Source organism: Planococcus donghaensis MPA1U2 (genome assembly GCF_000189395.1).
In the GTDB taxonomy this organism is placed as follows: Bacteria; Bacillota; Bacilli; order Bacillales_A; family Planococcaceae; genus Planococcus; species Planococcus donghaensis_B.
Map to the genome: position 1 here is coordinate 1 of NZ_AEPB01000032.1, position 115,343 is coordinate 115,343.

At 40.2% G+C, this 115,343-nt stretch carries 117 protein-coding genes and 1 other annotated feature (1 of these 118 running past the window's edge); of the genes, 107 read left to right on the forward strand and 10 right to left on the reverse strand.

The window, feature by feature from the left end:
- Positions 1–5: 5 nt before the first annotated feature.
- Both ytvI and GPDM_RS08780 read right to left on the reverse strand, forming a co-directional pair.
- Positions 6–1,061 carry a sporulation integral membrane protein YtvI gene (ytvI, locus tag GPDM_RS08775; protein WP_008430701.1) on the reverse strand — a complete coding sequence of 352 codons (1,056 nt, stop codon included), beginning with the start codon at positions 1,059–1,061 and terminating at the stop codon, positions 6–8.
- An 82-nt stretch (positions 1,062–1,143) separates the two neighbouring features.
- Positions 1,144–1,509: a YugN family protein gene (locus tag GPDM_RS08780; RefSeq protein WP_008430703.1), complete on the reverse strand. Its 366-nt coding sequence runs from the start codon at positions 1,507–1,509 to the stop codon at positions 1,144–1,146.
- A 144-nt stretch (positions 1,510–1,653) separates the two neighbouring features.
- On the opposite strand from GPDM_RS08780, the gene GPDM_RS08785 reads away from it, so the two are divergent.
- Complete coding sequence (locus tag GPDM_RS08785; RefSeq protein ID WP_008430706.1) at positions 1,654–2,718, forward strand: CAP domain-containing protein; 1,065 nt, start codon at positions 1,654–1,656, stop codon at positions 2,716–2,718.
- 4 nt (positions 2,719–2,722) lie between these two features.
- Here GPDM_RS08785 and GPDM_RS08790 read toward each other — a convergent pair whose 3' ends face one another.
- The gene (locus tag GPDM_RS08790) at positions 2,723–3,205 is read right to left on the reverse strand and encodes a PaaI family thioesterase (protein ID WP_008430707.1); all 483 of its coding nucleotides are present in this window, start codon (positions 3,203–3,205) and stop codon (positions 2,723–2,725) included.
- Positions 3,206–3,279: 74 nt separating this feature from the next.
- Here GPDM_RS08790 and GPDM_RS08795 point away from each other — a divergent pair, with 74 nt between their 5' ends.
- On the forward strand, positions 3,280–3,726 hold the full coding sequence (locus GPDM_RS08795; protein WP_008430709.1) for a YlbF/YmcA family competence regulator: 447 nt from the start codon (positions 3,280–3,282) through the stop codon (positions 3,724–3,726).
- Between the two features lie 56 nt (positions 3,727–3,782).
- On the opposite strand, the gene GPDM_RS08800 is transcribed toward GPDM_RS08795, so the two are convergent.
- Positions 3,783–4,691, reverse strand: coding sequence for a glycerophosphodiester phosphodiesterase family protein (locus GPDM_RS08800; RefSeq protein ID WP_008430711.1), 909 nt, complete (start codon positions 4,689–4,691; stop codon positions 3,783–3,785).
- A 131-nt stretch (positions 4,692–4,822) separates the two neighbouring features.
- Between GPDM_RS08800 and GPDM_RS08805 the strand changes: the two genes are divergently transcribed.
- On the forward strand, positions 4,823–5,095 hold the full coding sequence (locus GPDM_RS08805; RefSeq protein WP_008430713.1) for a YlbG family protein: 273 nt from the start codon (positions 4,823–4,825) through the stop codon (positions 5,093–5,095).
- Here GPDM_RS08805 and GPDM_RS08810 read toward each other — a convergent pair whose 3' ends face one another.
- Positions 5,096–5,476 (reverse strand): DUF7147 family protein, encoded by a 381-nt coding sequence (locus GPDM_RS08810; protein ID WP_008430714.1) that lies wholly within the window; start codon positions 5,474–5,476, stop codon positions 5,096–5,098.
- Positions 5,477–5,559: 83 nt separating this feature from the next.
- On the opposite strand from GPDM_RS08810, the gene rsmD reads away from it, so the two are divergent.
- From rsmD to GPDM_RS08825, 3 genes are all read left to right on the forward strand, one after another.
- Complete coding sequence (gene rsmD / locus GPDM_RS08815) at positions 5,560–6,135, forward strand: 16S rRNA (guanine(966)-N(2))-methyltransferase RsmD (protein ID WP_008430715.1); 576 nt, start codon at positions 5,560–5,562, stop codon at positions 6,133–6,135.
- The gene (gene coaD / locus GPDM_RS08820; RefSeq protein WP_008430716.1) at positions 6,128–6,607 is read left to right on the forward strand and encodes a pantetheine-phosphate adenylyltransferase; all 480 of its coding nucleotides are present in this window, start codon (positions 6,128–6,130) and stop codon (positions 6,605–6,607) included. Before rsmD ends, coaD begins: the two co-directional genes overlap by 8 nt.
- Before the next feature lie 73 nt (positions 6,608–6,680).
- Positions 6,681–7,706, forward strand: coding sequence for a SepM family pheromone-processing serine protease (locus GPDM_RS08825; protein ID WP_008430717.1), 1,026 nt, complete (start codon positions 6,681–6,683; stop codon positions 7,704–7,706).
- Here GPDM_RS08825 and GPDM_RS08830 read toward each other — a convergent pair.
- Positions 7,694–8,893, reverse strand: coding sequence for a nucleotidyltransferase (locus GPDM_RS08830; protein ID WP_008430718.1), 1,200 nt, complete (start codon positions 8,891–8,893; stop codon positions 7,694–7,696). The two genes, GPDM_RS08825 and GPDM_RS08830, sit on opposite strands and share 13 nt — an antisense overlap.
- Positions 8,894–9,019: 126 nt before the next feature.
- Between GPDM_RS08830 and GPDM_RS08835 the strand changes: the two genes are divergently transcribed.
- From GPDM_RS08835 to GPDM_RS09055, 45 genes are all read left to right on the forward strand, one after another.
- Positions 9,020–9,553, forward strand: a complete 534-nt coding sequence (locus GPDM_RS08835) for a YceD family protein (protein ID WP_008430719.1) — start codon at positions 9,020–9,022, stop codon at positions 9,551–9,553.
- Between the two features lie 24 nt (positions 9,554–9,577).
- On the forward strand, positions 9,578–9,754 hold the full coding sequence (rpmF, locus tag GPDM_RS08840) for a 50S ribosomal protein L32 (protein WP_006828847.1): 177 nt from the start codon (positions 9,578–9,580) through the stop codon (positions 9,752–9,754).
- 111 nt (positions 9,755–9,865) lie between these two features.
- Positions 9,866–10,618 (forward strand): enoyl-CoA hydratase/isomerase family protein, encoded by a 753-nt coding sequence (locus GPDM_RS08845; RefSeq protein WP_008430720.1) that lies wholly within the window; start codon positions 9,866–9,868, stop codon positions 10,616–10,618.
- A 188-nt stretch (positions 10,619–10,806) separates the two neighbouring features.
- Complete coding sequence (locus tag GPDM_RS08850; protein WP_008430722.1) at positions 10,807–12,156, forward strand: acetyl-CoA carboxylase biotin carboxylase subunit; 1,350 nt, start codon at positions 10,807–10,809, stop codon at positions 12,154–12,156.
- Entirely contained in the window at positions 12,153–12,368 is a 216-nt protein-coding gene (locus GPDM_RS08855) for an acyl-CoA carboxylase biotin carboxyl carrier protein subunit (protein ID WP_008430723.1), read from the forward strand. Before GPDM_RS08850 ends, GPDM_RS08855 begins: the two co-directional genes overlap by 4 nt.
- 26 nt (positions 12,369–12,394) lie before the next feature.
- Positions 12,395–13,945, forward strand: coding sequence for an acyl-CoA carboxylase subunit beta (locus tag GPDM_RS08860; protein WP_008430725.1), 1,551 nt, complete (start codon positions 12,395–12,397; stop codon positions 13,943–13,945).
- Between the two features lie 80 nt (positions 13,946–14,025).
- Positions 14,026–14,889: a ketopantoate reductase family protein gene (locus tag GPDM_RS08865; protein WP_008430727.1), complete on the forward strand. Its 864-nt coding sequence runs from the start codon at positions 14,026–14,028 to the stop codon at positions 14,887–14,889.
- A complete protein-coding gene (locus GPDM_RS08870; protein WP_008430728.1) occupies positions 14,886–15,263 on the forward strand; it encodes a DUF3397 domain-containing protein in 378 nt (125 codons plus the stop codon). The genes GPDM_RS08865 and GPDM_RS08870 overlap by 4 nt, the downstream gene beginning before the upstream one ends.
- Before the next feature lie 77 nt (positions 15,264–15,340).
- Positions 15,341–16,960 (forward strand): bacillithiol biosynthesis cysteine-adding enzyme BshC, encoded by a 1,620-nt coding sequence (gene bshC / locus GPDM_RS08875; protein WP_008430729.1) that lies wholly within the window; start codon positions 15,341–15,343, stop codon positions 16,958–16,960.
- Positions 16,961–17,106: 146 nt separating this feature from the next.
- The gene (mraZ, locus tag GPDM_RS08880; protein WP_008430731.1) at positions 17,107–17,538 is read left to right on the forward strand and encodes a division/cell wall cluster transcriptional repressor MraZ; all 432 of its coding nucleotides are present in this window, start codon (positions 17,107–17,109) and stop codon (positions 17,536–17,538) included.
- A gap of 20 nt (positions 17,539–17,558) precedes the next feature.
- Entirely contained in the window at positions 17,559–18,497 is a 939-nt protein-coding gene (gene rsmH, locus GPDM_RS08885) for a 16S rRNA (cytosine(1402)-N(4))-methyltransferase RsmH (RefSeq protein WP_008430733.1), read from the forward strand.
- 12 nt (positions 18,498–18,509) lie between these two features.
- Positions 18,510–18,872, forward strand: coding sequence for a cell division protein FtsL (ftsL, locus tag GPDM_RS08890; protein ID WP_008430734.1), 363 nt, complete (start codon positions 18,510–18,512; stop codon positions 18,870–18,872).
- Positions 18,869–21,220, forward strand: coding sequence for a penicillin-binding protein (locus tag GPDM_RS08895; RefSeq protein ID WP_008430736.1), 2,352 nt, complete (start codon positions 18,869–18,871; stop codon positions 21,218–21,220). Before ftsL ends, GPDM_RS08895 begins: the two co-directional genes overlap by 4 nt.
- Before the next feature lie 25 nt (positions 21,221–21,245).
- On the forward strand, positions 21,246–22,214 hold the full coding sequence (gene mraY / locus GPDM_RS08900) for a phospho-N-acetylmuramoyl-pentapeptide-transferase (protein ID WP_008430738.1): 969 nt from the start codon (positions 21,246–21,248) through the stop codon (positions 22,212–22,214).
- Positions 22,215–23,579 carry a UDP-N-acetylmuramoyl-L-alanine--D-glutamate ligase gene (gene murD, locus GPDM_RS08905; RefSeq protein WP_008430740.1) on the forward strand — a complete coding sequence of 455 codons (1,365 nt, stop codon included), beginning with the start codon at positions 22,215–22,217 and terminating at the stop codon, positions 23,577–23,579.
- A 19-nt stretch (positions 23,580–23,598) separates the two neighbouring features.
- Positions 23,599–24,384, forward strand: coding sequence for a cell division protein FtsQ/DivIB (locus GPDM_RS08910; protein ID WP_008430741.1), 786 nt, complete (start codon positions 23,599–23,601; stop codon positions 24,382–24,384).
- Complete coding sequence (locus tag GPDM_RS08915) at positions 24,362–25,087, forward strand: DUF881 domain-containing protein (RefSeq protein ID WP_008430743.1); 726 nt, start codon at positions 24,362–24,364, stop codon at positions 25,085–25,087. The genes GPDM_RS08910 and GPDM_RS08915 overlap by 23 nt, the downstream gene beginning before the upstream one ends.
- A gap of 16 nt (positions 25,088–25,103) precedes the next feature.
- Entirely contained in the window at positions 25,104–25,820 is a 717-nt protein-coding gene (locus GPDM_RS08920) for a DUF881 domain-containing protein (RefSeq protein ID WP_008430745.1), read from the forward strand.
- 2 nt (positions 25,821–25,822) lie between these two features.
- Positions 25,823–26,185, forward strand: a complete 363-nt coding sequence (locus GPDM_RS08925; RefSeq protein WP_008430746.1) for a small basic family protein — start codon at positions 25,823–25,825, stop codon at positions 26,183–26,185.
- Between the two features lie 102 nt (positions 26,186–26,287).
- Positions 26,288–27,571, forward strand: a complete 1,284-nt coding sequence (gene ftsA, locus GPDM_RS08930; RefSeq protein WP_008430748.1) for a cell division protein FtsA — start codon at positions 26,288–26,290, stop codon at positions 27,569–27,571.
- Between the two features lie 59 nt (positions 27,572–27,630).
- Positions 27,631–28,824: a cell division protein FtsZ gene (gene ftsZ / locus GPDM_RS08935; RefSeq protein WP_008430749.1), complete on the forward strand. Its 1,194-nt coding sequence runs from the start codon at positions 27,631–27,633 to the stop codon at positions 28,822–28,824.
- A gap of 112 nt (positions 28,825–28,936) precedes the next feature.
- Positions 28,937–29,608 (forward strand): YggS family pyridoxal phosphate-dependent enzyme, encoded by a 672-nt coding sequence (locus GPDM_RS08940; RefSeq protein ID WP_008430750.1) that lies wholly within the window; start codon positions 28,937–28,939, stop codon positions 29,606–29,608.
- Positions 29,605–30,087 carry a cell division protein SepF gene (locus GPDM_RS08945; protein WP_008430751.1) on the forward strand — a complete coding sequence of 161 codons (483 nt, stop codon included), beginning with the start codon at positions 29,605–29,607 and terminating at the stop codon, positions 30,085–30,087. The genes GPDM_RS08940 and GPDM_RS08945 overlap by 4 nt, the downstream gene beginning before the upstream one ends.
- A 20-nt stretch (positions 30,088–30,107) precedes the next feature.
- Complete coding sequence (locus tag GPDM_RS08950; RefSeq protein WP_008430752.1) at positions 30,108–30,371, forward strand: YggT family protein; 264 nt, start codon at positions 30,108–30,110, stop codon at positions 30,369–30,371.
- 61 nt (positions 30,372–30,432) lie between these two features.
- Positions 30,433–31,218, forward strand: coding sequence for a YlmH family RNA-binding protein (locus tag GPDM_RS08955; RefSeq protein ID WP_008430753.1), 786 nt, complete (start codon positions 30,433–30,435; stop codon positions 31,216–31,218).
- Positions 31,219–31,312: 94 nt separating this feature from the next.
- Positions 31,313–31,834, forward strand: coding sequence for a DivIVA domain-containing protein (locus GPDM_RS08960; RefSeq protein ID WP_008430754.1), 522 nt, complete (start codon positions 31,313–31,315; stop codon positions 31,832–31,834).
- A 37-nt stretch (positions 31,835–31,871) separates the two neighbouring features.
- Positions 31,872–32,087, forward strand: a binding site (T-box leader).
- A 43-nt stretch (positions 32,088–32,130) separates the two neighbouring features.
- Positions 32,131–34,893, forward strand: a complete 2,763-nt coding sequence (ileS, locus tag GPDM_RS08965) for an isoleucine--tRNA ligase (RefSeq protein ID WP_008430755.1) — start codon at positions 32,131–32,133, stop codon at positions 34,891–34,893.
- Positions 34,894–35,016: 123 nt separating this feature from the next.
- Complete coding sequence (lspA, locus tag GPDM_RS08970; protein ID WP_008430756.1) at positions 35,017–35,493, forward strand: signal peptidase II; 477 nt, start codon at positions 35,017–35,019, stop codon at positions 35,491–35,493.
- Complete coding sequence (locus tag GPDM_RS08975) at positions 35,493–36,404, forward strand: RluA family pseudouridine synthase (RefSeq protein ID WP_008430757.1); 912 nt, start codon at positions 35,493–35,495, stop codon at positions 36,402–36,404. The genes lspA and GPDM_RS08975 overlap by 1 nt, the downstream gene beginning before the upstream one ends.
- Positions 36,405–36,598: 194 nt before the next feature.
- Entirely contained in the window at positions 36,599–37,135 is a 537-nt protein-coding gene (gene pyrR, locus GPDM_RS08980; protein WP_272941520.1) for a bifunctional pyr operon transcriptional regulator/uracil phosphoribosyltransferase PyrR, read from the forward strand.
- Between the two features lie 27 nt (positions 37,136–37,162).
- Complete coding sequence (locus GPDM_RS08985; protein WP_008430761.1) at positions 37,163–38,449, forward strand: solute carrier family 23 protein; 1,287 nt, start codon at positions 37,163–37,165, stop codon at positions 38,447–38,449.
- Between the two features lie 132 nt (positions 38,450–38,581).
- Positions 38,582–39,451, forward strand: coding sequence for an aspartate carbamoyltransferase catalytic subunit (locus GPDM_RS08990; protein ID WP_008430762.1), 870 nt, complete (start codon positions 38,582–38,584; stop codon positions 39,449–39,451).
- Between the two features lies 1 nt (position 39,452).
- Positions 39,453–40,730 (forward strand): dihydroorotase, encoded by a 1,278-nt coding sequence (locus tag GPDM_RS08995; protein WP_008430763.1) that lies wholly within the window; start codon positions 39,453–39,455, stop codon positions 40,728–40,730.
- The gene (locus GPDM_RS09000) at positions 40,727–41,824 is read left to right on the forward strand and encodes a carbamoyl phosphate synthase small subunit (RefSeq protein WP_008430764.1); all 1,098 of its coding nucleotides are present in this window, start codon (positions 40,727–40,729) and stop codon (positions 41,822–41,824) included. Before GPDM_RS08995 ends, GPDM_RS09000 begins: the two co-directional genes overlap by 4 nt.
- Positions 41,817–45,005, forward strand: coding sequence for a carbamoyl-phosphate synthase large subunit (gene carB, locus GPDM_RS09005; protein WP_008430765.1), 3,189 nt, complete (start codon positions 41,817–41,819; stop codon positions 45,003–45,005). The genes GPDM_RS09000 and carB overlap by 8 nt, the downstream gene beginning before the upstream one ends.
- Complete coding sequence (locus GPDM_RS09010) at positions 45,002–45,769, forward strand: dihydroorotate dehydrogenase electron transfer subunit (protein WP_008430767.1); 768 nt, start codon at positions 45,002–45,004, stop codon at positions 45,767–45,769. Before carB ends, GPDM_RS09010 begins: the two co-directional genes overlap by 4 nt.
- Positions 45,766–46,680: a dihydroorotate dehydrogenase gene (locus GPDM_RS09015; RefSeq protein ID WP_008430769.1), complete on the forward strand. Its 915-nt coding sequence runs from the start codon at positions 45,766–45,768 to the stop codon at positions 46,678–46,680. Before GPDM_RS09010 ends, GPDM_RS09015 begins: the two co-directional genes overlap by 4 nt.
- The gene (gene pyrF, locus GPDM_RS09020; RefSeq protein ID WP_008430771.1) at positions 46,677–47,366 is read left to right on the forward strand and encodes an orotidine-5'-phosphate decarboxylase; all 690 of its coding nucleotides are present in this window, start codon (positions 46,677–46,679) and stop codon (positions 47,364–47,366) included. The genes GPDM_RS09015 and pyrF overlap by 4 nt, the downstream gene beginning before the upstream one ends.
- Positions 47,363–47,986: an orotate phosphoribosyltransferase gene (pyrE, locus tag GPDM_RS09025; RefSeq protein ID WP_008430772.1), complete on the forward strand. Its 624-nt coding sequence runs from the start codon at positions 47,363–47,365 to the stop codon at positions 47,984–47,986. Before pyrF ends, pyrE begins: the two co-directional genes overlap by 4 nt.
- A 156-nt stretch (positions 47,987–48,142) precedes the next feature.
- A complete protein-coding gene (locus GPDM_RS09030) occupies positions 48,143–48,496 on the forward strand; it encodes a PadR family transcriptional regulator (RefSeq protein ID WP_008430774.1) in 354 nt (117 codons plus the stop codon).
- Entirely contained in the window at positions 48,471–49,148 is a 678-nt protein-coding gene (locus GPDM_RS09035; RefSeq protein WP_008430776.1) for a DUF1129 family protein, read from the forward strand. The genes GPDM_RS09030 and GPDM_RS09035 overlap by 26 nt, the downstream gene beginning before the upstream one ends.
- Positions 49,149–49,230: 82 nt before the next feature.
- A complete protein-coding gene (locus GPDM_RS09040) occupies positions 49,231–50,565 on the forward strand; it encodes a D-serine ammonia-lyase (RefSeq protein WP_008430777.1) in 1,335 nt (444 codons plus the stop codon).
- Between the two features lie 3 nt (positions 50,566–50,568).
- Positions 50,569–50,865, forward strand: a complete 297-nt coding sequence (locus GPDM_RS09045; RefSeq protein ID WP_008430779.1) for a hypothetical protein — start codon at positions 50,569–50,571, stop codon at positions 50,863–50,865.
- Positions 50,865–51,146: a TIGR04104 family putative zinc finger protein gene (locus GPDM_RS09050; RefSeq protein ID WP_008430781.1), complete on the forward strand. Its 282-nt coding sequence runs from the start codon at positions 50,865–50,867 to the stop codon at positions 51,144–51,146. Before GPDM_RS09045 ends, GPDM_RS09050 begins: the two co-directional genes overlap by 1 nt.
- A gap of 94 nt (positions 51,147–51,240) precedes the next feature.
- Positions 51,241–51,642, forward strand: a complete 402-nt coding sequence (locus GPDM_RS09055) for a VOC family protein (RefSeq protein ID WP_008430783.1) — start codon at positions 51,241–51,243, stop codon at positions 51,640–51,642.
- A gap of 47 nt (positions 51,643–51,689) precedes the next feature.
- On the opposite strand, the gene GPDM_RS09060 is transcribed toward GPDM_RS09055, so the two are convergent.
- From GPDM_RS09060 to GPDM_RS09070, 3 genes are all read right to left on the reverse strand, one after another.
- On the reverse strand, positions 51,690–52,367 hold the full coding sequence (locus tag GPDM_RS09060; RefSeq protein WP_008430785.1) for an amino acid ABC transporter permease: 678 nt from the start codon (positions 52,365–52,367) through the stop codon (positions 51,690–51,692).
- A gap of 15 nt (positions 52,368–52,382) precedes the next feature.
- Positions 52,383–53,231 (reverse strand): transporter substrate-binding domain-containing protein, encoded by an 849-nt coding sequence (locus tag GPDM_RS09065; RefSeq protein ID WP_008430787.1) that lies wholly within the window; start codon positions 53,229–53,231, stop codon positions 52,383–52,385.
- Between the two features lie 286 nt (positions 53,232–53,517).
- Positions 53,518–55,182, reverse strand: a complete 1,665-nt coding sequence (locus GPDM_RS09070) for an Rqc2 family fibronectin-binding protein (protein WP_008430788.1) — start codon at positions 55,180–55,182, stop codon at positions 53,518–53,520.
- Between the two features lie 292 nt (positions 55,183–55,474).
- Here GPDM_RS09070 and gmk point away from each other — a divergent pair, with 292 nt between their 5' ends.
- The 12 genes from gmk (at position 55,475) to GPDM_RS09130 (ending at position 67,755) form a co-directional block, all read left to right on the forward strand.
- Positions 55,475–56,095, forward strand: coding sequence for a guanylate kinase (gmk, locus tag GPDM_RS09075; protein ID WP_008430789.1), 621 nt, complete (start codon positions 55,475–55,477; stop codon positions 56,093–56,095).
- On the forward strand, positions 56,095–56,319 hold the full coding sequence (rpoZ, locus tag GPDM_RS09080) for a DNA-directed RNA polymerase subunit omega (protein WP_008430790.1): 225 nt from the start codon (positions 56,095–56,097) through the stop codon (positions 56,317–56,319). The genes gmk and rpoZ overlap by 1 nt, the downstream gene beginning before the upstream one ends.
- 74 nt (positions 56,320–56,393) lie before the next feature.
- Positions 56,394–57,599, forward strand: a complete 1,206-nt coding sequence (gene coaBC / locus GPDM_RS09085) for a bifunctional phosphopantothenoylcysteine decarboxylase/phosphopantothenate--cysteine ligase CoaBC (RefSeq protein ID WP_039863222.1) — start codon at positions 56,394–56,396, stop codon at positions 57,597–57,599.
- Positions 57,589–59,985, forward strand: coding sequence for a primosomal protein N' (gene priA, locus GPDM_RS09090; protein WP_008430792.1), 2,397 nt, complete (start codon positions 57,589–57,591; stop codon positions 59,983–59,985). Before coaBC ends, priA begins: the two co-directional genes overlap by 11 nt.
- 19 nt (positions 59,986–60,004) lie before the next feature.
- Positions 60,005–60,517 carry a peptide deformylase gene (gene def, locus GPDM_RS09095; RefSeq protein ID WP_008430794.1) on the forward strand — a complete coding sequence of 171 codons (513 nt, stop codon included), beginning with the start codon at positions 60,005–60,007 and terminating at the stop codon, positions 60,515–60,517.
- Positions 60,514–61,446, forward strand: coding sequence for a methionyl-tRNA formyltransferase (fmt, locus tag GPDM_RS09100; protein ID WP_008430795.1), 933 nt, complete (start codon positions 60,514–60,516; stop codon positions 61,444–61,446). Before def ends, fmt begins: the two co-directional genes overlap by 4 nt.
- Positions 61,443–62,795 (forward strand): 16S rRNA (cytosine(967)-C(5))-methyltransferase RsmB, encoded by a 1,353-nt coding sequence (gene rsmB, locus GPDM_RS09105; RefSeq protein ID WP_008430797.1) that lies wholly within the window; start codon positions 61,443–61,445, stop codon positions 62,793–62,795. Before fmt ends, rsmB begins: the two co-directional genes overlap by 4 nt.
- 21 nt (positions 62,796–62,816) lie before the next feature.
- Complete coding sequence (locus GPDM_RS09110; protein ID WP_008430798.1) at positions 62,817–63,566, forward strand: Stp1/IreP family PP2C-type Ser/Thr phosphatase; 750 nt, start codon at positions 62,817–62,819, stop codon at positions 63,564–63,566.
- Positions 63,567–63,568: 2 nt separating this feature from the next.
- Positions 63,569–65,542, forward strand: a complete 1,974-nt coding sequence (gene pknB, locus GPDM_RS09115; RefSeq protein WP_008430800.1) for a Stk1 family PASTA domain-containing Ser/Thr kinase — start codon at positions 63,569–63,571, stop codon at positions 65,540–65,542.
- Positions 65,543–65,562: 20 nt separating this feature from the next.
- Positions 65,563–66,459 (forward strand): ribosome small subunit-dependent GTPase A, encoded by an 897-nt coding sequence (gene rsgA, locus GPDM_RS09120; protein ID WP_008430801.1) that lies wholly within the window; start codon positions 65,563–65,565, stop codon positions 66,457–66,459.
- Positions 66,452–67,117 carry a ribulose-phosphate 3-epimerase gene (rpe, locus tag GPDM_RS09125; RefSeq protein WP_008430802.1) on the forward strand — a complete coding sequence of 222 codons (666 nt, stop codon included), beginning with the start codon at positions 66,452–66,454 and terminating at the stop codon, positions 67,115–67,117. Before rsgA ends, rpe begins: the two co-directional genes overlap by 8 nt.
- Positions 67,114–67,755 carry a thiamine diphosphokinase gene (locus tag GPDM_RS09130; protein WP_008430804.1) on the forward strand — a complete coding sequence of 214 codons (642 nt, stop codon included), beginning with the start codon at positions 67,114–67,116 and terminating at the stop codon, positions 67,753–67,755. Before rpe ends, GPDM_RS09130 begins: the two co-directional genes overlap by 4 nt.
- A 151-nt stretch (positions 67,756–67,906) precedes the next feature.
- Here GPDM_RS09130 and rpmB read toward each other — a convergent pair whose 3' ends face one another.
- Positions 67,907–68,095, reverse strand: a complete 189-nt coding sequence (gene rpmB / locus GPDM_RS09135) for a 50S ribosomal protein L28 (protein WP_006828787.1) — start codon at positions 68,093–68,095, stop codon at positions 67,907–67,909.
- A gap of 220 nt (positions 68,096–68,315) precedes the next feature.
- Between rpmB and GPDM_RS09140 the strand changes: the two genes are divergently transcribed.
- From GPDM_RS09140 to nusA, 44 genes are all read left to right on the forward strand, one after another.
- Positions 68,316–68,678, forward strand: coding sequence for an Asp23/Gls24 family envelope stress response protein (locus GPDM_RS09140; protein ID WP_008430809.1), 363 nt, complete (start codon positions 68,316–68,318; stop codon positions 68,676–68,678).
- A gap of 18 nt (positions 68,679–68,696) precedes the next feature.
- Positions 68,697–70,349 carry a DAK2 domain-containing protein gene (locus tag GPDM_RS09145; protein ID WP_008430810.1) on the forward strand — a complete coding sequence of 551 codons (1,653 nt, stop codon included), beginning with the start codon at positions 68,697–68,699 and terminating at the stop codon, positions 70,347–70,349.
- A gap of 132 nt (positions 70,350–70,481) precedes the next feature.
- Positions 70,482–71,144, forward strand: a complete 663-nt coding sequence (sdaAB, locus tag GPDM_RS09150) for an L-serine ammonia-lyase, iron-sulfur-dependent subunit beta (RefSeq protein WP_008430811.1) — start codon at positions 70,482–70,484, stop codon at positions 71,142–71,144.
- Positions 71,145–71,160: 16 nt separating this feature from the next.
- The gene (gene sdaAA / locus GPDM_RS09155) at positions 71,161–72,060 is read left to right on the forward strand and encodes an L-serine ammonia-lyase, iron-sulfur-dependent, subunit alpha (RefSeq protein WP_008430813.1); all 900 of its coding nucleotides are present in this window, start codon (positions 71,161–71,163) and stop codon (positions 72,058–72,060) included.
- Complete coding sequence (gene recG, locus GPDM_RS09160; protein WP_039863253.1) at positions 72,050–74,092, forward strand: ATP-dependent DNA helicase RecG; 2,043 nt, start codon at positions 72,050–72,052, stop codon at positions 74,090–74,092. The genes sdaAA and recG overlap by 11 nt, the downstream gene beginning before the upstream one ends.
- Before the next feature lie 89 nt (positions 74,093–74,181).
- Positions 74,182–74,766 (forward strand): transcription factor FapR, encoded by a 585-nt coding sequence (gene fapR / locus GPDM_RS09165; protein WP_008430816.1) that lies wholly within the window; start codon positions 74,182–74,184, stop codon positions 74,764–74,766.
- Positions 74,763–75,761: a phosphate acyltransferase PlsX gene (gene plsX, locus GPDM_RS09170; RefSeq protein ID WP_008430818.1), complete on the forward strand. Its 999-nt coding sequence runs from the start codon at positions 74,763–74,765 to the stop codon at positions 75,759–75,761. Before fapR ends, plsX begins: the two co-directional genes overlap by 4 nt.
- Positions 75,751–76,689, forward strand: coding sequence for an ACP S-malonyltransferase (gene fabD, locus GPDM_RS09175; RefSeq protein WP_008430821.1), 939 nt, complete (start codon positions 75,751–75,753; stop codon positions 76,687–76,689). The genes plsX and fabD overlap by 11 nt, the downstream gene beginning before the upstream one ends.
- Positions 76,686–77,432, forward strand: a complete 747-nt coding sequence (gene fabG, locus GPDM_RS09180) for a 3-oxoacyl-[acyl-carrier-protein] reductase (protein ID WP_008430822.1) — start codon at positions 76,686–76,688, stop codon at positions 77,430–77,432. The genes fabD and fabG overlap by 4 nt, the downstream gene beginning before the upstream one ends.
- A gap of 39 nt (positions 77,433–77,471) precedes the next feature.
- On the forward strand, positions 77,472–77,705 hold the full coding sequence (locus tag GPDM_RS09185; RefSeq protein ID WP_008430824.1) for an acyl carrier protein: 234 nt from the start codon (positions 77,472–77,474) through the stop codon (positions 77,703–77,705).
- A gap of 121 nt (positions 77,706–77,826) precedes the next feature.
- The gene (rnc, locus tag GPDM_RS09190) at positions 77,827–78,582 is read left to right on the forward strand and encodes a ribonuclease III (protein ID WP_008430826.1); all 756 of its coding nucleotides are present in this window, start codon (positions 77,827–77,829) and stop codon (positions 78,580–78,582) included.
- A 2-nt stretch (positions 78,583–78,584) separates the two neighbouring features.
- Positions 78,585–82,133, forward strand: a complete 3,549-nt coding sequence (gene smc, locus GPDM_RS09195) for a chromosome segregation protein SMC (protein WP_008430828.1) — start codon at positions 78,585–78,587, stop codon at positions 82,131–82,133.
- A 17-nt stretch (positions 82,134–82,150) separates the two neighbouring features.
- A complete protein-coding gene (gene ftsY, locus GPDM_RS09200; protein WP_008430830.1) occupies positions 82,151–83,167 on the forward strand; it encodes a signal recognition particle-docking protein FtsY in 1,017 nt (338 codons plus the stop codon).
- Between the two features lie 67 nt (positions 83,168–83,234).
- Positions 83,235–83,558 carry a putative DNA-binding protein gene (locus GPDM_RS09205; RefSeq protein ID WP_039863254.1) on the forward strand — a complete coding sequence of 108 codons (324 nt, stop codon included), beginning with the start codon at positions 83,235–83,237 and terminating at the stop codon, positions 83,556–83,558.
- A gap of 12 nt (positions 83,559–83,570) precedes the next feature.
- Positions 83,571–84,929, forward strand: a complete 1,359-nt coding sequence (gene ffh, locus GPDM_RS09210; RefSeq protein ID WP_008430832.1) for a signal recognition particle protein — start codon at positions 83,571–83,573, stop codon at positions 84,927–84,929.
- A 93-nt stretch (positions 84,930–85,022) separates the two neighbouring features.
- Positions 85,023–85,295 carry a 30S ribosomal protein S16 gene (gene rpsP, locus GPDM_RS09215; protein WP_008430833.1) on the forward strand — a complete coding sequence of 91 codons (273 nt, stop codon included), beginning with the start codon at positions 85,023–85,025 and terminating at the stop codon, positions 85,293–85,295.
- Positions 85,296–85,308: 13 nt separating this feature from the next.
- Positions 85,309–85,542: a KH domain-containing protein gene (locus tag GPDM_RS09220; protein ID WP_008430834.1), complete on the forward strand. Its 234-nt coding sequence runs from the start codon at positions 85,309–85,311 to the stop codon at positions 85,540–85,542.
- A 66-nt stretch (positions 85,543–85,608) separates the two neighbouring features.
- Positions 85,609–86,124 carry a ribosome maturation factor RimM gene (rimM, locus tag GPDM_RS09225; protein WP_008430835.1) on the forward strand — a complete coding sequence of 172 codons (516 nt, stop codon included), beginning with the start codon at positions 85,609–85,611 and terminating at the stop codon, positions 86,122–86,124.
- A complete protein-coding gene (trmD, locus tag GPDM_RS09230; protein ID WP_008430836.1) occupies positions 86,124–86,849 on the forward strand; it encodes a tRNA (guanosine(37)-N1)-methyltransferase TrmD in 726 nt (241 codons plus the stop codon). The genes rimM and trmD overlap by 1 nt, the downstream gene beginning before the upstream one ends.
- A 136-nt stretch (positions 86,850–86,985) precedes the next feature.
- Complete coding sequence (gene rplS / locus GPDM_RS09235) at positions 86,986–87,330, forward strand: 50S ribosomal protein L19 (RefSeq protein ID WP_008430837.1); 345 nt, start codon at positions 86,986–86,988, stop codon at positions 87,328–87,330.
- A 99-nt stretch (positions 87,331–87,429) separates the two neighbouring features.
- Positions 87,430–87,987, forward strand: coding sequence for a signal peptidase I (gene lepB / locus GPDM_RS09240; protein ID WP_008430839.1), 558 nt, complete (start codon positions 87,430–87,432; stop codon positions 87,985–87,987).
- A gap of 11 nt (positions 87,988–87,998) precedes the next feature.
- Positions 87,999–88,865, forward strand: coding sequence for a ribosome biogenesis GTPase YlqF (gene ylqF / locus GPDM_RS09245; RefSeq protein ID WP_008430840.1), 867 nt, complete (start codon positions 87,999–88,001; stop codon positions 88,863–88,865).
- An 87-nt stretch (positions 88,866–88,952) separates the two neighbouring features.
- The gene (locus GPDM_RS09250) at positions 88,953–89,732 is read left to right on the forward strand and encodes a ribonuclease HII (RefSeq protein WP_008430841.1); all 780 of its coding nucleotides are present in this window, start codon (positions 88,953–88,955) and stop codon (positions 89,730–89,732) included.
- 112 nt (positions 89,733–89,844) lie between these two features.
- A complete protein-coding gene (gene sucC / locus GPDM_RS09255; protein ID WP_008430842.1) occupies positions 89,845–91,005 on the forward strand; it encodes an ADP-forming succinate--CoA ligase subunit beta in 1,161 nt (386 codons plus the stop codon).
- Between the two features lie 18 nt (positions 91,006–91,023).
- Positions 91,024–91,926 (forward strand): succinate--CoA ligase subunit alpha, encoded by a 903-nt coding sequence (gene sucD, locus GPDM_RS09260; RefSeq protein WP_008430844.1) that lies wholly within the window; start codon positions 91,024–91,026, stop codon positions 91,924–91,926.
- A 229-nt stretch (positions 91,927–92,155) separates the two neighbouring features.
- Positions 92,156–93,043 (forward strand): DNA-processing protein DprA, encoded by an 888-nt coding sequence (dprA, locus tag GPDM_RS09265; RefSeq protein WP_008430845.1) that lies wholly within the window; start codon positions 92,156–92,158, stop codon positions 93,041–93,043.
- A 111-nt stretch (positions 93,044–93,154) separates the two neighbouring features.
- Positions 93,155–95,224 (forward strand): type I DNA topoisomerase, encoded by a 2,070-nt coding sequence (gene topA, locus GPDM_RS09270; protein ID WP_008430847.1) that lies wholly within the window; start codon positions 93,155–93,157, stop codon positions 95,222–95,224.
- Positions 95,225–95,244: 20 nt separating this feature from the next.
- Positions 95,245–96,555, forward strand: coding sequence for an FADH(2)-oxidizing methylenetetrahydrofolate--tRNA-(uracil(54)-C(5))-methyltransferase TrmFO (trmFO, locus tag GPDM_RS09275; RefSeq protein WP_008430849.1), 1,311 nt, complete (start codon positions 95,245–95,247; stop codon positions 96,553–96,555).
- A gap of 67 nt (positions 96,556–96,622) precedes the next feature.
- Positions 96,623–97,516: a tyrosine recombinase XerC gene (gene xerC, locus GPDM_RS09280; RefSeq protein ID WP_008430850.1), complete on the forward strand. Its 894-nt coding sequence runs from the start codon at positions 96,623–96,625 to the stop codon at positions 97,514–97,516.
- A gap of 16 nt (positions 97,517–97,532) precedes the next feature.
- Positions 97,533–98,078, forward strand: a complete 546-nt coding sequence (gene hslV / locus GPDM_RS09285) for an ATP-dependent protease subunit HslV (RefSeq protein ID WP_008430852.1) — start codon at positions 97,533–97,535, stop codon at positions 98,076–98,078.
- Positions 98,078–99,475 carry an HslU--HslV peptidase ATPase subunit gene (gene hslU, locus GPDM_RS09290; protein ID WP_008430853.1) on the forward strand — a complete coding sequence of 466 codons (1,398 nt, stop codon included), beginning with the start codon at positions 98,078–98,080 and terminating at the stop codon, positions 99,473–99,475. The genes hslV and hslU overlap by 1 nt, the downstream gene beginning before the upstream one ends.
- Before the next feature lie 86 nt (positions 99,476–99,561).
- A complete protein-coding gene (codY, locus tag GPDM_RS09295; protein WP_008430854.1) occupies positions 99,562–100,341 on the forward strand; it encodes a GTP-sensing pleiotropic transcriptional regulator CodY in 780 nt (259 codons plus the stop codon).
- Positions 100,342–100,563: 222 nt separating this feature from the next.
- On the forward strand, positions 100,564–101,280 hold the full coding sequence (gene rpsB, locus GPDM_RS09300) for a 30S ribosomal protein S2 (RefSeq protein ID WP_008430856.1): 717 nt from the start codon (positions 100,564–100,566) through the stop codon (positions 101,278–101,280).
- A gap of 89 nt (positions 101,281–101,369) precedes the next feature.
- On the forward strand, positions 101,370–102,254 hold the full coding sequence (gene tsf / locus GPDM_RS09305) for a translation elongation factor Ts (RefSeq protein ID WP_008430858.1): 885 nt from the start codon (positions 101,370–101,372) through the stop codon (positions 102,252–102,254).
- 81 nt (positions 102,255–102,335) lie between these two features.
- On the forward strand, positions 102,336–103,061 hold the full coding sequence (gene pyrH / locus GPDM_RS09310; protein WP_008430861.1) for a UMP kinase: 726 nt from the start codon (positions 102,336–102,338) through the stop codon (positions 103,059–103,061).
- Positions 103,061–103,618, forward strand: coding sequence for a ribosome recycling factor (gene frr / locus GPDM_RS09315; RefSeq protein ID WP_008430863.1), 558 nt, complete (start codon positions 103,061–103,063; stop codon positions 103,616–103,618). The genes pyrH and frr overlap by 1 nt, the downstream gene beginning before the upstream one ends.
- A gap of 152 nt (positions 103,619–103,770) precedes the next feature.
- Positions 103,771–104,562 carry an isoprenyl transferase gene (locus GPDM_RS09320; RefSeq protein WP_008430865.1) on the forward strand — a complete coding sequence of 264 codons (792 nt, stop codon included), beginning with the start codon at positions 103,771–103,773 and terminating at the stop codon, positions 104,560–104,562.
- The gene (locus GPDM_RS09325) at positions 104,559–105,350 is read left to right on the forward strand and encodes a phosphatidate cytidylyltransferase (protein ID WP_008430867.1); all 792 of its coding nucleotides are present in this window, start codon (positions 104,559–104,561) and stop codon (positions 105,348–105,350) included. Before GPDM_RS09320 ends, GPDM_RS09325 begins: the two co-directional genes overlap by 4 nt.
- Before the next feature lie 16 nt (positions 105,351–105,366).
- Positions 105,367–106,512 (forward strand): 1-deoxy-D-xylulose-5-phosphate reductoisomerase, encoded by a 1,146-nt coding sequence (gene dxr / locus GPDM_RS09330; RefSeq protein ID WP_008430868.1) that lies wholly within the window; start codon positions 105,367–105,369, stop codon positions 106,510–106,512.
- A 42-nt stretch (positions 106,513–106,554) separates the two neighbouring features.
- A complete protein-coding gene (gene rseP, locus GPDM_RS09335; RefSeq protein ID WP_008430869.1) occupies positions 106,555–107,814 on the forward strand; it encodes an RIP metalloprotease RseP in 1,260 nt (419 codons plus the stop codon).
- Positions 107,815–107,913: 99 nt separating this feature from the next.
- Complete coding sequence (locus GPDM_RS09340) at positions 107,914–109,617, forward strand: proline--tRNA ligase (protein ID WP_008430870.1); 1,704 nt, start codon at positions 107,914–107,916, stop codon at positions 109,615–109,617.
- A gap of 129 nt (positions 109,618–109,746) precedes the next feature.
- Positions 109,747–114,054 (forward strand): PolC-type DNA polymerase III, encoded by a 4,308-nt coding sequence (locus GPDM_RS09345; RefSeq protein ID WP_008430871.1) that lies wholly within the window; start codon positions 109,747–109,749, stop codon positions 114,052–114,054.
- A gap of 126 nt (positions 114,055–114,180) precedes the next feature.
- Positions 114,181–114,666: a ribosome maturation factor RimP gene (gene rimP / locus GPDM_RS09350; protein ID WP_008430872.1), complete on the forward strand. Its 486-nt coding sequence runs from the start codon at positions 114,181–114,183 to the stop codon at positions 114,664–114,666.
- A gap of 20 nt (positions 114,667–114,686) precedes the next feature.
- Positions 114,687–115,343 carry the 5' portion of a transcription termination factor NusA gene (gene nusA, locus GPDM_RS09355; protein WP_008430873.1) on the forward strand. The gene runs 471 nt beyond the window's last position, so the window shows 657 of its 1,128 coding nt (coding positions 1–657); its start codon is at positions 114,687–114,689; its stop codon lies beyond the right edge, outside the window.

Sequence of the window (115,343 nt, forward strand, 5' to 3'; positions counted from 1 at the left end):
TTTTTTTATACTTTAAAATCTATTTTTATCATTCCTGCTTCGCGTGCTGATGTAAAGAGAATCACGATTAATGGACCGATAAAGAATCCAAGAAAGCCAAGAAGCTGAAGTCCAATGAACATAGCAATCAATGTCGCCAAAGGAGATAGTCCAATCTGCGTCCCCATCACTTTTGGTTCCACAGTTCTTCTAATCACTAACAGTACGAGTGCTAATACAGCTAATTGTGTTCCAAATACCACATCACCTGTGATAAATTCGTAAGCAAACCAAGGTGTTAACACAATGATCGATCCTAAAATAGGGATAAAATCGACAATCCAGATTACCAGTGACATAACAAGTGCATATTCTGGTACGATAAACGCCAATGTGATAAGTGATACGATGAATATGATACAACTTACAAGAAATTGAGCTTTTAAAAAACCGAAAATCACTTTATTTAATCGAGCGAACATAAAACGGACTTTTTCTGCAGTTGAATCTTTTAACCGTTTGAAAAGCAAGGTTTTTAACTCAGGTAAGTCGAGCATGAATAAAAATAAAGCAATTAAAAATACGATAAAGCTAACAAGAAATGATGGAATACCTGTCAATAAATTAGACACAGTATCGTAATTAATAATAGACAACACCCAATTGCGAATTCCTTCCATAAAACCGACTAGTTCAGTTTCAAAAGAAGAAACGACTTCAACAGGCATATCTTTTGTCGATCGAAAGAAAAATCGTTGAAATTCGTCCCACATTACAGATAAAGAGTTTGTATATTCAGGTACCATTTTCGTAAATTGTATAATTCTTCCTATTAATTGCGTGACAATCCAATAAAGTAAAGCCGATACAACCAATAAAAACAAAATAAATACAGATATAACAGCTGATTTTCTATGCCATTTGAATCTTTTATGTATAAAGTTCACAAAAGGTTCTAGAAATATTGCAGTAATCAACGCCACAATTAATGGGATTGAAACAGGTAATATGTATACGGATATTAAGATTAAGACAGCTATGATAATAGCCATCGTTACTGTTTTTTTCGTTAACCACTTCACTTATTAAAATCCTCCTTATGAAGTTGAAATAATGATAGATTGTTTAAAAAAACCGCAGTTCAATTGCTGAACTGCGGGCTTTTTATACGCTGATTTCGAAAGCTTTGACTTCTTTTTTAATAGAATCCAAAATTCCGATACAAGTTTTAACCAAGTGTTCTGGGAAATGTTCGTCTTCACCATACTCTACACCATGTGGATAATAGTGCTTGCCAAGTACTGGTTTCATAACGCGCATTGTCGCATCATTTGAATCGACATCTCCATCAATAGCATAAGCAAATACACGTAAATAATAAGTGCCTTCGCGTACAATGAATTTGCGGTCATAAGTAACACGCTCGTAATCCCATTGGCCTTCTTTCGTCAAGGCATGGTTGTTCATGATGCTTTCTAGTAAAGCGATATCTACGTGAATGTTTTCAAGTCCTGTATTTTCAAAATACATAGGATCTCTCCTCCTCTATAACAAAAAAGACTACATACTCCTTTAATAATAGATCATAATTTAAGTTGTTGCAATGGCTAGATTGTGTCAGTGTAGAGGCGACTGGTATAATGAAGAAGATACAATAGTAAAGGAGCTGCTCGATTGAAAGACTTGTTGCGTATTATGATATTTCTATCGATAGTTCTTATCGGTTTGTTTTACTTAGATCCCTCAATAAATGAAAATGATGTTCTTGAAGCTCCGCGCACTGCAGACCCTTTGCCAAGTAATCAAATTACAGATGACTCGTTAGATATTGATCGTCCTGCAAAAGGAATTTCAAGTTATATAGGCAAATCTAGTGATAAATGGGTTGAGCAATATGGACAACCTGAACGAATAGAGCCTTCAGCATACGGATATGATTGGTGGGTATACAATGCAAGTTATGCCCATTACACAATGGCTGGTATAAAAGACGGGCGAGTTGTTCAAGTTTATACAACAGGAGCGGCGATAGATGCGACTCCGTATAAAATAGGACAAAGCCTAGATGAACTATATCGCTTTACTATTCTAGAAAATGAAGTGACAGTGAAATTTGATACAAGTATTTATACATTCAATGTTACTGCTGAAGATATGGATAAACGTATTTTAGTGAAATTTGATGGAGTTTATGCACAATTATACATTGATTCCGTAGACCGTGAATTAGAAGCTGTTCGGTTCATGAATGCAGAAACTTTGATCCGCCATCTGCCATACGACATGATGTTCTCAGGTGACTTGATACCAATTGAAACGCCATCATCAACAAAGCAACAATTGATAGATGAAGCAAATGCTAGACAAATTATGGACTTAGTAAATGTATATCGACTTCAACACGGAACTAAGCCTTTAACTTTCAATCCACAAGTAAGTTTGGTCGCAGGAGCTCACAGTGAAGACATGGCCAAGCAAAATTTCACATCGGAAGAAACAGAGTTCAAAGACTTGCATGCTCGTTTGCAAGAAAGTGAGATTACGTTTAAACAGGCAGCTGTCAATACTGCAACACTTTATTACGATCCAGCTGAAACCGTTCATGGCTGGATTAATTCAGAAGCTCATCGAAAAACTTTACTCAGTGATCAATACGATCAAACCGGAGTCGGAGTGTTTGGTAAGTACTATACTCAAATTTTTCTTGAAGAAAAACCAGTTATTGCTTCTGAGCAATAGCTGGTTATTTTTTTGGAATGATAAAAAACGAACCAGTAGCTGTGGCTATATGTTTCCCATCTTCTTGCACAATATTTCCTTCAATAACCATCGTATGTCTGCCGCTACGAATCATACGCGCATGAGCGCTTATAGATGCCTCGTCTGCAACCGATAGGTAATGGATGGTCAAGTTGGTTGTTACAGCGCTAAATCCCTCAGGACACTTACTGTTTGCTAAAGTCCCCATGGCAGTATCAATTAATACAGCAAGAATGCCACCATGTGGTATAGCCATCGTATTATGGATAAAAGCTGTGTTCGGAATCGAAACAACAGATGATTGATCGTCTAAGGTACGCGTCATATTTAAACTTGCGCTTAAATAAGTAGAAAACTCACCTTGTTGCTTTTTTTCGAAATTTCTTAAGTAGTCCGACAAAATTGTAATGTCTTCTTCGCTGCTTTGTTCAATTATGTGAGCAAATTGCTCGATAAGTTCACTCATGTTGACAATCCTTTCAAGTCTGTAGTGAAAAGCAAAAATATCTGCTATGATTAAAACGTAAAGGAGGAAATGCTATGATTATGACCTACGAATGGGCTGAAATAACTGACTTTGCAGACGAGTTAAGCCAAATGATCCTACAATCAGAGCAAGCTGACCTTTATCGAGAAGCTCATGCCTCTGTCTATAACGATAAAAATCTGGCAAATGAAATTCTTGCTTTCGCCAGATTAAAAGACCAATACGAAGAAGTTCAACGTTTTGGTAAATACCACCCTGAATACTCTCGTGTAATGAAACAAATCCGTGTGGATAAACGTCGCTTAGATTTAAATGAAAAAGTGGCTAATCTACGTTTGATGGAAAATGAATTACAAGATTTAATCGATCAAGTGAGTTTTATTATTGGTAGATCTGTTTCCGAAGCAGTCAAAATCCCGTCCACAAACCCGTTTTTCTCATCAGATTCTTCTTGTGGTGGAAGCTGTGGTACTGGTGGCGGTTGTTCTTGTTCCGCTTAATCATGAATAGTTACATAAAAAAAGTGCAACGCTTGCGTTGCACTTTTTTTTACCAATTAAACTTCCAGTTCTGAAATAAGGGATAACGCTAAATCAGGTCGATCGGTAATGATGCCTTTCGCACCGGAAGCGATTAACGCTCTCATTTCTTCTGGTTCATCAATAACCCAATAATGGACTGGAATATTCAAGTTATCAAGAAAAGCAATAAACCGTGCAGAGTCTAAGCGGAAAACAGAAGACTTAGTAGGGATTTGGAATACATCTGCACGAGGCTGATAGAGATGCCCAAATTGGCTAGTAAATGCCGTATAGGCTTTTCTAATCTCGTTTTCACCTGCACCGACAGCTATGCGATTTTGGGCGTATAAATTAAAACGATCGATTTGTTCATCATAAAAAGAAGTCACCACCACTCGGTCGTGTACACCAAGTGCGTCGATCAAGCGCCAAAGTTTGGAAGGTACTAAACTACCTTCATACGTTTCAGGAGCATCTTTTATATCGATATTAATATACATTTGCGGAAATTTTTCAAACAGTTCACGCAGCAATACAACTTGTTCGTTTTTACCACGGAAGGAATGTTGACCTTCTGTATCAATAAAATGATACCCAAGATCAAACGCTCTTAACTGGTCGAGAGTCAAATCAGCGACTCTGCCAGCACCATCAGTTGTCCGGTCAATGTACTCATCGTGGAAAACAAGGATTTCTTCGTCATTTGTCATACGAATATCAACTTCAAAGCCATTAACGCCAAGCTCGGCTGAATAATTAAATGCAGCGAGTGTGTTTTCAGGTGCTAATTTAGAGCCGCCGCGATGCGCAAGAACAATTGGGCGTTCGTAATTCAAAACTTCTTTTGCGGGACGTTGATTAGGGTTAGCCAAAACTTTAGAGCCAGCCCAAGCTGCGGCACCAACTGCTGCAGCTGCTAAACCGATTTTTGTCTTTTTTCCCATACTGTAGATTCCCTCCCTGGATTTCTATCATAAAAACAGTATAGCGAATAGAGGGCTATACTGTCAGTTTATTCGGTTGCGGCTTTTTTCTTTCATATGGTATTCTAGAAGCTAAGAAAAGAGGGATAGTTATGCATGATCGCCAAGGCCTCATTGTCTATGTGCATCATTTAAAACAAGCTAAATCGTTAAGAAAGTTCGGGCATGTTCATTTTATCTCCCGAAAATTAAAATACGTAGTGCTTTATATGGACCAAGATGTTATCGAAGCGACTAAAACAAAATTAAATAAATTGCCTTACGTCAAACAAGTGCTAGAATCTTATCGTCCATTTTTGAAAACCGAATATGAAAACGCCAAGCCGGATAAAGCAAAAGAATACGATTACAAAATCGGTCTTTAATTATTGCATCGGCGGAATATAATGATTTAATCTTAAAACGGATATTAAATGATTATGGTAGAATTTTTTATCTGCATACACGGATGAGTGCTTAACTTCCATTTTGATCGGCGTATGTCCTAAGCTGGAAACGGCTTGTTCAAAAACTGCTAGGCGCTTTGAATCTACTGGAATGCCTTCACGACAAAGATAGATTGGCATGAAGTTTCCTTCTGAAGCGGGTTTGAATGCCGCAGCAATTGACAATACATCTTGACCTTGTGGATTGGTTGAAACAAATACAAACCCATGCATAAAGCGTTGTTGGTTACTTGTGATAAGTTCACGGAGTTCATAGATATCTCCGTACCCTTCTCCTAGTTCAATAAAACGTTGAATCATCATTTCACGTCCTTTCCAGTTTTCATTTTACCATTAGGCGATTAAAATGCATCAAGAAAATCAATAAAGTTAGAGGCGATAGTATGCGAGTTGTAGCAGGCTCTGTAAAAGGAATACCTTTGAAAGCGGTACCGGGTAATTCGACCAGACCGACGACTGATAAAGTAAAAGAGTCTATTTTTAATATGATTGGTCCTTTTTTTGATGGTGGATATGCAATAGATTTATTTGCTGGAAGTGGTGGACTTGGCATTGAAGCACTTAGTCGAGGAATTGACCACGTAATATTTACCGATAAAGACAAACGTGCTGTAGAAACGATTCAAGCCAATCTAGAAAAGGTTCGCTTGACAGATCGTGCTGAAGTGCACCGGGCAGACGCAGAGCGTGCAGTAAAAGCGATCAAGAAAAACGGTGTTCAAGCAAGGTTGTTATTTTTAGATCCTCCTTACCACATGAAAAAATCTTACGAACTGATGGACAAAGCGGGAGAATTGAACATTGTAACCCAAGATGCGATTGTTGTTTGTGAACATGACCGAGATGTCGAATTGCCGGATCGTACCAAGTATTTTGAACGTTATAAAAAAGAGCTTTACGGAAGTACAATTATTTCAATTTACCGTTACCATGGGGAAGAGGGAGAACGTATTGACTAAAATCGCTGTAGTTCCAGGAAGTTTTGATCCAATAACAATGGGTCACTTGGACATTATTAAAAGAGCGTCTACTATTTTCGATGAAGTAAAAGTGGTCGTGATGAACAATTCTTCTAAAAATCCATTATTTGATGTAAATGAACGAATAAATTTAATAGCTGAAGTGACGCAGTCTATTCCTAATGTCAAAGTAGATTCTTTTTCTGGTTTACTGATCGATTATTCGGTCGAAGTAAAAGCAAATGCCATTATTCGAGGATTGCGCGCAGTCAGTGATTTTGAATACGAAATGCAAATTACTTCCATGAACCGATTTTTAAATGAAAATATTGAAACGTTATTTATGATTTCAAACAACCAATACTCATTCCTTAGTTCGAGTATCGTAAAAGAAGTAGCAAAATACCAAGGCAATATTACAGGATTAGTGCCAGAAGCTGTTGAAAAAGCTCTTCATTTAAAATTTCAGTAAGTCACGAATTTCGTGGCTTTTTTCTTATTTCAAAAAATAATGTAGTGTATGGATCGCTGAAGGGAGGAATAATATGAAAAACAACCGATTATTCATTTTTGTCATTGTGATGGCGCTTGTCATTTACTTATCCTCTTATCAGCTAGACTCTTATGTAACAAGACCAGGCGGAGCTTACGAGTTGTCACCATTAGTTGAAGTGGTAGGTGGAGATGAAGACGACGAAGGAACGCTCAGTTTAATGACGGTATCGATGTTAACAGCAACCCCTGCTTTGTACATTTGGGCAAAAATTCGCGAAGGTTATAAAGTATTGCAACCTGAGCAAGTACGAAGTCCTCACGAAAGCGATGAAGAATACAACGTTCGGCAATTAAAACTAATGTCTGATTCACAAGTAAATGCATTGCAAGTTGCATTTGAACAAGCAGAATTACCGTATGAACTTAGCAATAATGGAGTTTTTGTTTTAAATGTCCTGGACGGTGGGGCTGCGGATGATGTATTAGCACCAGGAGACCGAGTGCTTGAAATTGACGGCACTAAATACACAGAGATGCAACAGCTCATCGATTACTTAAGTGATAAGGAAAGTGGAGAAACAATAAACGTGCTTTACGAAAGAGAAAAGCGAGAAATTAGCACGGATATCAAATTAGCACCCTTGCCAACTGACCCTGACCGAATCGGCTTAGGAATTTCGTTTGTAGAAGATAAAGCTATTCAAACAACTCCTGAAGTTGAAATTGATTCAGAGAAAATAGGCGGTCCGTCAGCTGGTCTAATGTTCACACTTGAAATTCTCAATCAATTGGTTGAGGAAGATATAACAAAAGGATATGACATTGCGGGCACAGGTACGATGGAAAGTGACGGCTCTGTTGGGAGAATCGGTGGCATCGATCAAAAAATCATGGCAGCCGATTCTGCAAGTATCGATATTTTCTTTGCACCCAGCGAACCGGTAGAAGGTGGCGGCGATAGCAATTATACAATAGCTGTCGAAACTGCAGAAAAAATCGGCACAGACATGAAAATCATTCCTGTCGAAACAATCGAAGATGCTTTAGAATTTTTGGATGAGCTTCAGCCTCGGTAAATCGGAGGCGTCGTAAATTCTTTTTTCAAATGAATAGATCCCATTCCTTGCAAGTACATTGTAGTCGCGTGAATATCTAGTTTTCCCATTGAGTCGTTCAGATCAGCTGCACGACTTATAAGGGGAAGCGAGATGTTCTTTTTTTTGTGATTTAAATAGCTTTTACCGATTTTCGACATGCCAAGAAGGCGGATATAACTTGGCAACTGATAGGAATGCAACATTTGCCATGTGAAACCGGTATAAATATGCGTTAGCATTCGTTGTATTCGCGTACGTGTATAGCGCTTTGACTTGACAAGTGACATAAAATTTTCAAAGTTGTCCGCTGTTTTTGCGGATTGGAAAATCAAATTTTCGATTCCTTCCGTAACTTCTGCGTATTGTTTCAAGTTTTCAGGACCTTCACGCAAAATCGTGAAACGAAGCAACGGATAAAAGTTCTCCCAGCTTCCAAACTTCCCATATTCTTTTTCTGCCATTTTTAAAGAGGAAATTGAACTTTCCGGCATATACGTAGACAGATTTTCGACTGAAGTACCTTTAAAAAAAGCTTCGCGGATGCCAGTAGCGCTAGCAATCGGCAGGCCAACTGTAATTGGATCATGGAAATTAGCGCCTATTCGTTGAATAGTCAGAGGTGTAATAGATGAACCTAGACGTTGAGCGGCCTCAAGATAGTGAAACCCTAAAATATTATTCGGTTGTGTTAAATCGGCAAAGTCAGTTTTTCCACCTGTTAGTGCAAGATAGGCATTATTCAATGATTTTGGATAGCTAATGCCGGTTTGGATTGCTTCATGGATAAACGCTTGATATTCAGCCGCGTGCTCAGTTAATAGCTGCAGTGAATTCAGGAAAGGGGTGATCTGACCTTGTTCGCTCCCAAAGCAAAAAGATTCACAACCTATTGCATCAAGTAGTGCGACACCGCCTTTAGCAAAATCAGAAGCTTGAGCTGTTGCATAAACATAGGGAAGTTCGATTACCAAATCGATGCCAGCGTCAAGAGCCATTTGAGTACGTGTCCATTTATCGACAAATGCTGGTTCACCTCGTTGCAAAAACTGACCGCTCATAACAGCTACGACCAGATCGGCACCAGCCTCAACACGGGCTTGTTGTGCGTGATGAAGATGACCGTTATGAAAAGGGTTGTATTCAACAATAATTCCTACAGCTTTCAATCTGCTCACCTCTTTGGTAGAATTAACTTTAGTATACCGATGTTTGAAATAGAGTGACAAGATTTTTTCTTGACATCTTTTTCTGTGCATTATATAATCAACTTTGTTGTCTTGAGGTGATTACTTATGAAAATAGCGATTCAACAGCTACAAAAGCATCGCAAAGACGGACTGCCAATTGACCAAATGGTTCATTTGGATGCAGTGAAATCACGGAATAGCGATATTCGGGAAATTTCACCTGTACATGTTACAGGCCATTGCACAATTGGTTCGCAACAATTAACGTGCCAACTCCATCTCGAAGGTATGCTCACGCTGCCTTGTGCTCGAACTTGGGAAGATGTTGAGTTTCCGATAAACGTTGATACGGTTGAAGTTTTCGATTGGTCTGGAAAAGGTCAAGAAGACAAGTTGAGTGATGTTCATTTTGTAGAAACTGAAGTTATAAATCTTCAGCCAATACTAGAAGAACTCATTTTGCTAGAGATTCCGATTCAAGTGTTTAAGGAAGACGCCGATCAAGCCGTTATAAGAGGCGGAAATGATTGGTCGTATTCAACAGACGAAGAGTACGAAGCTGAGAAAGAAGAGGCACCACCAAAACCGGATCCAAGACTTGCTGATTTAGCAAAGTATTTTGATCAGTCAGATGAATAGAATTAGTGTAAGGAGGTGTCACCAATGGCTGTACCAGCTAGAAGAACGTCCAAAACCGCTAAAAGAAAGCGCCGTACACATTTTAAATTGTCAGTGCCGGGCATGGTAATTTGCCCAAGCTGTGGCGAAAGTAAATTGGCTCACCACGTCTGCAAAGCATGTGGATCATACAAAGGGAAAGAAGTAGTAGCAAGCAAATAAAACAGTATTTGCTGCTGAAAGGCTATTGAGAGGCCATGGCTCTCGATAGCCTTTTTCTCTATACATAAATAAGTAGCGTTATAAGGAAACCGGCAGAAAAGAGGGATTCTATTGTCTTATACGATAAACCTAATGGACGGCATTATGACATTTACGATCGACCGACCTGAAATTCGCAACGCCATTAATAATGAAGTGACAGAAGGTCTTGAAAGCTTGGTTGAAAAAGCAAAACATCCTTCAGTTCGAATGGTCATCATTACTGCTACTGGGAAACAAGCTTTTTGTTCAGGTGGTGACTTATCTGTATTTCATACCCTTCGGACCGAATCGGAAGCGTATGGCATGCTAAAGCGAGTGAGCGACGTGCTGTATTCCATCAAAACGCTACCTGTGCCGGTTGTTGCCCTTGTGAATGGTGTAGCAGTCGGTGGAGGCTGTGAAATAGCTACAGCATGCGATTACAGGCTTGTGTGGGATCATGCGAAATGTGGCTTTATCCAAGGGACGCTCGCCATTACCAGTGGTTGGGGCGGCGGAACTTATCTATTAGAAACTTTGCAACATGATCAAGCATTAAAAATGCTCAGTGAGGCAAAAGTTTATACGGCAAGCGAATTAAAAGCCTTTGGGTGGGCAACAGACATTATTCATGAAGAACAGGACATAGAAGTGTTTTTTGAGCGGATGAAAAACATTCACCCGGACGTGCACCGGGCCTATAAAGAAATGGCTATTCGCAAATGGCAAAAAATGGATTTGCAAGAACGCGTTGAACAAGAAGTTCGAAGATGTGCCGTTCTATGGGAAAAAGACCCTCATCATGAAGCGGTTGATCGCTTTCTCAATAAACCGAAAAAATGAAACCTTTCTTTAGTAAAGGTTTCTTTTTTTATGAGAATGAGCGGTATTTCACTAGTTCACAGTGCGCGATTGAAAAACCAGCCCTGTGAAAATAACAAAATAAAAGAAATATTTCAGCGAATAGTTGAAATCGCTTACAAAATTCGTATATGCTATAGAAGGGAGAAAACATAGGGGGTATTTCAAATATGAAAAAAATCCTAATCGCGAACCGAGGAGAGATTGCACGTCGAATTATTCGTACATGTAATCGCCTTGGAATCGAAACGGTTGCTATTCACTCTGAGGCTGATGGGGATCTGCCTTACGTTAGTGAAGCAACTGAAGCTGTACTGATCGGTCCAAACCCGGTCGTACAGTCTTATTTACAAGTTGACAAAATCATTGAAGAAGCAAAGAAACATGGAGTTGATGGAATTCATCCTGGATATGGCTTATTGTCCGAAAACGCCGATTTTGCTCGTAAAGTCGCAGAAGCTGGTATGACGTTTATCGGGCCTTCAAGTGATATTATCGAAAAGATGGGTGATAAAATTGAGTCACGTAGAACGATGATTCAAGCGGGAGTACCCGTAGTTCCAGGTACAGAAGAAGGCGTGACGACGCTTCAAGAAGCTTTGCAAGAGGCCGAAGCAATCGGTTATCCGCTCATGTTAAAAGCGAGTGCAGGTGGCGGCGGAATTGGCATGGTTCGGTGTGAAAGTGAGCAAGCGCTCACTCAACAGTTTGAATCGGTTAAAAATCGTGCTAAAGCTTATTTTGGTGATGATGTTGTTTATCTTGAAAAATTTATTGCAGATGCACGTCATATCGAAGTTCAAATTTTTGGAGATCACCATGGCAACCTTGTTCATTTATATGAACGAAATTGTTCTGTTCAGCGTCGCAATCAAAAAGTGATTGAAGAATCACCTTCACCGAATTTGCCACAAGAAGTACGTGAGCGACTCTGTGAAGCAGCGTTGCAAGCTGGAAAAGCAGTGAACTATACAAATGCAGGCACTGTCGAATTTATCGTTGATGCTAATAATGAGTTTTATTTTTTAGAAATGAATACACGTCTGCAAGTTGAACACCCTGTGACAGAAGAAGTAACAGGACTCGATTTGGTTGAATGGCAATTAAATGTTGCTGACGGAGAAAAACTCCCAGCTCAAGAGACGATACAAACTCATGGCCATGCGATAGAATACCGCGTCTATGCAGAAGATCCAAAAACCTTTTTCCCGTCACCTGGCAAGCTAGAAAAGCTTCAATGGGGTGAAGGGGCACGTATTGAAACGGGTTATGAAGAAGGCAATTTAGTCACACCTTTTTATGATCCGATGATTTCGAAAGTTATTATTCACGGAGCAGATCGTGACGAAGCATTATCGAAGTCACAAGCATTTTTTAATGATGTTACAATTAATGGCGTAAAAACCAATATTTCGTTATTCAAGGAATTTATTGGATCAGAACAATTTATATCAGGTGACTATGCTACAGCGGTATTGTCGCAATGGATGGAAAAAAAGAAGGAGGAACATACATTATGAAAGAATTAAAAGCATCAATGGCAGGAACGGTATTAAACGTATTAGCAGCTGAAGGACAAGCGATTACACCGGGACAAGCTGTTTTAACAATCGAATCAATGAAAATGGAAATACCAGTAGAAGCTGAATTTGGTGGAACTGTAGAAAAAGTTCACGTTGAAGTTGGCGGATTCGTTAACGAAGGCGATTTGTTGATCACAATAGGCGAGTAATCGTTTTAAGCAAAGGGGACAGTGAAATGACAAAAACGACTGAAACAACAGGGTATAATGAACGTTTAGAACAAAAGCTTGCAAAAATTTTTGCTGGGGGGCAGCAAAAATATCACGACAAAATGAAAGAAAGCAATAAATTATTTGTTCGTGATCGTTTGAAATTATTATTCGATGATGAAAACTATGCAGAAGACGGACGTTTTGCCAATGTTGAAGCAGACGACCTTCCAGCGGATGGCGTAGTCACCGCTATTGGTAAAGTTAATGGCGAAACGGTTTGTGTAATGGCGAATGATTCTACTGTGAAAGCAGGATCATGGGGTTCGCGTACGGTTGAAAAGATTATTCGTATTCAAGAAACTGCAGAAAAAATGCAAGTGCCTATGCTGTACTTAGTAGATTCTGCTGGTGCGCGTATTACCGATCAACTAGATATGTTCCCGAATCGACGTGGTGCAGGTAAAATATTCCACAATCAAGTAAGAATGTCTGGAATGGTACCACAAGTATGTTTACTATTCGGTCCATCTGCTGCAGGTGGCGCATATATTCCTGCCTTTTGTGACATTGTTATTATGGTAGACGGCAACGCATCCATGTATCTTGGTTCACCACGTATGGCTGAAAAAGTTATTGGTGAGAAAGTGTCGCTTGAAGAAATGGGTGGAGCTCGCATGCATTGTACTGTGAGTGGTGTAGGTGATGTATTAGTCGCAACAGAAGAGGAAGCTATCTCAGAAGCTCGTCGTTACTTAACAAACTTCCCTGCTAACTTTGCGATGAAGCCTGAAAAGATTGAAGCAAAAGCAGCAAAAGCGGGACGCTCACTTGAAGCAATCATTCCAGAAAACCAAAATGCACCTTTTGATATGTACGAATTGATCGATCAATTGGTTGACGAGGGTAGTTTTTTCGACATTAAAAAACTGTTCGCTGGGGAATTGATTACTGGGATTGCACGTATTGATGGACAAGTTGTTGGGATCCTTGCAAACCAGCCGAAAGTTAAAGGCGGCGTATTGTTTGGTGATTCAGCTGATAAAGGCGCGAAGTTTATCAACCTTTGCGATGCTTTTTCAATTCCGTTATTGTTCCTAGCGGACGTTCCAGGATTTATGATCGGAACAAAAGTAGAGCGTGCTGGAATTATTCGTCATGGCGCGAAGTTTATCGCTGCAATGAGTTCTGCGACAGTACCCAAAATTTCGGTGATTGTTCGTAAAGCCTATGGTGCTGGATTATACGCCATGGCAGGCCCTGCGTTTGAGCCGGACGTCTGTATTGCTCTGCCGACAGCACAAATTGCAGTAATGGGTCCTGAGGCAGCTGTCAACGCTGTTTACTCTAACAAAATCGAAGCAATTGAAGATCCGAAAGAACGTCTTAAATATGTTCAAGAAAAACATCAAGAGTATAAAGAAGAAATCGATATTTATCGCTTGGCATCTGAACTGATTGTGGATGAAATAGTAGCGCCGCATCAATTGCGTTCAGTGCTATCTCAGCGCTTGTCATTTTACGAAACAAAAGATTTACCATTGCCATATCGAAAACATCCGATTTATCCTGTATAATAGATTATTATTAGAAGTCTGCCTAATATGGGCAGGCTTCTTTTTTAAGAAAAAATTGTGGCACTGTAAGGAGTGATTCCGTGAAATATGCAATTATCGGAGCTGGAGTCAGTGGATTGTTACCAGCTTATCTACTGAAAAAAGCGGGCCATGAAGTGCAAGTCATTACACAGCACGAAGAGCAAGCCGCGTTGATTAACAAGCAAGGAATTATAAATGATGGAAATTGTCAACAAGTAGATGCCTATACAGACTTTGAACAAATCGATGCTGAGGCTTTTGTTATAGTGACGGTGAACTATGATGAATTACAACCGATATTGAGGTTGTTGAAAATTCGTCGCCCAAGCAATAAAATCATTTTTTTACAACAAGGTATGCTTTTTTTAGAAAAAGCCACTGCATTATCTCATCGCCATATCGCTGCGGGTATAGTAGATACGGATTGCATCAAAGTAAAAGATACGGAAATTAGCTTTAGTAAATCGCCTCAATTTAGATTTGGGTTGATCAAAGGGCAGTCAGAAGAATTTCAACCGCTTCTTACAACCGATGCTTGGCAAAGTGAATGGGTTGAGGACATTGAACAATTGCTTTTTGAAACCGTATTACTTAGCAGTTTGATTGACCCTTTAACTGCAATAATGAAAATACGCAATGGTGAGCTAATTACAAATCCTCATGCTTATGAACTGTTCCGTAATTTATACAATGAACTGTATTTGGCATTTCCAGAAATAGAATGGCTGCAGCCGATTGAAAATGTAGCGACAATGTGTGCGGCAGAACCCGAAACAGTATCGAGAATGTTTGCTGACCGTTTAGCTAATGATCCAATGGAGGTTGACGGACTAATGGTGTATGTATTAAATCAATCGAAATTGGAGTTGCCTTTATTCAAGGCATTTTATCACCTTTTGAAAACGATCGAGGTAGCGAAATGACAATATTGTATTCAATTGCAACGGTATTCCTTTATATTCCTTTTTTACTTTTTGTTATTGTGTATCTGTTTTCACTTAAAAGAAAAAAACAAAAAGCATTGGTTTTAGCATCAGACGTCACGACATTTTTGTTATTCTTTTCTGTCCCAGCTAGTGTCGAGTTTCTATGGGATTTTTCGATTTCAGTTTATATTTATTTCGTTGCGCTTGTCTTAGCGATTATTTTGTTAGTGATTGAATGGAGAAACACGAAAGAACTCGAAATTATTCCGTTTTTCCGTAAATTATGGAGAACTTACTTTTTACTATTGGCTTCTCTATATGCTCTTGTTTGGATAGTTGGTCTTGTTTCCATCATTATTAAATCAATTTAGCAGGCGTATTTTTTTTCTTTAGGAGATGCGTTTGCTATAGTAGATTTTAAATGTATACGGAAAAGGGGACTTTTTTTATGAAAGTAGAGGAACAGTACGTAGAACTAGCCAGTAAATTGATGAGTGATTATATAAATGGCAAACCAGTACTTCGCCAGTATTTTTCATATGACCCACAACAAGCGTCATTTGATAAACGGTTGAAAAGCCTTCAAAATCATTCTGTTGATCGTGTAAGGCTAGCAGGCATTATACGCAATTATATGGGACAAGATAGATTATCTAACATGGCACAGCAGAATTTAGCTGATTTTGAAGCGGGTGCACCGGTAGTTGTCACAGGTCAACAAGCGGGTATTTTAACAGGACCATTATATACGGTACATAAAGCAATATCTGTCATCATTCTTGCAAAACAAGCTGCTAAGCAACTCCAAACACCGGTAGTGCCAGTTTTTTGGATTGCGGGAGAAGATCATGATTTAGCTGAAGTTAGCCATCTGTACCGAGAAATAAATGGACGGGTAGACAAACTGAATATCCCCTACGCTGAATACGGCAAAAACTCAGCTTCTACTGCAAATCTCAATAAACCTAAAACCGCTTCTTTTTTAGAAGAATACTTCCGCAGTCTTCCAGAAACAGAACACTCGAAAGAAGTACAAAAACTAGCCTTCGGTTTGTTGGAAAAGTCGAGGTCATTCACAGACTTTTTCGCAGCACTTATCCATTATTTCTTTCAAGAAGAAGGACTATTGTACATAGATGCTGCAGATGAAGCGTTTCGAAAATACGAATCTCCTTATTTTTTAGAAATGATTGATCGTTCAGCGGACATCGCAAAAGCAGTAACTGTTGCTGAAGAATCTCTTGTGAAGGATGGCTATAGCGCAGTAATCGGGGCAGAAGAAAATGCTGCAAATCTATTTGTTACGGTTAAAGGAGAACGGCTATTACTAGAGCGTGAAGGTCAAGAGTTTGTAGCAAACAACGGCTCAATTCGTTATACGAAACAGCAACTGCTAACTATTGCAGAAAAAACACCTGAATTATTGAGTAATAATGTAGTGACACGTCCGTTAATGCAGGAAATGGTTTTTCCTGTACTAGCTTTTGTTGGAGGTCCTGGAGAAATTGCTTATTGGGCAGCTTTAAAAGGAGCTTTTGAGTTGTTCGCTATGGAATTACCGGTTATCATGCCTCGCCTAAGTTTAACTTTGGTAAACCGTCAAACACAGCGTTTGTTAACCAAATACGAATTAGATTTTTCTTCTGTTGCAAATGACCGTCAAGTGTCGGCAATGAAAAACCAATTAATGGAGACGATTCGTGAGCAGGAAGCAGAAACGCTACTTACGAATTTAGAGTTAGAATTAGAAAAATCTTATGAGCAAATCAAACAACAATTTACATCCATTAGCAAAGGGTTAACGCCGATTGTCGAGAAGAACCTACAATTGCATGCCAAGCAATTAAAGTTCTTAAAAAACAAGTTACAAGATGAAGTAGTGCTTCAAAACAGCATTGAATTTGGACATTACGATGCCATCGAAAATGAACTATTGCCAAATGGCGGTTTCCAAGAAAGAATTTACAGTCCGTTTACTTATATGAATCAGTATGGAATTGACCTTGTAAAAGATCTTTTAGCACTTCCACTCTGTTATGACAAAAATCATAAAGTTATTTATTTTTAAGTTGAAAAGTCTGCATATGCAGGCTTTTTTTATGTCAAAATAACTTGTTGAGATATTTTGCTGTAACAATCATGAAATATTTCAAAAACAAGTGGTGACAAGTGGGGGATTGTGGTACATTTATTACAATAAGTGGGGTGAAGGATATGTTCATGGGCGAATATCAACATAGCGTTGATGCAAAAGGACGGTTAATTATACCGGCTAAATTCCGTGAACTCTTGGGAGATCATTTTGTAATCACTCGAGGTCTGGATCAGTGCTTATTTGGTTACACTATGGAAGAATGGCAGAAAATTGAAGAAAAGCTTAAAGAACTGCCGGTCACTAAAAAAGACGCACGTGCTTTTACACGCTTTTTTTTCTCAGGTGCCTCAGAAGTGGAACTTGATAAGCAAGGGCGCGTCAATATACCGACGACATTAATTTCTTACGCGAAACTTGAAAAAGAATGCATTATCTTAGGTGTGTCCAACCGTTTTGAAATATGGGCAAAAGATTCATGGGAAAGCTATTTTGCAGCATCCGAAGATTCCTTTAGTGAAATCGCGGAAAATTTAACTGATTTTGACTTTTAAAAGTGAACGGGGGGAATGGATTGTTCAATCACACCACGGTTTTACTGCATGAAACTGTCGATGGTCTGAACGTTCGTCCTGATGGCATATATGTTGATTGTACGCTGGGCGGAGCAGGACACAGCGAATATTTGGTTCAGCAATTATCTGACCAAGGTCATTTATATTGTTTCGATCAAGACGCAACGGCGATAGCTCATGCAAAAGAAAAACTACAAGAGTATTTACATAGAATTACATTTATCCATGCCAACTTTAAATTTTTAAAAGAAGAATTGGAAATGCATGGAGTAGAAAAAGTTGATGGTATTCTATATGACTTAGGCGTTTCTTCTCCACAATTGGATACACCAGAACGAGGATTTAGTTATCACAACGATGCACCTTTAGATATGCGAATGGACCAAAGTGCAGAACTAAGTGCTTATCACGTAGTAAATGAATGGTCTTTTGAAGATTTAGTAAGAATTTTTTATCGTTACGGCGAAGAGAAATTTTCAAAGCAAATTGCACGTAAAATCGAAGCGGCAAGAGAAAAGCAACCGATCGAAACTACGGGTCAGTTGGTGGAATGCATCAAAGATGGAATTCCTGCTTTTGCCCGTCGAAAAGGTGGTCATCCTGCCAAAAGAGTATTCCAAGCTATTCGTATCGCAGTAAATGATGAATTAGGCGCTGCCGAAACATCTTTACAAGACGCAGTTAGCCTACTAGCAATTGGCGGAAGAATTAGCGTGATTACTTTCCATTCGTTAGAAGATCGACTATGTAAAGCGATTTTCAAAGAAGCCTCTTCATTACCTGAATTACCACCAAATTTACCGGTAATTCCTGATGGAATGGAACCAATCTTAAAACTAATTACAAGAAAACCAATATTACCTTCTGAAGAAGAATTAGAGCATAATAATCGATCAAGGTCCGCTAAACTGCGGATTGCAGAAAAAATAAACGAGTAAGGACGTGTTCAGATGGCACTGAATGCAAGAACAGAAGATTACATCCAACAGCTGGCCGTACCTCAAAACCCGAGCCAGCAACAATCGATTAGAAAAAAAGGCTTAATCACAAAAGGTGAAAAAATTCTGTATACAACTTTTGTAGCAGTCTGTATTATGTGTGCATTACTGGTTTTGCAGAATCAGGCAACGATTCAAGCATCAACGCAGGAAATTCAAAAAATTGAACAATCAGTCAATGAAACAGCGAAGCAAAATACAGATTTGTCGGTACAGGTAAGTGAACTGTCTTCATATTCGCGCATTTGGGCTAAAGCAAAAGAACTTGGCCTTAAATTAAATGAGCAAAATGTAAAGGTAGTGCCTGGACAATGAAGAAAAAGTTTCGGTTTCAAGGAGGAGCCTTTCTGCTATTTTTGTTATTCGCAGGGCTCTTTTTCCTTTTATTGGCGAGAATTGTAACAATACAAGCCACGGGGAAAGTGGAAGGACAAGAATTGGCTGCTAAAGCTGCAGCGAAATACAGTCAAGAAGAAGTGTTGACGGCAGAACGCGGGCGCATTATCGATCGCAATGGCGAAATAATAGCTGAAGATACACTCACCTATAAGCTAGTCGCAGTGCTCGATGAATCGGTTACGCAAAAAGCAAGTGATCCGCAACATGTGGTAGATATTGAAGAAACCGCTAAGAAATTAGCGGGATATTTGGATACTTCTGAAGAAAAAATTCTGGAAATATTAAAGAATGGTGTCGAAAAAGATCGCTATCAAGTAGAATTTGGTTCTGCTGGTCGTGAAATTAGTCACACGCAGATGCTAGCCATGAAGGAAGAAGACATTCCAGGTCTTCTATTTGTTCGAGATTTAAAAAGATTATATCCTAACGGTGTTTTTGCTTCTCATTTAATTGGCTATGCAATGAAAGAAGAGCTAGAAAATGGTGAAACAAAAACAACCGGAAGAATGGGTCTTGAATCGATTCATAACGACGTGTTAACAGGGAAAAATGGCAAAATGGAATTTGATACGGACAAGTGGGGCTTTTTACTGCCAAACAATGAATCTGCGATCACTCCAGCCGTAAACGGAGCGGACGTTCAACTCACATTGGATAAAACGTTGCAAAATTTCTTAGAAGATGCAATGACTGGCGTGCAGGAAGAGTACGACCCAACACGAATGATTGCAGTAATCGCAGATCCTAAAACAGGTGAAATATTAGCGATGTCACAACGTCCAACATTTGATCCGAATACGCGAGAAGGTCTATCAGACAATTGGCTAAACGAAAGTATCGAATTAACAATTGAACCCGGTTCACCGATGAAAATGTTTACATTAGCCGCAGCTATTGAAGAAGGTAAATGGGATCCTAATGCGACTTATAAATCGGGTACATATACTTTACTTGATAGTAAAATCGGAGATCACAACAGTGGTCGAGGGTGGGGAACGATTTCATTCTTAGAAGGCTTCCAACGTTCATCTAACGTTTCAATGGCTTATTTGCTAGAACGTCTTGGAGCAGATACTTTCATGAACTATGTAGATGCTTTTGGTTTCGGAGAACAAACAGGCATCGATTTGCCTAAAGAAGCATCTGGTAAAATCTTGAACCAATGGCCGATAAATAAATTAACGACTGCATACGGGCAAGGTTCTACAGTTACGCCTATTCAAATGATTCAAGCGGCGTCTGCCATTGCTAACGACGGAGTCATGATGAAACCGTATGTAATCGATCAAATCAAAAATTCCGATACAGGAAAAGTAACAGTTAAAAGCGAACCACAAGAAGCAGGTCAGCCAATTTCAGCTGAAACCGCAAATCAAGTTAAAGAAGTATTAGCTTCGACTGTCACTTCTGATGTGGGCTCAGCGAGAGGGTTTGCATTAAAAGATTATACAGTTGCAGGAAAAACTGGGACAGCGCAAGTACCAAAAGAAGGTGGCGGATATTTAACAGGTAGAAATAATTACTTGTTCTCCTTTTTAGGTATGGCTCCTGCAGATGATCCGGAATTGCTTATCTATATCGGTGTTCAACAACCTAATGTGCCAGCTAACGAGTACGGTTCTGTACCAGTAGCGAAAATCTTTACTTCCGTAATGGAGAATAGTCTAAAGTATTTAAACATCGAACCAGAAAATATGGCTGAAGCAGCAACGGTTCCTGTGGAAGAATATACAGGTAAAACAGTGACACAAGCGACTGAAGCTTTACAGGAGTTGGGTATTGAAGTTGAAGTGATAGGGAATACCGAAGAGATTATCTCACAGTACCCAGAAGTCGGAAATGCTGTTTTAAAAGGTGGCCGAGTGGTCCTACAAACAGCTGGAGACACAACTTTACCTGATTTTACTGGATGGTCTAAAAGAGAATTGCTTGCTTATCAAGCTTTAAGCGGTTTAGCGCTAGAAATTGCTGGGCAAGGTTATGCGATGACGCAAAGCGTTGAAGCAGGACAGCTTGTCGTAGGGAGCGATCCCGTAATTATTGAACTTTATCCACCTGAGATTTTTTATCCTGCTCAAGCAAAAGAGCAAGAAGAAAATCTAGAAGAAGATCAAATTCCGCCTGAACAAGAAGTGATAGAAGACACGGGTTCTGAAACCATAGTAGAAGAAGCGGAAAATGAAGTCCCAATAGAACCAGAAACACAACCAAATACAGAAGCACAAGCAAATATAGAATCACAAACAGACGAATCTACTGAGTAGTCTTGTGTTTAAAGGAGTTATACAAATGAGTACTTTTACACTAATGAGCCTCGGAATTACTTTATTACTGACAGTTATCTTAATGCCGGTATTTATCCCGTTATTGAAACGAATGAAATTTGGACAAAGCATTCGAGAAGAAGGACCTGAATCACACATGAAGAAAACAGGCACTCCCACTATGGGAGGACTTGTTTTCTTAATCGCTATAATTATTACGGTGTTAGTAGTTGCTTTTATCGCTGGATTATTAACTGCTAAAGTATGGATTTTACTTTTGGTACTTTTCGGTTATGGATTGATCGGCTTTTTGGATGACTTTATCAAAGTAGTGTTAAAAAGAAATCTTGGGCTAACGTCTTTACAAAAATTAATCGCTCAAATCATTATCGCTGTCGTATCATTCTTTGTGTTAAGTGGTAGTGACTTCGAGACAGGGGTCAATATCCCCTTTACAAACATTTCCATTGAGTTATCATGGCTATATGTGTTCTTTATCATCTTTTGGTTGGTTGGGTTTTCTAATGCAGTTAACTTAACGGATGGACTGGATGGGTTAGTAGCAGGAACAGCATCAATCGCTTTTGCCGCTTTTGGTGTACTAGCGATCTATCAAGGTGAAATGGCGATTGCGATTTTCACTTTCTCTGTAACAGGTGGCTTGTTAGGATTCTTGATTTTTAATAAATACCCGGCAAAAGTTTTCATGGGAGATACAGGTTCGTTAGCTTTAGGTGGCGCATTGGCAATGGTTTCTATTTTGCTAAAACAGGAATTATTATTGCTAATAATCGGTCTTGTGTTTGTTCTAGAAACAGCTTCGGTTATTTTACAAGTTGGTAGTTTTAAATTGCGTCAAAAACGAATTTTTAAAATGAGTCCTATTCACCATCATTTTGAATTGAGCGGATGGTCGGAATGGAAAGTAGTTATTGTATTCTGGTCAGTCGGTCTTATTAGTGCGGCAATTGCCGTCTTTTTGGAGGTAATGTAAATGAAGGAAGCTCCACAACTCTATCAAAAGAAAGTTCTGGTTTTAGGATTAGCGAAAAGTGGATTTACAGCCGCCCGAATTTTAAATAAACTCGGTGCATTTGTAACTGTGAACGATTCTAAGCCTTTTGAAGAAAATCCTGAAGCGCAAGAATTATTAAATATGGGTGTCACCGTAATTTGTGGGAGACACCCAGAAGACCTTCTAGAAGAAGGTTTTGAATTGGTTGTTAAAAACCCAGGTATTCCTTATACAAACATCTTAATTCAATCCGCTATGCAAAAGAAAATTCCAGTATGGACGGAAATTGAATTGGCTTATTTGATTAGTGAAGCCCCATTTATAGGGATTACTGGTTCGAATGGTAAAACAACAACAACTACGTTATTGTTCCATATGTTAAACCAAGACAATAAAAATCCATTAATCGCTGGAAATATCGGCACAGTGGCAAGTGGAGTTGCAGAGAAAGCAAAACCCGAAAATGTTATTGTGACGGAACTGTCATCATTCCAACTAAAAGGGACGGAAGCTTTCCGCCCAACAATCGCCATAATTACGAATATTTATGAAGCGCATTTGGATTATCACGGATCAATCGAAGATTACCGTGCTTCTAAAATGAAGCTTACTTCAAACCAAACAGCGGAAGATTATTTTATTTATAATGCTGACCAACCGTTGCTAGTCGAGCACGCAAAAAACTGCAAAGCAAAATTGGTGCCTTTTACACTTAAAGGACGAACTGAAGAAAGCGTCAGTGCAGATGAAAACTATGTATATTGGCAAGGCGAAGAGCTAATTGAACGTTCGAAAATCATGTTAGCTGGCCAGCATAATTTAGAAAATATTTTAGCTGCGACAGCGGCAACGCTAATTCAAGGTGGAACAAAAGAAACCATCATTCGTGTTCTTACGTCATTTACAGGCGTAAAACATCGATCGCAGTTTATTAAAGAATGGCAAGGTCGTAAATTTTACAACGATTCAAAAGCCACCAATGCTTTGGCAACAAAAAGTGCATTAGAAGCTTTTCCAGAGAATATCATATTATTGGCTGGTGGCTTAGAGCGTAACCATTCATTGGATGAAATTCGACCATTTATGGACCGTGTCAAGGTATTGGTGACTTTTGGAGAAACGGCACAACGATTTACTACATTTGCAGAAGAAAGTGGTGTGAAGACCATTATTCAAGCAGGTAAAATGGATGATGCAGTCGAAAAAGCGATCCAAGCGTCAGCAGATGGCGATACCATCTTATTGTCACCTGCATGCGCAAGCTGGGATCAGTACGATAGTTTTGAAATTCGAGGAGATGCTTTCATTTCCGCAGTCCATCAAATGACGGAAGCGAACGAATAAAAGATAAGGGGCAGCAATTATGGACAAAGTGATTGACATCGAAGAACGCATCCCATCGCTCCGCGATCGACGGAAAAAAAGAACCAATCGCAAGTTCGTGGCGCTGTTGCTCATTTTTCTCACTTTGCTTGCCGTACTTTTATACAGCCAGTCGAAGTACAGTGAAATCCACACCATCACTATAGAAGGGGCTGTTCTTTTTAATCAGAAAAGCTATCAGGCAGCAAGTGGATTAGCAATCGGAGATTCAATGTGGTCATTCGATACGCGAGCTGTTGCGCAACAACTAGAAAAGTTGGAGTGGGTGGAAAAAGCATCGGTTAAAAAAAATTGGTTAACCGGTGTTGAAATTGATTTGAAAGAATATGTTCAAATGGGCTATTTAGATCGTGGGAATAGTTATCAAATTGTTTTATCAAACAATCTAGCACTCAAACAGCCAGTAACGGTTATTGATGGTCCGATTTATTCGAATTTTGATGACGAGAAAAAAAGAGAGAAATTGATTAACCAATTAGCGGAAATCAATCCAGAAGTTTTACAATTAATTTCTCAAATTATTTTAGATTCCAAAGAAAAAGATGCGGATTTTGTAACTTTGTATATGAATGATGGAAACGAAATTCACGGGATCTTGAGTACATTGGCTGAGAAGATAAATTATTATCCATCTGTCGTCTCGCAATTAGAAGAAGATCAAAAAGGCGTAATTGATATGGAAGTCGGAATCTATTTCCGCTCTTATGCAGATGCTTATGGTTTTGCAGAGGAGGTTCCAGAAGATGAAAACGCCGAAGAGGAGTAATCGCAAAAATTTCAGCAAATCGATTGTTTTTTCATTAGTATTTTTAGTTCTTGGATTTATCATGGCCTACTCCTATAGTCTTTCCAGTGCTAACAAAGAGACGGAAGGCTATACGGGTGGGGCCTTTTTTGAACAAGAAGAACGGTATCGAAAAGAGTTAATCAATCAACAAGAGCGCAATAAAGCTTTGCGAGATGAATTGCAAGAAAAGCAAAGCGAAGTTCAAGAGTTTGAAAAATCCTTTGCAGATGGTGAAAATCGCTATACAGAATATGCAAAAGAAGCAGAAGAGCTCAGAAGGTATCTCGGTCTAGTGCCAGTTCAAGGAAGCGGCTTAAAAGTAACGTTGCAAGACGGTGATTACAACCCTAACTCAGTTAACCCAAATGACTATATTGTTCATGAAAGTCATGTTTTTCAAGTGATTAATGAATTGTATATTTCAGGTGCAGAAGCGATTTCGATTAATGGTCAGCGTATTCATAGCAACTCCTATATTGTATGTACCGGACCGGTTATTACAGTAGACGGTGTACAATACCCAGCTCCATTTGTGATTGAAGCTATCGGTGAACCAAAAGTATTGTCTTCTTCAATGAAATTAACTGGCGGAATTATGGATCAATTAGTTAACGATAATGTTATCGTTACATTGGATGAGGGGTTAATCATTAAAATGCCTGCTTTACTTACGGAATCATGAGTAAGGAGGAAATTTTGTGAAGAAAAAGGTTTTCACTCGATTTACAGCGATACTATTTTTAATCGGTTTGATGACCGCCATACAATATAATACGATCAACGAACCCGACAGACGCGATACGCGAGATGTATGGGAAGTAAGACAAGAATTATCAAGAGAAAAAAAGTTGCATTCACAATTGCTATCAGAAATAGGGACGCTTGACGAAACATTAAACAAATACAATATAGCAGCTGATGAAAGTCCGGAACAAGCGTTACGTGAAACTGCTGGTGAACTAAGGGTTGCAGTTGGATTAGCAGAAACAACTGGTCCTGGCTTCGAGGTTTTGGTTGAACCGTCGATGGAAGCGGTTGCGTTAGGATTGGCAATCGAAGGAATTTCACCGGACTTGCTTATTCGACTTGTTAATGAAATCAATCGGTATGATGCTCTTTATGTATCGATAGATGGAAAGCGGATTATAAACACGACTTCAATAAGAGACATAAACGGTCAGACCTCTGTAAATGCGAAACCGGTTGAAACACCACCATTTTCAATAAAAATTATTTCTAAGTCGATGGATGACGCAGAAAAGCTGTATAATCATTTATTGGCATCCCGTATTCTAGATGATTTTTATATCGATAATATGTCACTAGCAGTTTCAGTGCCACAAAGCGATATGGTAATCGAAGCATATGATGGCATTATAGACACTAAATATTTACAGGCAATAGAGGGGGAATAGCGATGTGGCTATCCATTTTAGGTTTATTACTCGGTATTTCGCTTGGTCTTCTGACGGATATGCAAATCCCTCCAGAATATGCCAATTATTTGTCCATAGCCGTATTGGCGTCACTTGATACACTTTTTGGCGGAATACGTGCTCATTTACAGCAAGTGTATGATGATAAAGTTTTTGTTTCTGGATTCTTTTTTAACATCGCACTAGCAGCGGGCCTTGCTTTTCTTGGTGTTCATTTAGGAGTCGATTTGTATTTAGCTGCAATTTTCGCATTCGGTGTTCGGCTATTTCAAAATATAGCGGTTATTCGACGCATTATTTTAGCAAAATGGGCTGAAAAAAAAGAAGTTAGAGAAACAATTTGAATAATTCAAGGAAATTTATTTAAGTTTTGCGATTTTCTTAGACAAGGTGCACGATATGCAATAGAATATAAGTACAGCAGTTTAATAAGGAGGTGCCACGAATTGAGTCAATCAGAATTATATGTAAGTCTAGATATCGGTTCGTCATCCGTTAAAGTTTTAATCGGAGAAATGGCTAACAAGTCATTGAACGTAATCGGTGTCGGAAATGTAAAATCTAATGGAATTAAAAAAGGTGCGATTGTTGACATAGATGCAACGGTGCAGTCCATTAAAAAAGCTGTCGATCAGGCAGAGCGCATGATCGGCAAGTCGATTCACGAAGTGGTATTAGGAATTCCAGCAAATAAGGCAGTATTACAACCGGTAAAAGGGATTGTGGCTGTAAACAGTGAAAATCGTGAAATTACCGATGAAGATTTGGATCGTGTATTAGAAGCGGCACAAGTTATGTCGATTCCGCCAGAACGGGAATTGGTTAACATCATTCCTGAGCAATACATTGTTGACCATCTAGGTGAAATTAAAGATCCACGGGGCATGATTGGTATCCGCCTTGAAATGGATGGTACAATGGTGACAACTTCAAAAACTATTTTACACAACGTACTTCGCTGTGTAGAAAGAGCAGGACTTGAAATTCGTGATATTTATGTCCAGCCGCTTGCAGCAGGAAGCTATGCGTTAACTGAAGATGAGAAAAATCATGGCACAGCGTGTATCGATATCGGTGGAGGATCTACTTCTATTTCCATCTTCCAAGAAGGCCACTTGACTGCTTCTTCCGTAATTCCGGTTGGAGGAGACCACGTTACAAAAGATTTGTCCATCATTTTAAAGACACCGACAGATCAAGCTGAAAAAATCAAACTTGAACATGGTCATGCGTTTTTCGAAGATGCTTCAGAAGATGAAGTTTTTGAAGTCCCAGTTATTGGATCTGATTCAACAGAACAGTATAATCAAAAATACATATCTGAAATAATCGGAGTTCGCCTGGAAGAACTTTTCGAACTGATTTTAGATGAGTTTTACCGGTTGGGCGTTCAAGACTTGCCAGGAGGAGTCGTTTTAACAGGCGGCATGGCTAAATTGGATGGATTGCCAGAACTTGCACGTAACATCCTGCAAACTCGCGTTCGTCTATTTACACCAGAATTTATTGGCGTTCGTGAACCACAGTACACGACAGCAGTTGGCTTAATTCAATATGCTTACATGGAAGATGTCTTCTATGGCCGTATTGGAAATGGTGGAGCTGTTGCCGGCGCTGCGAAAGTTGAGCATCAAGAAGTGCAACAACCTAAAAAGCAAAAGCAGCCAAAGCAAAATTCTGAAGGTGTCGTAACGAAAGCCAAAAAGATGTTTGATCGATTCTTTGAATAAAATCAATGTTGCATCTAGCTTGCAACTATAAAAGCTAAGCAATTTTAGGAGGAAAAAGAATGTTGGAATTTGATACAAATATTGATGCACTGGCCGTAATTAAAGTTATTGGGGTAGGTGGCGGTGGTAACAACGCCGTAAACCGTATGATCGAACACGGAGTACAAGGTGTAGAATTTATAGCAGTTAACACAGATGCACAAGCTTTAAACTTATCTAAAGCAGAAGTGCGCCTTCAAATCGGTGGTAAATTAACACGCGGTCTTGGTGCCGGTGCTAACCCTGATGTTGGTAAAAAAGCAGCAGAAGAAAGCAAAGAACAAATCGAAGAAGCTTTGCGCGGAGCAGACATGGTATTCGTAACTGCAGGAATGGGTGGCGGTACAGGTACTGGTGCAGCACCTGTTATTGCTGGAATCGCTAAAGAACTTGGCGCATTGACTGTTGGTGTTGTAACGCGTCCATTTACTTTTGAAGGTCGTAAACGTTCAACACAAGCAATCGGTGGTATCGCTACTATGAAAGAATCAGTTGATACATTGATTGTTATTCCAAACGATCGTTTGCTTGAAATTGTTGACAAAAACACACCTATGCTTGAAGCATTCCGTGAAGCGGATAATGTTTTACGCCAAGGTGTATCAGGTATCTCTGATTTGATCGCCGTTCCTGGATTGATCAACTTGGATTTTGCCGATGTTAAAACGATTATGTCTAACAAAGGTTCTGCTTTAATGGGAATCGGTGTATCTTCAGGAGAAAACCGTGCGTCTGAAGCGGCTAAAAAAGCTGTTTCGAGTCCATTACTTGAAGTTTCTGTTGATGGTGCAAAAGGTGTCTTAATGAACATCACAGGTGGATCTAACCTTAGCCTTTATGAAGTTCAAGAAGCTGCTGACATTGTAGCATCTGCTTCTGACGAAGAAGTAAACATGATCTTCGGTTCTGTTATTAACGATAACTTGAAAGATGAAATTATCGTGACAGTTATCGCAACTGGTTTTAATGAAGAACAACTTCAACCAAGAACGCCAAGAGGATCTGGATTGAATTCAAGCCGCGTGCAGTCGATTCAACAACAGACTCCTGCGCCATCAATCCGTGATGCACGTCGTGAAGATCAACGTCGCGATGAGCAACGCCGTGAAGAACAGCCACCTTATTACAACCAAGAACCACAAAGACAAGAAAAACATAGCGACGATGCATTAGACATTCCGACCTTCTTACGCAATCGTCAAAAGAGACGTTAATCCAAACAGCTGCCGGTTGGGCAGCTGTTTTTTTTAGGGAAAGAGCTTAATTGATAAATTAACTCAAACTTGGTACAATATATTGGACTTCTATAAGAAAAGTTGTGACTAGATGAAACCGATTAAACCTATATTTGAAGAGATTACTAAGCAATTATCCGCTGTAAATGATACGATTCAAATTATTGCTGTGACAAAACAAGTTGGCATAGAACGCACAAAAGAAGCGATCCAAGCAGGAATTCATCATCTGGGTGAAAATCGTCCAGAAGGATTATCCAAAAAACTTGAAGCAATTGACGAAAATGTGTCTTGGCACTATATAGGCAATCTACAAACAAGAAAAGTAAAAGATGTTATTAATGAAATCGATTATTTACATTCATTAGACCGATTAAGTTTGGCCAAAGAAATTCAAAAACGTGCAACTCGACCAGTAAACTGTTTTGTTCAAGTAAATGTGTCGGGAGAAGAGTCAAAAAGTGGTATTGAACCTGAAGATACAATAAACTTTATCGAATCACTCGAAGCTTATGACAACATAAAAGTGGTCGGATTGATGACAATGGCACCAAATACGTCCGATGAAAGTGTAATCCGAGAAGCATTTAAAGGATTAAAATCACTCCAACTTCAAGTGTCTGAGAAAAATTGGGCACATGCACCATGCACAGAATGTTCGATGGGCATGTCTAACGACTACTTAATTGCTGCTCAAGAAGGAGCTAGTTTTGTCCGAATTGGCACAGCATTGGTTGGGGCAGAAAGTGAGGCAAAACGATGAGCGTGAAAGACAAATTTAAAAATTTCTTTTATTTAGATGAGTATGATGAAGAAGAGCAAGTGCGGGAGCAACCTGTAAAAAAGCAAAAACCAGCTCCCCGTTATGAAAAACCTGCTGTTATGCAAGAGCCGAAAAAAGCACCGAAAGAACGGCGCCAGAAAGTGGAGGAGACCAATGTGTCTAATTTAGTCAGTATGCAAGGAGCTTCAAAAGCTTCAAAAGTTAGCTTGGCAGAACCAAGAGTTTATGCCGAAGCACAAGATATCGCAGAAAGCTTAAAAAACAAGCAAGCAGTTGTTGTAAACCTTCAACGCATTGAAAAAGATCAAGGTTTACGAATTATCGACTTTCTAAGTGGAACTGTTTACGCTCTTGGTGGAGACATTCAACGCATTGGAACGGATATTTTCTTGTGCGTACCAGACACTGTAGAAGTGGATGGCGCCATTTCAGATTATTATTACGACGAGCAACAATAAGAGGGGTGCCATAAAAAAGTATGTCAGTTATATTAAATTTGATACTTTCAGCAATTAATATCTATTTCTATATTCTAATTGTTAGTGTATTCATGAGTTGGGTACCAAGCATTAAAGAATCTAGTTTTGGACAAATGATTTCAAAAATCACAGATCCTTATTTGGACATTTTCAGACGCTTTATCCCGCCAATCGGCATGATTGATATTTCACCGATTGTTGCAATCTTCACTTTGAATTTAGCAAGCCAAGGGATTATTGTATTATATAATTTCTTTGTTTAATCTAAAACCTCACATCACGTGAGGTTTTTTTCTTGAAAAATTGATCTGAAGGAGCATTAACATGGAAGAGATATTTCAGCATTTTAGAAAAGAAGAACAGCAATTTATCGAGCAAGTTTCGGGCTGGCTACGTGAAGTTGAAGATCGTTATTCACCAAAGTTAACAGACTTTTTGGATCCACGGCAGCGATTTATCGTAGAAGCAGTGATGGGATCGACGGATGTCCGCATGATGACTTCGGGAGTTTTTAAAGATGCAGAAAGACAACGTGTTCTGTTGTATCCTTCTTATTTTGAGCCCCAACAAGAAGACTTTAATATTACGGTTTTTGAACTAAAATATCCGTCTAAATTTGTTAATTTGCGTCATCCTGATATATTAGGATCCATAATGTCTCTTGGGCTTGACCGAAGCAAATTTGGTGATATTCGTATTGATAATGATCGTGTTCAACTTGCTGTAATGAATGAAATCGGTCCTTATTTACAAAGCAATTTTGTAAGTGCGGCAAAAGTGAAAGTACAGTTAAATGAAGTTACAGACCTAACAGAAATGATTGAGACTAGTGAAGAATGGACAGAAGAGTCTTATACAGTTAGTTCGATGCGGTTGGATACGGTTATGAGTTCTGTCTATAACATCTCAAGACAAAAAGCTGCTGCTCTTATTCATGGCGGGAAAGTGAAAGTTAACTGGACTTTACAAGACCAGCCTTCGTTTGAGCTGCATGAATCAGATATGATTTCTTCAAGAGGGTTTGGTCGAGTTCGCTTGATCATGATCGAAGGGCGCACGAAAAAAGACAAAGTTCGCTTGCAAATCGGCCGTCTAGAAACAAAAAACTAGACGGCTTTGAAAAATTACGAAATAGTACTGAAATTTAACGTCATCAACTGTATAATAGAAAGATAAGATAACAAGTTAAGGAGAGGTTTACTCAATGCCATTATCCCCGTTAGATATACATAACAAAGAATTCAGCCGTGCATTCCGTGGATATCAGGAAGATGAAGTAAATGAATTCCTGGAACAAATTATGAGAGATTACGAAATTTTGCTAAAAGACAAGGCAGCTCTAGAAGAACGGTTACGCACAACCGACGAGCGAGTTGGCCATTTTAATACAATTGAATCGACATTGCAAAAATCGATTTTTGTGGCTCAAGAAGCTTCAGAAGAAGTTCGTCGCAACTCACAAAAAGAAGCAGAGTTGATTATTAAAGAAGCTGAGAAAAATGCGGATCGCATTGTTAACGAGTCGTTGACAAAAGCACGTCGCATTGCAACAGAAATTGAAGAACTGAAAAAACAATCTCGTATTTTCAAAAATCGTTTCAAGATGCTTGTTGAAGCCCAATTAGATTTAATCGAAACAGATGATTGGGAAACCTTATTGGAATACGATATCGATACACAAAATTTAGAGAAGATTGAGAAGGATAAAGAAGAGACGAACTCTTGACTCTGAGACTTTCTAAATCTATAATTACGACATACAAAAAAACGCGCTGATAGAGACAGTAGTTTGTGTAGAACGCTAAAGCGAATCAGGGACAGTGAGAGCCTGATGTGTACACATAGATGAAAATCACTCTTGAGCAGAATTGGTGAATAATAAGTAACCTATTCCGTCTACGCCACGTTACGGCGATCGAGTGGCAGCTATCTAGCTGCAACAAGGGTGGTACCGCGAGTTTAAGCTTCTCGTCCCTTACCAGGGATGGGGGGCTTTTTATTATGTCTACAGGAGGAATAGAAATGGAATACAAAGATACGTTATTAATGCCGAAAACAGATTTTCCAATGCGTGGCAATTTGCCGAATCGCGAACCGGAAATGCAACAAAAATGGGAAGATATGAACATTTACAAACAAGTACAAGATCGTACTGCGGGTCGACCGTTTTTCGTTCTTCATGATGGACCACCATATGCAAATGGTGATTTGCATATGGGCCATGCACTTAACAAAGTATTAAAAGATATGATCGTTCGTTCGCGTTCGATGATGGGCTTCCACGCACCTTACGTTCCAGGTTGGGACACGCACGGTTTGCCGATTGAACAAGCTTTAACAAACAAAGGCGTAAACCGCAAAGAAATGTCTTTAGCGGAATTCCGCAAGCTTTGTGAAGAATATGCTTTCCAACAAATCGATAATCAACGCTCTCAGTTCAAGCGCATTGGTGTTCGTGGCGATTGGGAAAATCCTTATGTGACTTTAAAACCAGCATATGAAGCTCGTCAAATTGAAGTGTTTGGTAAAATGGCCAATAAAGGTTATATCTACAAAGGTTTGAAACCTGTTTACTGGTCACCTTCAAGTGAATCATCACTTGCTGAAGCTGAAATTGAGTATCACGATAAAAAATCTCCTTCTATTTACGTTTCTTTCCCTGTAACAGACGGTAAAGGTGTGTTAGCAGAAGGAACAAACTTCATCATCTGGACGACTACACCTTGGACAATTCCAGCGAACCTAGGAATTTCCGTGCACGCTAAATTGGATTACGCAGAAGTCTCTGTCAACGGTTCTCAATACATTGTTGCTCAAGAATTATTAAAAGAAGTATCTGAAGAACTAGGTTGGACAGATGCAGAAGTTGTTCGTGTCATCAAAGGTGAAGAACTAGAAAATATTCTTACAAAGCACCCGTTATATGACCGTACTTCTCTTGTCATGCTTGGCGAGCACGTAACAACTGACTCAGGTACTGGTTGTGTTCATACAGCACCTGGTCATGGTGAAGATGACTTCTTAATCGGTAAAAAATACGGATTGGACGTTTTATGTCCAGTTGACGAACGCGGAGTTATGACTGCTGAAGCACCTGGATTTGAGGGCGAGTTTTATGACAAAGCCAATAAATCGATAACAGAAGCGCTAGATAAAGTAGGCGCGCTTGAAAAACTTACATTTATCACACACTCGTATCCACATGACTGGCGGACGAAAAAGCCGGTAATTTACCGTGCAACAGCTCAATGGTTTGTATCAATCGAAGCATTCCGTGACCAAATCTTAAACGCAATTAAAGAAACATCATTCACTCCAGCATGGGGTGAAACACGTTTGTTTAATATGTTACGTGATCGTGGAGATTGGAATATTTCACGTCAACGCGTATGGGGCGTTCCTATTCCAGTGTTTTATGCAGAAAATGGCGATCCGGTGATCACTGAAGAAACAATTGCGCATATCGCAAAATTGTTCCGCGAAAATGGATCAAATGTATGGTTTGAGCGTTCTACAGATGAATTATTACCGCCAGGATTTACGCATCCAAGCAGCCCGAACGGCGTGTTCACGAAAGAAATGGATATTATGGATGTTTGGTTTGACTCAGGATCGTCTCACCAAGGAGTTCTTGATGAACGAGAAGACCTTCAATATCCAGCAGATCTTTACTTAGAAGGATCTGACCAATACCGTGGCTGGTTCAACTCGTCATTAACGACAAGTGTTGCGATTAATGGACATGCACCTTACAAAGGTATTTTGAGCCACGGCTTTACGCTTGATGGCAATGGTCGAAAAATGAGTAAATCGCTTGGTAACGTCATTGTTCCTTCAAAAGTCATGAACCAAATGGGCGCAGATATCCTTCGTCTATGGGTTGCTTCTGTAGACTATACAGCGGATGTTCGTGTATCTGACGAAAACTTTAAACAAGTATCTGAAGTTTACCGCAAAATCCGTAACACGCTAAAATTCCTTCACGGAAACTTAGCTGATTTTAATGAACAAGAGCACCGTGTTGCATTTGAAGACATGCGTGAAATGGATCAATACATGGCAATGAAGTTACAGAAGATGGTAGAAACTGTACGTAAAGGTTATGAAACCTATGAGTTTTCAACAATCTACCATGCGTTAAATAATTATTGCGCTAACGATTTAAGCTCATTCTATTTAGATGTAGCAAAAGACGTTGTGTACATTGAAAGTGCAGATCATCCACATCGTCGTGCGATGCAAACTGTAATGTTTGATTCGTTAATGGCAATCTTAAAATTAGCAGCACCAATCATCCCTCATACAGCGGATGAATTATGGTCTTACTTGAGCTTTGTAGAAGAAGAAAGTGTTCAATTGACTGATTTCCCAGAAGCTGTTTTAAACCCAGCGTTTGAAGGCTTAAACGACAAGTGGAGCCGATTTATGGATATTCGCGACGATGTGTTAAAAGCATTAGAAGAAGCGCGTGCAGCTAAAACTATTGGTAAATCGTTAGAAGCGAAAGTAACAGTCTTCGGCGACGAAGAACTTGCTACATTACTAGCTTCTACTGATGAAAATCTTGCTCAATTGTTCATCGTATCAAAATATGAATACGGTGGTACGCAAGATCAAGCACCAGAACATGCTGTAAAACTAAATGAAGTTTCAGTAACAGTTGAAAAAGCAACTGGTGAAAAATGTGAACGTTGCTGGACAATTTCTGAAGAAATTGGTCAAAGCGAAGAACATCCAACATTATGTCCTCGCTGTGCAAGTGTTGTAGAAACACAATTTGCTTAATCAATAACATTAGCAAATTTTAAAAGGGTTTGGAGAGCCAAAATTTGGTTACTCCAGGCCCTTTACTTTTTTTGCTGTCAGTGTGTTAAAATAGATTGACTGCTGAATTGACGGAGGATACAGATGTTTATTTATTATGGACTTGCATTATTCATAATCGCATTAGATCAATGGACAAAATGGCTAGTACTGAAAAATATGGAGTTGGGTGAACGGATTTCGGTCATTGACCCTTACCTTGGTTGGTTGTCGCACCGGAATCGGGGCGCTGCTTGGGGTATGCTAGAAGGACAGATGTGGCTGTTCGCTATAATTACTGTAGCGGTTATCATCGGAATACTTTACTATTTTCATAAACATGCAAAAGGGCAACCTTTATTTCAGTTAAGTTTAATGGTTCTCTTAGGAGGCGCAGTTGGTAATTTTATCGATCGGATGTTTCGCGGGGAAGTCGTTGATTTTGTTGACGTACTCATTCCGGTGATTGGTTATGATTTTCCGATATTTAATGTTGCAGATGCTGCGTTGACGATTGGTGTCGTATTGATGGTTATTTATATTATTTATGACGAAAAACAACAAAAGAAAAAGGTGTCTTAATGGAAGATTTAACGATTGAAATCACAAAAGAAATGGCCGGCGAACGAGTAGATAAAGCTGTGTCATCAATAGATGGAGACTGGTCACGTTCACAGATCAGCAACTGGGTCAAAGAAGGTGCAGTAAAAGTTAACGGAGAAACTGTAAAACCGAATTACAAAGTACGTTTGCAAGATATTATCATTGTTACGCCACCTGAATTGGAAGAATTAGATGTAGTTCCTGAAGATTTGAATTTGGAGATTGTTTACGAAGATGAAGATGTTTTAGTAGTTAACAAACCAAAAGGTATGGTCGTTCACCCAGCACCAGGTCATGCAAAAGGAACATTGGTGAATGGGTTAATGCATCATTGCACTGATCTTTCGGGCATTAATGGTGTCGTGCGTCCAGGAATTGTTCACCGCATTGATAAAGATACTTCAGGCTTATTAATGGTAGCGAAAAATGACGCTGCTCATACTTCTTTAGTTGACCAATTAGTGAAGAAGACAGTGACTCGTAAATACGTTGCATTGGTTCATGGACACATTCCACACGATAAAGGAACAATTCAAGCACCAATTGCACGCGATCCTAAAGAACGTCAAAATATGGCGATCGTTGATAAAGGCAAGCATGCTGTGACGCATTTCCGAGTTCTAGAACGTTTCGGTAATTTTACGCTTGTTGAATGTCGTTTAGAAACAGGAAGAACGCATCAAATCCGTGTTCACATGAAATATATTGGTTTCCCGCTTGTTGGCGATCCGAAATACGGACCGAAAAAAACAATGGACATTGGCGGTCAAGCTCTTCACGCTGAAGTGATTGGGTTTAATCATCCAAGAACGAACGAATACATGGAGTTTTCTGCAGAGCCACCAGCTGAATTTGCAGAACTTCTAGAATCTCTTCGCGATAAGGATTGACAAACCCGTTTCTCTTTCTTTATACTTAAAAAAACAAATCGAATAATAACACCTTTAATTACAGTCCAGAGAGGCTGAGAAGGTATTTACGCAAGCCGGAAGTCTGTCTTCTGTGCTGAGTTTTTCTGCGCATCTATCCTCTTGTCCCTCGGGCAAGAGGTTTTTTATTTGCAAAAAAAGGAGCGGATCTTATGGTGGAAAAAGCAGATATTTTGGATGAACAGGCAATAAGTCGAGCGATTACTCGCATTGCACACGAAATTATTGAACGCAATAAAGGCATAGATGATTGCATACTAGTCGGCATTAAAACGCGCGGTGCTTTTATCGCCAAGCGTTTAGCAGAGAAAATCGAAAAAATTGAAGGACGCCCTATTTTAAAAGGCGAACTCGATATTACGCTTTACCGAGATGACTTGAGTGTCAAAACAAAAAATCAAGAGCCGTTAGTTCAACAAGTCGATATTGAACACAGCATACTCGACAAAAAAGTGATTCTTGTAGACGATGTGCTTTACACAGGAAGAACAGTACGCGCAGCAATGGATGCAGTTATGGATCTTGGTCGACCAGCACAAATTCAACTGGCTGTGTTAATTGATAGAGGTCACCGTGAACTGCCAATTCGAGCAGACTTTGTTGGTAAAAACATTCCAACTTCTAGCGACGAACGAATTATCGTTCAAATGGTCGAAAGCGATCAAATGGACCGAGTAGCCATTCACGAATAGAGAGATAGAGACAGGGGAGAATGGAAATTGAGTGAAGCTATTTTAGATGTACAAGATAAACCAAAAGTAGGACAATGGATCTCGCTAAGCTTGCAGCATATGTTTGCCATGTTTGGTGCAACGATTTTAGTGCCACAACTAGTCGGGCTGAGCCCAGCCATCGCGTTGTTAACAAGTGGAATTGCCACAATCATTTTTATCATTATTACACAATTTAAAGTACCAGCATACTTAGGCTCATCATTCGCCTTTATCGTGCCAATCACGATTGCTACAGAAACAGGTGGAATTGGGTCAGCCATGATCGGGGCCATGTTTGTATCTCTCGTTTACGCCATAGTCGCCTTGATTATTTGGAAAACCGGTTATCATTGGTTGATGAAACTACTTCCACCAATTGTAGTAGGACCCGTCATCATCGTCATTGGACTTGCTTTATCAGGCACTGCGGTCAATATGGCCATGACGATTCCGGCAGAAGGCGGATCGGAATACAGTTTATTGCATTTCTCAGCTGCAATTGTCACATTGTTTACTGCAATCATTTGTAACATTTACTTTAAAAATATCATTTCGTTAATGCCGATCTTAATCGGAATTATTGTGGGGTATGGTTACTCTGCAGCCATCGGGATTATCGACTTTACAGCAATTGGCGAAGCAAGCTGGTTCGCGGTTCCAGAATTCTTGATCCCTGGAGTGGATTATTCGTTTCAAGTAACGCCAACCTTGCTGTTCGTCATGGTCCCAATCGCTATCGTCACCATTTCTGAACACATTGGGCATCAGCTCGTGTTAGGAAAAATTGTTGATAGAAATTACATAAAAGATCCTGGTTTGCACCGGTCGATACTAGGAGACGGCATTGGCACATTCATTTCTTCGCTAGTCGGTGGTCCACCAAAAACCACTTATGGTGAAAACATTGGAGTGCTTGCCATAACAAAAGTGTTTTCTGTGTATGTCATTCTTGGCGCAGCAGTGTTCGCCATCGCATTTTCTTTCTTTGGCAAATTGATGGCAGTTATTGAAACCATCCCAACGGCTGTTCTTGGCGGAATTTCCATCTTGCTGTTCGGAATTATCGCTTCATCGGGATTACGGATGCTAGTAGACAACAACATCGATTTCGGCAACAACCGCAACTTAGTCATCTCGTCAGTTATTTTAGTAATCGGGATTGGTGGAGCGAAGCTTGAGTTTAGTGAATCTTTCTCGATCGAAGGAATGGCACTTGCTGCGATTGTCGGTGTTATCTTGAACTTAGTATTACCTGGAATGAACAAAAAAGAACTAGACGACGGAACTGAATAATTACCTTTTAATGAATGTCCAGAGAGGCATGGAAAGGATCGAAGAATGGGTAAACTCTACCCTTTTTTCCTCACACCTTCCTGCCCCTGGGAAGGTGTTTTTTTGTCTGAAGAATGAGAGGATGAGTCAATTTTGCCAAACTTACTATCTATGAACAACTTAGAAAATGACACGATTATGAGTTTGCTTGAGCGCGCTGGAGAATTTCAGCGAGGCGAGAGAGCGCCAATTGATGGCACAGTCGTCAACTTGTTTTTTGAACCTAGCACAAGAACGAAAATGAGCTTTGAAATGGCGGAGCATCATATGGGACTCGCTGTACTGCCATTTGAAACAGCCTTTTCCAGCATTTTAAAAGGTGAAACGCTTTACGATACTGTTAAAACGATGGAAGCGATTGGTGTAGGAGCAGTCATTATCCGCCATGAAGAAGAAGAGTATTACCAACAACTTGAAGGATGCAACGTGGCTGTCATCAATGGGGGAGACGGCTCGGGACAGCATCCTACACAATCTCTTTTAGACTTAATGACCATTTATCAAGAGTTCGGACGGATCGAAGGCATTCACGTTACCATCGTCGGCGACATTGCTCATAGCCGAGTCGCAAAATCAAACGCAGCTGCGCTCAAGCAATTAGGAGCTAAAGTAAGCTTTATTTGTCCAGAAGAATGGAGCGGTGACTATGAATCCTCAGAGCACTTAGATAATTTTATTGAAACCACAGATGTAGTCATGATGCTACGCGTCCAACACGAACGTCATGCAGTCTCAGCGCTTTTTTCAAAAGAAAACTACCATGAACAATATGGATTGACTGTAGAACGAGAGCAGAAGATGAAAGACGGAGCCATTATTATGCACCCCGCTCCAATCAACCGTGGTGTGGAAATAGCCGATTGTCTCGTTGAGTGTGACCGATCAAGAATTTTTAAACAAATGGCTAACGGAGTTTTCATCCGGATGGCAGTACTTGAATACGCATTGAAAGGGAGAGATTGACTTGAATTTATTCATTAACAACGTAAACATGCTGCAAAATGGAGAACTAACACCTACAAATATTCGTATCAAAGAAGGCAAAATTGAAGAAATCGGTCAAGAGTTACAAGTAAATAATGAGACCCAAATTGACGGCAAGGGCCGGATGATTGCACCAGGATTTGTTGATGTCCACGTTCATTTACGTGAACCAGGTGGCGAACAGAAAGAAACAATCGAAAGCGGGACAAAATCTGCGGCAAAAGGTGGCTACACAACGATATGTGCAATGCCAAATACACGCCCAGTACCTGATACGAAAGAAAATCTGCAGCTAGTCAACGGATTGATCGAAAAAAATGCGCTTATCCGAGTTTTGCCGTATGCTTCGATCACGATAAGAGAAGCAGGGAAAGAACGAACGAATTTACAAGAGCTAAAAGAAAATGGTGCTTTTGCTTTCACTGATGACGGTGTTGGCATTCAAGAAGCAGGCATGATGTACGAAACAATGCAAGACGCAGCGAAAATTGAAATGGCAGTTGTTGCGCATTGTGAAGACAATAGCTTGATATATGATGGTGTCATGCACGAAGGCAAGCGGAGCAAAGAATTAGGGTTAAAAGGCATACCTGCAATTGCAGAATCCGTGCATATCGCTCGTGACATTTTACTTGCTGAAGCAGCAGGAGCACATTACCACGTATGCCACGTTAGCACGAAAGAATCGGTTCGCGTCATTCGAGACGCAAAACGTGCAGGAGTTCGCGTAACAGCTGAAGTTACACCTCACCACTTGTTGTTGACGGAAGATGATATTCCATCAGACGATGCAAACTACAAAATGAACCCACCGCTTCGTGCGAAAGAAGATTGGGAAGCGTTACACGAAGGATTACTTGACGGCACGCTAGACTTTATCGCGACAGACCATGCACCGCACACAGAAGCAGAAAAAACAAATGGCATGAACGGCTCGATGTTCGGGATTGTCGGGTTTGAAACGGCATTTCCACTGCTCCATAGCAAGTTTGTCAAAACCGGTAAATGGTCGTTACAACAACTAATCGACTGGTTAACAATCAAACCAAGCCAAACCTTCAATATGCCATATGGCACAATGGAAATTGGACAAACAGCGGATCTTGTACTATTAGATCTTGAAAAACAGCAACCAATTCAAGTAGAAGAATTTTTATCAAAAGGTAAAAATACACCGTTTAATGGGTGGAATTGTACAGGGTGGCCAGTAATGACCATCTTTGGTGGTGAAATTGTATGGCAGGAGGAGAAAAATTGATGAAACGATATTTAATCTTAGAAGACGGTACGGTATTTGAAGGAACAGCATTCGGCGGTGACGATGCCTCAGTAGGAGAAATCGTGTTTAATACCAGTATGACCGGTTATCAAGAAATTTTATCAGACCCTTCTTATTGCGGACAAATTGTTACAATGACTTATCCATTAATCGGCAACTACGGCATTAATAGCGACGATTTTGAATCGATTGAACCCGCAGTAAAAGGGATGGTCGTTCGTGAAATTGCTGAATTCCCATCCAATTTCAGAAACAATTCAACTCTAGATGAGTTGTTCAAAATTAAAGGCATTCCAGGAATTTCTGGGATCGATACGCGCAAATTAACACGCTTAATACGCTCAAAAGGGGCCATTAAAGGTGTGTTAACTGCAGCAGGCGAAGAAGTTCAAATTGATCAAGTTGTGAAGTCGCTTCAAGATACTGTATTACCTAGCGACCAAGTGGCGCAAGTTTCAACAGGGCGTCCTTACCCAAGTCCAGGTCGTGGCAAGCGCGTCGTCTTAATCGACTACGGCATGAAACACGGTATTTTGCGCGAACTTAACAACCGAGACTGTGATGTAATTGTTGTACCTTATAACACTTCTTCAAGAGAAATAATGGCTTGGGGCCCAGATGGTGTCATGCTCTCAAATGGACCAGGAGATCCAAAAGACGTAGAGGAATGTGTAGAAGTGGTACGCGAATTGCTTGGACAAGTTCCAATCTTCGGCATATGTCTTGGACACCAATTGTTTGCAAGAGCTTGTGGTGCAGACACGTTCAAATTGAAATTCGGACATCGCGGCGGCAATCATCCAGTGCGTGACTTAGTCACAGGCAAAATCGAAATCACATCACAAAATCATGGCTACGCAGTAGATGAAGATACGCTACAAGGAACACGCTTAAAAGTAACGCATAGCGCATTAAATGATGGCACAAACGAAGGTCTAGCTCACTTGGACTATCCGGCATTTACGGTTCAATACCATCCAGAATCATCACCAGGACCTGAAGACTCAAACTATTTATTCGATCGCTTTATCGATGTAATGAACGCAACTCGAAAGGAGCAACAACATGCCTAAAAGACAAGATATTCAAAGTATACTCGTAATCGGATCAGGACCAATCGTAATCGGACAAGCAGCAGAGTTTGACTATGCAGGAACACAAGCGTGTCTTGCATTAAAAGAAGAAGGTTACCGCGTAATCTTGATTAACTCAAATCCTGCAACCATTATGACGGACACAGAAGTCGCAGATAAAGTGTATATCGAACCGATTACACTCGAATTTGTTAGCCGCATCTTACGCAAAGAGCGTCCGGATGCGCTTCTCCCAACTCTAGGTGGTCAAACTGGGTTGAACATGGCGATTGAATTGGACGAATCGGGCATTTTAGACGAATTGAATATCGAAATTTTAGGCACTAAGCTCGAAGCAATTCATAAAGCAGAAGACCGTGATTTGTTTAGAACTTTAATGAACGAACTTGGCGAACCAGTTCCGGATTCGGACATTATTCACAATATGACAGAAGCTGAAAATTTCGTCGACCGTGTTGGCTACCCAGTTATTGTTCGTCCAGCCTTTACTTTAGGTGGAACGGGTGGCGGAATTTGTCATGACTACGAGCAGTTAAAAGAAATTGTCGCGAGTGGCTTAAAGTACAGTCCTGTAACTCAATGTTTGCTAGAAAAATCAATTGCAGGTTTTAAAGAAGTTGAATACGAAGTAATGCGTGATAAAAACGATACAGCAATCGTTGTTTGTAATATGGAAAACATTGATCCGGTCGGCATTCATACAGGAGATTCTATCGTTGTAGCACCAAGCCAAACCTTATCAGACCGTGAATACCAAATGCTGCGAAATGTTTCGCTGAAAATCATTCGTGCCTTGAAAATTGAAGGTGGCTGTAACGTTCAATTAGCATTAGACCCGTTTAGCTTTAACTACTACATCATTGAAGTAAATCCGCGGGTTAGCCGATCATCAGCATTAGCATCTAAAGCGACAGGTTATCCTATTGCGAAATTAGCTGCGAAAATTGCAGTCGGTTTAACGTTAGATGAAATGATGAATCCAGTAACTGGGCGTACTTATGCTGCTTTCGAGCCAGCATTAGACTATGTCGTAACGAAAATTCCACGCTGGCCTTTTGATAAATTTGAAGCCGCAAAACGTAATTTAGGAACGCAAATGAAAGCAACTGGCGAAGTTATGGCGATGGGACGTACATTTGAAGAGTCGATCTTAAAAGCTGTTCGTTCATTAGAAACAGGGCAATTCCACTTAAAGTTAAAAAATGCGGATAGCATGAGTGATGAATGGATTCAAAAACGTATTTGTCGAGCGGGAGATGAGCGTTTGTTCTTTATTGGCGAAGCACTTCGCCGCGGTGTAACCATCGAAACCATTAACGAATGGAGCCAAATCGATTTATTCTTCTTAAAGAAATTCGAAAACATCGTAAAATACGAAGAAGATTTGAAAAACGCCGCGTTTGATTACGACGTAGCCAAACGTGCCAAACGTTTAGGGTTTGCAGATCGGACGATCGCGAAACTTTGGAACACAACAGAACAACAAGTATACAATTGGCGCAAAGAACAAAAATTAATGCCGGTATACAAAATGGTGGATACATGTGCAGCTGAGTTTGAATCCGAAACGCCTTATTTTTACGGAACGTATGAAGATGAAAATGAATCAGTAAAGACCGATAAAGAATCCGTTATTGTTCTTGGTTCAGGTCCAATCCGCATTGGTCAAGGTGTCGAGTTTGATTACGCAACGGTGCATTCAGTATGGGCCATTAAAGAAGCAGGTTATGAAGCCATTATCGTCAACAACAATCCAGAAACGGTTTCAACTGACTTTTCTATCTCTGACAAATTGTATTTTGAGCCACTGACGATTGAAGACGTAATGCACATCGTTGACCTAGAGCAGCCAAAAGGAGTCGTCGTTCAATTTGGCGGCCAAACAGCGATCAACTTAGCTGAAAAACTCGAACAAAATGGCGTGAAGATTCTCGGCACATCATTAGAAGACACAGATCGTGCAGAAAACCGAAATAAATTCGAAGCAGCACTGCACGAAATCGGCATTCCACAGCCACTAGGTAAAACAGCGGTGAACACAGAAGAAGCCATTATTATCGCAGGAGATATCGGCTATCCGGTACTAGTTCGCCCTTCTTATGTATTAGGTGGACGCGCAATGGAAATCGTTTATAACGAAGAAGATTTAAAACATTATATGGAACACGCAGTAGAAGCGAGTCCAGAACATCCAGTCTTAGTTGATCGCTACTTAACCGGAATTGAAATCGAAGTAGATGCAATTTCAGATGGAGAAAACGTCTTGATCCCAGGAATTATGGAACACATTGAACGCGCAGGTGTCCATTCGGGCGACTCGATTGCAGTTTATCCAACACAAAACATCTCGAACGAGTTACTAGAAACCTTAGTAGACTATACGACGCGACTTGCAAAAGGATTAAACATTGTCGGCTTGCTAAATATCCAGTACGTGATATCAAAAGGTGAAGTATTTGTTATTGAAGTAAATCCGCGCTCAAGCCGGACAGTGCCATTTATGAGTAAAATCACATCGATTCCAATGGCGAACATCGCCACCAAAGCAATTCTTGGCCAAAGCATAGTCGACCAAGGCTTTACACCAGGTCTTGCGCCGATTTCAAAAGGGGTCTTTGTAAAAGTACCGGTCTTCTCTTTTGCGAAGTTACGCCGTGTAGACATTACGCTTGGCCCAGAAATGAAATCAACTGGAGAAGTAATGGGCAAAGACACAACACTCGAAAAAGCTCTTTATAAAGGGTTAGCGGCAGCTGGCATGGAAGTAAAAGATCATGGCACAGTGCTACTAACCGTCGCAGATAAAGACAAAGAAGAAGCGGTTGGATTAGCAAAACGCTTTAAAGCGATCGGTTATCAAATCATGGCTACTGGTGGAACTGCCAAAGCATTCGAGGAAGCTGGCATAGTAGTAGCACCAATCGGTAAAATTGGTTCAGAAGGCAAAACTTTGCTAGATGTTATTCAAAATGGCGATACGCAAATTGTCATCAACACCTTAACAAAGGGCAAACAGCCACAACGTGACGGATTCCGCATTCGCCGTGAATCGGTTGAAAACGGCATTCCTTGCTTAACTTCACTCGATACAGCAGAAGCGATGCTTCGCGTCATCGAATCTATGACGTTTTCAGCTGAAGCAATGGGGGCAGGTATATGATCAAACAAGAGCGTATGCAAGTCGTGAAGCAGCAACAAATTGCTCATCAAATTTTTGAACTAACTGTTCAAGGAGCGCTGGCCACTGAAATGGCAGAGCCCGGACAATTTGTTCATATCCGAGTCGCTGACAGCTTTGAACCATTGCTGCGTCGTCCCATATCTGTCGCATCTATTGATTTGGAAGCTTCGCAATTTACGATGATTTACCGAGCTGAAGGACGCGGTACGGGATTATTAGCTGAAAAAAAACCAGGTGACACAATAGATGTGCTAGGTCCACTTGGGCATGGGTTCCCTATCGAAGAAGCCGAGAAAAAAGCCTACTTAATTGGTGGTGGAATTGGGGTGCCGCCTTTGTATGAACTGGCAAAACAATTAAACTCGCGCGGCATCCAAACAGTTCATATTTTAGGATTTGAAAGTAAACAAGCCGTTTTCTATGAAGAAAAGTTTCGTGAACTTGGCGAAACGCATATTGCCACCGTTGATGGATCTCATGGTACGCAAGGGTTTGTCACCCATATCTTAAATGAACTGCCAACAGATTTTGATACGTATTATAGCTGTGGCCCAACACCAATGCTTGAAGCGGTGCAATGGGCGTATCCGCAGAAAAAAGGATTCTTATCGTATGAGCAGCGAATGGGCTGTGGCATTGGTGCATGTTTTGCTTGTGTATGCCGGACTACAAAAAGTGAAACGGATTACATCAAAGTATGTTCAGATGGTCCAGTATTTCCAGCAGGAGTGGTGATTTCATGAGCGATTTGACAGTAAAACTTCCAGGACTCAACTTAAAAAATCCAATCATGCCTGCATCGGGTTGCTTTGGTTTTGGGAAAGAGTATGCGCAACTATACGATTTATCGCAACTTGGTGCCATTATGATTAAAGCAACAACAGTCGAAACGCGTCTCGGCAACCCAACACCACGCGTGGCAGAAACTGCCTCTGGAATGTTAAATGCCATCGGTCTACAAAATCCAGGGCTTGAAAAAGTAACCGAGCAAGAGTTGCCATGGCTAGAACAATACGATGTACCGATTATTGCAAACGTAGCGGGTACAACAACCGAAGATTATGTAGAAGTCGCAAAAAAAATTTCACAATCTCCAAACGTTCAGGCACTGGAAATTAATATTTCGTGCCCAAACGTTAAACAAGGTGGCATCACATTTGGCACCGACCCGAATGTAGCACGTGAATTGACACGTGCTGTAAAAGAAGTGTCTGCTGTACCGGTTTATATCAAGTTGTCGCCAAACGTAACAAATATTGTCTCAATTGCAAAAGCTGTTGAAGAAGGCGGAGCTGATGGCATCACCATGATCAATACATTACTCGGCATGCGTATGGACACAAAAACAGGGCGGCCAATTATCGCTAATATTACCGGAGGATTATCTGGACCTGCTATTAAGCCAGTTGCTTTACGCATGGTTTATGAAGTAAGCCAACACACGAAACTGCCCATCATCGGCATGGGTGGCGTTACAAATGTAGATGACGTCATTGACTTTTTGTCAGCTGGTGCAAGTGCTGTGGCTGTCGGAACAGCAAATTTCGTTAACCCATTTGTTTGTCCAGAAATTATCGGACAACTACCTGAACGCTTGCACGAACTAGGATTTGACTCAGTAGAACAGCTTGTCGGAAGGAGCCACCGTCTATGAATAAACCCATTATCGCTTTAGATTTTGCATCTAAACAACAAGTAGAAGCATTTCTAGCTCAGTTTTCCGAACCCCTTTTCGTCAAAGTCGGCATGGAGCTTTATTTTCAAGAAGGACCTGAATTGGTTCGTTTCATAAAGTCGCAAGGTCATAACATTTTCTTGGATTTAAAATTGCACGACATTCCAAATACAGTTGAATCCGCTATGCGAGGTTTAGCCAAATTAGGAGTAGATTTGGTCAATGTCCATGCGGCGGGAGGACTTGAAATGATGCAAGCAGCAAAACGTGGGTTAGCCGGTAGCGAAACAAAACTAATCGCAGTGACACAATTAACTTCGACAAGTGAAAGTCAGATGCACGAAGATCAATTGGTCTATGTTAGCTTAGAAGAGTCTGTGCTACATTACGCAAAGCGAGCGATGCAAGCAGGATTAGATGGTGTTGTGTGCTCAGTGCTTGAGGCAGAGGCTATTGGCGAAGCTTGCGGACAAAATTTTCTGCGTGTTACACCAGGCATTCGTCCGGCTACTGTTTCGGCGGATGATCAAAAACGCATCGCAACGCCAGCACAGGCACGAGCAAAAGGGGCAACTCATATCGTAGTTGGACGAGCGATTACCAAAGCTGAGAACCCAGCAGACAGCTACACACAGATTAGAGAAGAATGGAGTGGTCAGTCTTGAAACACGAAATAGCGAACCATTTATTATCAATCGGTGCAGTTGAGCTGCGTCCGCAACAACCATTCACATGGGCATCCGGTGTCAAATCTCCGATTTATTGCGACAATCGATTAACAATGTCTTACCCGGCGGTGCGAAAAGACATAGCTAAAGGGTTAGCTGAAACCATTAACGAATATTATCCTGAATGTGAAGTAATAGCAGGAACTGCAACAGCGGGAATTCCACATGCTGCATGGGTTAGTGATTTGTTAGAATTGCCAATGGTTTATGTACGTTCGAAAGCAAAAGAACATGGTCAAACGAATATGATTGAAGGAAAGATCGAAAACGGTAAAAAAGTAGTCGTCGTTGAAGACTTAATCTCAAAAGGTGGTTCGGTGTTGCAAGCAGCACAAGCGTTAGAAGCAGCAGGATTTGACGTGCTTGGAATCGTTGCGATTTTCACTTATGATTTGCCTCAATCAATTGAGGCTATCACAGGGGCGGGCTACACATTCCACACATTGACGGATTTCCCAGCACTTGTTGAACAAGCATTAGACACAAAAGCAATCAATAAAGCAGATATGCCAATGCTTGCAGATTGGCACGAAAAATTAAAAGCAGGAACCTTGTAGAACCGGCCTTTTGGTCGGTTTTTTTAATATTAAAATAAAAATCATTGACAGTTCGAAAATAACTGAATACAATGAAAGTAACTAGTTGGTAATGCAAGGTAGTTATTTTTTTGAGTAGCTATCTTGTAATGCCTAGTACCTTGAGGAGGAAATATAATGGCTCTTAGAAGTCAGTTATTGAAAGGAGTTTTGGATGCTTGTGTAATGGCTGTGGTTGAAGAACAACCTGTTTACGGCTATGAACTATCGCAAAAACTTCAAAAAATTGGATTGCCTAATATTAGTGATGGCACAATTTACCCTGTATTGTTGAGGCTTCAAAAAAACGGCTTTATAAAAGGGGAGATGAAACCTTCTGCAACTGGACCCAATCGCAAATATTATTTTTTAACCGATGAAGGAAAAGAGGAACTTGAACAAATTTCTGCTGAATGGCTGCAAATCGCTGACCCCGTTAGCAAACTACTAAAAAGGAGTGAAAAAGATGAGAAAAGCAACGGAGCTAATTGAAGAAAATAATCAAAAAAGAGAATTATTAAATGCAGAAAACGAAAAAATTTACACAGATGTATTGCTGTATATTCGAACAGATCTGAGAGTCGATGAGCAGGCTGCAGAAGAATTATTAATGGACTTACTTGATCACTTAATCGAAGCGCAAGAAAATGGAAAAGACGCTCAAGATTTTTTTGGTGATTCTCTCGAAGCTTACGCGGATGAACTAATTGCCAATATGCCAACAGAAAACAAACGGAATATTCTAGTGCTTTTTTCTACCAGCATTCTTGGTTTAGCAGGTTGGTTTGCACTTTCTTATGGGCTTATAAATGGTATGATTTCAATATTCAAACCCGTCGATAATGAATTTGCTTTGGGGAGTGTTTCTCTAATTTTATTGTCTTTAGTATTGATCGGAATTGTTGGCATTTTTGTTATTTTCCGAGTCATTCGTACTTCTGTTTTTAAACCTAAAGTCAACGAATGGAAAGTATATGTATTGTCAGGATTGTTCGGTATGGTCGGATTTGCTTTTGTCGTAGGAGTTGGATTTTTCTTTGACGGCAAAGGTCCAGTTATTCAAATTCAGTGGTGGGTGATCTTATTAGTTGGATTGGTTTTACTAGGGGTTAATAAAGGTGTCAGTCGACTTTCAATCAATTAACTGACAAAATATAGGGGGTGAAATTGTTGGGCTCCTTCTGTATGATGAAACTAACAGATGATTCGAACGGAAGGGGATTTGTATGAGCGTAGAGCGACAACAAATAAGAAAGTGGATTTCAACCTATCCTTTGTTGCAACCAATTATGAATTTACAACCAGTAGTTTGGCTAAACCCGAAGCTTAAAAAAGTGGAGGACCTGAACGATTTGCCAGTGTCTTTAGCAGATATGCAAAAAGCAGAGCAGCTGTGGCAACGGTTTGCACCATTTTTAGCAGCTGAATTTCCCGACGCGGCAGAAGCAGATGGGATAGTAGAATCCCCTTTCCGTGAAATCTCAAACATGAAAACGCAGTTAAACGAACGATTTACAAATACCATTGAAGGATCGCTGTTTTTAAAATGCGATAATGAATTGCCAATTGCAGGGTCTATTAAAGCACGTGGTGGTGTTTATGAAGTTTTGCATCATGCAGAAAAGTTGGCAATTGATGCCGACATCATCACAACCGACCAATCGTACGAGCAGTTTTCATCTGAAAAGTTCAAACAATTTTTCAGTCAATATTCGATTGGAGTAGGTTCTACAGGGAATCTTGGACTCAGCATTGGCATTATTAGCGCGAAACTTGGATTCCAAGTTTCTGTATACATGTCTGCAGACGCAAAACAATGGAAAAAAGAGTTGTTGCGTGAAAAAGGGGCTACAGTCGTTGAATTTGAAGGCGATTTTAGTGAAGCCATTTTAGCTGGACGAGATGAAACACTAGCAAAACCGAATGCCTATTTTGTCGATGATGAAAAATCTAAACATTTGTTTTTAGGTTATAGTGTGGCTGCTTTTCGACTCAAGCAACAATTGAATGATGCCGGTGTAACAGTTGATGCTGAGCATCCACTATTTGTATACTTACCTTGTGGAGTAGGTGGGGCACCAGGGGGCATAGCGTTCGGACTCAAGCAAGTTTTTGGTGATGCCGTTCATTGCTTTTTTGTGGAACCTACGCATTCGCCAGCTGTTTTAATTGGATTAATGACCGGTGAAAAAAACAAAATTAGTGTACAGGATTTCGGTATCGATAATGTGACAGAAGGTGACGGCTTAGCAGTTGGAAGGCCCTCTAGTTTTGCTTCAGGTATAAGTGAAAAAACCGTGAGCGGGATTTATACAGTTGAAGATCAACAGTTGTTTTCGTTATTAACACTATTAGCTTCAAGCGAAGGCATATTCGTAGAACCTTCCGCTACTGCAGGACTTCTCGGACCCTTAAAAATTCAAGCAAGTGATTATGCACAACTAAATAGTATTCCAATGAATACAGCTACACATATTGTTTGGGCAACTGGAGGCGCACTAGTGCCAAAAGATGAAATGGACGGATTTTATCAACGTGGCAATGAAAATTTAAGAGTGTAGCAAATGGATTTATTTTGGGGATTCATCATTACAGGCACAGTGTTGATGTATGGATATTTTATCTATACAGCTTCAGAAAAAAAGATTCATACATTAGAGAAAAAAGTGAGTCAACTTGAGAAACAGCTAACACATATACAGCAAGGGAAAGAATGGGTGGAACCGGACGTAAATGACGAGCTGCGAGAACTTTTACAAAAAGGAAAAATGGTTGAAGCGGTAAAACGAACACGTGAAGAGTTTGGCTGGTCTCTCTTAGACGCAAAACAATATGTTGATAGATTAAAGGAAGATCATTAATGCAGACATGTGAAGTTTGTCGTACGCCATTTACATGGAAACAAGTCACTAAATCGTTGTTGGCAGCATATAAACCAATTTCGTGCCGTACTTGCGGTAATCGCTATAAAGTTCAGTTTTTATCTCGTGTTTTGGCTTCTCTTTTAGTTTTCGGGCCGATATTCATGGCCATTTTGTTTTCACGACCTATAAGCACACAAATGTTGATCTTTGTTGCGTTTATAGTTCTCCCATCTGTTTTTGTGGCATTGCCATATTTGATTCGTTATCGAATCGCTTGAAAGATCCTCTCTAGGGTCTTTTTTTTTGCAGGTAAAGGGGGAGTATTCGTCGAATGATGAAGATAACATTATTTTCAGAAAGGAGGAACAATCAATGTCTATCCAATCGAGTCATATCTTCGTTAATTTACCGGTGAAAAACTTAGAGAAGTCGGTCTCTTTTTTTCATGAGCTCGGATTTGAATTTGAAAACAAGATGACCAATGATGATGGTGCAGCTTTGATTATTGGGCCCACCAGTTATGTGATGCTCTTGACTGAGGCATATTTCAAAGGATTCACAAAAAAAGAAATTGTAGATACCTCTAGTCAAAGAGAAGTTATTCTCACCATTTCAGCTCCTAGCAAAGCAAAAGTGGACGAGTTAATCAGTCTGGCATTAAAAGCTGGAGCTCAACCAGCAAATGAAAAAGTAGATGACGAATTCATGTATTATGGTAGCTTTATAGACTTGGATGGTCATATGTGGGAAGTTCTCTATATGGAGGAAATGTAAATGCGATCAATCAAAAAAGCATCCAAGAGAACAAGCTCTGGATGCTTTTAAATATAATCAGCGTATTTTTTTTCAAGGTAATTTTGCAAAATCGTCATAATCGAACATATCGCCCAGTAAATAAGAGCTACTAAAATTAACATCGTCAACAAATCGTATTCGCGTGCTCCAACAATCCGTGCCTTTTGGAAAATTTCTGGAACAGTAATCATAGCTGCTAACGAAGAAGCTTTGATTAAATCCAAATAGACGTTTGATAAGGGCGGCAGCGCAATTCGAATGGACTGTGGCAAAATAATGCGTCGCATCGATTGCCAATACGTTAACCCCAGTGCTTTCGAAGATTCCCATTGTCCTTTATCAACTGATGCCAATGAAGAACGGAAAACTTCCGCTATATAAGCTGCGCTATTGATCGAAAAGCCTATCAATGCTGCTTGTACAGCTGTAAATTCAATGCCAACAACGGGTAGTGCGAAATAAAGTAAAAACAAAATAACAAGAATTGGCACACCTCTCATAAAAGAAATATACAGGCGCGCAGGAAATTGTAAAATTTTTAATTGGGATGTTCTAGCAAGCGATAAGAAAAATCCAATGATAACCCCTACAATCATACTGACTACTGAAATCAGTAAGGTATAGCCGATTCCTTCAAGTACATAGGGCAAAGATTTAATCGCTAAGGCCGGGTCAAATAGTAATCCCCATTCAATGTCATTCATAGGACAACCTCCTGCTTATTTTTCTTCTATATCCGGTTTCACAGAAACATCTGCACCACCAAAAAACTCTTCCGAGATTTCAGTGATCGTACCGTCTTCAAGCATTGCTTCTAAGGTTTTGTTAACATTTTCAGCAAGTTCTTTATTGTCTTTGTTCATCACAAGTCCTACTTCTGACGGGGCATATTTAATGTCCGGGTGAATTGTAATATTCAAGTCAGGGAATGCGGCAACACCAAACGTAGACAAGTAAAAATCATTTAAAATAACATCTGTCCGCCCAATCGACACATCACGCAAATACACTTCGTTCGAAGCATTATCGTATGTAACTTCTTCTGCACCATATTCACGTGCAATTTCCATGTAGATAGAAGTAGATGCACCAGCTGCTTTTTTACCCGGTAAATCTTCTAAACTAGAAATGCCCGATAAATCATCTTTTCGAACAACTGCTGTACCATATGAATACTTGATTGGTGTTGAAAAAATAAACTCTTCAGCGCGATCTTCCGTAATTTCAATATCATTCGCAGCAAGATCAATTTGTCCTGTATTAACACTAGTCAGCATTTCATCAAAACCAAGCTCTTTAAACTCAATATCAAGATTTAAACGTTCGCCTAGTTCGCGAACCACTTCAACTTCAAATCCTGTTAACTCATCAGATTCTGCGTCCCGGAAAGAAGTAGCTAATAACGTTCCAGAAGTAGCAACTGTTAACGATCCTTCTTCTTGTATTTCATCCCAAGCTGTTTTTGTTTCTTCCTTATTACTTTCTTCATTACTGCATCCTGCTAATAACAATGCTGAAATCGCACCAGTAGTTACGAGTGTTTTCTTCTTGGTAAAGCTACTTTTCATTTATAAATCCTCCTTAAAATTAAATCCTTTAAGAACATAGCATTTACGCTAAACTAGGGCAATGCTTTGACCTTTATTTATCACAAAAAATGTAATTAACAATATTTTAATTATGTAAACTAAAATATTTTATCCTATTAAGACTAAAGTTAAGTATTATAAAGCACTAAGCATCGGCGCGTCTACGAGCTAGGTGAGAGTCATGTCCAAAGTAATTGTATAAATCATACTTTTACTTCTACCGGCAATAGAAAAGCCGAAAAGCAATAAGCTTTTCGGCCAAACTCTATTTTTTTAACTTAATAACCAATTCTTCATCAGGCGTGACAAATACGGTTTTTTGTTCGAAATAAATAACAAACCCCGGCTTAGAGCCATTTGGCTTTTTCACTTGTCTAGCTTCAGTATAATCAACAGGAACAGAAGACGACTCACGCGCCTTACTGAAATAGGCAGCAATCGTTGCTGCTTCTAAAATCGTCGCTTCGTCTGGATTGTTGTCGTGAATGATAACATGAGATCCAGGAATATCTTTCGTATGCAGCCATGTATCAGATTTCGCTGCTACTTTAAATGTTACATAATCATTTTGTTTATTGTTTTTTCCGACTGAAATCGGTGTCCCGTTAGATGAAACATAAGACTCTACAGTTGGTTTTGTAGGTTTTTTCTTTTTCTTCGATTTCTGCGCTTTCATAAAGCCTTGTTCAGCCAATTCTTCACGAATTTCTTCAATATCGGAAATACCCGCTTGTTGAACTTGAGACATTAAGGTTTCAAAATAGTCAATGTCCTCGATAGTTTTATTGATTTGTTCTTGCGTTTTTACTACAGCAATTTTCGCTTTTTGGTAACGCGAATAATAGCGCTGTGAATTGTCAATCGGCGTTTTCCGAGGATCCAATGTAATCGTCACTTTTTCATCGTTGTAATAATTGTCAACTTCGATTTCCTTCATGCCTTTTGTAATACGGTGAAGGTTTGCCATGATTAATTCACCATGTAATTGAAGTACATCGCGCTTTTCTGCTTGGTCTTGCTCTTTCTTCAATTTCTTTAACTTGAGTTTCAGTTTGGAAATTTCGTTTTGCAGCCATCTTTCTAAATCACCCGCTTGTTGTTTGACCCGGTCTCGTTCGGCTTTGGCATAATACATTCTGTCAAGCAATTCACCGAGCGTAGGAAATTGCAAACCGCTTTCAGCAATATGGGTTAGTGAAGAAGCGGAAAAGAAACTTTTTCCTCCTTGCTCTACATAGTATCCCGTAGGTTCCGCATTTGAAAAGTCAGCTAAAAATGCTTTTGTTGTTTCTGTTTTATTTTCCGAAGTTTCTAAACGATGCGCCAGTTCACGCGCATTTAACGGAGAAAAACCAGAAAATTGGCTAACAATTTCGCTAGCTTCTGTTTGAGCTAATTCTTCTATAGATGCGTACGGATCTTTTTTCTCTTGAGCAGGTGGGAAAATATAAGGTTGTCCCGGCAAAATGGTTCGGTAAGAATTGACGCTCGGAGGTAGATGCTTCAAACTGTCGAGAATCATTGTTCGTTCTGCATCGATTAAAATAACGTTCGAATGCCGTCCCATCATTTCCACGTGCAATTCACGTTCAATGTCATCGCCAATTTCATTTTTTGCTTTGATCTTCAACATAATAAGGCGGTCCATTCCGTACTGGGAGATCTCTGTGATGACCCCGCCTTCAATATGCTTACGCAGTAACATACAAAACATCGGTGGCTCAGAAGGGTTGACGTTTGCTGTAGCTGTCAAATGAATTCGTGAGTACGATGGGTGGATGGAAATAAGTAGTTTATGGTTTTTTCCTTGAGCACGTATGTGTAAAAGTAGTTCAAGCTGGTTGGGCTGATGAACTTTTGAAATCCTACCGGTGACCAGCTGTTGCAATTCGCCCGTCATCGATTTTGTAAATAATCCATCAAATGCCATTAAATATCCCTCTTTCAAATCGTTTTGTTCCATCTTATCATTTTCTCGGTGTATTATGATATAATAAGACAGTTAGTTAGAAAACGAGGAATAATGGTTAGCGACAAATGACGATTTAAAGTTTAGTAGGGAAAGTCATATTTTCTCTTATTAGTAACTGCACTATAATGGGTCAGTCGAATTATAGGAGTTATACTAAGTTTTATATGGTGTGTAAGCTAATCTAGAAAATTCGCAATGGTTCTGCTTTTGCGGTTAGAAGAAAATGACGACAAGGCAAATGAGGGATAAAATGAGAAACCAACGTGGACTGCTGATAGTCCTATCAGGGCCTTCGGGTGTTGGCAAAGGCACGGTACGAAAAGAGCTGTTCTCACAGCCGAATACAAATTATGAATACTCTATCTCGATGACGACTCGCTCGCCACGAGAAGGAGAAGTCGATGAAGTCGACTATTTCTTTAAAACACGTAGCGAGTTCGAAACGTTGATCGAACAAGATCAATTGCTGGAATACGCAGAATTTGTGGGGAATTATTACGGTACGCCGCTAGAGTATGTCAACAAAATGCGCGATGCGGGTCGTGATGTATTCCTAGAAATTGAAGTGCAAGGTGCAGCACAAGTGCGCTCGAAAGTTCCAGACGGCTTATTTATTTTCTTAGCACCGCCAAGCTTATCGGAATTAGAAGAACGACTAGTTGGTCGTGGAACTGAATCGGATGATGTCATTGCCTCCCGGTTACGAGCCGCTCGCCAAGAGTTAGAAATGATGAACTTATACGATTATGTTGTAGAAAATGATGAAGTTGAAAATGCCTGTGACCGAATCAATGCCATCATTATTGCAGAACATTGCAAACGTGAACGTGTTGAAAAACGATATTTTGATATGCTAAAGGAGAATGTCTAATGTTATACCCATCCGTTGATAAACTAAAAAGCCGAATTGATTCAAAATACTCGTTGGTGGCACTTGCTTCAAAGCGTGCGCGCCAATTACATGAACACGGTGATGAAAAATTAGATTCATACACTTCTGTTAAGTCGGTTGGTAAAGCACTTGAAGAAGTAGCAGCTGGCGTATTAGTTCCAGAAAAACAAGATGAATTTGCAATCTACGAAGACGAAATTTAACCATTAATCGCAACAGACGACTCCCAGAGCAAATTTGTTCTTTGGGAGTTTGTTGTTTAGAAAGGGTGTTTGAGTTGTTGGAGAATCGTAAAATTCTACTATGTGTCAGTGGGGGAATTGCTGTCTATAAGGCTGTTGCTCTCGTAAGTAAACTGTCACAAGCCGGTGCGTCTGTTAAGGTAATTATGACAGAATCAGCGCAGCAATTTGTGCAACCGCTGACGTTTCAAGTAATGTCTAGAAACGATGTCTACACAGATACATTCGATGAAAAGGATTCTTCTGTCATTGCGCATATTGACCTTGCGGATTGGGCAGACCTGATTATTGTCGCACCAGGAACAGCTAATGTGATTGGGAAGCTAGCAAATGGCATTGGTGATGATATGGTAACAACCACCTTGCTTGCTGCAACCGCGCCGATTTGGATTGCACCAGCGATGAATGTTCATATGTACGACCACCCTGCAGTCAAACGTAACATCCAACAGCTTCATGAAGATGGCATCCGTTTTATCGAACCATCTGAAGGGTTTCTAGCCTGTGGATATGTCGGAAAAGGACGTTTAGAGGAACCAGAAAAAATTACTGAACTTGTTAAAAACTATTTTACGCGCGAACATAAACTAAATGGTAAAAAAGTAGTGGTGACGGCAGGACCAACACGTGAACGTATTGATCCGGTTCGATTTTTAACCAATTTCTCAAGTGGGAAAATGGGTTATGCGATGGCTGAGGCGGCTGCTGAAATGGGCGCTGAAACGATTTTAATTAGTGGCCCTGTGTCATTGCCCGTGCCAAGTGGTGTCACTCGTATTCAAGTAGAAAGCGCAGAAGACATGCTAAAAGCGGTCGAAGCACATTTTGATACGGCCAACTATGTTGTGAAAACAGCGGCAGTTGCAGATTATCGACCACAAACAATCGCTAATCAAAAAGTGAAAAAACAAGAAGGCGGCTCGACCATCGAATTAGAACGGACTGTCGATATTCTTAAACATTTGGGTCAGCAGAAGAAAAACCAAGTACTAATTGGTTTTGCAGCTGAAACTAACGATGTATGTAAGTACGCAAAAGAAAAGTTAATACGTAAAAATGCTGATTATATAATCGCTAATGATGTCAGCGAAGCGCAAGCAGGGTTTGAATCAGATACTAACCGCGTAACGGTATTTGGTAAAAATAATTTTGAGCAAGCATTTGATATGATGCCGAAACAACAATTGGCGCGTCAATTGTTCGAAATGATTACAGACAAGGAAGAGTCCTATGATAGCTGAAGTTATTGTGGACGTTGCTGCACATCCAATAGATCGGCCATTTGATTATGCTATTCCAAAAAGAGTGGAAGTTTTGGCAGAGCCGGGTATGCGTGTGAAAGTGCCGTTTGGCAATCGTAAAGTACTTGGGTTTATCACAAAAATTAAACAAACTTCTGATTTTGATCCCAAACGGCTAAAACCAATCCATGAGCTGATGGATGTCATACCGGTATTAAACGAAGAGTTATTACAAATGGCACAGTGGATGAAAAAACAAACCGTTTGTTTTGAAATTGCTGCTTTGCAAGTGATGGTGCCAGCTGCTTTACGCGCGAAATATGAAAAACGATTTGTACTCAATGCAGAACTTGAAGAAATTGCATCTCCTTTACGACCGTATTTTGAAAACCGTTCGTTTATTCGGTTGCAAGATGCAGTCGACGTCTATGCGTTATTAAAAAAAGAGATGGATAAAGGGACAATTATTGCCGATACGGATATTCAGCAACAAACAGCTGTCAAAAAGGTAAGAATGATTCACATTGCTGACACAGTAGAAGCACTTGAAGCAATAGAAATTCGTGCAAACGCCAAACAACAATTAAAACTAATGGAGTATTTTTTCAAAAATCTGGGACAATCCATTGAATCGTCTCAACTTCAAAAATTGGCAGGGGTTTCATTGCCTACAATATATAGTTTAGTTGATAAAGGCGCTGCTCAAATTTCGAATATGGAGTCTTACCGAGATCCGAAATTACTATCAACTATTGAACATAAAGAATCTTTGCAACTAACAGGTGCGCAACAAACTGCTTTTGATCAGATTGAATCGGCATTAAATACCCCTAAAACATTTCTATTACACGGCATTACAGGTAGTGGGAAAACGGAAATTTATTTGCAAACAATCGATCAAGTGCTAAAGCAAGGCAAAGAAGCGATTATGTTAGTGCCCGAAATATCCTTAACACCACAAATGACGATTCGTTTTAAAGAACGATTTGGCGATCAAGTTGCTGTTTTACATAGTGGCTTATCAGCAGGTGAAAAATATGACGAATGGCGTAAAATTCAACGAGCAGAAGTTAAAGTTGTCGTTGGAGCTCGTTCTGCTATTTTTGCACCTTTCCAAAATTTAGGGCTCATCATTCTTGATGAAGAACACGAATCGAGTTATAAGCAAGATGATTCTCCTCGCTACCATGCGCGTGATATGGCCATATGGCGTAGTGAATATCATCAGTGTCCGGTTATTTTAGGAAGTGCAACACCTTCACTTGAATCGTATGCCCGTGCGCAAAAAGGGGTGTATGAGTTATTAGTGTTAGAAAAACGCGCAAAAAATCAACCGTTGCCAGCTGTTCATATTGTCGATATGCGAGAAGAACTGCGAAACGGCAACCGGTCAATGTTTTCAGTGCAATTAGCAGATGCGATTCGCGATCGGTTAGATAAAAAACAACAAACCGTGTTGTTTTTAAATAAACGAGGGTATTCCTCGTTTGTGTTATGCCGGGATTGCGGAACGGTGATGCAATGTCCAAATTGCGATATTTCTTTGACTTATCATCGTTCGAGCGAAATGATGAAATGTCATTATTGCGGCTATGACGAGCGTGTTCCAACGATCTGTCCGGAATGTGAAAGTGAACACATTCGCTTTTTTGGAACGGGTACTCAAAAAGTTGAAGAAGAATTAGCAAAAGTAGTACCAGAAGCGCGCGTTCTAAGGATGGATGTAGACACAACACGCACCAAAGGAGCCCATGAAAAAATTCTTTCGGCTTTTGGTGAAGGCAAAGCAGATATTTTGCTAGGCACGCAAATGATCGCAAAAGGATTGGATTTTCCAAATATCACGTTAGTGGGTGTATTGTCTGCGGACACAACACTTCATTTACCGGATTTTCGAGCAGCAGAAAAGACCTATCAATTGCTAACGCAAGTTAGTGGTCGAGCAGGTCGAGATGTTTTACCCGGTACCGTGTTTGTTCAATCATATACACCAGAACATTACGCGATTACGCTCGCCAAAGACCAATTATACGAGCCGTTTTACGAGCAAGAAATGGCGATGCGGCGAGCAAGTGGTTACCCGCCTTATTATTTTGTCGTAAATATCCAATTTACACATGAAGATTTGATGACAGTGGCAGAATACGCAGATCAAACTGTGCGTTATTTAAAGGGTCAATTGTCACCAAATACCTTGATTATTGGGCCTTCAGCGTCGTTGATCTCTCGAGTCAATAATAGATATCGCTATCAATGTTTGATAAAATACAAAAAAGAATCAAAACTGATCGACACGATGCAGCAATTGATTAAAATTCATCGTACAGAGTGGCTAAAAAAAGGGGCAACTTTGTCGATTGATATGAATCCTACATCGGTCATGTAAAAGAAAAGAGGACATAATTATGGCAATTCGAACGGTTGTAAAACACCCAAACAAAGTACTCGAAACAAACTGTGAACCTGTAACGGTTTTTGATAAAAACTTATCGGTTCTTTTAGATGATATGCATGAAACAATGGTGGAATCGGATGGCGTCGGAATTGCTGCACCTCAAGTAGGAGAAGCGGTTCGCGTAGCTATTGTCGACTTTCGTGAAGGTCAAGAGCCGATCGAAATGGTCAACCCCGAGCTGGTGCTGTTTGAAGGCGCAGAAACGGATATTGAAGGTTGCTTAAGTTTTCCGGGAATTTTTGGGGAAGTAGAACGTTATGACCACATTAAGATTAAAGCACAAGAACGGGACGGTTCATGGTACGAGTTAGAGGCAGAAGGTTATGAAGCTCGTGCAATTCTACATGAAATGGACCATTTAGACGGTGTATTGTTTACGAGTAAAATCACGAAATACGTGACACAGGAAGAGTTGGATGAAATGATTCGCCAACAGGAAGAAGAAGAGGAGGAGCAGGCTTGACCAAAATTATATTTATGGGCACACCTGCCTTTTCGGCACCGATTTTGCGTATGCTAGTCGAAGAAGGCTATGAAGTAATTTCAGTGGTAACGCAGCCAGACCGACCTGTTGGAAGAAAAAAAGTGATGACGGCAACACCTGTCAAAGAAGAGGCATTGCGTCTTGGTTTGCCGATTTATCAGCCAGAAAAGTTAAAAAACAAAGATGAGCTTCAACACGTATTGGATATGGGTGCGGACTTGATTGTCACGGCAGCATTTGGTCAAATTTTACCGAGTGAATTGTTAGAAGCACCAAGTCTAGGTGCAATCAATGTGCATGCGTCACTACTTCCGGAATATCGTGGGGGAGCACCGATTCACCAATCAATCATTGATGGACAAGATAAAACGGGTGTCACCATTATGTATATGGTAGATCGATTAGATGCAGGTGATATTATTTCCCAAGTAACTGTGCCGATTGAAGAACAAGACCATACTGGGAGTATGTTCGAAAAATTGAGCATTGCAGGCCGTGATTTATTGAAATCCACATTGCCATCGATCATTGCAGGCACCAACAAACGCATTCCACAAGACGAGCAATTGGTGACGTATGCCCGCAATATTTCGCGTGAGCAAGAACGGATTGATTGGTCACAATCAGCGACAGCAATTTACAACCAAGTTCGTGGGTTACATCCGTGGCCTGTTGCGTATACAAGTGTTAACGGTGCCACTATAAAAATTTGGTGGACAGAAAAAACAGCTTCTAGCGCTAAAGGTCAAACAGGAGAAGTTGTTGAGCTGACTGAGGATGCTATTTTAGTGCAAACAGGCGAAGGGGTTTTAGCAATTACCGAATTGCAACCAGCTGGAAAAAAACGCATGACAGCAAAAGATTATTTAAAAGGACCTAAAATCCAGGTGGGAGATTTATTCGAATGAAAAACAAAAAACTACAAGGCAATGTTCGCGATGCAGCGTTTTCGATTCTATGGGCAGTTGAAAACAAACAAGCTTACAGCAACCTATTACTTCACCAAACCATCGAAAGTTATGGAATTGCAGCTAAAAACAGAGGGTTATTAACAGAAATTACGTACGGTACGTTGCAGCATCAAATGACGCTAGACTATTATTTAGAACCTTATTTAAAAGGGAAAATCGAATCGTGGGTCAAAATTTTATTGAGATTGTCACTGTATCAAATTGTTTATTTAGACCGAATTCCAGCACATGCGGTTGTTCACGAAGCGGTTGAAATTGCTAAGCGTCGCGGGCACGGCGGTGTGGCTTCTGTTGTAAACGGCGTTTTACGCTCGGTTCAGCGGAGCGGTGTGCGTTCATTTAATACGATTAGCGATCCTTACGAAAAAATTTCAATCGAAACGAGCCACCCAGAATGGATGATCAGACGGTGGGCAGAGCAATTTGGTTTAGAAAAAACACGTGAAATGGCGTTAGAGAACAACAAAACCCCATTGCAAACAGTACGTGTAAATACAGTTCGAGCAACAGTTGAAGAAGCTATTGAAATGCTCGAATCGGAAGAATTAGAAGCAGAACCAAGTAAAATGATTCCAGAATGTTTAGTTGTTACAAATGGTCAGCCTGCGCGTACCACTACTTTTGAAAAAGGCTTTATTACGATTCAAGATGAAAGTTCTATGCTGCCAGCTTATGCATTGCAAGTAGAGCCAGGAATGACGGTTCTTGATATGTGTGCAGCACCAGGTGGCAAAACGACGCATATTGCTGAAAAAATGAACAATAGCGGAACATTATACGCACTGGATTTACATCAGCATAAAGTGAAATTAATAGATGAAAATGCTGAGCGACTCGGACATACCGTCATCGAAACAACTGTGGGCGACGGCAAACAAAGTGTAGAGCGTTTTGGCGAGGAAAAATTCGACCGCATTTTAGTGGATGCTCCTTGCAGTGGTTTAGGTGTTATTAAACGCAAACCAGATATCAAATACACAAAAAAAGAACAAGATTTTGCTCGTTTGCAGGAAATTCAAATTGAATTATTAGACCAGGCAGCTCGTCTTTTAAAAGAAGACGGCATACTTGTTTACAGTACTTGTACAGTAGATGCTGTTGAAAATAGAGGAACTGCAGAACGATTTTTAAAAGAGCATCCTGAAATGGAAAAAATTCAGGTAGCATTGCCTGATTTAATGGGTATCAAACATACAGGCTTTGTCCAAGTATTCCCACAAGATTATGGGAGTGACGGCTTTTTCATCGCTGCTTTTAAAAAAATCCAAAAAACTGCATTAGCTTAAAGAAGATCGGGGTGTCGTGATTTGTTTGAGTATGTGATCGAGAGTGATACAGGTAAAATTCGTGTAGTAAATGAAGACAGTGTGGCGGTACTTAAACGACCAGACGGCTTAATGTTAGCAATTGTAGCAGATGGCATGGGTGGTCATAAAGCTGGAGACGTCGCTAGTAAAATGACTGTCGATCGATTGAGTCAATATTTTTTGGAAGATGAAGACGCTTCATTTTTGACGCTCGACAACAGACGGCAGTGGCTGTCTGATCGTGTTAAAACGATAAATCGCTTAGTATTTGATCATGCATCGGCAAATCCAGAGTGCAAAGGCATGGGTACAACGTTGATCGCAGCATTGATCAAAGATGGCGAAGGTGTTTTATGCCATATTGGCGATAGTCGAGCTTATCTTATTGGGGAATCGATCAAGCAACTTACACGTGACCATTCTTATGTAAATGTGCTTGTTGATAGTGGTGAAATCAGTCAAGAAGAAGCAGAGGCGCACCCAAAGAAAAATTGGATTGTTCGTGCACTTGGGACTGAATCGCGTATAGAAAGAGAAATGATTGATTTTTCATTTACAGATTCTCCGTATTTGTTAATTTGTTCAGACGGATTAAGCAACAAAATACCGCAAGAAGAACTTGCTTCTATTGTTCGCTCTGCAGCTCCTTTATCTCAAAAAGGTCAGGAATTAGTAAGTCTGGCTAACGACCTTGGTGGAGAAGATAATATTTCGTTAATTCTTCTATCCTCTATGGATAAGGAGGTATAAAAATGTTGATAGGAAAAAGTATCAACGGCCGCTATAAGATCAAGGATTTAATCGGTGGTGGTGGTATGTCTAATGTCTATTTGGCGCATGATATGATTTTGGATCGAGATATAGCGATTAAGATATTGCGATATGACTTTTCAAATGAAGAAGAATTACGCAGACGTTTCCAAAGAGAGGCATTATCCACTACTAGTTTGGCGCACCCAAATATCGTAAACATTTTTGATGTGGGCGAGGACGGTCCTATTCATTATTTAGTAATGGAATATGTTCCGGGAAAAACGCTGAAAGATTACATAATCGAACATTCACCAGTCTCACCTGAGCGGGCAGTGGAGATTATGAAGCAGTTAGCCTCGGCTTTAGCACATGCTCATCACAACCAAATTGTCCACCGGGATATTAAACCACAAAACATTTTGATGGATGATCATGGCAATGTGAAAATATCTGATTTCGGTATTGCTATGGCATTAAGTGCGACATCCTATACACAAACAAATTCCGTTTTGGGAACGGTTCATTATTTATCTCCCGAACAGGCTCGAGGCGGAACAGCTAATAAAAAATCCGATATTTACTCACTCGGCATTGTAATGTACGAATTGATCACAGGAAAGCTGCCATTTTCAGGTGAATCAGCTGTTTCAATTGCGTTAAAACATCTACAGACCGAAACCCCATCTTTGCGCGATACCGTTCCTTCGCTGCCGCAAAGTTTAGAAAATATCGTTTTAAAAGCTACTGCAAAAAACTTAGAACATCGCTATCAGTCGGCTGATGAAATGGAAGAGGATCTTAATACGGCATTATTACCTGAACGTCTACATGAACCAAAGTTTATGGTGCCTGTCGACCAAGATGAAACGCGTGCTATGCCTGCCATTAAAGATTCGGCAGTCTATGCAAATGTTGAAGAGTCAAAAACAATGCCCTTACCGGTAAATGATACTGAAACTGAACAAAAAGTTCCTGTAAAAAAGAAGCGAAAAAAATGGCCTTGGATTATCGGTGTGTTGTCGTTCTTATTGGTAGCTGGACTAATACAAGCAATCGCATTTCCGGGACTTTTTGAACCGCGACAAGTAGCTGTACCGGATGTTTCTGGCATGGAGCATACAGAAGCTGTAGAAGAACTACAAGCCAGCGGTTTTGTTGTAGGTGAAGAAACCGAAGAGTTTTCAGAAGAAATTACGGACAACCACATTATCCGAACCATTCCAGAAGCAGGGAAAATGAGAGATCGCGAATCAGCGATTCAGCTCTTCGTCAGCAAAGGAAAAGAAAAAGTTGAAATGACTGATTTTGTCGGTACAATGCTTGAAGATGCTTTAACCGATTTAGAAGCGAAAAATTTTGCGCCGGCTAATACTACAGAAGAGTTTTCCGATGAACCGGTCGGGACAATTTTAAACCAGCGCCCAGCAGCTGGAGAAGAAGTCATTATAAGTGAAACCGATGTTGAATTTATCGTCAGCAAAGGGAAAGACTTGCGCAATGTCGAAGATTTGACCGGATTCACTGAGGAAAATCTTAATGATTATGCTCGTTCTTCAGGCTTTAATATCCGAATTGTGTCTGAACAAGCATCTAGTGAGGTTGAAGCTGGAAAAGTAATGTCTCAAACCCCTGCTGCAGGAGAACAACTTGAAGCAGGAAGCACAATTGAAGTAACCTTGTCTTCAGGCGTGGCTGAACAACCTATGAAAACATACATTCATACAGTGACCATTCCGTATGAACCAGCTGAACCAGTTGAAGAAGGCGAAGAGCCGGTTGAGCAGACCATTCAAGTTTATATACAAGACAATACCAATACTATGGTAGAGCCAGTTGAAGAATTTAAAATTACCGAAGATAAATCTCACCAGATTGAACTGCAAATTGCTGAAGGCGAAAGTGCATCTTATCGAATTGTCCGAGATTCAACGATTATATTAGAAGAAACTTTTGAGTACTCAAGTGTGGAATAAGCGATGAATGGAGTGAAACGATGCCGAAAGGTCAAATCAGAAAAGCATTAAGCGGGTTCTATTATGTATTAGATGAAGATGGAGAGCGATATACGCAATGTCGTGGTCGCGGTGTTTTTCGTAATCGTCAAATCACACCGTTAGTTGGCGATTACGTCGACTATAAAGCAGATAATGAATTAGAAGGTACTATTTTACATGTGTACGATCGGAAAAACGAATTGGTACGACCGCCAATTGCGAATGTAGATCAAGCAATTTTGGTGTTTTCAGCGAAACAACCAGATTTTCATCCGTTACTGCTAGACCGCTTTTTAACAGCGATTGAATCGCATTCAATTCAACCGGTCATTTGTTTAACAAAAATGGATTTGCTGAAAGAAGAAGAAAAAGAAAAAATTCAACAGTATATTAAAGATTACGAAAAAATTGGTTATGAAGTCATTCCTACTTTTATTGACGATCCGGCATTAAAAGATCGGTTAATGCCGGTACTTGAAGGGAAAATCAGCGTGCTTGCTGGGCAATCGGGAGTTGGGAAATCTACGATGCTCAACACCATCTTACCGTCGTTAGAATTAAAAACAGATGATATTTCGAAAGCCTTAAACCGAGGCAAACATACGACACGTCACGTAGAGCTAATCGCCGTTAATAATGGCTTACTAGCTGATACGCCTGGGTTTAGTTCATTCGATTTTGAAACGATGGAACGAGAAGAGTTGTCGGCTTGTTTTCCAGAGTTTGCAGCGCGTTCGAACGCATGTAAATTCCGGGAATGCTTGCATTTGAATGAACCCAAATGTGCCATTAAAGCAGCAGTTGAAGCGAAAGAAATACCGGATTATCGCTATAAACATTACTTGAAGTTTTTAGAAGAAATTATGAGTCGAAAGCCGAGGTATTCAAATGATTAAAATTGCACCGTCTATTTTAGCAGCAGATTTCGCGAAACTTGGAGAAGAAGTGGTAGAAGTAGAAAAAGCAGGAGCAGATTGGATTCATGTAGATGTCATGGACGGCCATTTCGTTCCTAATATTTCATTTGGTGCGATTGTGCTAAATGCCATTCGCCCGCTAACAAAATTGCCAATGGATGTTCACTTAATGATTGAAAATCCAGATCTATATATTGAAGAATTTGGAAAAGCGGGGGCTGACTATATTACCGTACACGTAGAAGCATGTCCTCATTTGCACCGGACAATTCAATTGATTCGTTCATTTGGTGTGAAACCAGGGGTTGTATTAAATCCACATACGCCAATCGAAACGATTCAGCATATTCTTGAGGATATCGATCTCGTCCTATTTATGACAGTCAATCCTGGATTCGGGGGACAGAAATTTATCCATTCGGTTGTTCCGAAAGTAAAACAACTGTCTGACATCATTAAAGAAAAAGAGCTATCAATCGAAATTGAAATTGATGGTGGTATTAACGAAGAAACCATCGTAGCTTGTGCAGAAGCAGGGGCAACGGTTTTTGTGGCAGGTTCAGCTATCTATAGCAAAAAAGACCGTGCAGAAGCTCTTCAAGCAATTAGGAAAGCGGGAGAAGAGGCGATTTCGTGAATGTCATTTTAATCGCAGGAGGTCCGGCAGATGAACTGCCGGATTTCTCTTTATTTCCTAACGCTAGTTATATAGGTGTTGATTCCGGGACGCTTGCGTTACTCGAAAGAGGCATTCATCCGGTAGCCGCTGTTGGAGATTTCGACTCGGTATCAGCGGATGACTATGAAAAAATTCGATTTGCTTTTCCTGATTTGGCACGATCGCCTTCAGAAAAAGATCAATCGGATACAGAGCTAGGACTTGAAAAAGCGATGACCTATCACCCGGAACAAGTCATACTTGCCGGTGTCACCGGTGGGCGCTTGGATCATTACATGAGCGTCTTGCATATCGTCTATCATTATCAACAAAAATTTCCCGAAACTCGCTTTAGTTTAGTAAACAACCAAAATCAAATTCGGTTTTTAAGTCCAGGCACGCATGAGCTTGAAAAAGACACACGTTACCGTTATGTGTCTTTTTATCCTTTTGCAGAAGAAGTTCAAGGTTTAACGTTATCGGGCTTTAAATACCCTGTAACAAGTGAATACCTTCCTTTTGGGACGACTCGCTTTGTCAGCAATGAACTTTTAGGACGTGGAACTGTCAAGATAGACAGTGGCTATTGTTTACTCGTTGAAAGTTCAGATGCATAGAGCAGGCTTTTCTATTCGTTAAATAAAAGGGCACAGAAAAACAACTTGTTTTTCTGTGCCTTTTTTAGATGCATTTTTAAATCAGGTAAAACTTTAAACCACGAAAAAATGCCAGGCTGATTAAATCAGCACTGGCATTATCCATGAGCGATTATACGCGCTCAACTTTTCCTGATTTCATGGCTCTTGCAGAAACCCATACACGTTTCGGTTTACCGTCTACAAGGATGCGAACTTTTTGAAGGTTTGCTCCCCATGTACGTTTTGTCGAATTCATTGCGTGCGAACGGGCATTTCCGGCGCGAGCTTTACGTCCACTAACTGCACATACTTTAGGCATGTAAGTCCCTCCTCACAAGTGAAGCTGAAAATTATAATAGAATTTCAGTTCGTTTTTCGTTTCACATACTTTAATAATTTACCACAGACAAATCGCGTTTGCAACTATATTTGAAGGTCTTTAAAGAAAAAAACCTTTACACCTTAAAACGGTGGCTTTTCATCTATAAGTCTTTAAGGTAGAATGGTAAGAGTGAAATAGGACTCAAGGAGGAATTTCCATGTCGATTGAATTAAAGAACGAATACGGTCAAATCGATATTTCCAATGATGTAGTTGCTCAAATAGCAGGCGGCGCAGCGATTGAATGTTACGGTATTGTAGGCATGGCGACGAAACACCAAATACGTGATGGTCTAACAGATATACTCCGCAAAGAAAATTTTGCAAAAGGAGTTATTGTGCGACAAGAAGATGAAAATTTGGTTATTGATATGTATGTCATTATTAGCTACGGAACGAAAATTTCTGAAGTGGCTTATCAAGTCCAGTCCAAAGTAAAATACACAATTACACAAACATTGGGTATGTCAGTAAAAGCAGTAAATATTTTTGTCCAAGGAGTTCGCGTAACGAACCCGTAGGAGGAGGAAGAAACGGATATGAAGTCATTAAATGGCGTGAAGTTCGCAGAAATGGTTCAGATGGGATCTCACCATCTTTTTCAAAATGCGGACTATGTTGATGCATTAAATGTTTTCCCGGTACCTGATGGCGACACAGGAACCAATATGAATTTGTCGATGACTTCTGGAGCGAAAGAAACAACTGCTCAAGCAGATGCTCATATTGGCAAAACAGCAGGAGCTTTATCTAAAGGGTTATTAATGGGAGCGCGTGGAAACTCAGGCGTTATTTTGTCACAGCTTTTTAGAGGTTTTGGTAAATACATTGCTTCAGAATCGGAATTGACTGTACTTAAATTTGCTGAAGCTCTACAACACGGTGTTGAAACTGCTTATAAAGCCGTGATGAAACCAGTTGAAGGTACAATTTTAACAGTTGCAAAAGATGCAGCTGCTAAAGGGATGGAAATAGCGAAAACGGAAGAAGACATCATTGCTTTTTTTGAAGCTGTAGTAACTGAAGCACAAGCTTCTTTAGAGCGTACACCTGACTTATTGCCAGTGTTAAAAGAAGTTGGCGTAGTAGACAGTGGCGGTCAGGGGCTTGTTTATGTGTACGAAGGATTCCTCGCTTCACTTAAAGGCGAAGAACTGCCAGAAAAACATGCGCATCATTCGATGACAGATCTAGTGAGTGCAGAACACCATAAAAATATTGCCGGTTTCATGGATACAGCTGATATCGAATTTGGCTATTGCACAGAGTTTATGGTGAAGTTTGAAGAAGGCAAAAAAGAATTTAATGAAGCTATGTTCCGTTCAGACTTGAGTGGGTACGGAGATTCGTTACTAGTCATCGCTGATGATGAAGTTGCGAAAATTCACATCCATTCAGAAGAACCCGGAAAAGTGCTTACATATGGTCAAGATTACGGAAGCTTGATCAGTATGAAAATCGAAAATATGCGTCAACAGCATATCGATATTGTAGGCGAAGATTTCCAAAAAAGCGCACCTGAAAAACAAGCTACGCATCCTTATGCAGTCGTAACGGTTGCAATGGGCGAAGGAATTGCTGAATTATTGCGCAGTATCGGAGCTTCATATGTGATTGAAGGCGGACAAACAATGAATCCTTCAACAGAAGATATTGTGAACGCTGTTAAGTCGATTGGTGCAGAACGCGTGCTTATTTTGCCTAACAATAAAAACATCATTATGGCTGCAGAACAAGCAGCTGAACTTTTAGACATTGAAGCGGCTGTAGTTCCGACAACAGATGTACCTCAAGGTATGTCAGCATTGCTTGCTTTTAATCCAGGAGCATCTGTGGAAGATAACCAAGCGTCAATGGCAAGTGCTTCGAAACATGTGAAATCAGGTTCTGTCACGTTTGCAGTCCGTGATACATCGATCGATGGTGTTGAAATTAAAAAAGATGATTTCATGGGTATTTCTGAAGGAAAGATTATTGTTTCTGACAGTAAGCTTGAATATGTTACAGAAGAACTGGCTAAAAAATTAGTGGATAGCGAATCTGAAATCGTCACAATTCTTTACGGAGAAGATACGACAGAAGCTGATGCTCAAAAATTAGGCGAATTCATCGAGTCGTTAAATAGCGATGTTGAAGTTGAAATTCATAACGGCAAGCAACCTTTGTATCCATTTATCCTAGCGGTAGAATAAATTTCTTTACGTTAGTGGAATATCGTCAAAAGCTAAGGCGCATACGAATGTATGCGCTTTTTTATTTTTGTGAAATATGTCAAAATCATGTACACTAACAGTATACGTAACCGAAAGTGAGGGGTTTGAGCCATGAAGTTCAAATCTGTTTTTGATATAATCGGCCCGGTCATGATTGGGCCATCTTCTTCGCATACTGCGGGAGCAGCCCGCATCGGAAGAGTAGCGAGGGATTTGTTTGGTAGACAACCGGATTGGGCGAAAGTGCACCTTTACGGTTCTTTTGCAGAAACTTATAAAGGCCACAGTACAGATGTGGCAATCATTGGTGGATTATTAGATTACGATACCTTTGATGAACGCATCAAAACTTCTTTTGAAGAAGCACGAAATGCAGGAATGACGTTTGAGTTTATTCCTGAAACAGGTCATGTCGATCACCCAAATACCGCACGTATCGTCATTGGTGACAAAGATTCTGAAATGTCGATGATGGGTATTTCAATTGGTGGCGGTAAAATTGAAATAACAGAGCTTAACGGATTTCCTCTTCGACTGTCGGGGAATCATCCGGCGATTCTAGTCGTCCATGAAGATCGTTCAGGGTGTATCGCAAATGTAGCTAATTGCCTGTATAAATACAATATCAACATTGGTCATATGGAAGTTTCCCGAAAAGAAAGAGGACATATGGCATTGATGGTTATTGAAGTCGATCAAAATGTGGATAAAGAAGTGATGGAAGATTTACGAAAACTTCCGAATATCACGCAAGTGACAAGAATCGCCGATTAAATTGGAGGGCTAAACCATGGAAGCTTTATTCCGTAATGTAAGAGAATTGGTTGAACGAGCTGAAAAAGAAGAAAAACTGATTTCAGAAATCATGATTGAGCAGGAAATGCTTATGACCGATCGTTCACGTGAAGATATAATGATTCAAATGGACCGCAATTTAACGGTCATGGAAGAAGCGGTAGAAAAAGGATTAAAAGGTGTTCATTCCGTATCTGGATTAACGGGTGGAGATGCAGTGCTATTGCAAAAATACCGTGAAACCGGGAATGCGCTTTCAGGAGATTTACTGCTTGATGCAGTAAGTAAAGCTGTTGCGACAAATGAAGTTAACGCAGCAATGGGCACGATTTGTGCAACGCCAACAGCTGGTTCAGCAGGCGTTGTACCGGGCACATTATTTGCAGTGCAAAACAAGTTAAATCCAACACGCGAGCAAATGATCCGTTACTTATTTACGGCAGGTGCTTTTGGATTTGTTGTGGCTAACAATGCTTCGATTTCAGGCGCAGCTGGCGGATGCCAAGCAGAAGTTGGATCGGCAGCAGGTATGGCTTCAGCAGCAATTATTGAAATGGCAGGAGGCACTCCGCAACAAAGTTCGGAAGCCTTCGCAATTACGATGAAAAATATGCTTGGCCTCGTTTGCGATCCAGTGGCGGGATTAGTAGAAGTGCCTTGTGTAAAACGTAATGCAATGGGAGCGGCAAATGCAGTCGTAGCTGCTGACATGGCATTAGCGGGTGTAACGAGCCGTATTCCGTGTGATGAAGTAATTGGAGCGATGTTTGAAATCGGCCAATCAATGCCGAGTGCGTTAAGAGAAACCGCTAAAGGTGGACTTGCCGCAACTCCTACCGGAAGATGGCTTGAATCGAAAATTTTCGGAGGAGCAGTTGTTGGTAGTGGGCAGTAACGATTCTGTCGCCACATTAAAAGGAGTAGGCAAACAAGCTGCTGAAACTTTGCAGGAAATGAAAATTGAAACGCTCCATGATTTAATCATGACATTTCCGTATCGCCATGAAGATTTTCAATTAAAAGATTTGGCAGATACACCTCATAATGAACGTGTAACCGTGGAGGGAAGGGTCGAAAGTGAACCTTCCGTCCTTTTTTTAGGTAAGAACAAATCACGAACGCAAGTCCGTGTGTTGGTAGGTCGTCATTTAATAAAAGCGATTTTCTTTAATCAGCCGTATGTAAAAGCTAAATTGCATTTAGGTGAAATCATTACAGTAACCGGTAAATGGGATCGCGGAAGACAAGTGATTACCGTCTCTAGTCATACTATCGGACCGCGTACGAATGGCGCAGATTTTGAACCGGTGTATAGCTTGAAAGGCAGTATTCACCAAAAAACTTTCCGCAAACTAATGCGCCAAGCATTAGATTTAGTGAAAGAAGATATAGAAGATTGTTTACCAAAGTCGTTAGTTGATACTTATCAATTAGCGCCAATTCAAGATGCCTTAGAATGGGTTCATTTTCCGCCAGATGGTGAAAAAGTGAAACAAGCACGGAGACGTTTTGTTTATGAAGAATTATTGGTATTTCAGTTAAAAATGCAAGCCTTGCGTAAGAAAAACCGTGAAGAAGAAGGCGGTTCTTTTATCGATTACGACTTAGAGCAACTTAAAAAGTTTATCGAGTCTTTGCCATTTGATTTGACAGATGCTCAAAAACGAGTAGTCAATGAAATTTGCAAAGATATGAAAGAACCTTTCCGAATGAATCGACTATTGCAAGGAGATGTAGGTTCCGGAAAAACGGTCGTAGCGGCAATTGCATTATATGCAGCTTTCACGGCTGGATTGCAAGGTGCGTTGATGGCACCTACTGAAATATTAGCGGAACAACATGCCAATACATTAGAACAATGGTTCCGTCCGTTTTCATTGAATATCGCGCTGTTAACAGGTTCGGTTAAAGGCAAGAAACGGCAGTTAATATTGGAACAATTAGCGGCAGGCGAAATTGACTTGTTGATAGGGACACATGCTTTGATCCAACCGGAAGTGCGATTTGATAAATTAGGACTTGTCATTACAGATGAGCAGCACCGCTTTGGCGTAGACCAACGTCGCGTATTAAAAGACAAAGGCTATAATCCAGATGTTTTGTTTATGACAGCAACGCCAATTCCGCGAACATTAGCGATTTCTGCTTTTGGTGAAATGGATGTTTCGATTATCGATGAAATGCCCGTAGGACGAAAAGAAATTGAAACGTATTGGATGAAAAAAGAGATGTTTGGCAAAATTGTTGGGCGCATGGAAAAAGAGTTGGCGGCAGGCCGACAAGCGTATGTTATTTGCCCGCTGATTGAAGAGTCAGATAAACTGGATTATCAAAATGCAGTCGATTTGTTTCAACAACTGGCGATTTATTTTAAAGACCGTTTTACGGTCGGATTGATGCATGGTCGTTTGCATCCTGATGAAAAAGAACAAACGATGCGTGAGTTTTCGGAAGGTCAAGTCGATGTATTAGTATCCACAACTGTTGTGGAAGTTGGCGTGAATGTACCTAATGCATCATTTATGCTGATTTATGATGCGGAGCGTTTTGGTTTGTCTCAGCTTCACCAATTACGCGGACGTGTAGGACGCGGCAGTGAACAGTCTTATTGTGTGCTACTAGCAGATCCGAAAACAGAAATTGGGAAAGAACGTATGACGACTATGACAGAAACGAACGATGGCTTTGTGTTAGCAGAAAAAGATTTACAATTGAGAGGCCCGGGTGACTTTTTCGGGCGCAAGCAAAGTGGCATACCCGAATTTAAAATGGCGGATTTAATCCATGATTATCGGGCCCTTGAAGCGGCCAGAAAAGATGCTGAAAAACTAATTAGTAGTGAAGAATTTTGGCACGCAGATGATATGGCTTGTTTACGATTGCAAATTGAGCAATCAGGTGTATTGTCAGGTGGAAGACTCGATTAAGAATGCAAGGTATTAATTTTCCTTGCATTCTTTTTTTGTTATTTATATACTCATATTAGTACCAAGTGCTAATAGCGGGCGGTGACATAGTGAAAAGACCAAAAAAACAGCGACAACAAGCGTTAAAAGACTCGATTAAAGAAAATCCTTTTGTGACCGATGAAGAACTTTCAGTCACATTTAACGTAAGTGTGCAAACCATTCGATTAGACCGAATGGAGCTTGCCATTCCAGAATTGAGAGAGCGCATTAAACACGTTGCTGTAAAAACGTTTGAGGACGAAGTAAAATCGTTGCCAATTGATGAAGTAATTGGCGAGATTATTGATATTGAATTAGATAAAAAAGCAATTTCAATTTTCGACGTAAAACCAGAGCATGTTTTTCAACGGAACCAAATTGCCAGAGGTCATCATTTATTTGCTCAAGCCAATTCGTTGGCAGTAGCAGTAATGAACGAAGAATTGGCATTAACGGTAAAGTCGGAACTGCAGTTTTTGCGACCGGTAACGGCAGGACAGCGGATTGTTGCAAAAGCGGAAGTGATTGACAGTCACCCTGAAAAAAACAGGGCGTTTGTAAAAGTTACTTCTTCTGTTGAACAACAAACGGTTTTTATTGGTACGTTCGAAATGTATCGAATGACAGAACAAAGTGAAGGTGACGTAAAGTGAGAATAGCAGTAGATGCAATGGGCGGAGACAATGCCCCAAAAGAAATTATCGCGGGTGTCTATAAAGCGTTAGAAGAATTTACCGATATCGAAATTCAATTATATGGTCATGAAGATAAGATGAAAGAGTTTCTGAAGGAACATGATCGTCTAACAATCGTCCATTGTGAAGAAGTAATTACATCAGAAGATGATCCTGCACGTTCGGTAAAGCGGAAGAAAGATGCTTCGATGGTTCGAATGGCGCAAGCGGTAAAAGACGGAAATGCGGATGGCTGTGTGTCTGCAGGGAATACTGGAGCGCTTATGTCAGCAGGACTATTTATCGTCGGGCGTATTGACGGAGTAGATCGTCCTGCATTAGCTCCAACCTTGCCGACAATTGATAGCAAAGGGTTTGTCATGCTTGATTTAGGGGCCAATGCTGAAGCTAAGCCAGAACACCTTGTGCAGTATGCGATTATGGGCAGCATTTATGCTGAAAAAGTTCGCAGCATTAAAAATCCAACAGTGGGCTTGTTAAATATTGGAACTGAAGAGAAAAAAGGCAATGATTTAACAAAAGCTGCGTTTCCTTTATTAAAAGAAGCACCTGTTAATTTTATTGGCAACGTGGAGTCTCGTGATTTATTAAATGGCGTGGCGGATGTCGTTGTAACCGATGGCTTTACTGGCAATATGGTGCTAAAAACTATTGAAGGAACGGCAATGAATGTGTTTGCGATGATGAAAGATGTCTTCATGAGCTCAGTTAAAACAAAAGTAGCGGCTTTTCTTGTGAAAGATGACTTGAAAGGGTTAAAGGGCATGTTGGATTATAGCGAGTACGGTGGTGCCGGATTATTCGGCTTAAAAGCACCAGTTATAAAAGCACATGGCTCGTCAAATGCCAATGCCTTATTCAATGCGATACGCCAAACGCGTACCATGATTGAATTTGATGTAACAGGCACAATTTATAGTACGTTGAAAAAGGAGACATTACATGAAGACTAAGATTGCATTTATCTATCCAGGTCAAGGTTCGCAAACTGTTGGAATGGGCGAGAGCTTTTTAACAGACGACACGAGCCGTAATTTCTTTGAAAGTGCCAACCAAGCACTTGATTTAGATTTATCTAAGTTAATGCTAGAAGGTCCACAAGAAGAGTTGACGTTAACATATAACGCGCAACCAGCCCTTCTAACCGTAAGTTCGATGATTACAGAACGATTGATTCGGGCAGGGATTAGACCAGATTATACAGCTGGTCATAGTCTTGGCGAGTATAGCGCGCTTGTAACTTCGAATGTGTTAGAATTCCCAACAGCGGTAAACATTGTACATAAGCGTGGATTGTTTATGAATACGGCATTTCCAGCAGGTGAAGGAACTATGGCGGCTATTTTAGGTATGGAAAGTGATGAACTAGAAAAAGTAACAAATGAAGTGACAGATACGACAGGTGTCGTTCAATTAGCGAATTTAAATTGCCCTGGACAAATCGTGATTTCAGGAACAAAAGCAGGCGTTGAGCAAGCGTGTATCGTTGCTAAAGAACGCGGAGCTAAGCGTGCCATTCCACTTGATGTGAGCGGGCCGTTTCATTCGGAATTGATGCGTTCAGCGTCACAAGATTTAGCAAAAGAACTTAGCATGTCATTCTTGTTAGATGCGAAAGTACCTGTTATTTCAAACGTGACAGCAAAAGCAGAAACAAATGCGACGCAAATTCAAGATCTTCTCGTTCGTCAATTGTATTCTCCAGTGCTATGGGAACAGTCAGTGCGTGAAATGATTGATCTTGGTGTCACAGTATTTGTTGAAATAGGTCCAGGAAAAGTGTTGAGTGGATTAGTGAAGAAAATTGACCGTTCAGTTAAAACTTTGCCTGTCTATGACTTGGAGTCATTTGAAAAAGCGGTAGAGGAGTTGGCGAAATGAGTAAACTTGCAGGGAAAACAGCAATTATTACTGGCGGATCTCGTGGGATCGGGGCAGAAATAGCGCGTAAATTTGCAGCTGATGGTGCGAAAGTAGTTGTTAATTATAGCGGCAGTCAAGAAAAAGCTGAAGCGGTAGTGGCGGATATCGAAGCGAGCGGCGGTACTGCGATTGCAGTTAAAGCCAATGTATCGGATGCAGAATCGGTAAAAGCGATGGTTGATGAAACGATGAAGACTTTTGGGTCTGTCGATATTTTAGTGAATAATGCAGGCATCACGCGTGATAACTTAATGATGCGCATGAAAGATGATGAATGGGACGATGTTATCAACATCAACTTAAAAGGCGTATTTATTTGCACTAAAGCAGTGACGCGCCAAATGATGAAACAGCGTTCTGGACGAATTGTCAATATTGCTTCAATTGTGGGCGTAATGGGCAATGCCGGGCAAGCAAACTATGTTGCAGCAAAAGCGGGCGTTATTGGCTTAACGAAAACGACAGCGCGTGAACTTGCAAGTCGTGGAATTACAGCAAATGCTGTGGCTCCTGGCTTTATCACGACTGATATGACTGAACAATTAAGTGAAGAGGTTCAAAAAACGATGATGGGACAAATTCCATTAGGACGTTTTGGTGCACCAGAAGACGTTGCAAAAGCTGCATTGTTCTTAGCTTCAGATGATGCATCATATATGACAGGTCAAACGCTTCATCTTGACGGTGGCATGGTCATGTAGGTAATTTTTTGTATACTGATTTGAGGGGAGGTGACGACATTGTCAACAGTATTAGATAGAGTAACTAAAGTAATCGTGGATCGTCTAGGTGTAGAAGAAAGCGAAGTGAAACTTGAAGCTTCTTTCACAGGTGACCTAGGTGCAGATTCATTGGACGTAGTAGAACTTGTTATGGAACTTGAAGACGAGTTTGATATGGAAATTTCTGACGAAGACGCTGAAAACATGACTACAGTAGGCGACGCAGTAACGTATATCGAAAAGAAACAATAATACGTAAAACTATTGACGCACGATTGCTGTTATACTAAGCGATTGTGCGTCAATTCTCTTTTGCACATTAGTTGAAAAAAAGGTAAAATTGAAAGAAGTACACAAAGGAAGGCAGATAAAAATGGCGATAAATAGAAAAACAAATCATCAAAAGCCTGGCGTCTTAAAAGAAAGCGCTAAAGCAGCATTTGAACAATTGCAAAAAGAGCTGAATATCACATTCAAAAAGCCTACATTGCTGTATCAAGCTTTCACCCATTCATCTTATGTGAATGAGCATCGAAGAAAACAGTTTACCGATAACGAACGCCTGGAATTTTTAGGAGATGCTGTACTGGAATTATCCGTTTCGCATTACCTATACATGAAATATCCTGAAATGAGCGAAGGTGAATTGACGAAACTACGCGCAGCAATCGTTTGTGAACCTTCACTGGTTTTATTTGCTAATGAACTTGGGTTTGGCAAATACATCCTTTTAGGCAAAGGAGAAGAGTTGACTGGTGGCCGGACACGTCCAGCGCTACTAGCTGATGTTTTCGAATCGTATATTGGTGCTCTTTATCTCGATCAAGGATTAGAGCCTGTAGTGTCATTTTTGGAAATGGTGTTATTTCCGAAAGTAGATATCGGTGCTTTTTCGCATGTGATGGATTATAAGAGCCAATTGCAAGAATTGGTTCAGCAAAAAAATACAGGCACATTAAGTTATGAAATTATAGATGAAATCGGCCCGGCCCACAGTCGTGTATTTGTGACACGTGTATCTTTAGCAGATAGAGAACTTGGCGTTGGAAATGGTCGGTCGAAAAAAGAAGCGGAACAGCAAGCAGCTCAGCTGGCAATCCGTAAATTGCAGGAAGCGGCGGAGGAGTAATAATGTTTTTGAAAAGATTGGAAGTCATGGGGTTCAAGTCGTTTGCTGATCGAATTGGCATCGACTTTGTGCCCGGAGTAACAGCGGTTGTTGGACCAAACGGTAGCGGTAAAAGCAATGTTACCGATGCCATCCGTTGGGTGCTCGGAGAACAATCAGCAAAATCACTGCGCGGAGCTAAAATGGAAGATGTCATTTTTGCCGGAAGTGATTCGAGAAAACCGTTAAACTTTGCGGAAGTAACGTTAGTTCTAGATAATACAGATGGTCGAGTCCCTCTTGATTACAGCGAAGTCAGCGTAACGAGAAGGGTTTTTCGTAGTGGAGAAAGTGCGTATTTATTAAACAAGCAAAATTGCCGATTAAAAGATATTACAGACTTGTTCATGGATTCTGGCCTAGGAAAAGAAGCCTTTTCAATCATATCGCAAGGACGAGTAGATGAAATTCTAAATTCAAAAGCAGAAGAACGCAGATCTATTTTTGAAGAAGCGGCAGGCGTTTTAAAATACAAACAACGTAAGAAAAAAGCAGAAATCAAATTAAACGAAACCGATGAAAACTTGAACCGCGTGCTTGATATTTTGCATGAATTGGACGGCCGAATGGAACCGCTTCAAATTCAAGCTTCAACTGCTAGAGACTTTCTTGATATGAACGAACAACTAAAAGATGCGGATATTGCCTTACTAGCATATGATGCAGGAAACCTTGAAAAAGAATTGAGTCAGTTAGAAAACGAAGCTACATCGCACTCAAAAAAAGAACAGCAACTATCAACCGAAATTAATGACAAAGAGCGTCTTGTCGCTAAAACACGGAAGACGCTTTTTGATATGGACAGCAAGATAGATGGAGCGCAAAATGCTTTAGTCGAAGCTAGTGCTGAGACAGAAAAGTGGCAAGGGCGCAAATTATTAATGTCTGAGAAAAAGAGCAATGCGAATCGTCAGGCATTGCAATTGCAAGAAAATGTAGAGGCAGAAAAACAAGAAAACGAACTTTTAAAGAAAAAGCATAGCGAGCAACTAGCATTATTAGAAGAACGCAAAACTGAGCGTCACTCAATTCGAACTGCCATTCAGCAACTTGAAGAACAGCTAAACCGGACGCCAGCAGATATCGACAATGAAATCGAAAATTGCAAATCAATCTATATTGATTTGATGAATGAGCAAGCAACCGTTAAAAATGAGTTGAAAAATATTGGCTTGCAAGAACAACAATTAACAGAGTCTACCGGACGCATTAGTACGCAAAGAGCCGATTTTACAGCTGAACTTTCAAAGCTGAAAGCTGAAAAAGAACGAGCAGAAAAAGAGGTTCAAGAAGTTAGATTCACATTAGATAATAAACGTAAGCAATATAAAGAAAGTGAAGCTGCTTACCAACAACAAAAACAAGCTTTCGAGCAAAAACAATCAATGCTATTCCAGGCATACCAGTCACAAAAACAATTGGCAGCTCGTATTGAAACACTAGAAGAATTAGAAGCTGATTTTTCTGGCTTTTTCCAAGGTGTACGAGAAGTATTAGTAGCTCGTGAAAAAGATCAATTGCAAGGTATTAGAGGAGCGGTTGCTGAACTCGCTCAAGTAGAGAAAAACTATGCCAAAGCGATTGAAACAGCTTTAGGTGCTTCGAGTCAGCACATTGTAACTGAAAATGAACAACACGCTCGTGAAGCGATTGATTTTCTTCGTAAGAAAAGAGCAGGTCGTTCGACATTTCTTCCAATGACAGTTATGAAGCCGAGAATGATTCCTGAGCACACATTAGCGATGGTAAGTAAACACCCGGCATATATTAATATGGCATTCGAATTAGTTAGCTATGACCCACAATACGGCATGATTATTGAAAATCTACTGGGCAACGTAATTATTGCTGAGGACCTTAAAGGCGCAACAGCAATTGCCAAAGCCATAGGAAACCGTTTTCGTGTTGTGACACTTGAAGGCGACATCGTCAATGCAGGTGGATCTATGACGGGGGGAGCAAACAAAACACAAGCTTCTTTCTTTACGCGAAAAGCCGAGCTAGAGCAATTGCTTGTACAGGCGAAAGAGCTAGAAGAAACTATATTGACGGCTGAAAAAACAGTGCGTACAGAACAAGAAACAGTAAAAGCGGCGGAAGAAACAATTCGGATTTTGCAAACTGAAGGCGAAAAATATCGGGACCTAGAAGCGGAAAGCGCTATTTTGTTACGTGAAATAGAAGCCGTTTTAAAAACCACATTAGAACGATTTGATATTTTTGAAGCCGAACAAAAAAACAAAGAATACGATTTAACAGCGATCACAAAACGAAAAGAAACAGCCTCTACGCGTCTTGATAACATTGTCGGTGAATTAAACGACATTACCTTCAAAATCGACGAACTAACGTTATTTAAACAACAAAATGAGTCGGCGCGGGATCAAGTTCTAACAAAGTTAGCTGAACAAAAATCACTGTATGCCGTGACAAAAGAACGCGTTGCGCAATTGACTGCTAGTGAAGCAGAACTGTTTGAACGACTAGAAAAAAGTAAGCAAAAATTGCAAGATCATCAAAAAGAGTTGGAATGGATTCAGTCAGAAGAAGCGGCGAAAGTGTATTCTGATGAAGAAATTTTAAGAGAAATAAAAGCATGGTCTGCGAAAAAGCTTCAGATTCAACAAACAGTGAATGAAACAAAAGAACAACGCGCAAAAGAACAAAGTAACTTGAACAGTTTAGAAGAAAACCTAAAAGAACAACAACGTATTTACAAAGGGTATGTCGAAGCCCTTCGAATTTATGAAGTGAAATCGACACGTCTAGAAGTACAAATCCAAAGTTTTATCACGCAACTTGAAACCAATTATCAACTGACACTTGAGCAAGCAAAGCAATTTGAAATGATGGACGAAGAAGCCGCGGTCCGAAGAAAAGTGAAGCTACTCAAGCAATCAATAGAAGAATTGGGTCCTGTCCATGTTGGGGCAATTGAGGAATTTGACCATGTGTCTGATCGCCATGCCTTTTTAACTGAGCAGCGCGACGATTTAAATGAAGCAAAAGAAACATTGCGTACATTGATTCGCGAAATGGACGGCGAAATGACGAGTCGTTTTGATGAGACTTTCCATGCCATCCGTCTACAGTTTCAACGTGTGTTCAAAGAGTTATTCGGCGGTGGATCTGCAGACTTAGTGTTAACCAATCCTAAAGATATGTTAATGACAGGCGTCGAAATTATTGCGCAACCACCAGGTAAAAAACTGCAAAATTTGAGTTTATTATCAGGAGGAGAACGTGCACTGACAGCTATCGCTTTATTGTTCGCGATTTTGAATGTGCGTCCTGTTCCGTTTTGTGTACTAGATGAAGTAGAGGCGGCGCTTGATGAATCAAATGTCGTAAGGTACAGTCAATACTTGAAGAAATTCAGTGAAGACACGCAGTTTATCGTTATTACGCATCGTAAAGGAACAATGGAAGGTGCCGATGTTTTATATGGCATCACCATGCAAGAATCCGGAATTTCTAAATTGGTGTCAGTCAAGCTCGAAGAAAAAACCTGAAAAAGGAGTGTTTACCTGTGAGTTTCTTCAAAAAATTAAAAGATAAATTTGCCGGCAATGCCGAAGCAGAAGAATCAACTGAAAAGTACAAAGAGGGGTTAGCCAAAACCCGAATTGGCTTTACGTCAAAGATTAACGATTTGGTAGCGAAATACCGTAAAGTAGATGAAGATTTCTTTGAAGAATTAGAAGAAATTTTGCTGCAAGCGGATGTAGGGTTTGAAACGGTAATTGAACTGATGGACGATTTACGTTTTGAAGTTCAGCGCAAAAATGTTAAAGATACTTCTAATGTTCAATCTGTTATTTCAGAAAAGCTGGTGGAAATTTATGAAGCTGGCGAAGCAGAAATTAACGAGATTAACTTTGTTGAAGGATTAACCGTTATTTTAATGGTAGGTGTCAACGGCGTTGGGAAAACGACTACGATTGGCAAACTAGCTCACCGCTTTAAAAATGAAGGAAAAACCGTTATGCTAGCAGCCGGTGATACTTTCCGAGCAGGCGCAATTGAACAATTAGATGTTTGGGGCAAGCGCGTTGGCGTGGATGTTATCAAGCAAAGTGAAGGGTCAGATCCTGCTGCCGTTATGTACGATGCTGTACGCTCAGCGAAGTCTCGTGGAGTAGATGTGTTAATTTGTGACACAGCAGGACGTCTACAAAACAAAGTCAATTTGATGAATGAATTGCAAAAAGTTCACCGTGTCATATCGCGTGAAATTCCAGGTGCACCACATGAAGTGTTGTTAGCTCTTGATGCAACAACAGGTCAAAATGCGATGTTGCAGGCGCAAACATTTAAAGAAGTAACAGATGTAACCGGTATTGTGTTAACAAAACTTGATGGAACAGCAAAAGGTGGAATTGTTTTAGCAATCCGCAATAAGTTGAAAATTCCTGTTAAGTTTGTTGGACTTGGTGAAAAGATGGACGATTTGCAACCATTTGATGCACAAAAATATGTCTACGGTTTATTTGCTGAAGGATTGGATAAAGAGCAACAAGAAGAAGACGAAAAAGCAGACAAGTAAAATTACTTGACAGCACTATCGTTATTCAGTATTCTAAGCAAGAGAACGAGTGGGGTGAGTGTCAATGATGGGACTAGAAAAAACAACACGCATGAATTATTTGTTTGATTTCTATCAGGAGCTACTGACACCTAAACAGCGCAGTTATATGATGCTGTATTATTTAGATGACCATTCACTGGGTGAAATTGCTGAAGAATACGACATTACCCGTCAAGCAGTATATGACAATATTCGCCGGACGGAAGCAATGCTAGAAGAATATGAACGCAAATTGCAGCTTTTCGAGAAATTCCAGAAACGGCAGCAATTGGTTTCGTCATTTGAAAAAGAGCCATTCACAGAAGAACGTATCCAGCAATTTTTGGGCGAGCTAAAGGAATGGGATTAGGAGGCGGAAAGAATGGCATTTGAAGGTTTATCCGAACGCCTGCAAGGTACGATGACTAAGATTAAAGGCAAAGGTAAAGTCAACGAAGCAGACGTTAAGGAAATGATGCGTGAAGTTCGTTTCGCCTTGATCGAAGCGGATGTCAATTTAAAAGTCGTGAAAGAATTCGTTAAGAAAATCAGTGAACGAGCGATTGGCCAAGATGTCATGGATAGCTTAACGCCAGGACAGCAAGTTGTTAAAATCGTAAAAGATGAGCTGACGGAATTGATGGGCGGCGAAGAACGGAAAATTGAGTTTTCAACAAAACAGCCGACTGTTATTATGATGGTTGGTTTACAAGGTGCCGGTAAAACGACAACTTCGGGAAAACTCGCTAATTTATTGCGTAGAAAACACAATCGCAAACCACTATTAGTAGCGGCCGATGTGTATCGTCCAGCGGCAATACAGCAGCTTGAGACGATTGGTAAGCAATTATCTCTACCCGTTTTCTCTAAAGGGACTGATATGTCTCCAGTAGAGATTGCGCGTCAAGCGATTGAGCATGCAAAAGCTGAGCATTTAGATACGGTCATTATTGATACGGCGGGACGTTTACATGTAGATGAAGCGTTAATGCAGGAATTGAAGGATATTCGTGCGCTTAAAGAGCCGGATGAAATCTTCCTAGTCGTCGATTCAATGACAGGTCAAGATGCTGTCAATGTTGCTCAAAACTTTGATGAAGCGATTGGCATCACAGGCGTTGTTTTAACAAAGCTTGATGGCGATACACGAGGCGGTGCGGCATTATCCATTCGTTCTGTCACTCAAAAACCGATTAAATTTGTCGGGATGGGTGAAAAAATGGATGCATTAGAAGCGTTCCACCCTGAACGTATGGCATCGCGAATACTTGGCATGGGCGATATGTTGTCCTTAATCGAAAAAGCACAGTCGAGTGTGGATGAAGTAAAAGCAAAAGAACTAGAAGAAAAATTCAGAACTTCGACATTTACTTTTGATGATTTCCTCGAACAAATGTCACAAGTAAAACAAATGGGACCATTAGATGAAATTTTAAAAATGCTCCCCGGGGCCAATAAAATTAAAGGGCTTGAAAACGCAAAAGTTGATGAAAGCCAAATGGATCGTGTTGAAGCGATTATTTATTCGATGACAAAAAAAGAAAAAACAACACCTGAAATTATTAATGCAAGTCGTAAAAAACGAATTGCTAAAGGTTCAGGAACCAATATTCAAGATGTCAACAGACTGTTAAAACAGTTTGAAGATATGAAGAAAATGATGAAACAAATGTCTGGCATGAACACGAAAAAAGGCAGAAAAAAGATGGGAATGCCAGGGCTAGACTCACTTTTTAAGTAAAATTTTAAGGTGTTAAGAAAAAATACTTTACAAACTATTTAAAGCTTGCTAATATAATATCTTGTGTGAAACTATTCGGAGGTGCTTTAAGAAATGGCAGTAAAAATTCGCTTGAAACGTATGGGAGCTAAAAAATCTCCTTTTTACCGTATTGTAGTAGCTGACTCACGTGCTCCACGTGACGGCCGTCAAATCCAAACAGTAGGTACTTACAACCCACTGACAGTTCCAGCTGAAGTTAAAATCGACGAAGAGCTAGTGTTGAAATGGCTTCATGATGGCGCTAAACCATCTGACACAGTACGCAACTTGTTTTCTCAAAAAGGCATTATGGAGAAATTCCATAACGAAAAACTAAACAAGTAAGGGAGAGTTTCTTATGAAGCAGCTGATTGAGACCATTGTGAAACCGTTAGTTGATTATCCGGAAGAAGTTCGTGTCGATACCGACGAAAACGCAAGCCGAATTGTCTACAAGCTTTCCGTGCATCCAGAGGATACAGGGAAAGTGATCGGGAAGCAGGGACGTGTAGCGAAAGCTGTTCGTTCAATTGTGTACTCAGCAGCAGGCGGTTATCATAAGAAAAAAACTTATCTCGATATTGTGGATTAAGAAAAAGAAGGAGCCCCGGTTCCTTCTTTTTTTTTCAGAAAAATAACCTAGAAAGGATGTTTGCTTGTGCAATGGTTTAACGTAGGGAAAATTGTCAACACACACGGAATCCGTGGGGAAGTACGTGTTTTATCACGTACCGATTTTCCGGAAGAACGATTTGCCGTAGGGACAAAGCTTGGGCTTTTCACTCCGGATGCAAAAAAACCAATCATGGTGAAAATCGCCAGTCATCGCCAACACAAGAACTTTGAGTTGTTAACTTTTGAAGGCTACCCAAACATTAATGATGTTGAGCCGTTTAAAGAGTCGTACTTGAGAATTGCTGAACACGATTTGACAGAACTCGAAGAAAACGCTTTTTATCATCACGAAATTCTTGGTTGTGCAGTGTATTCAACAGAAGGTCAAGAACTAGGGAAGATTACAGAGATTTTGGAGACGGGTGCCAATGATGTATGGGAAGTAACACCTGAAAAGGGCAAAAAACATTATATTCCTTACACAGAAGAAATCGTCAAAGAAGTGGATATCGATGAAAAGAAAGTGATCATCGAAGTGATTGAAGGGTTATTGTCTTGATGAACATCCATGTACTATCGTTATTTCCGCCAATGTTTGAAGGTGTTTTTCAACATTCGATTATGAGAAAAGCGCAAGATAAAAATGCCGTTAGTTTGAACGTGGTCGATATTCGTGAGTTTGCTGATAACAAACGGCAAGTTGATGATTATCCATTTGGTGGTGGAGCTGGAATGGTATTAAAACCAGAACCGATTTTTAATGCGGTTGAAAGTCTTGCACCCAAAAGTAAACGACGTGTTATTTTACTGTGCCCGCAAGGTGAACGCTTTACGCAAAAGAAAGCTGAAGAGTTGGCAACTGAAGAAGAATTGGTGTTTATCTGTGGCCATTACGAGGGATATGACGAACGCATTCGAGAGCATTTGGTAACAGATGAAATCTCAATCGGTGATTTTGTGCTCACTGGTGGAGAGTTAGCTGCGATGACGGTGATTGACAGTGTCGTAAGATTGCTTCCAGGAGTGCTAGGTAACGCTGATTCGCCTATACGAGACTCATTCTCTACGGGATTGCTAGAACATCCACAATACACCCGTCCGGCTGATTTTAGAGGGTGGAAAGTGCCTGATGTTTTAACTTCCGGTAATCACGGAAAAGTCGATCAATGGCGCGAAGAACAAACATTAAAACGGACGCTCGAAAGACGTCCAGACTTGCTCGAAAAAATCGAGTTAAGCGATAAACAACAGAAAATAATTGATGGATTAATAAAAGAAAAATAGAATTTAAGTAGCTCTTGCATGAGTTAATGATCAGTGGTATCATGGACAATGTACTTTTATGTGAAGTACAGGATCACGATGTTCCGCTGCAACAGTGATATGGTGTAAGAGCGTCTGTAGAAGGAGAGAAAAAATAATGCAAAACATTATTACAGAAATCACTAAAGAACAGCTTCGTACGGACCTACCTAAGTTCCGTCCTGGAGACACTGTTCGTGTCCACGTTAAAGTTGTCGAGGGTACACGCGAACGTGTTCAGGTATACGAAGGAGTCGTAATTAGCCGTCGCGGAGGCGGAATCAGTGAATCATTCACTGTTCGCAAAATCTCTTACGGTGTTGGTGTTGAGCGTACATTCCCTGTACACACACCAAAAATTGCACAGCTTGAAGTTATGCGTCGTGGTAAAGTACGTCGTGCGAAATTGTACTACTTGCGTGACCTACGCGGTAAAGCAGCTCGTATTAAAGAAATTCGATAAGATTGCATGGATGAAAGAGGGCGCTTGCGCCCTCTTTCTTTTTGCTAAAAAGTGTATTTCCTTGTACAATTAAAACAGTAAGTTTGGGGAGGAACACGCATGGAGACTGAAGTGAAGAAGAAAAATGAAATGTGGGAATGGTCCAAAGCTTTATTGATTGCCTTCGGCTTGGCAGCAATTATTCGTTTCTTTTTATTCACGCCGATTGTAGTAGATGGAGAGTCGATGATGCCGACCCTAGAAGATGGGGATCGCATGATTGTCAACAAGATTGGTTATTCAGTCGGGGAGCCTGACCGCTTTGATATTATTGTTTTCCATGCCCCAGAAAAGAAAGATTATATTAAACGTATAATCGGGTTACCGGGCGATCACATCGCTTATGAAGATGACCAGCTATATATAAATGGAGAAGCAATAGAAGAACCTTATTTAGATGTTTATAAACAAGGCATCACAGGTACGCTAACAGAAGATTTTGACTTGGTAGATGTTACAGGGGAAAATACAATCCCTGAAGGAACTATCTTTGTGATGGGCGATAATCGCCGAGCGAGCAAAGACAGCCGACACATCGGATTGGTATCAACCGACGAAGTGATAGGCGACACAAATTTCGTTTTTTGGCCATTGGCTGAAGCGGGAATTGTAAAATAAGGAGTGGTTTTATGACGATACAATGGTTTCCTGGGCATATGGCAAAAGCGCGAAGACAAGTTACTGAAAAACTGAAATTAGTGGATATTATTTTTGAACTTGTTGACGCCAGGTTGCCTTTATCTTCACGAAATCCAATGATCGATCAAGTGATTCAACAAAAACCACGTCTAATAATTTTAAACAAAATGGACATGGCCGATGAAGTTGAAACGAAAAAATGGATTCGTTATTTCGAGGATCAAGGTACGCGTGCCGTTGCAATCAACTCACTAGAAGGTAGAGGACTGCAACTAGTTACAAAAGCTTCAAAAGAAATATTAGAAGAAAAATGGGATCGAATGATTGCCAAAGGCATAAAGCCCCGTGCCATTCGTGCGATGATTGTCGGAATTCCGAACGTCGGAAAGTCGACACTCATTAACCGGTTATCGAAAAAAAGCTTAGCGAAAACAGGAAATATGCCTGGTGTCACAAAAGCGCAACAATGGATTAAAGTCGGCAAAGAAATTGAATTACTGGATACACCGGGTATTTTATGGCCAAAATTTGAAGATCCTGAAACAGGCTTGAAATTGGCGGTTACAGGTGCCATTAAGGATTCCGTAATTCAAATGCAGGAACTGGCTATTTACGCGCTGAAATTTTTAGAAGAACGCTATCCAGATCGCATGAAAGAGCGTTACGGCATCGATCATATTGACGAGGAAATCGTCAATACATTCGATCATATCGGCAACAAGCGAGGATGCAAAGATCAGCATGGCGAAGTCGATTATGAAATGACTGCTGAAGTCATTGTGCGCGATATTCGCAATCAGCACTTGGGCAAAGTAACGTTTGATTATAGAGATGAAATGATTGAAGAAGAAGAGTGAGCAATCGCTCTTTCTAACAAGAGCTGCTCCTCGATTTTTGAGGGGCAGCTTTTTACATATCGAGAAAAATTGAAAGAAGTTGAATAGATGCTAAAAATCACCGAAATAAAAGAAAAGCTAAAAATGACCACTGAATGGCAACCGTGGATGAGTGAAATCGAAACCGATTCCAGGAAAAGTGTACAAACCTTATTAACGTCATGGCGGAAAAAGCAAGTTCAACGAAAAAAGTTGCTGAATGATCATAATGCCAAATTAGCATTTGATGATTCGTTTCGAAAAGAAAGTGTGGACTTAGTGGCAGGAATTGACGAAGCAGGTAGAGGGCCTCTTGCGGGTCCTGTTGTAACTGCGGCTGTTATTTTGCCAGAAGATTGTTCGAGTTTAATCGGCCTAGACGATTCTAAACAATTAAGTAAAGCAAAACGCGATGAACTGGCAATAACAATAAAAAAATTTGCGATTAGTTATGCTGTGCATGTTCAATCACCCGAAGAAATTGATCGACTAAATATTTACCAAGCAACCAAAAGTTCGATGACAGAAGCTGCGCGGGCATTAACTCCTGCGCCTGACATAGTATTGGCTGATGCAATGATGCTCGAACTGCCGATGACTTGTGAGTCTATTATTAAAGGTGACGCGAAAAGCTTGAGTATAGCAGCTGCATCGATATTAGCGAAAACAGGCAGAGACGCATTAATGACAGAATATGCTGTTCAATATCCTCAATATGGATTTGAAAAACATGCTGGCTATGGCACGAAAGAACATGTTGCGGCACTTCAAGAATATGGACCTTGCGAAATTCATCGCAAAACATTCGAACCGATAAAAACTCTTTTGACGAAAAGTTCGCTGTTTTGAATACACGAAGTTTTGTCAGAATATCGAACAACGGTGGACATTCTACGACAACTTTAATACAATGGTATAGGCAATAAAATTACGATAGAGATGTTTGATTGGAGGATGACAGATGAATATCCATGAATATCAAGGTAAAGAACTCCTCAGACAATATGGCGTAGCAGTTTCATACGGCACCGTTGCTTTTTCTCCAGAAGAAGCAGTTAAGGCAGCTAAAGAACTGAGTACGGATGTTGTCGTGGTAAAAGCACAAATCCACGCAGGTGGACGAGGCAAAGCTGGCGGTGTTAAAATCGCTAAAAATCTGGATGAAGTCCGTACATATGCGAAAGAACTTTTAGGTAAAGTTCTTGTGACTCACCAGACAGGTCCAGAAGGTAAAGAAATTAAACGCCTTTTGATCGAAGAAGGATCTGACATTAAGAAGGAGTATTACATCGGATTGGTGCTTGACCGCCAAACTGCTCGTGTAACTCTTATGGGCTCTGAAGAGGGCGGAGTAGATATCGAAGAAGTTTCTGAAAACACTCCTGAAAAAATCTTCAAAGAAGTAATCGATCCAGTAATCGGTTTGACTGGTTTCCAGGCACGCCGCATGGCTTTCAACATGAACATTCCGCCAAAGCTTGTTAACAAAGCGGCGAAATTCATGCTTGGACTATACACTGTATTTATCGAAAAAGACGCTTCAATCGTTGAGATTAACCCGTTAGTTGAAACTGGCGACGGCAATATTTTAGCGCTTGATGCGAAATTCGATTTTGATGAAAACGCTCTTTACCGCCACAAAGACATTGTGGAACTTCGCGATTTCGACGAAGAAGATCCAAAAGAAATTGAAGCTTCTAAGTATGACTTGAGCTACATTTCTTTAGATGGGAACATCGGCTGTATGGTTAACGGCGCCGGACTTGCTATGGCAACAATGGACACGATCAACTATTACGGCGGAACACCCGCTAACTTCCTTGACGTTGGGGGCGGTGCCACTGCTGAGAAAGTAACGGAAGCTTTCAAAATCATTCTTTCTGATAAGAATGTAAAAGGAATTTTCGTTAACATTTTCGGCGGTATTATGAAGTGTGACATCATTGCGGAAGGCGTAATTCAAGCTGCTAAAGAAGTAAGCCTTGAAGTGCCATTAGTAGTCCGTCTTGAAGGAACAAACGTAGAACTTGGTAAAAAACTGCTTAATGAATCAGGTCTTAATATCGTAGCTGCTGGAACAATGGCAGACGGCGCTAAACAGATCGTAGAACTTGTAGGCTAAAGAAGGGCAGGGACAAAAATGAGTGTATACATTAATAAAGACACAAAAGTGCTTGTACAAGGAATTACAGGGTCAACTGCCCTTTTCCATACAAAGCAAATGCTTGAATACGGAACGAAAATCGTTGCGGGTGTAACACCAGGTAAAGGCGGAACTGAAGCTGAAGGCGTACCTGTCTTCAATACTGTTGAAGAAGCAGTAAAAGCTACAGGAGCTAACGTATCTGTAATTTACGTACCGGCACCTTTCGCTGCAGACGCAATTCTTGAAGCTGTTGAAGCTGAGCTTGACATGGCAATTTGTATCACTGAGCATATTCCAGTATTGGATATGGTTAAAGTGAACCGTTACATGGAAGGCAAGAAAACACGTCTTGTTGGACCTAACTGCCCGGGCGTTATTACTCCGGACGAATGTAAAATCGGCATCATGCCTGGATACATTCACAAAAAAGGACATGTTGGCGTTGTTTCACGTTCAGGTACACTGACGTATGAAGCGACTCACCAATTGTCTGAAGAGGGAATTGGCCAATCGACAGCTGTCGGTATCGGTGGAGACCCAGTAAACGGTACAAACTTTATCGATGTGTTGAAAGAATTCAATGAAGATGAAGATACGTACGCAGTTGTAATGATCGGTGAAATCGGCGGAACAGCTGAAGAAGAAGCTGCTGAGTGGGTTAAAGCGAACATGACAAAACCTGTTGTAGGATTTATCGGTGGACAAACTGCACCTGAAGGAAAACGTATGGGCCATGCCGGTGCGATTATTTCTGGCGGTAAAGGAACAGCTGCTGATAAGATCAAAGCAATGAACGAAGCTGGAATCGAAGTTGCAGACACTCCATCAGTAATCGGAGAAACTTTGATCAAAGTGATTAAAGAAAAAGGTTTATACGACAAGTGTAAAACTCATTAATAAACAAAAGACTCAAACTCTTGGTTAAACAAGAGCTTGAGTCTTTTTTTATGTATATGTTATGCGTAACTGCATTATTCTATTGAAAAAATACTTGTTACAATGAAAAAAGGATGAACATAGGCACATTTAAAAAGTTTACGCCAATAGAAAAACAGATTAAAATGAAAAGAAGGTGGTTTTCTTCGACACACCTTAATGGATTCCAAAAATGAACAGGAGGAACAACATGAACAAAGAATTTACTGAACGTTTATTGGCATTGCATTATGTTTATCCGAAAAGTTTGCAAAAGTTACTACCGCTATTAGCTGATGATCCAAACTTAGCTAAGCTTGAACGAAAATCTCTGAATGAGATAATGTGGTTACTAAACATTAAATTAGAACAAGCAATAAAACTAAAAGCCTCATACAGCCAATCCCTGACATACCCCTTACAAGAAACCTACGCCAAATATAAGATACTCCCCATATCTTATCAACACCCACTTTATCCTGAGAGTTTGCTTGAGTTAATCGACCCTCCTGCCATACTTTATGCTAAAGGAGACCTCACATTATTAAAAAATTCTCGAAAAATAGCCATAATTGGATCACGTAAAGCCACATCGTATTCTCAAAAAGCTCTGCAAAAAATCGTTCCCCCACTTGTTGAAAAAGATTTTGTTATTGTTAGTGGCTTAGCAAAAGGTGCAGATGCTATGGCTCATCAAAAAGCAATTGATTTAGGTGGCCGAACAATCGCTGTTACAGGCAGTGGTTTTTTACATCCTTACCCGAAAGAAAACGCCAGCTTAAACCATATAATAGAAGAAAGGCATCTTGTTTTAACTGAATATCCCCCATATATGAGGCCTCAAAAATGGAATTTTCCGATGAGAAATCGCATTATCAGTGGATTATCTAAAGGAATTATTGTGACAGAAGCGCAAGTGAAAAGTGGCACATTAAGCACAATTGAACATGCGTTGGATCATGGAAAAGATATTTTCGCCGTACCAGGAAGTATTGACTCTTTGTTATCTGAAGGGCCTCATAAATTGATTTTAGAAGGCGCAAAACCAGTATGGAACGGTTGGCAAGTGCTAGAAGAATACCAACATATGCCAGTTTGAAAAGAATGAAAAAAACGAAAACCCTTGCATTAAGCTAAAAACTGTTATACATTTTGCAACAGGTAATTCTTTTAAGCAGTTTTGAGAAACCTCTATGAGGAGGAAATAATTATGGCGGATTTTTTAGTGATTGTGGAATCGCCTGCAAAGGCTAAAACAATCGAACGGTATTTGGGTAAGAAATATAAAGTCCGTGCTTCACTTGGACATTTACGCGATTTGCCCCGGAGTCAAATGGGTGTAGACGTGGAAAACAACTACGAACCTCGTTATATTACAATCAGAGGTAAAGGACCAATCTTACAAGATCTTAAAAAAGAAGCAAAAAAAGCAAAGAAAGTCTTTCTCGCGGCTGACCCCGACAGAGAAGGAGAAGCAATTGCGTGGCATTTAGCTACGGCACTCGGCATTGACCAAACTTCAGATTGCCGTGTCGTTTTTAACGAAATCACAAAAGATGCAATTAAAGAATCCTTTAAGCATCCGCGCAAAATTGATATGGACTTAGTCGATGCACAACAAGCACGCCGAATTTTAGATCGTCTTGTTGGGTATAGCATTAGTCCTTTACTTTGGAAAAAAGTGAAAAAAGGATTATCAGCTGGGCGCGTTCAATCAGTGGCTTTGCGATTAGTTATTGATCGTGAAAACGAAATCAAAGGTTTTGAACCGGAAGAATACTGGTCTATTACTGGAGAGTTTGAAAAGTCGAAAAAGAAATTTGAAGCGCAATTTTATGGCAATACAAAAGAAAAAATGAAATTGAATAATGAGGCTGATGTCAAAGAAGTAATGTCTTCAATGTCAGGGAAGAACTTTACAGTAAACCGTGTAGTGAAAAAAGAGAGAAAAAGAAATCCCTCCCCTTCTTTTACAACATCTTCACTCCAACAAGAAGCCGCCCGCAAGTTAAACTTCCGAGCTAAAAAGACAATGATGCTAGCGCAACAATTGTATGAAGGTATTGCAGTTGGCAAAGAAGGCATTACAGGTTTAATCACCTATATGCGAACAGATTCAACGCGGATTTCAGATACAGCGAAAAAAGATACCATCGACTTTATCGTTGAAAAATATGGCGAAGAGTATGTTACGCAAAAAGTCGCTGCAAAACAGTCTGCAAAATCACAAGATGCCCACGAAGCGGTGCGCCCAACAAGTGTCATGCGGACACCCGAGTCGATGAAGAGCATTCTGTCACGCGACCTTTACCGTCTGTATAAACTTATTTGGGATCGTTTTGTTGCAAGTCAAATGTCATCGGCTGTATTAGATACAGTTATGGCCGAGTTGCAAAATGGAGAAGCTGTATTTCGTGCCAACGGTTCTCAAGTTAAATTTCCGGGCTTTATGAAGCTGTATATTGAAGGTACAGATGATCAAAAAGAAGAAAAAGATAACATTTTACCGGAAATGACAGAAGGTGACGTAGTAAAAGCCGTTGATATTACACCAAATCAGCATTTTACGCAGCCGCCTCCGCGTTTTACAGAGGCCCGTTTAGTGAGAGCACTTGAAGAGCTTGGGATAGGACGTCCGTCAACCTATGCACCGACACTCGACACTATCCAAAAGCGTGGGTATGTTACATTAGATGCTAAACGATTTATCCCAACAGAGTTGGGTGAAATTGTTCATCAGCTTGTACTCGAATTCTTCCCGGATATTTTAAACATTGAATTTACCGCTAAAATGGAGCATGATTTGGATACTGTCGAAGAAGGCGAAATCGAATGGCGCTCCATTATCGACGCATTTTATCAGAAATTCGAAAAAAACGTCGAAGTAGCAGAAAATGAAATGGAAAAAGTACAGATCAAAGATGAGCCGGCTGGGGAAGACTGTGAATTATGTGGTTCACCGATGGTTTATAAACTAGGTCGTTACGGAAAATTCATGGCTTGCAGTAATTTCCCGGAATGTCGAAATACAAAAGCCATTGTGAAGCATATTGGGGTGACATGCCCAACTTGTAAGCAAGGCGAAATTGTAGAGAGAAAAAGTAAAAAGCGCCGCATATTCTACGGGTGTGAACGTTATCCAGAATGTGAATTTGTCTCATGGGATAAACCGATTGAGCGACCGTGTCCGAAATGTAGCGAGTTACTAGTAGAGAAAAAAGTGAAAAAAGGTGTACAAATTAGTTGTACGAGCTGTGATTATAAAGAAGAAGTTCAATAATAATGTAGAGGTGTTTAGAAATGACGAAATATGTAAACGTAATTGGAGCCGGATTAGCTGGGAGTGAAGCAGCTTGGCAAATCGCAAAACGAGGAGTAAATGTCCGGTTGTTTGAAATGCGCCCAGTTCAACAAACTGCTGCACATCACACAGATAAATTTGCAGAACTAGTTTGCAGTAATTCTTTACGCGCTAATTCATTAACGAATGCTGTTGGCGTGATCAAAGAAGAAATGCGCAAATTGGATTCAGTCATTATCGAATCAGCAGATGGTGCATCCGTACCAGCAGGTGGCGCGTTAGCAGTTGATCGTCACGAATTTGCGGCGGCAGTAACTGATAAAGTGAAAAACCACCCATTAGTAGAAGTGATCAACGAAGAAGTAACAGAAATTCCAGAAGGCATTACGATTATTGCAACCGGTCCACTAACGTCACCAGCACTTGCTGAGAAGATTCGTAAGTTAACGGGCGAAGAATATTTGTATTTCTATGATGCAGCAGCACCAATCGTTGAAAAAGACAGCATCGATATGGATAAAGTGTATTTGAAATCTCGCTACGACAAAGGAGAAGCGGCTTATCTAAACTGTCCAATGACAGAAGAAGAGTTTAAACGATTCCATACAGCGCTTGTTGAAGCTGAAGTAGTACCTTTGAAAGAATTTGAAAAAGAAATTTACTTTGAAGGCTGTATGCCTGTTGAAGTAATGGCGGCTAGAGGCGAGAAAACGTTAACATTCGGACCGATGAAGCCGGTAGGATTAGAAGATCCAAAAACGGGAGAACGTCCATATGCAGTAGTTCAGCTTCGTCAGGATGATGCAGCAGGAACACTTTACAATATCGTTGGTTTCCAAACGCATCTTAAATGGGGACCTCAAAAAGAAGTGTTAAAATTGATCCCAGGCTTGGAGAACGTTGAAATTGTTCGTTACGGTGTTATGCACCGCAACACGTTCATCAACTCACCGCGTGTCCTAAAACCAACTTATCAATTAAAAGCTGATGATAATATTTTCTTTGCTGGCCAAATGACGGGCGTAGAGGGCTATGTAGAATCTGCAGGAAGCGGATTATTGGCAGGCATCAATGCTGCGAAATTGGCACTAGGTGAAGACTTGTTAGTATTCCCGGCCGAAACAGCTTTAGGTAGTATGGCGCGATACATTACGGAAGCAGATAGCAAAAATTTCCAACCAATGAATGTTAACTTCGGATTGTTCCCTGATTTAGGTGAACGCATCCGTTCGAAACAAGAGCGTGCAGAGCGACATGCAAACCGCGCACTTGAATCAATTCAAAATTATATGAATACAGTAACTGTTTAATTGATAAAAGCCTCTAAATGTTGTTATAATTTAGAGGCTTTTCTATTTGCTGAAAGGTGGAGCGCGTATGGAGAAAGAAAAGATGCTGGAATCTTTTATGAGTTATATTCAATTGGAAAAGAATTATTCTGAACATACCGTCCACCATTATGAACATGATTTGGCGGATTTTTTTCTGTTTCTAAATGCTGAAGGTGTACCAGACATTAGAGAAGTAGAATATATACATGCTAGAAATTATGTTACGAAATTATATGATGCGAAATTATCAAGAACCACTGTTTCTAGAAAAATTTCTGCTATTCGGTCGTTTTTTCGTTATGCGAATCGGGAGTATGGCTTAGACGAAGCTGCGTTTAGATCACTATATCATCCTAAAAAAGAAGAGCGACTACCACAATTTTTTTATGAAGAAGAATTGGCACAGCTTTTTAAATCAGTACTAGGGGATGACAAATTGTCGATTCGTAACACAGCACTTCTTGAATTACTGTATGCGACCGGCATGCGAGTTAGTGAATGTGTTTCAATTCGATTGACGGATCTAGACCAAACAATGCAAATTGTAAAAGTGATGGGTAAAGGAAGAAAAGAACGATATATTCCGTATGGCCAGTTTGCACAGGATGCATTGGAACATTACCTCGAAGATGCACGTCCTAAGTTAATGAAGAAGCAAGACCATGATTATTTATTTGTAAATAGTCGAGGAGAAGCTGTTACTGATCGAGGTATTCGCCATATATTAAGCGAATGCATGAAAAAGGCTTCTGTCAATTCTTCTATTTATCCGCATATGATTCGTCATACGTTTGCAACTCACCTGATTAATAACGGGGCCGATATTCGGACTGTCCAGGAATTATTAGGACATTCTCATTTAAGTTCTACGCAGGTATATACGCACGTTACGAAAGAACATTTACGAAATACGTATTTGAACTCACATCCACGAGCTTAGAAAGGGGCATTTTACGATGCAAGAATTTCATGCAACCACGATATTTGCAGTTCGACATAATGGTCAATGTGCAATGTCAGGGGATGGCCAAGTAACATTTGGGAATGCTGTCGTGATGAAGCATACAGCAAGAAAAGTTCGTAAATTATACAATGGGCAAGTATTAACGGGGTTTGCAGGCTCAGTTGCAGATGCTTTTACATTGTTTGAAATGTTTGAAGGCAAGTTGACGGAGTATAACGGCAATCTTCAAAGAGCGGCAGTTGAACTAGCTAAGCAATGGCGTGGGGACAAAATGCTGCGCCAATTAGAAGCGATGCTTATTATTATGAACAAAGATGAACTATTGTTAGTATCGGGAACTGGTGAAGTAATTGAACCGGATGATGGCATTTTAGCAATCGGATCTGGTGGTAACTATGCACTAGCAGCTGGACGTGCATTAAAGAAATTCGCAGGAGATCATTTTACAGCCTCAGAAATTGCGAAGTCAGCTTTAGAAACTGCAGCAGATATTTGTGTTTATACAAATCACCAAATTGTTGTGGAGGAATTATCCTAATGAAAAATCAGTCGGATTTAACGCCAAGACAAATTACAAATCATTTAGATCGATACATTGTTGGTCAAAAAGATGCAAAGCGTTCAATCGCGATTGCATTGCGAAATCGTTACCGTAGAAGTCGGTTGGACGAAGAAATGCGCGGAGAGGTAATTCCGAAAAATATTTTAATGATTGGTCCAACTGGCGTCGGTAAAACAGAAATTGCTCGTCGCATTGCGAAATTAACGGGTGCTCCATTTATTAAAGTCGAAGCAACCAAGTTCACAGAAGTCGGATATGTCGGGCGTGATGTTGAATCGATGGTACGCGATTTAGTCGAAGCAGCTGTGCGAATTGTTAAAGAAGAAAAATACGAAGCAGTTAAATTTCAAGCAGAAACAGCAGCCAATGAACGGATCGTTAAATTATTGGCGCCTTCTTTACGTAAAAAGCAAACAAACCAAAATCCATTAGAGATGATTTTTGGACAAAAGCTTGAACAAGAAGAAGAAGAACCAACCGCAGAAGTTGAAGTCCGAGTAAAAAGAAGAGAGATTGCTGCTGACTTAAAAGCAGGTAAGCTAGAAGAAGAGTGGGTAACTGTAGAAGTGGTTGAAAATTCACTTTCCATGTTTGACGCTCTACAAGGTTCGGGAATGGAACAAATGGGTGCAAACATGCAGGATGCATTTTCTTCTCTTATGCCCAAGAAAAAGAAAAAGCGTCGTTTACGAGTAAAAGAAGCTCGTCGTGTATTAACGACAGAAGAGGCAGCTAAGTTAATCGATGATGAAGAAGTTGGTATGGAAGCAATTGAACGAGCTGAGCAGCATGGCATTATCTTTATCGATGAGATGGACAAAATAGCGAGCAAAAGCAATTCGTCATCAGCCGATGTGTCACGAGAAGGTGTACAGCGGGATATTCTTCCAATAGTAGAAGGCTCTACTGTTTCAACTAAATACGGAGCAGTCAAAACAGATTATATGTTATTCGTTGCAGCGGGTGCATTTCATATGTCCAAACCGTCTGATTTGATCCCGGAATTGCAAGGGCGTTTTCCAATCCGGGTAGAATTGCAGAAGTTAGAAGTTGAAGATTTTGTAAAAATATTAACAGAGCCTAAACATTCTTTAATAAATCAGTACAAAGCCCTTCTCGAAACAGAGGGAATTGTGGTACACTTCAGTGATGCCTCAATAATCAGACTTGCAGAAATTGCATACGAAGTAAATCAAGACACAGATAACATCGGTGCGCGCAGGCTGCATACCATCCTAGAGCGCCTTTTGGAAGATTTGTCTTTTGAAGCTTCCGAGATTTCTCCAGCGCAAATTGACATTACCGTCCAATATGTGAATGAAAAACTCGAAAATGTGGCAAAAAATAAAGATTTGTCACAATTTATTCTGTAAAACAAGGCGTAATAGTTTCATTAAGGTATAAAAACCTTTAGAATATTGAATAAATAAGGTACGAATACTGTAGGAGGTTCATTTAAATGAATTTATTAGGAAAAACAAGACGAATTAACTCGATGCTGGAAGCAGCGGGCGGAAAAAAAGTAAACTTTAAAGATATGGCTGAAACATTGAGCGAAGTTATTGAATGTAACGCGTTCGTAGTAAGCCGTAAAGGTAAAGTGTTGGGCTATGCAATTAACCAACAAATCGAAAACGAACGTATGAAAGGTATGCTGGAAGATCGTCAGTTCCCAGCTGAGTATACTCAAAAACTTTCAAACATCACTGAAACAACTGAAAACTTGGACGTAAACAGCGAACACACGATTTTCCCAGTGGAAGAGCGTGAGTTGTTCAAAGATGGTCTTACAACAATCGTCCCAATTAACGGTGGTGGCGAACGCCTTGGAACATTGCTTCTTGGACGTGTAGAAGCAGAATTCCATGATGACGATTTAATTCTTGGAGAATACGGCGCAACAGTTGTAGGGATGGAAATCCTTCGCGAAAAAGGCGACCGCATTGAAGAGGAAGCTCGTAGCAAAGCTGTTGTTCAAATGGCGATTTCTTCACTTTCATATAGTGAACTTGAAGCAATTGAACACATTTTTGAAGAATTAGATGGCAACGAAGGATTACTAGTTGCTTCTAAAATTGCTGACCGTGTAGGTATTACTCGTTCAGTAATCGTTAATGCACTTCGCAAACTTGAAAGTGCTGGCGTTATCGAATCACGCTCTCTAGGAATGAAAGGGACGTACATTAAAGTATTGAACACAAAATTCCTTGCAGAACTTGAACAATTAAAAATGAACTAATTTGTTTTGAAAAGATGTCGGAAATTTTCCGGCATCTTTTCTTTTGGCTATTTTGCCTAACTTGGTAGAAACTTGTTGCGTTCTTAAGCTGTAGCGTGATATAATTTCAAATGGTGTTAAATACACACGCATTTAGATTTGAGTCGTAGGTGCCCAATTGGGTAACGGTTCAGAGAAGAAAAATGCGGAGGGAAAAAATAACCTATCAGGAGGAAACATATCATGGCAGTAATCTCAATGAAACAATTGTTAGAAGCTGGTGTACACTTCGGTCACCAGACTCGTCGTTGGAACCCGAAAATGAAAAAATATATTTTCGTGGAGCGTAACGGTATCTACATCATCGATCTACAAAAAACAGTTCGCAAACTGGAAGAAGCTTATAGCTTCATGAAACAAGTTGGCGAAGAAGGCGGAAAAGTGCTTTTCGTTGGTACGAAAAAACAAGCTCAAGACGCTATTAAAGAAGAAGCAGAACGCTCTGGTAACTACTACATCAACCAACGTTGGTTGGGTGGAACACTTACTAACTTCGGTACAATCCAAAAACGTGTGAACCGTTTGAAACAAATTGAACGCATGGAAGAAGATGGAACTTTTGAAGTTCTACCGAAAAAAGAAGTTGTTCAGTTGAAAAAACAACACGAACGTCTTGTTAAATTCCTAGGCGGTATCCGTGACATGAGTTCACTACCGGACGTAATGTTCGTAGTTGATCCTCGTAAAGAACGCATTGCAGTTGCAGAAGCAATGAAATTGAACATCCCGATCGTTGGTATCGTTGATACTAACTGTGATCCAGATGAAATCGATTATGTTATTCCTGCAAACGACGATGCAATTCGCGCAGTTAAATTGTTAACTGGTAAAATGGCGGATGCTTTGCTTGAGTCAAAACCGGAAGAAGATGAAGAAACTCAAGCTGAATCTGCTGAGTAATTCACGATTACACAGGTGATAAGCGGCCAACCCCTCTTATCACCTTTTTTTGAGAAAATGGCTACAAATTATGAAGGAGGAATTTAATCATGGCAGTTACAGCACAAATGGTAAAAGAATTACGCGCAAAAACAGGCGCAGGTATGATGGATTGCAAAAAAGCTTTAGTACAAACAGACGGTGATATGGAAGCGGCAATCGATTTCCTACGTGAAAAAGGTCTTTCAAGCGCTTCTAAAAAAGCAGATCGTATTGCAGCTGAAGGAACAACTTCAATTCTTGTAAAAGATAACGAAGCTATTATCTTCGAAGTAAACGCAGAAACTGACTTTGTTGCGAAAAACGAAGGCTTCCAAACATTAGTATCAGAATTAGGCGAGCACTTGATCACAACTAAACCAGCTTCAGTTGAAGAAGCTAACGCTTCTACAATGTCTAACGGCTTAACAGTTGCTGACCACATTTCAAACGCTATCGCTAAAATTGGTGAGAAAATCACTTTGCGTCGTTTTGAAATCCGCACAAAAACAGATGCAGATGCATTTGGACCATACCTACACATGGGCGGAAGAATTTCAGTATTAGTAGTTCTTGAAAACTCTACTGACTCAGATGCTGCTCGCGATATCGCTATGCACATTGCTGCATTAAACCCTAAATACATTTCTCGTGACGAAGTTTCTGCTGACGAAGTAGAACACGAGCGCAAAATCTTGACTGAGCAAGCATTAAACGAAGGCAAACCTGAAAAAATCGTTGCTAAAATGGTTGAAGGCCGTCTTGGTAAATATTTCGAAGACATTTGCTTGCTTGACCAAGCATTCGTTAAGAACTCAGATCAAAAAGTTCGTGATTTCGCAGCTTCTACTGGTGGAACTGTTAAAGAATTCATCCGTTATGAAGTTGGAGAAGGAATCGAGAAACGTGAAGACAACTTTGCTGATGAAGTTATGAGCCAAGTTAACAAAAAATAAGAACGTTTATCATATGATTTAACTTGGGGAACACGAGAATGTGTTCCCTATTTTTCAATAAAAGTGTAACGGAGGGTACCGATGAGTGTTCAGCAATATAAACGCATTGTATTAAAACTAAGTGGTGAAGCAATGGCAGGAGGACAGGGTTTCGGATTGTCCCCTGAAATTATCAAATCAGTAGCAAGCCAAGTAAAAGAAGTGGTAGAACTCGGAGTAGAAGTAGCAGTTGTTGTAGGTGGCGGAAACATTTGGAGAGGTAAAGTCGGTTCTGAAATGGGTATGGATCGTGCGACAGCTGATTACATGGGCATGTTGGCGACAGTTATGAACTCATTGGCTTTACAAGATTCACTAGAAAAACAAGACGTAGAAACTCGCGTGTTGTCTTCTATTGAAATGCGCCAAGTAGCTGAACCATATATCCGTAGAAGAGCCATTCGTCATTTAGAGAAAAAACGAGTTGTTATTTTTGCAGCAGGTACGGGAAATCCTTACTTCTCAACTGATACAACAGCAGCATTGCGTGCGGCAGAAATTGAAGCCGATGTCATTTTAATGGCGAAAAACAATGTTGACGGTGTATATTCAGCTGATCCGAAGACGGATTCAACTGCTGTGAAATATGAAGAACTTTCTTATTTCGACGTGATTCAACAAGGTTTGCAAGTGATGGATTCAACTGCTTCTACGCTTTGTATGGACAATGATATCCCACTCGTAGTATTCTCTATTATGGAAAAAGGAAATATAAAAAGAGCTGTACTTGGAGAAAAAATCGGTACAGTAGTGAGGAGAACATTATAATGCCGAAATCAGTAATGAATGAAACTCAATCAAAAATGAATAATGCAATCCAAGCTTTTTCACGCGATTTAGCATCAATCCGTGCTGGCCGTGCAACGCCATCAATTTTGGATAAATTAACAATCGATTATTACGGTTCTCCAACACCGGTCAACCAAGTTGCTGGGATTTCAATTCCTGAAGCTCGTTTGATCATGATTCAACCGTATGACAAATCGGTTCTTGGTGATATCGAAAAAGCGATTCTTAAATCTGACTTAGGTTTAAGCCCATCAAATGATGGCTCAGTTATCCGTTTAGCTGTACCGGCTTTAACGGAAGAGCGTCGTAAAGACCTTGTTAAGCAAGTGAAAAAAGAAGCTGAAGAAGCGAAAATTGGAATCCGCAATATTCGCCGCGATGCAAATGACGAGTTTAAAAAGCTTGAGAAGAAAAGTGAAATCACAGTTGATGACTTGCGTGGGTATTCCGATGATGTTCAGAAGTTGACAGATGACAACATTGCGAAAATCGATGAAATGGCAAAAGATAAAGAAAAAGGAATTATGGAAGTTTAAATCGAACTTCATCTTATGTTGAGCGTCCTGTTAAACAGGACGCTTTTTCATGCCAAAAATTAAAGCTCTATTCTGAAAGAAGCGCACAATGCTGTTTTTTTTGATATGATAAGCAATAGACATGCCGATTTGTAATAGGTGGAGGATTAACTATGTTTAATAAACTATTAAAAAGAAATACTGACGTGGTCATAGAAAACCACGATCGTTCAGTTTTAATTCCAAATGAAGAAGTTCCGGCGCATATTGCAATTATTATGGACGGAAATGGACGTTGGGCAAAAAAACGTGCATTGCCAAGAGTAGCTGGGCATCATGAAGGAATGAAGACGGTGCGCAAAGTGACAAAGCTTGCCAATGAACTTGGGGTAAGTGTATTAACTTTGTATGCATTTTCTACAGAAAATTGGAAACGTCCGAAAATTGAAGTGGATTTTTTGATGCGTTTACCTGAAGAATTTTTAACGACATTTTTACCCGAATTAGTAGAAGAAAATGTGCGCGTAGAAATGATGGGATATCATGAAAATTTGCCTAAGCATACACTTAAAGCTATCCAGAAGGCAAAAGAAGCAACTAAAAATAATACAGGACTTATATTAAATTTCGCATTAAATTATGGAAGTCGCGCAGAAATTGTTGATGCGGTAAAAGATATTGCAGCGCAAGTAGCGAAAGGTACGTTAACTCTCGACGATATAAACGAAGATCTTATTACAGGGGGGCTAATGACAAAAGGTTTGCCTGAACCCGATTTATTGATTCGTACAAGTGGTGAAGTGCGTTTAAGTAATTTTATGCTTTGGCAATTGGCTTATACCGAGTTTTGGTTTACGGAAACCTTGTGGCCCGATTTTAATGAAGATTCCTTACTTGAAGCGATTCAAATTTACCAAAATCGTAATCGCCGGTATGGAGGGTTGAAAGGAGACGAAGTGAAATGAAACAACGGATTATAACAGGTGTTATTGCAGCGGCTTTATTCATTCCTTTTGTTATTTATGGAGGCATTCCGTTTATTTTACTTGTGTATATGTTAGGAACAGTAGCTTTGCAAGAACTTTTAAAAATGAAAGGCCGGAGCTTGCGTAGTATTCCTGGCCTTATTTCTCTGATAGCGCTTTATGCATTTATGCTTCCAACCCAATGGGCGCATAAAGTGTTTGAATGGACTGGTTACGAAAAAATTGAATTTGCTTTTTTGGCCGTTATTTTACTTTTGATACATACTGTTATTGTGAAAAATAGTTTTACTTTTGATGATGCTGCGTTTGCTATTATGGGAACGTTATATGTGGGGATAGGCTTTTTTTACTTTATCGAAACGCGTGAAGCGAGCCTGAGCTACTTAATATTTGCTTTGTTAATTGTCTGGTTTACTGATTCCGGTGCTTATTTTACAGGACGTAAAATCGGGAAACGAAAACTTTGGCCGGAAATTTCGCCAAATAAAACGGTTGAAGGATTTATAGGCGGAATTATTTGGGCGATTGGAATTGCATTAATCTTTGACTATTTTATCCCATTAAATCATTCCGTTATATTAATCGTAGTGGTAACTATTATTGCCTCTGTCTTTGGGCAAATGGGTGATTTAGTAGAGTCAGCGTTAAAAAGACATTTTAACGTGAAAGATTCAGGGACGATTTTACCGGGGCACGGAGGAATATTAGATCGCTTTGACAGTATTTTATTTGTGATGCCGTTGCTTCACTTTTTACATTTCATCTAAGAGAGGAAATTGCTAAATGGTTAAGAAAATTATTTTACTGGGTGCTACAGGTTCGATTGGTGTGCAAACAGCTGATATTATCCGAGAACATCCGCATGAATTCAAACTTGTTGGATTTGCTGCTGGAAAAAACATGGACATTACACGTAAACTAATCACAGAATTCAAACCAGAAATCGTTTGTGTTCAACAACCAGAAGATACAAAAACACTTGCGGCTGAATACCCGAGCGTAACATTTGTGAGCGGTGCTAAAGGTTTAATCGAAATTGCTGTGTACGATGCAGATATACTTGTGAATGCAGTGCTTGGCAGTGTTGGTCTTGAGCCTACATTAGAAGCGATTAAGCTCGGCCGGACGATTGCGATTGCAAACAAAGAAACGCTTGTTACGGCAGGTCATTTAGTAATGGATAGCGCTAGACATTATGGTGCCGATATTTTACCAGTTGATAGTGAACACTCTGCATTGTTTCAAGCGCTAAATGGCGAAAAAATTGGACAAGCTAGTCGGTTAATTTTGACGGCTTCTGGCGGCAGTTTCCGCGACTTAACACGTGAGCAATTAAAGAACGTTACGGTGCAAGATGCACTCAATCACCCGAACTGGTCGATGGGCTCGAAAATCACCATTGATTCAGCTACTATGGTCAACAAAGGCTTAGAAGTTATCGAAGCACATGTATTATTTGATTTTGCGTATGCCGATATCGATGTCGTGCTTCACCGTGAAAGCATTATTCATTCGATGGTTGAATTCCAAGATACAAGTGTAATGGCGCAACTTGGAACTCCAGATATGCGTGTACCAATTCAATACGCGTTGTCTTATCCGGATCGACTTTCACGTCCTGAAGCAAAACGTTTAAACTTAGCTGAAATTGGTCAATTGAATTTCAAAGAAATGGATTATAAACGTTTCCGGGCGTTGCAATTAGCATTTGATGCTGGAAATGCTGGCGGAACCATGACAACTGTATTAAATGCGGCGAACGAACAAGCTGTTGCCTTATTCCTTAATGAAGAGATTACGTTTTTGCAAATTGAGGAAATGATTGAACGTGCAATGGATCAACATGAAGTTTTAGCCAATCCTGATTTGGAAACGATTTTGCATGTAGATGCTGAAACAAGAAAATTCGTTCAAAAAATGCTAAAATGACTAAAGATCAAAACCGAATAAGTTTATAAAGGTGGGTTCAAAATGGAAACGGTTATCTCGTTTATAATAATTTTCGGTGCTTTAGTTTTTTTCCATGAATTTGGTCATTTTCTTTTCGCAAAACGCGCGGGTATTTTAGTGCGTGAATTTGCAATTGGGATGGGTCCGAAAATTTTGGGCATCACCAAAGGAGAAACGCTTTACACATTACGCTTGTTACCAATTGGCGGATATGTGCGCATGGCGGGCGAGGATATGGATACAATCCAGATCCAAGCAGGCCACCGCATCGGTATATTATTGAACAAAGAAGGATTAGCTAAAAAAATAATCATGAACCAAAAGCATGTTTATCCTGAAATATTGTTTCTTGAAGTAGAAGAAGCGGATTTAGAAAAAGAGCTTTGGATTAAAGGTTATGACGAAGAAGAAAAATTAGTTCGTATTGATGTAGCGCGAGACGCTGTTGTTGAAGAAAATGGCAGAGAAGTTATTTTAGCGCCATACGATCGACAATTTGATTCGAAAACAGTTGGCAAGCGATTTATGACGATTTTTGCAGGCCCACTTTTTAATTTCATTTTAGCGTTTTTAATATTTACAGCACTTGGTATGATGCAAGGAGTTCCGACTTTTGAACCTGTCATTACGGAAGTAACGGATGAAAGTCCAGCAGCTGAGGCAGGAATGCAAAATGGTGATTTGGTAACCTCGATAGAAGGAAATTCAATTGCTACATGGGACGAGCTAGTTGAGTCTGTACAAAACAATGCGGGAAACCCACTAGCTTTTGAAGTAGAACGTGATGGCGAGCCGTTAGACTTTACCATTACTCCTGAAGTTGCAGAGCAATCTGCTGAAGAAGTCGGTGTTATTGGTGTACTATATCAAAGCCCGATGGAAAAAGACTTTCTTGGATCATTTGCATACGGCGCTGAACGAACCATCTTTTGGTTCAAAGAAATCTTCCGTTTGTTAGGAATGCTTGTGACTGGTCAGTTTACAATTGACGCATTATCAGGCCCTGTAGGTATCTACAAAACAACTGAAGAAGTTGCTAAATATGGTTTCTTCACATTGATGAGCTGGGCTGGTATGTTAAGTATCAACCTTGGTATTATGAACTTGCTTCCATTACCGGCGCTTGATGGTGGACGTTTAATGTTCTTTATCGTTGAAGCGTTACGTGGCAAACCAGTAGATCGGCAAAAAGAGGGGATGGTCCATTTTGTAGGGATTATGCTTCTCATGCTCCTTATGCTCGTTGTCACTTGGAATGATATTCAAAAGTATTTCTTCTAATAGAAGCAATTTAGAAATAGCGGACAGGCGATTTATTGCCTGTCCTGAACTTTTAAAACTTTATTAAAAATTTTATAGTCAGTTGAGGTGTATTCTGGAATGAAACAAACAGCAACGTTTATCCCGACTTTACGCGAAACTCCAGCGGATGCAGAAGTAAGATCGCATCAGTTATTATTACGCGCAGGCTTTATCCGTCAAAATACGAGCGGTATTTACTCATTTTTACCACTTGGAAAACGAGTACTTCAAAAAGTTGAAACAGTGATTCGTGAAGAAATGGAAGCTGCTAACAGCGTCGAAATCTTTATGCCGGCACTTCAACAAGCTGAATTATGGCAAGAATCAGGTCGTTGGTATTCATATGGAGACGAATTGATGCGTTTAAAAGATCGTAATGATCGTGAATTTGCACTAGGGGCAACTCATGAAGAAGTTATTACAAGCTTATTGCGTGATGAGATCAAATCTTATAAAAAACTACCGTTGAATCTGTTCCAAATTCAATCGAAATTTAGAGATGAAAAACGTCCTCGCTTTGGTTTATTACGCGGCCGTGAGTTTTTAATGAAAGATGCATATTCGTTCCATGCTACAACTGAAAGTTTAGATGAAACGTATGATGTAATGATGCAAGCATATACGAATATCTTTACGCGTCTTGGCCTAAATTTCCGCGCAGTTATTGCCGATTCAGGTGCAATAGGCGGAAAAGACAATCATGAATTTATGGTGTTATCGGAAATAGGTGAAGATACAATCGCTTATTCGGATACGTCTTCATATGCTGCAAATATTGAAATGGCTGCAGTGAATGTAAGTTATCCAGTTTCAGATGAAACTCCTGAAACGTTGGAAAAAGTTGCAACGCCAGGTAAGAATACTATTACAGACGTTGCAGAATTTTTTGGAACTACTGCTGATAAATGCATTAAAACAATGGTCTTTAAAGCGGATGAGGAATTGGTTATCGTTTTAGCAAGAGGCGATCATGAAGTGAACGATGTTAAAGTTAAACACGCTACCGGTGCTACTGTTATTGAAATGGCTACACCGGAAGAGGTACAGCAATTATTAGGCTGTGATATCGGTTCGCTCGGGCCTATCAATTTGCCTGAAGATATTCGGTTGTTTGCTGACCATGCAGTAGAAAACATGGTCAATGGAATTGCGGGAGCTAACGAAAGTGGCTATCATTTTAAAAATGTTACACCAGGAAAAGATTTTACAGTTCCTGCTTTTCACGACTTACGCTTTATCCAAGAAGGCGACGCTTCCCCAGACGGACAAGGAACAATTCAATTTGCTAAAGGAATTGAAGTCGGGCATATTTTCAAATTGGGCACAACCTACAGCATTCCGTTAAAAGGCACATTCTTAAACGATCAAGGAAAATCAATGCCATATATTATGGGATGTTATGGAATTGGGGTATCACGTGTACTAGCTGCAGTTGCAGAACAGTTCCAAGACGAAAATGGCTTTACATGGCCAGACGTTGTTGCTCCTTATGAAGTTCATCTAGTACCGGTTAATGTTAAAGACGACACACAACGCGAACTTGGCGAAGAACTGTATGCGTTATTAAAAGAAAACCGTTATGAAGTATTACTCGATGACCGTAAAGAGCGAGCGGGAGTGAAATTTGCAGATGCTGATTTAATTGGCTTGCCAATTCGCATCACGATTGGTAAAAAAGCTGCGGAAGGAATTTTAGAAGTGAAAATACGTCGTACAGGTGAAACATTTGAATGGACACGTGACGAAGTACTTGAGAAAATACAGCAGTTTTTTAAAAAATAACAGCGAAATCTGATATGATGAAAGGAAAGTACATATTGTACTTTCCTTTCTTTTTCTGCTTGCTTTAGAAGCTTATGAAAGAACGTAAGCTAGCACTTTTCTTAAATCACTACCATGAAGGGGATAATTATGACAAACGAGCAAGACTCCAAGATGCGATTCAAATTGCTACTTCAGCATCTCGAATTAACGGAAGATGTACACATGCCTTTTTTCGAAGAAGCTGAATTGACACGGATGACCGTCCATAAAAAAGAACGTTCCTGGAAATTTATTGTGAAATTGAAGAATATCTTGCCGATTGACTTGTATCTATTATTAAAAGAACGTCTATATAGCACATTTTCTCCAATTGCTCGAGTTCAACTAAACATTGAAACCGCACAAGAAACGGCACAGGAAGACTTAGTATTATCTTATTGGAAATATGCTGTTGAAGAATTGGCAGACATGGCACCGCCACTACGTGAGCGGTTATTGTCACAAGCGCCAGTATGGAATGGCAATAAATTATTATTACAATGTAGTCATGAACATGAAATGATGGCATTAAAATCAAAATACAGTGATAAACTAGCAGGGGTTTACCGTCAATTTGGCTTTCCACATGTAGCCATTGATTTTCAACTATCAGACGAAAACCAAGAAGCTGCTCATGCGGCCTTCATGGCAGAACGTTTACGCGAAGAAGAAGAAATGGCGAAAAAAGCTTTGTCAGATATGAAAAAGCGGGAAACCAGTCAGAAAGAAAATGGGACTCCTTCAGGGCCGTTCCAAATGGGTTCTGCGATCAAACCGGATGAAAATATCGTGGATATTAAATCCATTGTGGACGAAGAACGCCGCGTAACAATCGAAGGTTATGTCTTTGATGCCGAAGTAAGAGAACTAAGAAGCGGACGTTCGCTGCTAACAGTCAAAATAACAGATTACACCGATTCAATTTTAGTGAAAATGTTCTCGCGCGATAAAGAAGATGCCGAATTGATGGCCAATGCGAAAAAAGGCATGTGGTTAAAAGCGCGTGGCTCGATTCAGACGGATACATTCGTTCGCGATTTGGTCATGATGGCGCAAGATATGGTGGAGATCAAACCAGAACTGCGACGTGATACTGCTGAAGAAAAACGTGTTGAGTTGCATTTGCATACACCAATGAGCCAAATGGACGCGGTTTCGTCTGTTGATTCATTAGTAAGTCAAGCGGCAAAATGGGGACATCCTGCCATTGCCATAACTGATCACGCCGGTGTGCAATCTTTCCCTGATGCATACGCAGCTAGTAAAAAACATGGCATTAAAGCAATTTTTGGCTTAGAAGCGAATTTAGTAGATGATGGCGTACCGATTGCCTATGAAGAACGTCATGCGCTATTAGAAGAAGAAACCTTCGTGGTGTTTGACTTAGAGACAACGGGTTTGTCTGCTGTTTACGACACCATCATTGAGTTAGCTGCTGTAAAGATTAAAGGCGGTCAAATCATTGATAAATTCGAAAGTTTTGCCAACCCGCATCACGAACTGTCATCGACGACCATCGATTTAACCGGGATTACAGATGACATGGTAAAAAATGCGCCAGAAGTAGAAGAAGTTATTCGCAAATACCACGAATGGGCAGGCGACCATATTATGGTTGCTCATAACGCGTCATTTGATATGGGCTTTTTGTATGTATGCTATAAAAAATATGGCATTGATACCGTACACGCCACAATCGATACATTAGAGTTAGCGCGTATGCTTCACCCTGAATTAAAAAATCATAGACTGAATACATTAGCCAAAAAGTTTGGCATTGAGCTAACGCAGCATCACAGAGCCATTTACGATACGGAAGCAACTTCGTATTTGTTGACGCATCTTTTAAAAGAAGCGGATCAAAAAGGTATTTTGTATCATGATCAATTAAATGATTATGTGGGTAGTGGCGATGCATATAAACGGTCACGCCCGACACACTGTACATTGCTCGCGCAAAACGACGAAGGGTTGAAAAACCTATTCAAACTGGTATCTGCTTCGCATATCAATTATTTTTACCGTGTGCCACGTATTCCGCGGTCGTTGCTGCAAAAGCATCGAAAAGGTTTGTTAGTTGGCTCAGGATGTGATAAAGGTGAAGTATTTGAAGCGGTCATGCAAAAATCGATGGAAGAAGTCGAAAAGACGGCTCAATTTTATGATTACTTAGAAGTTCATCCGAAAGAAGTTTATTCTCATTTGATCGAACGAGAAATGATTCGAGATGAATGGAATTTAGAAGATATTATTCGCAAGCTTGTAAAAATCAGTCGCAAGTTAGAGATTCCGTTAGTGGCAACTGGCAATGTTCATTACTTGGATGAAACAGATGCTATATTCCGCCAAGTACTAATCGGTTCTCAAGGTGGAGCAAATCCGTTAAACCGTACGAAATTGCCAAAAGTCCATTTTAGAACAACAAATGAAATGTTAGATGCGTTTGATTTTCTTGGCAGTGAAACGGCGCATGAACTTGTAGTGACCAATTCATTGAAAATTTCTGACATGATTGATGTCGTGAAACCAATAAAAGATGAACTATATACACCGAAAATTGAAGGTGCAGACGAGGAAGTTCGAGAGCTAAGCTACAATATGGCTCAACAAATTTATGGCTCTCCTTTACCTGAAATTGTAGAAGCGCGAATTGAAAAAGAACTGAAATCCATTATCGGTCACGGGTTTGCGGTTATCTATTTGATTTCCCATAAACTCGTTAAAAAATCATTAGATGATGGTTACTTAGTTGGTTCGCGTGGTTCGGTCGGGTCATCGCTCGTTGCAACTTTAACTGAAATCACCGAAGTAAACCCATTGCCACCGCATTATATTTGTAGAAAATGCAAAAAATCCGAGTTTTTTGATGATGGATCTGTCGGTTCAGGGTTTGATTTGAAAGACAAAAACTGCCCAGATTGTGATATTCCATATCAAAAAGAAGGGCAAGATATTCCGTTTGAAACGTTTTTAGGATTTAAAGGGGATAAAGTTCCCGATATCGATTTAAACTTTAGTGGTGAGTATCAGTCGAAAGCTCACAACTATACAAAAGAATTGTTTGGTGAAGATAATGTATTTCGTGCGGGAACAATTGGAACGGTTGCTGAAAAAACCGCTTATGGTTATGTTCGCGGTTATGCTAACGACCGGGATATGACGATTCGTGGCGCCGAAATCGATCGACTTGTGCAAGGTTGTTCAGGCGTTAAACGGAGTACGGGGCAGCATCCTGGGGGAATTATTGTAGTTCCAGATTATATGGACATTTATGATTTTTCACCGATCCAATTCCCAGCAGATGCACAAGATTCCGAATGGAAGACGACGCATTTTGATTTCCATTCGATTCATGATAATTTACTCAAACTAGATATACTCGGACACGATGATCCGACAGTAATTCGTATGTTGCAAGATTTATCGGGAATAGATCCAAAAACCATTCCGACTGATGACCCGGAAGTTATGAAGATTTTTGCTGGTCCTGAAACGCTAGGCGTAACAAAAGAACAAATTGGTTGTAAGACCGGTACGCTCGGTATTCCTGAGTTTGGTACACGATTTGTTCGTCAAATGCTTGAAGAAACAAAGCCGAATACGTTCTCGGAACTGGTCCAAATTTCAGGACTGTCTCACGGGACAGACGTTTGGTTGAGTAATGCACAAGAACTGATTCAAAATGGAACATGTCAGCTATCAGATGTAATTGGTTGCCGAGATGACATTATGGTTTACTTGATTTATCAAGGACTAGAGTCTTCACTGGCATTTAAAATTATGGAATCAGTTCGTAAAGGGAAAGGCTTAACGCCTGAATTTGAGGAAGCGATGAAAAAAGAAGGTGTACCAAACTGGTATATCGAATCATGTAAAAAGATCAAGTACATGTTCCCGAAAGCTCACGCGGCAGCTTACGTGTTAATGGCTGTTCGGATTGCTTATTTCAAAGTTCATTTCCCAATTCTTTATTACGCGGCATACTTTACCGTTCGTGCTGAAGATTTTGATGTCAATGCAATGTCTAAAGGGTCACAATCGATTCGATCAGTGATTGATGAGATTAACTCGAAAGGCCTTGAAGCTTCAACTAAAGAAAAAAACTTACTAACAGTTATGGAACTAACGCTGGAAATGGTAGAGCGAGGTTACACATTCCAAAAGGTAGATTTATATAAATCATCTGCTGATCAATTCATTATTGAAGGGAAGAGTTTAATACCGCCATTTAATGCTATCCCAGGACTCGGTACCAATGCAGCAAAATCAATCGTTGCTGCACGAGAACATGGAGAGTTTTTATCGAAAGAAGATTTACAGCAACGTGGCCGTGTTTCAAAAACAATCATCGAATACATGGATGATCACGGTTGCTTAGAAGGCATGCCAGAAGCGAATCAGCTGTCACTGTTCTAGTCAGTTGCACCACGGCGCGGTTTATGGTATTATTGTAGTAACATTTACTGAATAGCTCTGTCGCAGAAGAGTGGGTTCTCCCGCTCTTTTCTGTTTGTTATGGCGAAAAATTAGCGGGAGGCATGTATGAGCAAAATCACAGAACAAATCGAGCAAATAGCACAACCAATTACGAGTGAATTAGGACTAGAACTTGTAGACGTGGAATTTTTAAAAGAAGGCCGCGATTGGTTTTTACGCGTGTATGTAGACAATCCGGAAGCACCGATTGATATTGAACAATGTGCTTTAGTAAGTGAAAAACTAAGTGGGATTTTGGATGAGTTAGATCCAATTGAACAAAACTATTTCTTGGAAGTTTCATCTCCAGGAGCAGAACGTCCGTTGAAGAAAGAAAAAGATTTTGAAAAAGCGATCGGTAAATTCATTTACATCAAAACGTATGAACCTGTTGAAGATGCAAAAGAATTTGAAGGTTATTTAAAATCGTATGACGATGAACAAGTAGAAATTGAAATTAAAATCAAAACACGCAGAAAAATAATCAGTATTGCAAAAAACAAAATTGCAGTTATCCGTTTGGCCATTGATTTTTCTGTTAAACCTGATTGAAGAACCTGGGAGTGAATAAAATGAGCAGTGAGTTATTGGATGCTTTTGAAGTATTGGAAAAACAAAAAGGAATTTCGCGTGAAGTTCTAATTGAAGCGATTGAAGCAGCATTAGTTACAGCGTACAAACGAAATTTTAACCAAGCACAAAATGTTCGTGTAGATTTAAATTTAAATACGGGAACAATGCTAGTGTATTCTCGTAAAGATGTTGTAGAAGAAGTAGAAGATGAGCGTCTTCAAATTTCGTTGGAAGATGCTAAAGTCATCAACCCTGCATACGAACTAGGAGATGTTGTAGAGGAAGAAGTAACACCTCGTAACTTTGGTCGTATTGCGGCTCAAACAGCAAAACAAGTGGTGACACAGCGTGTACGTGAAGCTGAACGCGGCTTGATCTTTGAAGAGTTTGTTGATCGTGCAGATGATATCGTTAACGGTATTGTTGAACGCATGGACGCTCGTAATTTATACGTTGGACTTGGCAAAGTGGAGGCTGTGCTTCCGCAGACAGAACAAATGCCAAATGAACATTACAAACCGCATGATCGCATTAAAGTGTACATCACAAAAGTAGAACGCACGACACGCGGACCACAAGTATTTGTTTCACGCACACATCCAGGACTACTGCGCCGTTTATTCGAAAACGAAGTGCCTGAAATTTATGATGGCATT

Coding starts and splice junctions, on each gene's coding strand:
- GPDM_RS08855 (WP_008430723.1), top strand. CDS start 12,153: ATGAAAGAATTAAAAGCATCAATGGCAGGAACGGTATTAAACGTATTA.
- GPDM_RS08805 (WP_008430713.1), top strand. CDS start 4,823: ATGCATGATCGCCAAGGCCTCATTGTCTATGTGCATCATTTAAAACAA.
- GPDM_RS09145 (WP_008430810.1), top strand. CDS start 68,697: ATGAAGTCATTAAATGGCGTGAAGTTCGCAGAAATGGTTCAGATGGGA.
- codY (WP_008430854.1), top strand. CDS start 99,562: ATGAATTTATTAGGAAAAACAAGACGAATTAACTCGATGCTGGAAGCA.
- GPDM_RS09345 (WP_008430871.1), top strand. CDS start 109,747: ATGACAAACGAGCAAGACTCCAAGATGCGATTCAAATTGCTACTTCAG.
- hslU (WP_008430853.1), top strand. CDS start 98,078: ATGAAAAATCAGTCGGATTTAACGCCAAGACAAATTACAAATCATTTA.
- def (WP_008430794.1), top strand. CDS start 60,005: ATGGCAATTCGAACGGTTGTAAAACACCCAAACAAAGTACTCGAAACA.
- rpsB (WP_008430856.1), top strand. CDS start 100,564: ATGGCAGTAATCTCAATGAAACAATTGTTAGAAGCTGGTGTACACTTC.
- GPDM_RS09055 (WP_008430783.1), top strand. CDS start 51,241: ATGTCTATCCAATCGAGTCATATCTTCGTTAATTTACCGGTGAAAAAC.
- rpsP (WP_008430833.1), top strand. CDS start 85,023: ATGGCAGTAAAAATTCGCTTGAAACGTATGGGAGCTAAAAAATCTCCT.
- rpoZ (WP_008430790.1), top strand. CDS start 56,095: ATGTTATACCCATCCGTTGATAAACTAAAAAGCCGAATTGATTCAAAA.
- frr (WP_008430863.1), top strand. CDS start 103,061: ATGCCGAAATCAGTAATGAATGAAACTCAATCAAAAATGAATAATGCA.
- ftsZ (WP_008430749.1), top strand. CDS start 27,631: ATGTTGGAATTTGATACAAATATTGATGCACTGGCCGTAATTAAAGTT.
- sucC (WP_008430842.1), top strand. CDS start 89,845: ATGAATATCCATGAATATCAAGGTAAAGAACTCCTCAGACAATATGGC.
- GPDM_RS09220 (WP_008430834.1), top strand. CDS start 85,309: ATGAAGCAGCTGATTGAGACCATTGTGAAACCGTTAGTTGATTATCCG.
- GPDM_RS09050 (WP_008430781.1), top strand. CDS start 50,865: ATGCAGACATGTGAAGTTTGTCGTACGCCATTTACATGGAAACAAGTC.
- GPDM_RS09015 (WP_008430769.1), top strand. CDS start 45,766: ATGAGCGATTTGACAGTAAAACTTCCAGGACTCAACTTAAAAAATCCA.
- sdaAB (WP_008430811.1), top strand. CDS start 70,482: ATGAAGTTCAAATCTGTTTTTGATATAATCGGCCCGGTCATGATTGGG.
- GPDM_RS09030 (WP_008430774.1), top strand. CDS start 48,143: ATGGCTCTTAGAAGTCAGTTATTGAAAGGAGTTTTGGATGCTTGTGTA.
- GPDM_RS08790 (WP_008430707.1), bottom strand. CDS start 3,205: ATGAGTGAACTTATCGAGCAATTTGCTCACATAATTGAACAAAGCAGC.
- lepB (WP_008430839.1), top strand. CDS start 87,430: ATGGAGACTGAAGTGAAGAAGAAAAATGAAATGTGGGAATGGTCCAAA.
- GPDM_RS08950 (WP_008430752.1), top strand. CDS start 30,108: ATGTCAGTTATATTAAATTTGATACTTTCAGCAATTAATATCTATTTC.
- GPDM_RS08945 (WP_008430751.1), top strand. CDS start 29,605: ATGAGCGTGAAAGACAAATTTAAAAATTTCTTTTATTTAGATGAGTAT.
- topA (WP_008430847.1), top strand. CDS start 93,155: ATGGCGGATTTTTTAGTGATTGTGGAATCGCCTGCAAAGGCTAAAACA.
- GPDM_RS08850 (WP_008430722.1), top strand. CDS start 10,807: ATGAAAAAAATCCTAATCGCGAACCGAGGAGAGATTGCACGTCGAATT.
- dprA (WP_008430845.1), top strand. CDS start 92,156: ATGAACAAAGAATTTACTGAACGTTTATTGGCATTGCATTATGTTTAT.
- GPDM_RS08955 (WP_008430753.1), top strand. CDS start 30,433: ATGGAAGAGATATTTCAGCATTTTAGAAAAGAAGAACAGCAATTTATC.
- GPDM_RS09250 (WP_008430841.1), top strand. CDS start 88,953: ATGCTAAAAATCACCGAAATAAAAGAAAAGCTAAAAATGACCACTGAA.
- pyrF (WP_008430771.1), top strand. CDS start 46,677: ATGAATAAACCCATTATCGCTTTAGATTTTGCATCTAAACAACAAGTA.
- GPDM_RS09060 (WP_008430785.1), bottom strand. CDS start 52,367: ATGAATGACATTGAATGGGGATTACTATTTGACCCGGCCTTAGCGATT.
- GPDM_RS08800 (WP_008430711.1), bottom strand. CDS start 4,691: ATGGGAAAAAAGACAAAAATCGGTTTAGCAGCTGCAGCAGTTGGTGCC.
- GPDM_RS09070 (WP_008430788.1), bottom strand. CDS start 55,182: ATGGCATTTGATGGATTATTTACAAAATCGATGACGGGCGAATTGCAA.
- GPDM_RS09045 (WP_008430779.1), top strand. CDS start 50,569: ATGGATTTATTTTGGGGATTCATCATTACAGGCACAGTGTTGATGTAT.
- rpe (WP_008430802.1), top strand. CDS start 66,452: ATGATTAAAATTGCACCGTCTATTTTAGCAGCAGATTTCGCGAAACTT.
- dxr (WP_008430868.1), top strand. CDS start 105,367: ATGGTTAAGAAAATTATTTTACTGGGTGCTACAGGTTCGATTGGTGTG.
- carB (WP_008430765.1), top strand. CDS start 41,817: ATGCCTAAAAGACAAGATATTCAAAGTATACTCGTAATCGGATCAGGA.
- GPDM_RS09340 (WP_008430870.1), top strand. CDS start 107,914: ATGAAACAAACAGCAACGTTTATCCCGACTTTACGCGAAACTCCAGCG.
- rnc (WP_008430826.1), top strand. CDS start 77,827: ATGGCGATAAATAGAAAAACAAATCATCAAAAGCCTGGCGTCTTAAAA.
- GPDM_RS09065 (WP_008430787.1), bottom strand. CDS start 53,231: ATGAAAAGTAGCTTTACCAAGAAGAAAACACTCGTAACTACTGGTGCG.
- gmk (WP_008430789.1), top strand. CDS start 55,475: ATGAGAAACCAACGTGGACTGCTGATAGTCCTATCAGGGCCTTCGGGT.
- ffh (WP_008430832.1), top strand. CDS start 83,571: ATGGCATTTGAAGGTTTATCCGAACGCCTGCAAGGTACGATGACTAAG.
- GPDM_RS08915 (WP_008430743.1), top strand. CDS start 24,362: ATGAAAACGCCGAAGAGGAGTAATCGCAAAAATTTCAGCAAATCGATT.
- trmD (WP_008430836.1), top strand. CDS start 86,124: ATGAACATCCATGTACTATCGTTATTTCCGCCAATGTTTGAAGGTGTT.
- GPDM_RS09035 (WP_008430776.1), top strand. CDS start 48,471: ATGAGAAAAGCAACGGAGCTAATTGAAGAAAATAATCAAAAAAGAGAA.
- GPDM_RS08810 (WP_008430714.1), bottom strand. CDS start 5,476: ATGATTCAACGTTTTATTGAACTAGGAGAAGGGTACGGAGATATCTAT.
- GPDM_RS09040 (WP_008430777.1), top strand. CDS start 49,231: ATGAGCGTAGAGCGACAACAAATAAGAAAGTGGATTTCAACCTATCCT.
- bshC (WP_008430729.1), top strand. CDS start 15,341: ATGAAAGTAGAGGAACAGTACGTAGAACTAGCCAGTAAATTGATGAGT.
- GPDM_RS09205 (WP_039863254.1), top strand. CDS start 83,235: ATGGGACTAGAAAAAACAACACGCATGAATTATTTGTTTGATTTCTAT.
- sdaAA (WP_008430813.1), top strand. CDS start 71,161: ATGGAAGCTTTATTCCGTAATGTAAGAGAATTGGTTGAACGAGCTGAA.
- xerC (WP_008430850.1), top strand. CDS start 96,623: ATGGAGAAAGAAAAGATGCTGGAATCTTTTATGAGTTATATTCAATTG.
- fabG (WP_008430822.1), top strand. CDS start 76,686: ATGAGTAAACTTGCAGGGAAAACAGCAATTATTACTGGCGGATCTCGT.
- ftsL (WP_008430734.1), top strand. CDS start 18,510: ATGGCACTGAATGCAAGAACAGAAGATTACATCCAACAGCTGGCCGTA.
- GPDM_RS08975 (WP_008430757.1), top strand. CDS start 35,493: ATGGAAGATTTAACGATTGAAATCACAAAAGAAATGGCCGGCGAACGA.
- GPDM_RS09140 (WP_008430809.1), top strand. CDS start 68,316: ATGTCGATTGAATTAAAGAACGAATACGGTCAAATCGATATTTCCAAT.
- ylqF (WP_008430840.1), top strand. CDS start 87,999: ATGACGATACAATGGTTTCCTGGGCATATGGCAAAAGCGCGAAGACAA.
- rpmB (WP_006828787.1), bottom strand. CDS start 68,095: ATGCCTAAAGTATGTGCAGTTAGTGGACGTAAAGCTCGCGCCGGAAAT.
- smc (WP_008430828.1), top strand. CDS start 78,585: ATGTTTTTGAAAAGATTGGAAGTCATGGGGTTCAAGTCGTTTGCTGAT.
- lspA (WP_008430756.1), top strand. CDS start 35,017: ATGTTTATTTATTATGGACTTGCATTATTCATAATCGCATTAGATCAA.
- priA (WP_008430792.1), top strand. CDS start 57,589: ATGATAGCTGAAGTTATTGTGGACGTTGCTGCACATCCAATAGATCGG.
- fabD (WP_008430821.1), top strand. CDS start 75,751: ATGAAGACTAAGATTGCATTTATCTATCCAGGTCAAGGTTCGCAAACT.
- GPDM_RS08910 (WP_008430741.1), top strand. CDS start 23,599: ATGGACAAAGTGATTGACATCGAAGAACGCATCCCATCGCTCCGCGAT.
- mraZ (WP_008430731.1), top strand. CDS start 17,107: ATGTTCATGGGCGAATATCAACATAGCGTTGATGCAAAAGGACGGTTA.
- GPDM_RS08835 (WP_008430719.1), top strand. CDS start 9,020: ATGAAAATAGCGATTCAACAGCTACAAAAGCATCGCAAAGACGGACTG.
- tsf (WP_008430858.1), top strand. CDS start 101,370: ATGGCAGTTACAGCACAAATGGTAAAAGAATTACGCGCAAAAACAGGC.
- GPDM_RS08870 (WP_008430728.1), top strand. CDS start 14,886: ATGACAATATTGTATTCAATTGCAACGGTATTCCTTTATATTCCTTTT.
- pyrH (WP_008430861.1), top strand. CDS start 102,336: ATGAGTGTTCAGCAATATAAACGCATTGTATTAAAACTAAGTGGTGAA.
- pknB (WP_008430800.1), top strand. CDS start 63,569: ATGTTGATAGGAAAAAGTATCAACGGCCGCTATAAGATCAAGGATTTA.
- sucD (WP_008430844.1), top strand. CDS start 91,024: ATGAGTGTATACATTAATAAAGACACAAAAGTGCTTGTACAAGGAATT.
- murD (WP_008430740.1), top strand. CDS start 22,215: ATGAAGGAAGCTCCACAACTCTATCAAAAGAAAGTTCTGGTTTTAGGA.
- GPDM_RS09325 (WP_008430867.1), top strand. CDS start 104,559: ATGAAACAACGGATTATAACAGGTGTTATTGCAGCGGCTTTATTCATT.
- GPDM_RS08895 (WP_008430736.1), top strand. CDS start 18,869: ATGAAGAAAAAGTTTCGGTTTCAAGGAGGAGCCTTTCTGCTATTTTTG.
- rpmF (WP_006828847.1), top strand. CDS start 9,578: ATGGCTGTACCAGCTAGAAGAACGTCCAAAACCGCTAAAAGAAAGCGC.
- rseP (WP_008430869.1), top strand. CDS start 106,555: ATGGAAACGGTTATCTCGTTTATAATAATTTTCGGTGCTTTAGTTTTT.
- GPDM_RS08860 (WP_008430725.1), top strand. CDS start 12,395: ATGACAAAAACGACTGAAACAACAGGGTATAATGAACGTTTAGAACAA.
- rimP (WP_008430872.1), top strand. CDS start 114,181: ATGAGCAAAATCACAGAACAAATCGAGCAAATAGCACAACCAATTACG.
- hslV (WP_008430852.1), top strand. CDS start 97,533: ATGCAAGAATTTCATGCAACCACGATATTTGCAGTTCGACATAATGGT.
- GPDM_RS08960 (WP_008430754.1), top strand. CDS start 31,313: ATGCCATTATCCCCGTTAGATATACATAACAAAGAATTCAGCCGTGCA.
- GPDM_RS08825 (WP_008430717.1), top strand. CDS start 6,681: ATGAAAAACAACCGATTATTCATTTTTGTCATTGTGATGGCGCTTGTC.
- rsmD (WP_008430715.1), top strand. CDS start 5,560: ATGCGAGTTGTAGCAGGCTCTGTAAAAGGAATACCTTTGAAAGCGGTA.
- rplS (WP_008430837.1), top strand. CDS start 86,986: ATGCAAAACATTATTACAGAAATCACTAAAGAACAGCTTCGTACGGAC.
- ileS (WP_008430755.1), top strand. CDS start 32,131: ATGGAATACAAAGATACGTTATTAATGCCGAAAACAGATTTTCCAATG.
- GPDM_RS09010 (WP_008430767.1), top strand. CDS start 45,002: ATGATCAAACAAGAGCGTATGCAAGTCGTGAAGCAGCAACAAATTGCT.
- rsgA (WP_008430801.1), top strand. CDS start 65,563: ATGCCGAAAGGTCAAATCAGAAAAGCATTAAGCGGGTTCTATTATGTA.
- GPDM_RS08940 (WP_008430750.1), top strand. CDS start 28,937: ATGAAACCGATTAAACCTATATTTGAAGAGATTACTAAGCAATTATCC.
- mraY (WP_008430738.1), top strand. CDS start 21,246: ATGAGTACTTTTACACTAATGAGCCTCGGAATTACTTTATTACTGACA.
- GPDM_RS09320 (WP_008430865.1), top strand. CDS start 103,771: ATGTTTAATAAACTATTAAAAAGAAATACTGACGTGGTCATAGAAAAC.
- GPDM_RS08795 (WP_008430709.1), top strand. CDS start 3,280: ATGATTATGACCTACGAATGGGCTGAAATAACTGACTTTGCAGACGAG.
- GPDM_RS08925 (WP_008430746.1), top strand. CDS start 25,823: ATGTGGCTATCCATTTTAGGTTTATTACTCGGTATTTCGCTTGGTCTT.
- trmFO (WP_008430849.1), top strand. CDS start 95,245: ATGACGAAATATGTAAACGTAATTGGAGCCGGATTAGCTGGGAGTGAA.
- GPDM_RS08780 (WP_008430703.1), bottom strand. CDS start 1,509: ATGTATTTTGAAAATACAGGACTTGAAAACATTCACGTAGATATCGCT.
- rsmB (WP_008430797.1), top strand. CDS start 61,443: ATGAAAAACAAAAAACTACAAGGCAATGTTCGCGATGCAGCGTTTTCG.